Raw genomic sequence first — 112,354 nt, 5'->3', positions numbered from 1 at the left:
ACCAGCTCGGTCCGGCGGACGGCGAGCACGTGGAACGGGCAGTTGTGCAGCACGATGGTCCCGTCCGGGTCCGGCTCCGGCTCGAAGCCGAGCTCGGCCAGCGCACCGGCCAGGTCATGGCCGCTCTCGGGCAGTCGGGCGCCGACCTCCCGCCCGCGCTGGTGCGCCAGCCGCGACGCGGCCCGGGCGGCGTCGGCGGGCTCGGTGGCGACGGCATCGGCGAGGATCTCCGCGATCAGCTCGTAGTGGCGCTCGGGGATGGCCACCGCCACGCCGGCACCGGCCGGCTCGTAGACCTTGGGCGCCCGGCCCCGGCCCCGCGGACGGCTGGCCGGCGACTCGTGCCGGGCTCGCAGCAGCCCGGCCTCGACGAGCTTGTCGAGGTGGAAGGCGGCCAGCCCGCGCGAGATGCCGGTCGCGTTGCCGGCCTCGTCGCGGCCGACCGGGTGGCCGGCGCGCCGGACGTACTCGTACAGCGCCCGCCGCGACGAGTCGGCCAGCGCCGCCACCGCGGTCCAGCGGTCCGGCGCAACCATCAAATATCACCAACATCCACTGTTTAAATCAGATTTGCGCGGGGTAGCCGGGGCTTCATGTCAAGTTTCACTACTTAAAAGGTACGAGTGAGGTGCGTATGCTCCGATCATCCCTCCGCCGGGCCGCCACCGTGGCAGCCACCGTGCTGCTGTCGCTTCCGCTGGCCGCCGGCACCGCCTCGGCCGCGGCGGACACCACCCCGCCGACCACGCCGCTCATCGGGTACGCCCAGGGCTTCCAGTGCCTGATGGTCATCATCGGCTCGAACCGGTCCACCGACAACGTGACACCCCAACCGAACCTCCAGTACCAGGCGTTCGCCGACGGTGTGTCCATCGGCTTCCTCGCCGACCAGGGCCACATCTCCGGCGCGTGGGGCGTGCTGCACGTCTTGAAGCCCGGCCCCAACACCATCACCGTCCGGGCCATCGACGCGGCCGGCAACCGCTCAGCGGCCAGCGTCGGGGTCGTCGTGAACGGCTTCTACACGCCCGGCTGCACGCCGGGACATCTCTGATCCGATCACGGCTCGGGAGGGTCACCCGATCCTCCCGGGCCCTCCGGCCACGGCGGCACGGCGGCACGGCGTCTGACTGCTGTCGCCGGTTGGCGACGACCATCACGAACGGCACCAACTGGGATTAGTGACCGAACGGACGAACGCCCGGACCGCAGAAGCGGACCGGGCGTCTCGTTGACTATGGGTTGGTCAGCAGGCGCCGTTGCAGGCCAGGACCTTGAGGCGGTCGAGCGAGCCGTTCCACTGGTTGGAGTCGCCGGCGAAGGGGCCCGTCGACGAGTACTGCCAGAACGACCAGGTCGGCGCGCCGGCGGGCAGTGTTCCCGGGGCGCTCGCGTAGCGGGCCAGCCAGAGCGGCGAGTTGGCCCAGAACCCGCTGTAGTTGCCGGTGCAGGTCGTCCACCAGTCGGTGGTCGTGTAGATCGTCGCCCAGCGGCCGGTGCGGTCGTGGTAGCGGTTCAGGAACGCTGAGATCCAGGAGCGCATGCTCGCCTGGGACAGGCCGTAACAGGTCGCTCCGTACGGGTTGTACTCGATGTCGAGCGCGCCCGGCAGCGTCTTGCCGTCCGCCGACCACCCGCCGCCGTGTGCGATGAAGTAGTCCGCCTGTGCCGACCCGCCGGCTCCGTTGGGGAGGGCGAAATGGTAAGCGCCGCGGATCATGCCGACGTTGTAGGAGCCGTTGTACTGCTGAGCGAAGTACGGGTTCGTGTACGAGCTGCCCTCGGTCGCCTTGACGTAGGCGAACCGGGAGCCGGCGCTCCACTGTGCCGACCAGTTGACGTTGCCCTGGTGGCTCGAGACGTCCTGGCCGTACGTGACCGTCGCGGCCTGTGCGGGCGAGGAGATCACCAGGCTCGCGAGCAGAGCGGCCGCCACGGCCACGGAGGCCGTCCGAAGAGAGTGGAATGTCACGACCGAACCTCCGTTAAGGTGGGAGCTCGGTCGATTCATTCATTGAGATCTGTGGATGTCAAGTGGTGTGGCGGAAACCGCCATCGGTGGGCTTCCAATCGGCGCTGTCGCGTGAGTCCGACACGCGGCCGGCGATCGAGAAGGCGGTGATGACCAGGAAGAAGATTGCAAGCGCGATAGCCATGACACAGAGTCTTCTCGGGTTCGCTCATGGTCGACAGTGGCAGAGATGCCATACACCTTCAAAATCCTGCCAACTGGCCGTATGCTGCGTCACATGCTCCGCAATGTCGCCGTGATCGCGCTGCCCGAGGTGGCCATCTTCGAGCTCGGGGTGCTCTGCGAGCTGTTCGGGTACGACCGCACGGCCGAGGGCCTGCCCAGCTACGACTTCGCGCTCTGCTCGACCGACGGCCGCCCGGTGATCGGCCACGCCGGCTTCGAGATCGGGGTCCAGCACGACATCAGCCGGGTCGACGACGCCGATCTGGTGGCCGTCACGCCGTACGCATATCGCCGGCACGAAGTTCCGGCGGCGGTGACCGATGCGCTGCGCCGGGCCCACGAGCGCGGCGCCTGGGTGATGAGCGTCTGCACCGGCGCGTTCGCGCTGGGCGCGGCCGGACTGCTCGACGAGCGGCGCTGCACCACGCATTGGCTGCACACCGACGAGCTCGCCCGGCGGCATCCGGCGGCCAAGGTCGATCCGGACGTGCTCTACGTGCAGGACGGCAAGATCTTGACCAGCGCGGGGACGGCCGCGAGCGTCGATGCGGGCCTTCATCTCGTACGCCAGGAGCACAGCTCCGCGATCGCCACGATGATCGCCCGCCGGATGGTCGTGCCGCCGCACCGCGACGGCGGCCAGGCGCAGTACATCGAGACGCCGGTGCAGCCGATCGAGTGCGAGACCCTCCAGCCCGTGCTCGCGTTGGTCCTCGAGACCCTCGACCGGCCGCACAGCGTCGAGACCATGGCCGGGCTGGCCCACATGGCGCCGCGCACGTTCGCCCGTAAGTTCCGCAGCGAGACCGGCGCGACCCCGCACGACTGGCTCACCAGCCAGCGCCTGCTGCTTGCCCGCCGCCTCCTGGAAGACTCCGACTTCGGGGTCGACGCGATCGCCGAGCGCACCGGCTTCGGCAGCGCCGCCACCCTGCGCCACCACTTCGCCCAGCGGCTGAGCACCACCCCGCAGGCGTACCGGGGGACGTTCCGGTCACACTCGGTGTGAGGCTCGTGCGGGGCGGGCAAACACCCCGGTCATGACCGTGTTCGTGCTCTTCGGCGCCACCGGCGACCTGGCCGCCAGGATGGTGCTGCCGGCGTTCTGGACCCTCGCCAACGAGGGCCTGCTCCCCAAGGACTGGATCCTGGTCGGCAACGGCCGTGGCGACGTGTCGCACGAGAACTTTCGGGCTCGCGTACGCGAAAGCTTGTCTGAATTTTCGGAAACTCCGCCGGCCAAGGGTCCGTGGCAGAAGTTCGCCAAGCGGCTGCGCTTCGCCGGCGGCGGCTTCAATTCCGACTCGCCGGGGAGCCTGCTCGACGTGATCGAGGAGGCGCGCGGCGAGGCCGGCCGGAACGCGCAGCTCGTCCATTACCTCGCCGTGCCGCCGGTGGCGTTTCCCGAGCTCACCAAGGCGCTGGGTGTGCACGGGCTCGCCAAGGGGTCGCGGGTCGTCTACGAAAAGCCGTTCGGCACGTCGCCGGCCGAGTTCCGCACGCTGAACCGGCAGGTGCACGCGGTGCTGGACGAGTCGCAGGTCTACCGGATCGACCACTTTCTCGGCAAGGAGGCGACCCAGCAGCTGCACGCCATGCGCTTCGCGAACCAGGCGTTCGCCGCGATCTGGAGCCGCGAGCACGTGGAAAGCGTGCAGATCGACGTGCCCGAGACGCTGGGCGTCGCGAACCGGGCGGTGTTCTACGACGCCACCGGCGCGGTGCTCGACATGCTGGTCACCCACCTCTTCCAGGTGGCGGCCGAGGTGGCGATGGAGCCGCCGGCGTCGCTCGGCGCGGCCGATCTGCAGGCGGCACGCGAAACGGTGATTCGCAAGTTTCGCCCGATCGACCCGGCCGAGGCCGTGATCGGGCAGTTCGCCGGCTACCGGGCGATCAAGGGGGTCGGCGCGCGGTCGCGCACCGACACCTACGTGGCGGCCAAGCTGTGGATCGACTCGCCGCGCTGGCGCGGCGTCCCCTTCCTGCTGCGTACGGGCAAGCGGATGGCCGCGAGCGAGCAGCGGGTCAGCCTGGTTCTGCGCACGCCCGCGAAACCTTTCCGGAAACTGCCGCCGCAGGCGAACGTGCTGTCGTTCTCGCTGGCCGGCGACGGCGAGGTCGATCTCGCGCTGCTGGCGAAGAAGCCCGGCATCGCCGAGAACCTCGAGCCGGCCTCGGTCTCGCTGCCGCTGGCGCAACTTCCCGAGGCGGATCCGCTCCCGCCGTACGCGCGATTGATCCACGACGTGCTGGAGGGTGACCGCGCGCTCTTCACCCGCCCGGACGGCTTGTCGGCCGCCTGGAAGGCGGTCAAGCCGCTGCTGGACACGCCGCCGCGGCCGATCTCCTACGAGCCGGGCTCGTGGGGACCGGCGAAGGCCCGCAAGCTGGCCGCGCCGCACCGGTGGCTGCTGGGCCAGTGATTGGTCAGGTCAGTGATTGGTCAGGTCAGTGATTGGTCAGGTCAGTGATCAGTCAGGTCAGTGATCAGTCAGTCAAAACTTGGCAGTCTGAACTGAATAGTTTTACCGTTGAACCATGACAGAGACCCCGGCCTCGGCGATCAGGGTGGCCGGCGAGCTGCGGGCGGTGGTCAGCCGCCTGCGCCGCCGGTTCCGCGAGGTCGCCGACGTGGGCGACCTGACCCCCTCACAGACGTCGGTGCTCAGCCGGCTGTCCAAGGGCGGCCCGGCCACGGCGAGCGAGTTGGCGGCGGCCGAGCGGGTCCGGCCGCAGTCGATGGCCGCCACCCTCGGCGCCATCGAGCAGCACGGCTATCTCCGGCGCACCCCCGACCCGCACGACGGCCGCCGGCAGCTGATCTCGCTGAGCGAGGCCGGCGTCGAGTTCGTCGAGGGCACCCGGCGCGAGCGCGAGGAGTGGATGGCCCACGCGCTCGCCACCGACTTCACCGAACCGGAGCGGCAGACGATCCTGGCCGCGCTCGCCCTGCTCGACCGGCTGGCGGAGAAGTGACCACAGCCGTCGCGGTCTCGCCGGCCCGCACCTTCGACCGCCGCTTGATCCTCCCGATGGTCCTCGGGGCCATCCTCAATCCGATCAACTCGTCGACGCTGGCCGTGGCGCTCGTCCCGATCGGGCTCGCGTTCCACGCGCTGCCCGCCGAGACCGCCTGGCTCGTCTCCGGCCTCTACCTGGCCACGGCCACCGGCCAGCCGGTCGTCGGCCGGCTCGTCGACCGGTACGGCGCCCGCAAGCTCTACCTGGCCGGCGCCACGCTGGTCGGCATCGCGGGCATCATCGGCTCGCTCGCCCCCACGCTCGGCGTGCTGGTGCTGGCCCGGGTCCTGCTCGGCCTCGGCACCTGCGCGGGCTACCCCGCGGCGATGTATCTGATCCGCCGCTCCGGGGTCGAGAAGCCCGGCGGCGTGCTCACCGCGCTGTCGGTCTCGGCGCAGACCATCGTGGTGATCGGCCCGACCTTCGGCGGCCTGCTGATCGGCGCGGCCGGCTGGCGGGCGCTGTTCGCGGTGAACATCCCGCTGGCGGTGCTGTGCCTCGTGCTCGGCGCGATCCTGCTGCCCCGCGCCGACGGCGGCACATCGTTCCCGCACCGGCTCGACTTCCTGGGCATCGGGCTGTTCGCGGGCACGCTGACCGCGATGATGATCTTCCTGATGGACCCCGCGGTGAGGCTGATCTGGCTGTTGCCGCTCGCCGCAGGCCTCGCGGCCGGGTTCGGGTGGCGCGAGCGGCGGTACGCCGATCCCTTCCTCGACGTGCGGGTGTTCGGGGGCAACGCGCCGCTCATCGCGACGTACTTCCGGGCGCTGCTCGCACAGACGATCGCGTACGCGTACCTGTACGGCTTCACCCAGTGGCTCGAGGCGGGCCGCGGCCTCAGCGCCTCGCATGCCGGCCTGATCCTGCTCCCGATGTCGCTGGTCGCGATCGGCGTCTCCGCAGTCACCGGCCGGCGCGCCGAGTTCCGCGGCAAGCTCCTGGTCGGCGCCGTCAGCCAGGTCGTCGCGTGCGCCCTGATGCTCGTGCTCAACTCGGCCAGCGCGCTCTGGATCCCGGTGGTCATCTCGCTCATCTTCGGCCTGCCGCAGGGCCTCAACAGCCTGGCCAACCAGAACGCCGTGTACTTCCAGGCCGACGCCGACCGGATGGGCGCCTCGGCTGGGCTGCTGCGCACGTTCTCGTACCTCGGCGCGATGGTCTCGTCGGCCGCCACCGGCATGTTCTTCAAGCACGGCGCCGACACCGCCGGCCTGCACGACCTGGCCATCTTCCTGATCGTCGTCGCTTCTCTGCTCCTGGTCCTGGTCCTCGCCGACCCCTCGCTGCGCCGCCTCGGCGCGGCCGCCGACAAGAAAGGCGCCCCCGCATGACCGTCACCACTCTCGACCCCAAGACCGCGCTGGTCGTGATCGACCTCCAGGCCGGAATCGTGGCCGCGCCCACCGTGCCGCACCCCGCGCCGGAGGTCCTGGCCCGCTCGGTCGCGCTCGCCGACGCCTTCCCCTCCTACGGCCTGCCGGTCGTGCTGGTGCGGGTGACCGGCCTCCCCGACGGCACGGACGCGGTCGCCGGCCGCATACGGCTGACCGACCGGCGGACCCGTCCGGCCGGTCGCCGATCGGACGGGTCCTGACGAGGGCTACGCCTGGCAGGTCACGGTGACCTGGGCGCGGAAGAGGTGACCGAAATAGGGGTCGTCGAACACTTCGAAGATCTGCGGTTCCCCGGACAGGGCGCACGGCCCGTAGAACCCCTCGGACTGTGCGGAGCTCTGCGCGTCGTCGACCGCGCCCTGCACCGCGACCTGCGCGGTCAGGCCGCGTCCCGCGCCACAGAACAACGGGCTGGCCGTCGCGGGTGAGGCGACCAGCATGACTAGCGCCGTGGCGCCGCCCGCCGCGGCGAGCCCCGCGCCGGCGCGGCGGCTCCAGCGTGGATTCATCGATGTGCTCCTCTCTGTGCGTTCGGCAGTGGCGTTGGTGAATACCCCGCGTCAGTCCGGACGGTTCAGGCGGTGGCGGTCGCCGCGGCCGCCTCCAGGCCGAGCTCACGGATCGACTGTTCCCGCATCTCGGTCTTCCGGACCTTTCCGGTCACGGTGAGCGGGAACGCGTCCACCGCCTTCACGTAGCGGGGGATCTTGTAGGAGGCGAGGCGCCCGGCGCAGAAGTCGCGCAGCGCCGTGGCCGTCGGGGGCTCGGCGCCGTCCCGGGGGATCACCCAGGCCATCACCTCCTCGCCGTACCGGTCGTCGGGGACGCCGATCACCTGGACGTCGAGGATGCCGGGATGGGTGTGCAGGAACTCCTCGACCTCGGTGGGGTAGACGTTCTCGCCACCGCGGATCACCACGTCCTTGATGCGGCCGACGATGTTGAGGTACCCGTCCGCGCTCATCACGGCCAGGTCGCCGGTGTGCATCCAGCGGGCCGCGTCGATCACCTCGGCGGTGCGCTCGGGCATGTCCCAGTAGCCGAGCATCACCGAGTAGCCGCGCGTGCAGAACTCGCCGGGCTCCCCGCGCGGGACGGTCAGCCCGGTCACCGGATCGACGATCTTCACCTCGACGTGCGGGAGCGGGGTGCCGACCGTGGTCACCCGCCGCTTCAGGTCGTCGTCCGGGCGGCTCTGCGTGGCCACCGGTGACGTCTCGGTCATGCCGTAGCAGATCGTCACCTCGGTCATGCCCATGTCGGCGACGACCCGCTTCATCACCTCCACCGGGCAGGGCGACCCGGCCATCACGCCGGTGCGCAGGCTGGACAGGTCGAAACCGGTGAGCTCGAGCTCGGCGATGAACATCGTCGGCACTCCATAGAGGACGGTGCAATGCTCGCGCTCGACCGCGGCGAGCGTGGCCCGCGCGTCGAACGACGGCGCGGGAATCACCATGCAAGCGCCGTGCGTCATCGCCGCGAGGGTGCCGACCACGTTGCCGAAGCAGTGGTAGAACGGCACCGGCACGCAGACCCGGTCGGCCGCCGACCAGCCTTGCCGCCGCCCCACGAAGTACGCGTTGTTGAGGATGCTGTGGTGCGAGAGGGTCGCGCCCTTGGGGAAGCCGGTCGTCCCCGACGTGTACTGGATGTTGATCGGGTCGTCCGGGGAGAGCTCCGGATCGGGGCCGGAAGCTCCGCCGGCCCGGTCGAGGCCGGCCCCGTCGAGGCCGGCCCCGTCGAGGCCGGCCCCGTCGAGGCCGGCCCGGTCGAGGCCGGCCCGGTCGAGAAGGGCGTTCCAGTCGGCGCCGAGGAAGACCACGGTGGACAGGCTCGGGCAGTCCGGCCGGACTTCGCGGATCATCGCCCGGTAGTCGGAGGTCCGGAACGTCTCGGCGGCGACGAGCAGACCGACTCCGGATTGCCGCAGGACATAACGCAATTCATGCGTACGGTAAGCGGGGTTGATGTTGACCAGAATGGCCCCGATCCGGGCCGTGGCGTACTGCACCAGCACCCACTCGGGGCAGTTGGGCGCCCAGATCCCGACCCGGTCCCCCTTGGTGACGCCCAGTCCGAGCAGCGCGCGGGCCAGCCGGTCGACCCGATCGTCGAGCTCGCGATAGGTCCACCGGGCGCCGCTCGGCACGTCCACCAGCGCCTCCCGGTCGCCGAGCCGGTCGGCGGTGAGCCGGAGCTGAGCCCCGATGGTGTCCGCGAGCAACGGTTCGGCGGACGTCCCGTGGGCGTACGAAAGCTCGGTCATGTGATCCTCCGTCGCGTGGCAGGTTTCCCGGCCGCAGCGTGCGACGGCAACCTTGAGGATTTCTGGCACGGCTCTCAGGACAGCGCGGCGAGGTCGGCCGCCACCTCCGTCGCCTCGGCCGCGTCGATGCGGCGGAGGATCCCCAGCGCGGTGCGTAGCTGGGCCGCCCCTTCGCGGCGCCGTCCCCGGGCCACCGCGCACCGGCCGAAGCCGGCCAGGGAGAGGGCGCGATCGAACGGGCTGGAGACCTGGTCGGCCAGGGCCAGGGCCTCGCGATGGGCGGTCAGCGCACGCTCGACGTCGCCGGTGAGCCGATGCAGGGCGCCCAGCTCGTTGAGGACCATGGCCTCGCCGCTCCGGTTGTGGATCTCGCGATCGAGCGCGAGCGCCTCCTGGAGGGCGGTCGAGGCGCCGGCCAGGTCGCCGGAGCGGCGCAGGGCCGCGCCCAGGTAGTGCAGCGCGGTCGACTGGCCCACCGGGTGGTCCAGGCGGCGGTGGCTGCGCAGGGCGGCGCGCAGCGAGCTGACGGCCGACGGATAGTCACCGAACCCGGCGGCCGCCCGGCCCAGATCGTTGAGGGTGAGCGCCTCGCCGAGGCGCCCGCCCAGACGGCGATAGAGATCCAGCGCGTCGGTCAGCAGCTCCCGCGCGCCGGCGAAGTCGCCGAACCGGCCGCGCGTGATACCGAGCAGGCGCAACGCGTACGCCTCGCCGGGCCGGTCGCCCAATGAGCGGTAGTGGCCGAGGGCCTGGCTGAGAAGGTCCTGCGCGCCGCGGAAGTCGGAGGTCATGCCGCGGGCGATCGCCAGCTCGACGAGGGCGCCGGCCTCACCGGGCCGGTCGCCGAGCGATCGGTAGACGTCGAGAGCCTGCGCGATGACCGGCATCGACTCGGTGTAGCCGGCGGCCCGGGACAGCGCCTTGGCCAGGACGGTCAGCGCATTGGCCGCACCGAGCCGATTGCCCAGCGAGCGGTAGCCGGCCAGCGCCTCGCGCGCGTCGCGTGCGGCGCCCGGGTAGTCGCCGGTGAGCCGTCGCACGGTGGCCAGATCGACGAGCGCGTTGGCCCGCTCGACGCCGGTCGCGTGCCCGGCCGCGTCGGCGTGCCGGGTCAGCGCCACGCTCCACGGCCCGTCCCGGCGCAGCAGCTCCGCCATCCCGGCGGTGAGAGCCACGATCCTCGCGGGCTCGCCGGTCGCGGCGAGGCAGGCCAGGAGGTTGGCTCGTTCGGTGCGCAGCCAGGCCAGCGGCTCGATCCCGGCGGGCTCGATCTCCGCGTGCTCGATCTCCTGGGGGAGGGGTCGCGGCCCGGGGCGGGTCAGGCGGGCGAGGCGGGCGTTCGCGGTGGCCGCGGTCGCCGCGTAGAAGTCGAGCAGGCGGGCGGTGGCCGCACCGTCCGGATCGGACGGCGCCCGAGTGGGCGCTTGCCCACTTGAAGTGGGCAAGCGCCCACTACCGTAGGACCGGATCAGATCGTGCATCGTGTACCGGCGCCGGCCCACTTCGGTGAGCAGGTTGTCGGCGTGCAGCGCGTCCAGCTCGGTGACCGCCGAAGCGACCGGCACGCCGGCCAGCGCGGCGGCGGCGTGCGGCTCGAGCTCGGTGCCCGGGTGCCGGGCCAGGAGGCGGAAGAAGCGCTGCCGGGTCGCGGGCAGGTGCCGGTACGACAGATCGAAGGCGGCCGCGATGCTGGCATGCTCGGCCGTCACGTCGAGGAGCCGTTCGCGGGTCTCGCGCAGCAGGTCGGCCACGGTCCAGCCGGGGTGCCGGCGCAGCAGCCGGGCCAGCAGGGCGACCGCCAGCGGAAGATGGCCGCAGGCCGCCACCAGCTCGGTGGGGTCGTCCGCCGGCGCGGGCGCGAGCCGGCGGAACATCGCGCCGGCCTCGTCGGCGGCGAGCACGTCGAGCGACACCGGCACGGCGTCAGCGGGCAGGTCGCCCAGGAAGCGCCGGCTCGTGACCAGCACCAGGCAGCCCGCGGCCGCCGGCAGCAGCGGGGCCACCTGGGCGCTGTCGACCGCGTTGTCCAGCACGATCAGCGCCCGCCGGCCCGCCAGTCGTGACCGCCACAGCGCCGACCGGGCCTCCACACCGGACGGCAGCCGCCGTGGGTCGAGCCCGTCCGCGGTGAGCAAGGTGGCGAGCACGTCGGCGGGGTCGGCGGCGTCGCGGCCGGCGGTGTGGCCGTGCAGGTTGACGAAGACCTGCCCGTCGGGGAAGGCGTCCCGGAGCCGGTGCGCCACGTGCACCGCCAGGGCGGTCTTGCCCACCCCCGGCATGCCCGCGATGGCTTGCACGCCCGGCCCGGCCCGCAGGAGACGGGCGATCTCGCGATGCCGGCCGGTGAAGGCGGGGGTGTCGGCCGGCAGGGAGTTCGGCGCGGACGTGGCCGGGCGCAGCAGGGCCTGGTGCAGCGCCCGCAGCTGCGGCCCGGGCTCCGCGCCAAGCTCGGCGACGAGGTGCCGCCGCACGGCCGCCCATCGATCGAGGGCTTCGGCGCTGCGGCCCTGCCGGTGCAGCGCCTCGATGAACAACGCGGCCAGCGGCTCGACCAGCGGGTGCTCCTCGACCAGCGGCCGCAGCACGTCGATCACCACCTCGGCCGGCCCCGCCGCGAGCTGCGCCCGCGCCCAGTCGGCCGTCGTGTCCAGCCGCCGCTGCGCGAGCACGTCGCGGGTGCGCGACACCCACTCGCCGGAGAGGTCGGCCAGCGCCGGGCCGCGCCACAGAGCGAGCGCCGCGTCGAGCTCTTCGAGGGAACCGCCCCGGGCCAACCGGTCGAAGAGGAGGAGGTCGACGCACGAGGGGTCGATCTCGAGGGCGTACCCGCCCGATCGCCGGGCCAGCGCCACCCGGCCGCGGGCCGCCCGCAGAGCCCGCCGCAGCCGGTTGACGTAGCTGTAGACCACGCCGCGCACGTGGTCGGGCGGCGTGAAGCCCCACACCCGATCGACGAGCGTGTCGATCTGTACGGGGCGTCCGGCGTCGACCGCGAGGGCGGCCAGGACCGTACGCTGGCGTGCCGGGCCCAGCGGCACGTCCCGGCCGTCGACGTGCAGCTCGACCGGTCCCAGCAACCGCAACCGGACGTCGGTCACGCCCTGGACTGTACGACCTGCCAGAAAGTCTCCAGACAGGCCGCCTACGGTCCGCCGCATGACCGAAGACAAGGCCTGGCGCCGTATCGCCGTGCTGGGCGACAGCATCGCCGTCCACCGGGGCGACCCGGTCGACGGCTGTCCGACACGAACCTGGCCCGAGCGCCTGGTGCTGGCCCTGGCCCCGGGCGAGTACCGCAACCTCGGCGTCTCCGGGGCCCGGGCGGCGGAGGTCCGGGCGGCGGAGATCCGGGCGGCGGAGGTCCGGGCTGCTCAATCGGTGCAGACCTGGTCCGGCCCCGGCAGCGCTCGATCGATCAGGTAGCGGTCGATGACCGCCCGGGCGCACGGCGAGACGAGGTACGAGGTGTGGCCGTCGCCGACCCGGGTGAAGACCACGCTGCCGCGGATCTGCCCGGCGACGACGTGCGCCCACTTGTAGGTGGTGTTCGCGTCGTGGGTCGCGTTGACGATCAGCACCGGGGGCACACCGTGCACGTTCAGAGCGCGGGACGGGTTCGACGGCGGCAGTGGCCAGCCGATGCAACGATTGATCAGCCAGCTCTGGCTCCCGCCCTGCAGGTGCGGCGCCAGGTACCGGCCGAGCTGGATGCGACGCTGCATGTCCGCGAAGGTGCGCACCTCGAGCGCGTAGTCCTGGCAGACGACCGCGAGCGAGCCGAAGATGTCCTCGGTCGGGCTCTGCAGCGGCGGCATGGCGAACGCCGACGCGTCGCCGGCCAGCGTGTCGCGGATCGCGGCGCCCAGAGCGACCCAGCCGGAGACCGGGCCGAACACGGTCGGCTCCTTGAACTCCAGGTAGGACGGGGTGCGCATCCGGATGTCCTCGCCGGTGACCGGATGGTCCGCGCCCGCTACCGGGATCGGCGAGGCGTCGGCGCGCGCGACGATCTCGTCATAGGCGCGGGCCACGTCCTGTCCCGCCATCGCACAGGTCGATGTGGTGCGGCACCACTCGGCGAACCGGTTGAACGCGTCCTCGACGGTGGCGATCTCGTCGGCCAGCAGGCCCACGCTCGACGCGCTGTGGTCGAGGGCGCCGTCGAACACCATGGCCCGGACCCGACCCGGGAAGAGCTCCGCGTAGTTGGCGCCGATCTGGGTGCCGTAGGACAGGCCCAGCCAGTTGAACGTCCGCTCGCCCAGTCCGATCCGCACCGCCTCGTGGTCGCGGGCGACGCTGACGGTGTCGACGTGGCCGAGCAGCGGGCCGGTCTGCTCCAGACAGCCCCGGCCGAGAGCCCGGTTGTACCGGACCATCTGCGCGAACTGCGCCTCCGTACGCGGGAACAGGGTGTAGCCGGGCTGCGGGTCCGGGATGCGGCAGGAGATGGGGACGCTGCCCGCGATGCCCCGCGGGTCGATGCCGACGACGTCGAAGCGCGCCACGAGCTCGGGGGAGAAGATCAGGTCGGCGTTGGCGGCGACCCCCGCGCCTTCGCCGCCGGGCCCGCCGGGGTTGACGAACAGCGCGCCGACGCGGCGGGCGGGATCGGTGGCGAGATGGCGGGCGAGCGACAACGTGATCTTTTCGCCCTGCGGGCGGGCCCAGTCCAGCGGCACCCGCACGGTGCCGCATTGGGAGTCCGGCCGGTCCGGGCACGGCTTCCAACTGATCGGGTACGGGTTCTGCCGGGTCTCCGCGGATGCCACGGCCGACGCGCCGGGCGCGGCCACGACGAAGCCGAGCATCAGGACAAGAGCGAACAGACGTGTCTTCACAGCAGTTCTCCCGCCGATCATGATCAGACCTCCCATGTCGCGCCTTATCGGATCCGGCCAGCCTCGTCCGTTCCGGCGGCGGCGGCATCACCCGCCCTGGGTGGTCGGCGGCCCGGCTAGGGCCGGCTCTCGAGCCAGGTCACGGCCTCCTGCACCGTGCCGGCGGTCGCGGTGGCGGGCGGCGGGGCGGGGCGGTCGACCAGCACCACCGGAATCCCCAGCTCGCGGGCGGCCACCAGCTTGGCGTCGGCGCCGCCGCTGTCCTTGCTGACCAGCACGTCGATCCGGTGGTCGCGGATGAGTCGCAGCTCGCCGCCGACGGTGAACGGGCCACGGTAGAGCAGCACGTCGAGCCGTTTCGGCATGGGCGGCGCCGGCGGCTCGACCGAGCGGGCCAGGAACCAGCACTCGTCCACCTCGGCGAATTCCGCGATCCCCTGCCGCCCCGTGGTCAGGAAGACGCGTTCGCCGAGGCGGGGGAGGAGCGCGGCGGCCCGCGCCAGATCGGGGACGCGGCGCCAGTCGTCGCCCGCCTGCTCGACCCATCCGGGCCGCCGGAACTGCAGCAGCGGCACCCGCGCGATGGCGGCGGCCGCGGCGGCGTTGGCGCTGATCCGTTCCGCGAAGGGGTGGGTGGCGTCGACGACGATGTCGACACCTCGTTCCGCCACAAACCAGGCGAGGCCCTCGACGCCGCCGAAGCCGCCGATGCGCACCTCGCCGCGGGGGAGCAGGGGCGATGTCGTCCGACCGGCCAGCGAGCTGATCACCGTGCAGCCGGTGAGCGCGGCCGCCAGCGCGCGGCCCTCGGTGGTGCCGCCGAGGATGAGAACCGTCAGGGGCGGCATCGGGTCGTCGAGTAGAGGTGGCTGTCGGGGAACTGGGCGGCGGTCAGGGCCGGGCCGACGACGATGACCGCGGTGCGGCGGATGCCGGCCTCCTGCACCGTGGCGGCGATGTCGGCGAGGGTGCCGCGCACGATCTCCTCGTCGGCGCGGGACGCGCGGGCCACCACCGCCACCGGGCAGTCGGGGCCGTACGAGGGCAGCAGCTCGGCCACGACCGCCTCGATGCGCTGGACCGCCAGGTGCAGGACCATCGTCGAGCGGCTGGCGGAGAGCGTCGCCAGATCTTCGCCGTCGGGCATGGCGGTGGCCCGCTCGGCGGTGCGGGTCAGGATCACGGTCTGGGCCACGCCGGGGACCGTCAGCTCGCGGGCGAGTGAGGCCGCCGCGGCGGCGAAGGCGGGCACGCCGGGGGTCACGTCGTAGGGGATGCCGGCGGCGTCGAGGCGGCGCATCTGCTCGGCGATCGCGCTGAAGACCGACGGGTCGCCCGAGTGCAGGCGGGCCACGTCCAGGCCGGCGGCGTGCGCGGCGGTCAGCTCGGCGAGGATCTGGTCGAGGTCGAGGCCGGCGGTGTCCACCAGGCGCGCGCCGGGAGGGCAGGCCTCCAGCAGCTCGGCGGGGACCAGGCTGCCGGCGTACAGGCAGACCGGGGAGGACTCGATCAGCCGCCGGCCGCGGACGGTGATGAGGTCGGCGGCGCCGGGGCCGGCGCCGATGAAGTGCACTGTCACGTCGTCACCGACCAGATCGTCACCGGCATCATCGTTCTCCACCCCGTGAAGCCGCCCACCGGCGAGCCCCTGCTCACCGTCAGGCGCGTCAACGAACCGCCCAGCCGGGCGTAGGCGGCGGCGATCAAGGCCTCGGATTCGACGGTCACGGCGTTCGCCACCAGGCGACCGCCTGGGCGCAAAGATGACAAACACGCATCGAGTACGCCCTCAGCGGTCAAACCGCCGCCGATGAACACCGCGTCGGGCGTGGGGAGGCCGGCCAGAACCGAGGGCGCGCGCCCCTCGATCACCTCGAGGCCCGGAACGCCGAGCATGGCGGCATTTGTTCGGATCGTTGCGCAGCGGGCGGGCGAGGACTCCAGCGTGACGGCGCGGCAGGAAGGGTGACTGCGCATCCACTCGATCCCGATGCTGCCCGAGCCCCCGCCCACGTCCCAGAGGAACTCCCCGGGCACCGGCGCGAGCGCCGCCATCGTCACCGCCCGCACCTCACGCTTGGTGAGCTGCCCATCGGTCTCGTACGCCGAATCCGGCAACCCGGGCACGAGGGACAAGCGCGGCCCGTCCCCGCACTCGACGGCGATCACGTTCAGCGGATCGCACACGAGCGACCAATCGGCGGCCGTCGCCGACACCAGCGCCTCGTCGGCACCGCCCAGCTGCGACAACACGGTGATCCGGGCCGACCCGTACCCGGCCGAGGTCAGCACCGACGCCACGGCCGCGGGCGTGGACGCGTCGCGCGAGAGCACCAGCACCCGCCGCCCCGGGTTGAGGTAGCGGCGGACGGCGTCGACCGGGCCCGTGACCAGGCTGACCACGTCGACGGCGGCGAGCGGCCACCCCATCCGGGCGGCGGCCAGGGACGCCGATGAAGGGTGCGGAATCACCCGTATGCGATCAATGCCCGTCAACCGCACCAGGGTGGCGCCGATCCCGTGGAACATCGGATCGCCGCTGGCCAGCACGCAGATCCTCTTGCCCTCATGGGCGGCGAGCAGGCCGGGCAGCGCCGGGAGCAGGGGCGATGGCCAGGGAACCAGCGACGCGGTCACCGACTCGGGCAGCAGTTCCAGCTGTCGCGCGCTGCCGAGCACGACCTGTGCGCCGGCGAGCGTGCTCTGACCCGTACGACCAAGGTCTGACCACCCGCCGGCGCCGATGCCGACCACCGTGACCAGGTCGGGGTTGTCGGCGCGCATGGCGCGACGCTATCGCGAGGCGTGCCGCAGATATTTTCCGGATCCCGTTGAGCGATGTTCACGACCGCTGCGTATCTCCATCAGACGGCTCCCCGAGACCGGGTCGTCACGCCGGCCGCAGGGGGTGGCAGGCGCCGCGGGACGATTGCTGGACGGGTGAAGGACGATGGCGCAAGGACCGCCGATGTTCCAGACCTCTCGTGAACAGCGCTATGCGCAGGGCGAGGAGGACGCGGAGTTCTTCGCCTCGCTTCGCCCGGATAAATCTGACAAGTACCCGAGCGGCGAATTCTCCCAGTACCCGAGCGGGGAGTACTCCCAGTACGAGGAGAAATCGCCGGTCGAGCAGCATGCCCGGTACGAGGAGTCGCGCCACTCCGCCCGGATGCCGGAGCCGATCGACCCGTGGCGGGACGATCACGATGACCGGGCCTCCGACGTGCGCGAGATCCCCGAGATCGACGACCGCCGGTCGCCGACGTGGGACAGCTACATCGACGACGGCCTCGACGGCGAGGACGCCTACCGCCGCAGTGATCTCGACGACGAGGACGCCTTCCGCCGCAGCGACATCCTGATCGAGTCGCAGACCGACCCGACCGGCTGGAAGGCGACCGGCCCGGCGCAGCCGCCCATCCCCGACGACCGCCCGCCCGCCGAGGCGGTCAGCGGAAACCGCCTGCTCACGATCCTGTTGTTCTTCTCGGGCCTGGCCACCAGCGTCTCGCTCTGGCTCTTCGACACGCAGGCCGGGGCGGTCAACGACACCGCCACCGCGATGCTCGCGGCCGGCCGGATCACCGGGCTGATCGGCGGCTACATCCTCTTCATCCAGCTGCTCATGATGAGCCGGGTCTCGTGGCTCGAGGAGTGGGTCGGCGCGCGTGACCTGCTGCGCTGGCACCGCTGGCTGGGCACCACCCTGGTCGTCTCGGTGCTCGCCCACATCGTCTTCATCGCGTACGGCTACGCGCTCACCGCCGACACGGGGGTCGTCGACCAGACCTGGACGATCGTCACCACGTTCCCCGACATGCTCAAGGCGGTCGCGGCGACGGTGATCCTCGTCGTGATCAGCCTGATCTCGATCCGGGCGGCGCGGAACAAGCTTCCGTACGAGCTCTGGTACCTGATCCACCTCACCGGCTATCTGGTGCTCCTGCTCGGGTACGGCCACCAGGTCGCCTCCGGCGCCGACCTGAGCGGCCGGTTCGCTTCGGTCTTCTGGCCGGCGCTGACCGCGCTGGTGATCTCGGCGCTGGTCTGGGGGCGGCTGGTCGAGCCGCTCTGGCTGAACATCCGGCACCGCTTCGAGGTCGCCGAGGTGGTGGCCGAGGGCGCCACCAACACGTTCTCGATCTACATCGACGGGAAGAACCTGGAGAAGCTGCCGGCCCAGGCGGGGCAGTTCATGCGGTGGCGGTTCCTGACCCGCAACGGGTGGTGGCAGTCGCACCCGTTCTCGCTGTCGGCCGCGCCCAACTCGGAGTGGTTGCGGCTGACGGTGACCGCGGTGGGCGGGCACACCCAGCGGCTGGGCCTGATGAAGCCGGGGACGCCGGTGTGGGCGGAGGGGCCGTTCGGCGTGTTCACGGCCCAGCGGCGTACGCGTCGCCGGGCCTTGCTGATCGCGGGTGGCAGCGGCATCGCGCCCATCCGGGCCCTGCTCGAGGACATGCCGCCGGACACGATCGTGATCTACCGGGCTTCGCGGCCCGATGAGCTGGTGTTCCGGGGAGAGCTCGAGGAGCTGGCCGAGCGTCGTGACGCGTGGGTCCGGTACATCGTGGGGTCGCGTAACGATCCCGGGCCGCGGCGTCTCTTCACGCCCAACGGCCTGCTGGGTCTCGTGCCGGATGTCTCGCGTCGTGACGTCTATCTGTGTGGCCCCCCGGGTCTTGTCGAAGCGGCCGTCAGCACTCTGCGGGAGCTCGACGTTCCGGACAGCCAGCTGCACCTGGATCCATTCGAGTTCTAATTTTCGGACATGTCGGGTATTTCGGAGGAGAGATGCGACGCAGTACCGCAGCCGCCGTCGGGACGCTGACCGGCGCCGCCCTCATCGTGGGGGTGCGCCTCAGCGTCCAGCCGCCGGCGCCGCCCGCCGCCGCGCCGCCCCAGGTCAATCTGGTCGACAACCCGTCGCCGAAGCCGACGGGCTCCGCCTCCAAGAAGCCGTCCGGCAAGAAATCCGCCGAGCCGACCAAGGAGGCCAACAAGAGCGGCCTCAAGGACGGCGTCTTCAAGGGCAAGAACACGGCCTACCCGTACGGCGCCATCCAGGTCTCCATCAAGATCGAGGACGGGAAGATCACCGCGGCCGACGCGACCTACCCGGTCACCGGCAACAGCGCGACGATCAACCCGCCCGCGATCGCGGCCCTCAAGCAGTCGACGCTCAAGGTGCAGAGCGCCAAGGTCGACGCGGTCTCCGGCGCGACCTACACCACCCAGGCCTACCAGCAATCGCTGCAATCGGCTTTGGACTCCGCCAAGGCGTAGGGTCACCGTTCGTGCGCCACGTCGAGCAGGTCATGGGTACGGCCGTCAGCATCGAGCTCGCCGATGACCGTCCCGCGGCCCCGCTCGCCGCCCTCATCGGCGAGGTGTGCGACTGGCTCCACGCGGTCGACGCACGGTTCTCCACCTACAAGGCCGACAGCGAGGTCAGCCGGATGCGCCGCGGCGAGGTGACCGCCGCCGACTGCTCCGACGACCTGCGCCACGTCCTGGCCGTCTGCGCCGATCTCTGGCGAGACACCGACGGCTACTTCGACGCGTACGCCGGGGGCCCGCTCGATCCGTCCGGGTATGTGAAGGGCTGGTCGGTCGAGGTGGCGTCGTCGCTGCTGCTCGCGGCCGGTTCCACCAGCCACTACATCAACGCGGGCGGCGACATCCGGATGCGTGGCAACCACCCGGACGGCGGCCCCTGGCGGGTCGGCATCCGGCACCCCTGGGAGGCCGACAAGGTCAGCTGGGTGCTGGCGATGACCGACGGGGCGATCGCCACCTCGGGAACGTACGAGCGCGGCGATCACGTGATCAATCCGCGTACGGGCCAACCGGCCCACGGATTACGGTCGGTGACCGTGGTGGGGCCCGACCTGGCGCTGGCCGACGCGTACGCGACGGCGGCGCTCGCCATGGGCGAGCCCGGCCTGACCTGGCTGGCGAAGCTCGCCACCGACGGGTACGAGTCGGCGGTCGTCACCGACGACGGGCGGGCGTTCAGCTCGGCCGGCCTGCCCGCGGCTGTCTGAGCCCTCCAGGCCGCCAGCCGCTCTTCATGCCCTCCAGGCCGCCAGCCGCTCTTCATGCCCTCCAGGCCGCCAGCCGCTCGGCCGCTTTTCTTCCCAGCGCCACGGTGTCGCCGCGGTCGGCCGAGGAGGACTCCCAGCCCACCACGGCCAGGAACGCGATCGCGTCGCCGACCCGTACCACCGCGCAGAACCTGCTCTGCACCGAGCCGTCGCCGGCCGGATTGCCCTCGTCGTCGGTGGTCGGCCGGGCATGCTCGAGCAGCGCGGACTCGTCGCCGGCGCCGATGTCGCCCCGCAGGAAGTTGGCCACCGGCACGCCGGCGTCGTCGTTCTGCGACGCGCAGCCGGTCACCGCGGCCCGCAGCGCGGTCATGAACGCGCCGGCGCCCGCGTCGCGGTAGACGAGGATGTCCTGGTAGACCTCGGCCTTGGGGGTGGACTCGGGCGGGGCGCCCGCGCTGGTGTAGCGCAGCCGGAACGTGGCGCGCGAGGTGATCCGGTCGGTCTGCTCGTAGGCGGCGCCGCAGAACCGCGGCAGCGGCCGTTCCCCGTCCGGGAGCCGCTCGGGGGTTCCCTTGATCTGACCCGGCATGTCGTCGGCGTTCAGGAAGGCGGTGTCCGGCACGGACGCCACGGAACTGGTCATCGTCGGCCTCCTTCGGTCCTCATGCGACATAGTGCCGTCCGGGCGCACTCCTCGGGGAGAGTTCTGTCGATTTGCCGCTGGTTGGCCTTAGGCTCCTTCTGTCGTGTGGCGACGATCACGTGGAGGGTCGATGAGCGTCCTGTCGGATCTGGTGTCCGGAATCAGCGCCGGAACGATCGAGGTCATCGACCTCACGGCGCCGCTGTCCAGCGAGACCCCGATCCTCAAGCTGCCGCCCCCGTTCGCCGACACGATCACGTTCAGCCTCGAGGAGATCAGCCGCTACGACGACCGCGGGCCGGCCTGGTACTGGAACAACATCCACACCGGCGAGCACACCGGCACCCACCTCGACGCACCCATCCACTGGGTGACCGCGCAGGACGGCGACGACGTCTCCCAGATCCGCCCCCAGCGCCTCGTCGCGCCGGCCGTTGTGATCGATGTGTCCGACCGCGTCGCCGCCGACCCCGATTACCTGCTCACGGTCGATGACGTGCGGAAATGGGAGACCGATCACGGCCCGCTCCCGGCGGGCGGCTGGCTCCTGCTGCGTACGGGCTGGGACGCGCGCTCCAACGACCAGCAGCTGTTCCTGAACGCCGACGAGACCGGCCCGCACACCCCGGGCATCTCGGTCGAGGCCGCCAAGTGGCTGGCCGCCGAGTCCCCCGTGATCGGCGTGGGGGTCGAGACGGTCGGCACCGACGCCGGCGCCGCCCACTCCTTCGACCCGCCGTTCCCCTGCCACTCCTTCGTCCTGGGCGCCGGCAAGTACGGCCTGACCCAGCTGCAGAACCTCCGCCTGCTCCCGCCCACGGGCGCGGTGGTGATCGCCGCCCCGCTCCCGATCATCGGTGGCTCCGGCAGCCCCACCCGCGTCCTCGCGCTAGTCGAGAGATGAACGTAGCCGAGGCCGTCGGCACCACCCTCGCCGAGCTGGGCGCCGACCACGTCTTCGGCGTCGTGGGCAGCGGCAACTTTCACGTGACCAACGCCTTGCTCGCCGCGGGCGCCCGCTTCGTGGCCACCCGCCACGAGTCCGGCGCCGCCACGGCCGCCGATGCCTACGCCCGGGTGAGCGGCCGCCCCGCGATCGTGACCGTCCACCAGGGTTGCGGCCTGACCAACGCGATGACCGGCATCGCCGAGGCCGCGAAGAGCCGCACCCCCATGCTGGTTCTGGCCGCCGAGGCCACCGCCCCCCGCTCCAACTTCCGGGTCGACCAGTCCGCGCTGGCCGAGGCCGTGGGCGCCACGCCGCTGCGGGTCCGTTCGCCCGAAACGGCGGTGGAAGATGCCGCCCGCGCGTGGCACGTGGCCGTGACCGAGCGCCGCACGGTCGTCCTGAACCTGCCTCTGGACGTCCAGGCGGCCCCCGCCGTGCTGGCCGCGCCTCCGGGCGCGCCCGCCGTTGACCGCCCGCCGCCCCCCGATTCCTCCGTGGCGGCCGTGGCCGAGTTGCTGGCGTCGTCCGCCCGCCCGGTCTTCATAGCCGGTCGCGGCGCCGTTGATGCCGGCGCCGAACTGTCGGCCCTCGCGTCGTGCTGTGGCGCCCTGCCGGCCACCTCGGCGGCGGCCAAGGGACTGTTCGCCGGCGACCCGTGGGCCCTCGACGTCTCGGGCGGTTTCGCCACCCCGCTCGCGGCCGCCCTGATCGCCGAGGCCGACGTCGTGGTCGCGTGGGGCTCATCCCTGAACATGTGGACGACTCGCCACGGCGCCCTGGTCTCCCCGTCGGCGCGGGTCGTGCAAGTGGATCTCGACGAGTCCGCCCTGGGCGCCCACCACCGCATCGACGTCGGCGTGGTCGGGGATGTGGCCGCCACCGCCCGAGCCGTCCTGGCCTCTCTCTCCGGCACGACCGTGGGTTATCGACGGCCCGCGGTGCGCTCACGGCTGGCCGCGGAGTCTCGCTGGCGCGACGTCCCCTATGCCGACGACGGCGACGACACCCACATCGACCCGCGGACGCTGACCATCGCCCTCGACGACATCCTTCCCGCCGAGCGGATGGTCGCGGTCGATTCCGGCAACTTCATGGGCTACCCGTCGATGTTCCTCTCCGTACCCGACCAGCGCGGTTTCTGCTTCACCCAGGCCTTCCAGTCGATCGGCCTCGGCCTCGCCAGCGCCCTGGGCGCCGCCCTGGCCTCACCCGACCGTCTCCCCGTCGCGGCCTGCGGCGACGGAGGTTTCCTGATGGCGATAGCCGAGCTGGAAACCATCCGCCGCCTGTCCCTGGGCATGCTGATCGTCGTCTACAACGACAACGCTTACGGCGCCGAGGTCCACCATTTCGGCCCCCACGGCCACCCCCTCGACACCGTCGTCTTCCCCGAGACCGACCTGGCGGCTATTGCCCGCGGCTACGGCTGCGAGGCCGTGACGGTCCGCGACGCGTCAGACCTCGCCCCGGTGACGGCGTGGGCGGCCGGCCCGCGAACCGCCCCCATGGTCATCGACGCGAAGGTGACCGCCATCCGCCCGTCGTGGTGGCTGGAGGAAGCCTTCCGTGGCCACTGACCCGCCGGCCGATCAGGACTTCGGCAGCTTGCCGGTCAATGAGCCCAGCGCGCGAACTGAGCGGCGGCCTGGCGCTCGCCGCGAGCGAGGAGCAGCGACCGGCCACCCGGCAGCCGCCCGATCCCTTGGCTGACAACGAGATTGGCGGCCACCCGGGCGAGCCCGTACCACGGCAGCCGCGGCGGCAGTCCCAGGTCGCGCATCGCGGCGCGGCCGAGCAGCCAGGTGCTCACCGACAGCGCCCGCTCGCGCTCGTAGACGCGCCGCCACCCGTCCGCCACGTCGTCGTTCATGTCGATCAGCGCGCGGGCCAGCGCCACGCTGTTGCCGTCGGGCGGCGGGTCGTAGGCGAGGAAGTGGTACAGCAGGCGGCGCCCCCGGCGCTCGTCGAGCGGGAGCCACTGCTCGTCGACGCCCATCAGCCAGCCCACATAGGACCAGAGGTGCATCACCGCCCGCGCGTCGCCGCGCGTCACGCGTACGCCTAATAGGCGCAAGTGGAGCAGAAAGCTCGTGCTGAACACGCCCAGGGTGCTGGCCTGGTCATATTGATTGATCGGCATGCCGCGGGTGTCCCAGTCCCAGCCGGGATCGGCGGCCAGCCGCTCGTTGACCAGCGCGTGCATGACGCGGACGTGCAGCGAGAGCCGGAACCCTTCACCGTCCGTGTCAAGCCCGCCGGGCGCGGTCACCGCGCGCCACCAGATCGACGTCTCCTTGATGCGGCGCAGCGTCTCGCCGCCGGTGAGCCGCCCGGTGCGCACGAGCGGCTCCAGCGCCGCCGCGGTGCGATAACCCCCGAGAAGGGAACCGTAGGCGAGGACCAGGCCGGCATCCATCCCGTACGCCCGGCAGGCCTGCGCCCCGCGCGCCAGCAGCCGATCGTCCACCCAGGACGGACGCTCCCGGACGGCGTCGAAGAACACCTTCACCGGCTCGGGCACGTCGGCGTCGATCCCTGCGGCGAGCGCCCGGTGCAGGTCTCTGATGGTGAGCGCGGGATCGTCACGCACCGCACGCACGAGCGCGGCCGCGGTCTCGTCGCGTCGCATCAGCCCGTCACGCAGCGCGACCAGTTCGCGCTCGGTCGGCTGGGCGCCCCGCCCGGCGAGCCGCCGCAACGGCGCTGCGGCCCGCTCACCCCAGGCCCGGTCGGCACCGAATCGGGTAGGCATGCCACCCACGATAACCGGCCGGCGGTTCGGGCGATCGATACATACCATTCCGCACTGCGCATTCTCGGCAACCAATAGGTAATTGTCGGGAAACGTTGACCCCCTCAAATTCCAGGCCATAGGCTGATGATCATTTCGAAGTCATTTCCCCAGAAGGGAACGACGACACGATGCGCCTGCCTCACCTGGCCTTTTTCCTGACCGCCGCGCTGATCCCACCGCTGGCCGCGACCCCGGCGATCGCCGGGCCACCCACCACGACGAAATGCAGCAACGACCCCGCCGCCCACCTGAGCTCGGTGCCCAGCCCCGAGACGTTCCTCGGCTTCCCGCTCGGCCTCGGCCAGCAGCGGGTGGTCACCAACGGCGAGATCCGCGATTACCTGGGCGCGGTCGACAAGTCGTCCGATCGCGTGGTCACCGGCACGATGGGCGCCAGCGTGCTCGGTCAGCCATTGAACTACGCCGTGGTGTCCGACAAGCACGTGGACGTCGATGAGATCGCCGACGAGATTCGCGGCCTGCGGGACCCGCGCGAGATGCGTGCCGATCAGGCCCGCCGGATAGCCGCCGGCAAGCCGGCCATCGTCTGGATCGCCGGCAATGTCCACGGCGGCGAGACGAGCGGCGCCGACGCCTCCCTCAAGACGCTGTACGAGCTGGCCGCCGGCCTTTCCTGCGCGGTGAAGCAGCGCAACGACAACCTGATCACGGTGATCCTGCCGACCCAGAACCCGGACGGCCGCGACGCCAACCGGCGGCAGAACGAGTTCGGCTTCGACCTGAACCGGGACTGGTTCGCGCGCACCCAGCCCGAGACCGACAGCAAGCTCGAGCTGCTGCGGCGGTACCCGCCGCAGGTCTTCATCGACGCGCATGAGATGGGCGGCCAGCGGTACTTCTTCCCGCCGAACGCCGACCCGATCCACCACGAGATCGCCGACGCCCCGGTCGACTGGATCAACCGGATCGGCGAGGCCAACAAGGCCGCCTTCGGCTACAACGGCGCATGCACCGCCACCGTCACCACCGAGTGCTACTTCAACTACGACGTCTACGACCTGTTCTACATGGGCTACGGCGACACGGTGCCGGCCACCGGGTTCGGCGCGGCCGGCATGACGTACGAGAAGGGCAGCGCCTCCGCGGTCCAGGACCGCGTCCAGCAGCAGTTCAACACCCAGTGGGCCACCCTCGGATGGGCGGCCGCCAACAAGCGCGAGGTGCTGAACAGCTACTACAAGATGTGGACGGACGCGCTCGCCGAGGGCCGGGCCGGCGCGCTCGAGCCCAACGAGGTCGTCCAGCCGACCAACACCGTCCAGTTCCCGGTGCCCGACATCAAGATCAGGTCGTACTTCCTGATGCCCGGCCGCCAGCTCGGCGACGTTCGCCGGCTCGTCGAACGGTTGCGGCGGATGGACGTCGAGGTTTACGAGATCAAAAAGCCTCTCACCGTACGGAACGCGCGCGTCTTCGGCGGCCGTAGCGGCACTGACGTCAGCGTGCCGGCCGGCGCGTACTGGATCCCGATGGACCAGCCGCAGAAACACTGGATCCAGGCCACCCTCGGCGAGGACCCGTACGTCCCGTTCCCGTACTTCTATGACGTGTCCTCGTGGAGCAACCCGCTGCTGATGGGCATCGACACCCTCTACACCGGCGACGTCGTGAAGCCCAAGGCCGAGCTGGTCAAGCGGATCGAGGGCGGCCGGACGGGAACCGCGCCGCGGCACGGCTCTTACACGTACGCGCTGGATTCTGCTTCTGCCGCCCAGCTGACCTTCCAGTTGCTCGGCCAGGGCGTCGCGGCCGTCCGCGACGCCAACCAGGTCGTGCTCCCGGCCGCCGGTGTCACCTCGGCCGTCGATCGGCTCGCCCGATCACTGGGCGTCAGCCTGACCCCGCGCCATCGGCCCGCGGCCGGCGACGCGATCGCTCTGCCCGACGTCGGCCTGTTCCGGGGCACCGGCATCTCCACCACCTCCGGCTCCTACGGCGAGGCCCGGTACGTGCTGGGCCGGCGCTGGGGCCTGAACCTCCAGCCGGTCACCACCGCCGACATCAACGACAACACGGCGGCGTTCACGGGCCGTACCGTGCTGCTGGTGCCGGACGGCAGCAACGCGACCGGCGGCCTCACCGCGGCCGGCCAGGCCAACCTGCGGAACTGGATCGCGCAGGGACACACCTACATCGGCCTGCGCAACGAGGGCACGCGGCTGGCCCGGGCGGCCGGGCTGACCTCCACCACCGAGAAGCCCAAACCGGCCGATTACCTGGTGATCGGCTCGCATCTGCGGGTGGACGTGGACACCAGCAGCCCCGTCGCGTCGGGCCGCCCGGCCGAGGACTTCGAGTTCAACAACGGCGACCCGATCCTCAACCCGGGCACCACCGGCACGAACGTCATCACCTACCCGAGCGACGACACGTTCTGGCACAACGGCTACACCGTCCACGAGGACGCCCTGAAGGGGACGTCGGTCGTGGTGGACGAGCCGACCGGGGCCGGGCGGGCGGTGCTGTTCGCGTACAACCCGCTGTTCCGGGCGTACAACGAGAGCGGCCTGCAGCTGGTGGCCAACGCGCTGCTCTACCCGGCGGCGGCCGCGCCGCCGACGCTGCGGACGTCGGGGGTCGACCCGGCGCGGGCGGCCGCGGCGGCCGAGCCGGCGCCGGTCAACCTCGGCGGCGAGTGGCGACCGAGCCGCCTCCAGGTGGCGGTCGGTGACCTGGCTCGGACGCAGAGCCTGGTCAGCCGGTACACCGACACCGCGACGGTCGCGGTCGTGGGCGATTCGGCGTACCTGACCATCCCGAACCCGGATGGCTTGATGTTCGACGAGCACCCGTTCCTTCGCGACCTGGTGGGCGACCTGCGAGCGGCCTCGATTCCGCTGCGGTCCGTCGTCGGCTGAGTTTCGGTGGTGCCGGCCGGACTGGCCGGCACCGCCTCAGCCTTGCCGCTGGACTCGACGTTGACGACCTCCCAGCCGCGGCTCTCGAGCCACTCGACCGCGGTGAAGACCGCGTCGACCCGGCGCGCGACGAGATCCTCGAGGTTCGTCAGGAATCCTCGGGCGTCCCGTTCCTGCAGCTCATTGACCGTCATCCCCGCTGCGTTCCTGTCCGCATCTAACCCGGATGCTCTGCCGGGAGAGCAATCGCCGTGGTCCCGGACCGGGCGGGCCGGGCGGGCCGGGCTCAGTCGACGAGCGCGCCGCCCGACAGGTTGACGATCGTTGCGGTCATGGCCCCCGCCCGGTCCGAAGCCAGGAACGCGGCCGTCTCCGCTATCTCCGCGAGCGTGGGCAGTCTCTTCAGGAGCGTTCCCTGCGCCAGCCCGCCGCCGTCGAGCAGTTCCTCGACCGATTGCCCGGCCGTCGCCGCGATCTGCCGGAAGAGGTCCTTCGTGTAGGAACCCGCGGCCGGCGCGTCGACGGCGGCGTGGGGGCGGATGCCGATCACCCGGATGTTGCGGGGCGCCAGTTCCGCGGCCAGAACCCGCGTGAAGGCCTCCTTGCCGGCCGCGCTCACGCTGTGCCCGAGGATGCCGCCCACCGCCAGCTTGGCGCCCGGCTCGGACAGGGTCAGGATGACGCCGGGACGCTCGCCGCCCATGTGCCGCGCCACCGCCTTGCTGGTGATGAACAGCGTCCGCAGAAAGCCGTCGATCGGCCGCATGAACTCCGCCAGCGAGAGGTCCGCCAGCCAAGTTCCCTGGTCGTGCATGACGCTCACGGCGTTGAGGGCGATGTCGATGCGGCCGGCCGTCGCCGCGATCGCGTCGGCGTGCTTCTCGACCGCCAGTTGATCGAGAACGTCGACCTCCGCGGTCTCGACTTTTCCACCCGCGGCGGCGATGTCGCGCGCCACCGCGTCGAGCTTCGCCCGCGTCCGCCCGGCGATGAAGACCCGCGCCCCTTCCCGGGCGAAAACCCGTGCGACAGCGCCACCGATGGCGCCCCCGCCGCCGTAGATCACAGCGTTCTTGTCCTCCAGCAGCAATGCACTCATCTGGTGTCCCCTCCGCGCGCCGTGTGACCAGGTGTCACGACAACGCAACCACATCTAGTTGTTGAAAACAATCAGTAGTCGTGGTGGTTTAGGATCGGATGGGACGAGGGGAGTGGCCATGCCGACCAGCCGCAGCTATCGGGACTCGTGCGGGATTGCCCGGGCCCTCGACGTCGTCGGGGAGCGATGGGCCCTGCTGGTCGTCCGTGAGCTTCTCCTGACGCCGCAGCGCTTCTCCGAGCTGCGGCATGCGCTGCCCCACGTCAGCTCGAACCTGCTCGCCGACCGGCTCCGGGAGCTCGAGCACAACGGGGTGATCCGCCGTGGACAGGCGCCGGCCGAGGGCACGCGGGTCTACGAACTGACCGAGCGGGGCCGGAAGCTGGAACCGATCCTGCGGGCGCTGGGCGACTGGGGAATCGACGCACCGCAACCCCCGCCGCCGGCCGCGCTCAGCGCCACCTCCGTGCTGATCTTCCTGCAGGGCGCCGCTCGCCCCGACCCCGCGGCGCCCGCCACAAGCTGCCGTCTCGAGCTCGACGGCCGGGTCTGGACGGTCCGCATGGCGTCCGGACGGGTTCAGGTGCAGCCCGGCGAACCGGCGACGGCGGACGTCTCGCTCCGTGCGGAGCCCACGACGTTCAGCGCCCTGCTGTCCGATCCCGCCACGCTCCCCGCCGCATTGGCCGATGGCAACGTCTCCGTCGTGGGAGATCGGTCGGTCATCGACCGGCTGCTGCACGCGGTCACCGACCCGTGGCCCGATCTGAACTGAACCGGGCCCGCGACCGCCGCATCGTCCTCCGCGACGCGATCAGGCGAACCAGCTCATGGCCTGGCCGTGCGGACGGCACCAGGCCAGCGGGCGGCCGTCCAGGGCGAGCACGTTGTGCAGTGTCTCGTCCGGCGGGTCGGGCAGGCTTTCGTACTCGAGGACGGCCGGATTCTCCACCGAGATCCAGTGACCCGGCAGGTCCCGTACGAGACGAATGAATGCCTCGCGACGCTCGACCGGCACCTGATAGAGCACCGAAGTATGGAAAACGACGAGCGTGGCGCCCGTGGGCGCCCGCTCGGCCAGGGCCGGCAGATCGTCGACCAGATCACCCTTGATCAGCAGCGGGGGATTCTGCTTCGCCGTTTCCGCGGCCGCGCGCAGGCGCTCGCGGCGGTGGGCGTGCTCGGGCCAGATCAGCGACTCCAGCCAGCGGACGTCGGCCGGGTTCGTGATGTCGCGCGGATTGAGGTCGAGGCCGGCGCGCCACACGACCTCGGGCAACGTGGTCGGCGGCTGGTGGCCGGTCAGCGCGCAGTCGAGGACGGGCTCGCCGGCGCCCAGGCGGTGGTCGCCGTAGCGGTAGGAGTAGCGGTCGGGGAAGAGGTTGAGGCCGGCCGAGGCGCCGATCTCCAGGAGCGCGACGGGCTGTTTCAGCGCGGCCAGGATCGGCAGCAGCAGGGCGCAGCGGCCGACCTCGTTGGTCTGGGTGGCGCGGGTGAGCATCTCGGCCTCGACCGCGGGCCAGTGCGCGGTCGTGAAATCGCGGAAGGCGCCGGGGTCGGTGACCGGGCCGTCCAGGAAACGCACGGCGGCGAACAGGAGATTCGGCTGTCGCTTGGCGGGTGGCAGGGTGTCGAGGCGGGCGATCAGGTCACGGTCGCGAGAGACGGCAACGGCGAGTTTTTCGTACGCGTCGGAGACGGCGTGGGCCTCCCGGGCGGCGAACTCGGCGTAGATCATCGCGGTCGACATGCGGTCAGGATATTGAGCGGGAACCATCCGCCCGGGGTGACAACCCGCACGTTCTGAGGTGCGACCGTGTCCGGATGACGAAACTTTCCGAGCCGTTGCCACGCATGAAGAACAAGGAGTACCTGCACGAGCTGCGCCGGCTGCACGGGGAGCTCGTCGCCATGCAGGAGTGGGTCAAGAAGACCGGCGCCAAGGTATGCATCGTCTTCGAGGGCCGGGACACGGCCGGCAAGGGCGGGACGATCAAGGCGATCACCGAGCGGGTGAGCCCGCGGACATTCCGGGTGATCGCGCTCTCGGCGCCGACCGAGCGCGAGAAGTCGCAGATGTACCTGCAGCGGTACGTGCCGCACCTGCCCGGCGCCGGGGACGTCGTGATCTTCGACCGGAGCTGGTACAACCGGGCCGGGGTCGAGCGGGTGCTGGGGTTCTGCACCCCCGAGATGTCCGACCAGTTCCTCGCGTTGGTGCCCGAGGTCGAGCGGGCGATCGTCGACAGCGGGGTGATCCTGCTCAAGTACTGGCTGGAGGTCAGCGCCGACGAGCAGACGCGGCGGCTGGAGGGCCGGATCAACGACCCGCGCAAGGTGTGGAAGCTGTCGAACCTGGATCTCGAGTCGTACAGCCGCTGGTACGACTACTCCCGGGCGCGGGACGAGATGTTCCGGGCCACGGACACGGCGTGGGCCCCGTGGTACGTGACGAACACCGACGACAAGAAGCGCGGGCGGCTGAATGTGATCACGCATCTGCTCTCGCAGGTGCCGTACAAGCCGCTGAAGCACCACGACGTGACCCTCCCGAAGCGCCAGAAAGCGGACGGGTACCGGGAACCGGCCTTGCAGGTTCGGCAGATACCTATCCCGTACGGAACCGGGGTGTGACGTTTTTGATCCTTGGCGCCCTTTTGATCCTTGGCGCGCTGTGATTTGCGAGGCCCCGTTTGCTTTCGGACATCGGGGCCTTCCGGGTCGGAAATGGGACGGGACGGCCTCGCAACTATTCAGCGTGGGATTAAACGTCTTGAGCTCGGCCCCGAGCTGCGGCGATGGTCTTTGGGTCGAGCCGGCCACCGGGCGAGCCGTCCGCCGTGGCGGTGGGAAACACGGGGGATCGTCCCAGCGGGGGCGCGCGCGGCGGCGGCTCGACGGGCGCGGCCGCTGTGCCGACTGCTCGGCTTCGCCGGCGGCCGCGCCCGCCTGGACAATGTTTGTGCAGCTATAGCCTGCTTTGCGTGAGTGGGTGGTCGCGTCCGGCCCGGATAAACTTGCTTGCCACAGTGCAAGGGAGCCGGAGGCCGACGTGTTGCGCGTCCACTTCACGCCGGAGGACATCGGCCGTGTCCGCATGGCCGGCGAACCCGACCCCATGTGGGAAACCGTGTTCACGATGTTCCGGCTGACGCGCCCCGGCCAGACCCCGATCTTCGGCCCGTGGCGCGAGCAGGTGATCCGCGCGACCCGCCGTGCCGACCTGGACATCCTGTTGCCGCTGGTCCGCGGCCCGTACTACCCCGACTTCCTCACGCCTGCCGAGGGGCAACTGGGTCTGCCGTACGCGATTGAGGCGCTGCTTTCCACGCCCACCGCTCGCCTGCGTCAGGACATGCTGGAGCTCGCGCGCCTGGGCGAGCCGACCCCCGCCTGGATGCGGCGCCTGGCCGAGGGCGACCGGCCCGTCCTGGAACGGGTGGCGGGCGCGATGCGCTCCCACCACGAGGTGGCGGTGGCGCCGTACTGGTCGGAGGCGCAGGCCCACGTGGAGGCGGACCGGTCCCGCCGCGCCCGTGCGCTGCTCGACCACGGCGTGGACGGCTTGCTGAACAGCTTCCGGCCGATGATGCGCTGGAGCTCTCCGGTGCTGGAGGTGGACACCCCCTTCGAGCAGTCCATCGAGCTGGACGGCCGGGGCCTGATCCTGGTCCCGTCGTACTTCTCGTGGGGCGCCCCCGACGTGCTGCGCGATCCGACGCTGCCGCCGGTGCTGGTGTATCCGGTGGAGCGCGATCCGGCGGCCTTCTGGGCGGCCGGGCCCGCCGCGAACGGCGGATCGGTGGCCGCGTTGATCGGCCAAACCCGTACGTCGGTGCTGGAGTCGATCGGCGACGGAAGCACCACATCAGAGCTGGCCCGTCGTGTCGGGGTGAGCGCCGCGTCGGTCAGCCAGCACACCGCGGTCCTACGGGAGGCCGGGCTGATCCACACCAGCCGGGTCGGCAAGGCGGTGCTCCACACGATCACTCCGCTGGGCGCGGCCCTGCTGGGCGACCGTCCCGTCAGCCCGCCCGGGCTCAGCGCACCCGGGCTCAGCGCACCCGGGCTCAGCGCACCCGGGCTCAGCGCGCCCGGGCTCAGCGCACCCGGGCTCAGCGCACCCGGGCTCAGCCCGCCGGGGCCTCGGCGCCCCTCCGGCTGAGCGCGCTCTCCGATTGCTGGCGCGGGCTGGCTAGGCTCGCGGGATCATGAGGCTCGTCCGGCACCGCCGCCGCTTACTCCTGCTGTTCGCCGCCATCGTCGTCGCCGCCTTGTTCGTGGTCAGCACCCCCTGGGCTTGGACGGTCATCTCCGCGCACGGCCATGTGCACGACGAGGCCGACGCCCCCACCGCCGACGTGGCGATCGTCCTCGGCACCGAGGTGACCCTCGACGGGACGCCCTCCCCGCGCCTGGCCGGCCGCCTGGAGACCGCCGCCGAGCTGGTGAAGTCAGGCCGGGCCCGCGTGGTCCTGGTCTCCGGCGACAGCCACGGCGGATCCGGCGACGAACCCGCGGCCATGGCCGCCTACCTGACCAAGCTCGGCGTCGACGCCCAGCGCATCGTCACCGATCCGTACGGCCTCGACACGTACGACACCTGCATCCGCGCCCGTGACGTCTACGGCGTCACCCGCGCCCTGGTGGTCACGCAGTCGTACCACGTCGACCGCGCCGTGACCCTGTGCCGCCACCTCGGCATCGACGCCGACGGCGTGATCGCCCGCTGTCACTGCCCCACCAGACTGCTGGTCGAGAAGTCCGTCCGCGACTACTTCGCCAGCGGTAAAGCCGCATGGGACGCCGCCCGCAACCGGCCACCCGCGATCTCGTCCCCCAAAGACACCTCCCTTCAGCAGGCCCTCCAGGGCGCCTGAATCTTCAGAAGCCCCGCCTCCTTTCAGAAATCCGCCACCAGGTAGGGCATCTCGCGCGGGAACATCGCCGCCAGCGTCGGGACCGCCTCGGGCGGGATCTCGCCCAGGCCCCGCGTGACCACCTCGACCGGGTCGAGCACCCCGTACAGCAGCGCGCTGAAGCCACCCACGCTGAGCGTCGCCGCCGGCGTCGTGCCCTTCATGAGCGTCGTGCCGTCCGTGGGCGTCGTGCCGTCCGTGGGCGTCGTGCCCTCCGTGAGTGTCGTGCCGTTCGTGGGCGTCGTGCCGTTCGTGGGCGTCGTGCCGTTCGTGGGCGTCGTGCCGTTCGTGGGCGTCGTGCCGTTCGTGGGCGTCGTGCCGTTCGTGGGCGTCGTGCCCTTCGTGACGGCGAGGGCGCCGTCGACGGATTCCAGCCGCCAGACCCCGCCGATCAGCTCGTCGTCGGGGATCTCGACGGTGATCGCGCCCGGCCCGACCGCGGCGCCGTTGAGCGCCTCCATGTCGAGAACCCGGACCATCGGCCCTCCGTGACTCGGCCGGTCGACCTTGCCCTCGGTGACCACCTGGATGTCGGTGCCCCAGAGCTCGGGCACCTCGTCGGTGCTGATCTTCACGACGACGCGGGACACCTGGTCGACGTGGCGAGCGAAGAACTGCAACAGCAGCGCCCGCCCGATCGAGTTCGCGCAGAGCAGGTGGTCGGCGATCAGATCGCCTCCGTAGCTCTTGATCCGGTAGCGCACCGCCCCCACCACCTCGCCGCCGGATCGCGCCACCGCCACCCAGTACTTGTCGTCGCGGAACTCGGCGGCCCGCAGCTCGTCGAAGACCGCGAACCCATGCCGGCGCGTGAGCAGATGCCGCTGAAGCCCATCCCACTCGTCGAAGGCCTCGCTCATCGGCAGCCACGTCACCTCGCCCGGCAGCTCCGCGCGCAACAGATGATCGAGCCCTTCGGGCGCGAACGCCGCCGTGCGATACCGCGGAATTCCCACGAAACCGAACCTCGCGTAGAAGCCCGCCCGGAACGGATAGAGGACGCTCACCGCGCAGCCCTCGTCACGCATCTGCCGCAGCAGCCGCCGCATGAGCTCGCGCACCAGCCCACGCCGCCGTGCCGAGGGATGCGAGGACACCGAGGCCACCCCCGCCATGTCGTGAAGCCGCCCTCGCACGTTCTGCCGCATGCGGAAGGCCGCCACTGCCGCGAGCGCCTGCCCGTCCTCCTCGGCAACGAGGCTCACCGCGGACTCGAAGAACTTCATGCGCTGGGCGTTGATCTCCTCGTCTTCGGCCGGCCACGGTGAGGGCATGAACGCGTACGCCTGGAGGGGGAACATCGTCGCCGTGCGCTCCGCCGCGCTGATCTGCCGGAAGTTCATGGCCTCATCCAACACCGGCGGCGTCTTCGCCCGCTCGGGAGTTTTGCCGCCTGTGGATAACCGCGAAGTCCCAGCTCCCGTCCTTCCCGCGACGCGCCGGGCCACCCCGGTTTGGCAAGGCCAGGCGGAACAGGCTAAGGTTTCATCCGTCGCCAGGGAGTGCAAGCCCCCTGGGAAGACAAGCGGACGTAGCGCAGCTGGTAGCGCATCACCTTGCCAAGGTGAGGGTCGCGGGTTCGAATCCCGTCGTCCGCTCGGAGAGGCCTTCACAGGTTAGTGCGGGGCCGACTCGGTGGAGTGGCCGAGAGGCGAGGCAACGGCCTGCAAAGCCGTGTACACGGGTTCAAATCCCGTCTCCACCTCGGCGAAAGCCAAGGGCGATTGGCGCAGCGGGAGCGCGCTTCCTTGACACGGAAGAGGTCACTGGTTCGATCCCAGTATCGCCCACCATAGTTGGCAGTGCGCGTACCAGCGGGCTTGCGTCACGGTCGGTAAGGGTCAGCCCGTCGAGGGCTGGCCCTTCGTCGTTTCGGCCGAGCGGGAGTTTGAAGACGGGCCGGACGAGTCATCCCCGCGGATCGCGGACTCTAGCCGCTGCAACGAGGGACGACCGAGTGCCGGACTATGACCTTAATCGCCTCGGTTCGCGTGCTTTCGAGCAGATGGTCGTCGCGTTGGGCCGTCCTGAGCTTGGGCCGGGCGTTCAGGTTTTCGGTGATGGGCCAGACGGTGGCCGCGAGGCTACCTACGACGGGACGATCAACTGGTCGGCCGCCGCGGTCGGCGTTCCCGGTGGATCCGAGGTGTGGGTGGGGCACACCGTGCTCCAGTCCAAGTTCCAGATCAAGCCCAAGCCGCAGCCCCAGGACAACGCGGTCTGGCTCCAGGGCGAGATCAGCAAGGAGATCGGCCACTGGATCAAGGCTGCGAAGGCCGGCCGACCGCGAGGTACGGAAGCGTGACCGGCCGGGTGTCGAACTGCACCCAGCACACGCCGCCCGGAGCGAGGCAGGCACCGATCCGGGAGAAATACTCGACGATGGCCGTCCAGTCGGCGATGTGCTGGAACACGATGAGGCTGTACACCAGGTCGACGGCCCCTGAGCGTCCCACGGCTGGTGGGACAGGAAGCCGCGGACATTATCCCGTCCGGCCCGCTGCGTGTTCTCGGCCAGTTTGCGCAGCATCGTCGGCGCGATGTCCACAGCCAGCGGATCGAACACCTGCCCCTGAGCGACGAGTCGCCGGTCCTCGGCGACCCGGTCAGCGAATGGGTATGTCATCGCTACCACCTCCGTTGGCATAGGACCAGGGTGGCGGCGACCGGCGCCGGGTGTCGTTCGGTCAGAGCGCAGAGGTGTTAGCAATGCGTGCGAATCTGCGGTATTCCGCCGGTGGCAGTCCGTGCGCGGTGCGGAAGGCCCGGCTGAAGTCGGCGGCGCTGGCGAAGCCCCACCGGGTCGCGATGGCCACGACCGGGTGGGCGGCCAGGCTCGGATCGGTCAGGTCGCGGCGGCACCGCTCCAGCCGTCGCGACCGGATCCAGCCGGCCACGGTCAGCCCCTCGTCGTGGAAGAGCTGGTGCAGCGACCGCAGGGAGACGTGGTGGTACGCGGCGACGCCGGCCGGGGACAGTTGCGGGTCGCTGAGGTGTTGCTGGATGAAGCCTTGGATGGTGACCAGCAGGGCGTGCCGGCGGGCTTCGGGCGTGCCCCAGTCGCTGACGTCCAGTTCCCGGGCCAGCCGGGTGGCGAGGATCTCGAGTGCGGCGGTGGACAGCCGGGCGGCCTCCGTCGGGGTGTAGTCCTCGACGTTGCCGGCCAGTTGGAGCAGGAACTGGGCGGTCAGGTCGCCCATCCCCGCGGTGGCCGGGATGCGCACCGCGGTGAGGTGTTTGCGACCGCTCGGCGACAGGGGCAACAGGGAGGGCGGGAACATGAATGTCATGACCCGGGTCGGCCGCTCGTCGACACCGCAGGAGACTTCGTACGGCCGGCGGGTGTCGTAGAACGCGAACTCCCCGACGGACAGCCGAGCCTGCCGGCCACCCTGATCGACCACCGAGGTGCCGCCGGCGCGCCCAGCCCGGCCTGTGTTTTTTGATCTCGCGGAGGACGGCAAGATCGCCCAGATCACCGACTTCTGGCCGGACTCGTACGAGCTCCCGGCCAGTCGCGCTCATCTGGTGGAACGCTACTGACGGGCCGGCGCCTCTTTCGCCGCGAGCCGAACCCGGATCCGGAGTTCAAGCTGGCTCGGGCGAGCGATTCAGCGTCACCGTACAACCGGCCCCGGGTCCGGTCCAGACAGGCGGCCGCCCAGTCATTCTCGGCCGCAACGGCAGCGGCCGCCCGGATGCACGCGTCGGCGTCCGGGTGGCCGGCGACAACCGCCAACTCCGCGGCGGCCGCGTGGGCGTAGCCGGCGTGTCGCCCGCCACTGAGCGGCGCCGTCAGGGCGGCCTCGACAATCGCGGCCGGTTCGGTGTGGTCGCCGGTGTGGATCGCCACGCGGGCCGCGGCGAACGCGTCCGGCCTGGCCGGATCAGGCTGCACGAGCTGCTCAGCTAACCGCAATGGATCGGTTTCGCCACCACGCTGGCCGGCCTGGCGGTGATCAGCCTGGAATAGGCACTCACTTCGGTAAATTGCCTAACGGGCGCGCCCTTGGGGGTTTCTGGTCTGCCACAACCAATTGTCAGGGTGCGTTGTCAGGTACTTCACTGTATTCGAAAGCCGGCCCCCGTCGGCGGGCGGATCCGCCGGAGATCGCAGATGGCCGCACTCCTCAAGCGCCGGCTGTCCGCATCGCCAGGCGGCGCAGCGGATGACCATGTGCATTCTCGAAAAGGGAGCCCGCGCATGCCTACTCGACGGCAACTCCTCAAGACGGGCGCCATTGCCGGCGCAGCCACGCTCGTTCCGGCGGGCGTCCTTTTGCGCGGTGGAACCGCGCTGGCGCAACCGGTCCCCGGCGGCACGCTCGACCCCACAACCATTCCCAAGTACGTGACGCCGCTGTTCGTCATTCCGGCGATGCCGGCCGCGGGCTCGACGTCCGGGGTCGACGGCTATTCGATCGCGGCGAGCCGGTTCCGGCAGCAGATGCTGCCGGCCGGGTTCGGCTCGACGACGGTGCTCGGGTTCGGTTCGGTGACCGACGTCCGGACGTTCCACACACCCGGTTACACGATCGAGGCGAGCGTCGGTCGTCAGGTCCGCGCCACGTGGTGGAACCGTCTGGTGGACGGCCAGAACAACTTCGTGCCGCACCCGCTGACGATCGATCCGACCCTGCACTGGACCAACCCGCCGGGTGGGGTGGACGGCCGCGACGACACCCCGCACGTCACCTCGACGCCCCCGCCGTACACCGGCCCGATCCCGCTCGTCGTTCACCTGCACGGTGGGCACAGCTACGAGGAGAGCGACGGGTACCCGGAGGCGTGGACGCTGCCCGCGGCGCGCAACATCCCGAGAGGGTACGCCACGGTCGGGTCGTTCTGGGACCGGTTCAGCCAGGAGGCCGCGGCCCGGTTCGGTGGCCAGTGGCAGCCGGGAAAGGCGGTGCTGCAGTACCCGAACGACCAGCGTGCCACGATGCTGTGGTACCACAGCCATGACCTGGGCATGACCCGGGTGAACGTCCAGGCCGGGCTGGCCGGCCTGTACGCCTTGCGCGGTGGCCCGAGCGACCTTCCGGACCGAGTGCTGCCCGGACCGGCGCCGCGGCTCGGCGACCCGCGTGGCACGCGCTACCACGAGATCCCGCTGATCATTCAGGACAAGTCCTTCAACTCCGACGGTTCGCTGTTCTTCCCCACCAGCCGCGGGTTCTTCGGCGACACGCCACCGAACGGACCGTGGATCCCGTACACCGACACACCGCCGTACTGGAACCCGGAGTTCTTCGGCAATACCAATCTGGTCAACGGCAGCACCTGGCCGACCCTGACCGTGGAGCCGCGCAGGTACCGGTTCCGCGTGCTCAACGCGTCCAACGCCCGTACCTACCTGCTGAAGATCGTGACCAATCCGCTGACTCCCCGGCCGGCGACCGCGGCGCTGCCTATGTGGATCATCGGCGCGGACGGCGGGTTCCTCCCCGCTCCGGCGGCCGTGAACACGGCCTGGCTGGCCTCGGCCGAACGGCTCGATGCGATCGTCGATTTCACCGGTCTGCCGGTGGGCACGAAGCTGTACCTGATCAACGAAGGCCCGGACGCGCCGTTCGGCGGAGGTGAGCCGCCGGAGGTCGAACCGTCGGACCCCGGCACCACCGGCCAGATCATGCAGTTCGTCGTCGGCCCGCTGGCCGCACCCGACACGAGCGTTCCGCCGAGCCAGTTGCGCCTGCCGCCGGTCACGCCGCCGCGAGCCGCCTCGGTCACCCGGAGGCTGTCCCTGAACGAGATCACGTCCTCGTTCTTCCCGGACGCGCCGATCTTCGCCCTGCTCGGCACCATGAACGCGGACAACACCCCGAACCCGCTGCACTGGGATGCGCCGGTCACGGAGCACCCGGCCGCCGGCGCCACGGAGATCTGGGAGCTGAACAACTTCACCGATGACGGGCACCCGATCCACGTCCACCTCGTACAGTTCCAGGTGCTCGACCGCCGGCCGTTCGGCGGCAGCGCGTCCGCCCCGAACAGCTGGGAGACGGGGACCAAGGACACGGTGATGGCGCTTCCCGGCCAGACGACCCGGATCAAGGCGACGTTCGACCGGCCCGGCCGGTTCGTCTGGCACTGCCACATCCTTGACCACGAAGACAACGACATGATGCGCCCGTACCAGATCGGCTAGAGCGTCCGCCTCGTTGGCTGGGTAGTGCCATTCCCGCGTACGCGAGCTTGCTCCTCCAGTGAATCGATCAGGCCAAGGGCGTGCGCGACGCCCAGGGAGCCGGCCCGATTGTGGGTACCGAGCTTGCGGAACATGCGCGCCTGCGTGTTCTCCACGGTCTTGATGGCGATGCCGAGTGCGCGGGCGGTCTGCTTGACGGTGTGGCCGCGGGCTATCGATCGTAGGATCTCGGCCTCTCGGGGAGTGAGGTCGGGCAGTCCGGAGCCGCTGGTCGGGCCGGGCTGCTGGTTGAGCAGGGCGCGGGCCTCGCTCGTATCGAGGGTCACGTATCCGCGCGAGACGACGGTCAGCACGGGTAGCAGGTCATCGGGTATCCGGTCGGCCGCGAGGATCGCGCAGACACCGTGCAGGAGGAGGTCGGCGAGCTCTGCGCGGCACAGTGGCGCGGAGTGGACCAGGACGGTCGGCGTGGCGCTGTCGTCGGCGCGCAGCCGGTCGGTCGAGCCCGGATCCAGGAGGACCAGCACCACCGGGCCGCGCTGCGCTTCGTCCCATGGCTTGCCGACGATGCGCGGCGCGATGTCCTGCTGGACCGCGACTTGGGCATGCAGCAGGACGATCAGCGTGATGAGGCGCGTGGCCGGGTCCGACCCGCGCAGCACGACGAGCAACTTCCCACCGGCGATCCGGTCCGGCGGCCGGTCGTGCGAATGGTCGAGCAGGCCGAGGCCGACCACCCGGGCGACCGCCTCGCCCTGGTAGCCGACGCGCAGTTTCCGGTAGACGCGGCGCTTGGCGTTCTCGACCGCGGCCGGGGTCAGGTGCAGCAGCTCCGCGATCCGGGTCGCGGTGCAACCGGCGGTGACGAGTGCGATGATCTTGCGTTCCTGCTCGTTGAGCGAGCCCTCGGACACGTCGTCGCTGCGGTCGACGAACCGGCGCAGCACCAGCAGAAGCGCGTCGAGGGCCTGGGTGGCCGGAACCAGGGCGTTCGCGCCGGCCTGCCGGGCGCATTTCATCTCATCGGGGGAGAGCCGGTCGTAGACCACGATCGTCCGAACATCGGCACAGCGTTGATGGAACCGTTCGAGGGAGCCGAGGCTGGCGCCGACGTCGAGGCCGACGTCGAACACCAGGATGTCGGGCCGTGCCACCTCGCACAGGGCAGGCAGGGCCGCCTCGGCGTTGTGTCCCACCACCTCGAGCCCGGGAGCACGGTCGAGGCTCGCGGCGAGGCTGTCCCGGAACAGCCGTCGATCGGAGCTGATCGCAACCCGGACGCGGCGGTCACTCATGGTCGCGTACATAGCCACTTCCACCTGACGCTCAGCGGTGGCGTCACCTGGACACATGGAAGTTTATCTAAGTCTCTGGGGGTCGGGCGAAAGCGGATCGGTGGAGAAAACCCTTGGGGGTCACGCGATGCCGAGGTAGCTCTCCTGGATCCGTTTGTCGGCGAGCAGTTCCCCGGCCCGGCCGGAGAGAGTGATCTGGCCCGTCTCGAGCACATACGCGCGCTCGGCCATCGACAGCGCCGCGTCCACATCCTGCTCCACCAGCAGAACCGAGGTGCCGGCCGCCGCGATGTCCGGCAGCCGTTCCAGGATCTCGTCGACGATCAGCGGCGCCAGCCCCAGCGACAGCTCGTCGATCATCATCAGTCCGGCTGGCTCATCAGGCCGCGGGCGATGACGCACATCTGCTGCTCGCCGTGCTCACTGCCAGGGCGCCGCGCATTATCGGCGGCAAATCCGGATGCGCAGTGGGATCTTCGCGATTCAGCGTTGGGCTCCGGCAAAACGATATGGGAGACGTGCATTGTCGTTTCTGGTGTCAGCCGGACCGCCAACGGATGTGGCCGTTGGCGGCCTCGGCGTACCAGCCATTGATGTCTGTGTCGTTGGTCAGGGCATCGGCCACGTCGGCCAGCATGTCGGCGACGCTCCACCACGCAGGTTCTCCGGTGAAGGCGTCGTCGTTGTATTGCACGCCGACGCAGCCGTGTGCCGGTCCTTCACGAAGGTCGAGAAACAAGTAGTTGCCGCCGAGGTCGTGCGCGATGGGCAGCCAGCTGGGCAGCCACGGTATGTCGGTGCTGGTACCGGCTGGCTCGCTGTCCTGCTCCATCAGGTCGGGCCAGTAGCGAGCGAGGTCATTGGTCAGCGATCGGTGACTGTCCAAGGCCAGGGCGGTCGAGGCCGGCGCCCAGGCCACGGGAACGTGCAACGGGACCGGGCCGTACCTCTCGGTGCCGTCGCACAGTCGCCACCAAGCCAGCTGGTCGGTGGGCAGGGACCTGCCCGTCGCCTGCTCCACGGCTTCGATGTCCTTCTCGTCGGCCGGCCCTCGGAACTCCCCACATACATCGGGGTGATGCTGGGCGAACCAGCCGAAGATCATCCGCCACGAGCTCTGCACTGGTGCTCCACAGGTTCAGCATGCCCGACGAACTCAGCTCGAATGACCAAATCCGCCGCGGTCAGATAGGCAGCACAGCCCCATCCATATCGGCGGAGCCGGACAACCCGAGCTTCGCTGATGGCGGAAGCACGGACGGCGGCAGATCCGTGCACGTGACTAAGTTGGCGACGCCTCGTCTGGCTACGGATGGTTACCCCGTGTTGTGGTCGGGCGTGAGTTGGCGGCTTCGGCCGAGATTGGTGGTCCTCGTCCATCCAGGTGCGGTGTGTGTGTCGCAGGTCGTGAAACCGGAAGCCGGGAGGAGCGGTTCCCAGCCGTGGGCGGCGTGGCCGTCGCAGGCGGGTCGCCAGGTTCGTTCGATGAAGGTGGTGCGCCACAGCCACCGACCGGCCTGGCTACAGCTTGAGGGGAAGCCGATCTCAGCTGGTCGAGTCTCAGGCGGTCGTGGTTGCGGCGAGTATGACGGCGTCGAGCCGGCGGTTGGCATCGGTTGTGTCGAAGTGCGCCGGGTCGAAGTCGCTGCCCTTCTCGATGCCTAGCCATTCGAGCAGGTGCTGATGTTCGGGGTGGGTGGGGTCGGCCAGTGTGTCGATGAGATCGGCGTAGCCGTGGACACCGCCGCAGTCCTCCGGTGGGCAGGCGCGGGCGCCGGCGACACAGGTGGGGTATCGGCCGCCGGGCTCGGCGGTCAGCAACTGTTCCAGCACGATCGCGTGGTCCCAGCTGTCGCCGAGGTCGTACTCGTACCTGAAGGTTTCGCCTTCTTGAGCGGCGAGATCGCGCAGGGTGGTGCGGCGTTCGTCCTGCAGTGGGAAGTCGAGGTCGGGGACGCCGTAGCGGCCGCTCGGGTGGATGAACATGTGCAGGTGTGAGTTGGTCCAGCCCATGGCGGCTTGAATGACCCGGTCCAGCCGGTCGAGGCGGATCGTCGCGGGTACGAGCACGCGCCGCCACACCGGCGGGTCGATGTCCAGCAGTGTGATCTTGAGCTGGGCGATCTGGTCGCCGGGCGCGACAGCGCCGTACCGGGAGCGCAGCGCCCCCTCGGCCAGCGTCGTCAGCCGCAGCACTCCGGCCGCGGCCTCCTCCTCGGCGAGCGCTCCCAGGCTCACCAAACCGGCCACGACGCGGCGTACGTCGTGGCCGGTCGACTCGCGCAGGCGAGCCAGTTGCTCGCCGGTGGCTTCGTCCAGGTAATAGCGAGCGCTGAGCGCGGACCAGACCTCCTCCTGCACCACCTCGGTCGGCGCGGCGCCACCACCATCCGCGATGCCACCGAAAAGGAAAGCGATACCGTCAGCGAAGTTCTCGCCAAGCAGCGATTGAAACCACCCGGATGGGCAGGCTGCTGGCCCGAGCTCGTTGAACGCGGCGAACATGACTGTCCACAGCTGGGCCGGCCGATCGATCAGCCGCTGGTTCTTCTTCACCGGGACCAGCCGGCCACGGACTTGGCGGACGAGTCCGGCGGCTTTGGCCCAGGCCACCACGATTGCGAGGACAGGCAGTTCCGCGCTGCTACGCGTACGAAATACCCGCTCACCGATGACAGGATCGATTTCGTCGCCGGTATCGAGAAGGCTGACCAGATGCCGGGCATCGGCCATGGTCAGCTGTCCGGTCTGGGTCAGCTTGCGACCCTCGCCTACCCAGCGTGCGAAGGCAGTGACCTGCCGTAGCGCAGGTGCGGACGCTGCCGCGGCGCCAAGATCGTCTTCGGACATCGGCATTCACCCTTTCGAGCGTCAGCGGTATCACGGGCTGCTGGGACAACAACCGTACGCAGGTCTTCGAGGTCGTCCACCGGCGGCTCGGCGCGGTGGCGCTGTAGTCGGGAGAGGCGACCGCGGTAGGGTCGCGCGGTGCCTCGCTTGCAGCAGACGGTGATCGACGAGTTCGTGCAGTGGGCTTCGGCGGCGGGGCTTGTCCTGAGCGCCGGGGCCGGCACTGAATGGCGGGAACGGATCACGATCCTGCTTCAGGGCCGCGCGCAGTACCTTGACCGGCCGGATCCGACCCGGTGGCGCAGCGGCGACGTCCACGACCTGTTCATGACCTATGTCGTGCCCCGGCAGGTCGACAACTGGGATCTCGCCGCGCAGGGACTGGACACGATCCGGGCCTTTCTGCGTTTCCTCGACGCCGCCGACCGGCTGCACCCCGCCAGCGTCCGCGTGCCGACCCTGCTCAAGGAGGTGGACCGGCTCGGGGCTCGGTATCCCGTCGCGATGTCCGACATGAGCCGGTGGCGGCTTGCGAAGCGCGTGTTCCACGCGATCCTCGCCGACGGGATCCCGCTGGACGCCGAGCCGACGGCTCTCGACGCTTGGGCGCAGCGTTTCAACGCCCGGGATGCCGAGGGCCGCCGCGCGGTCTTGGGTGAGTTGATGGACGAGCGCCCCGGCTACGCCACCGGGCATCTGCTCATTCACGATGGACAGGTCGCGATGCTCGGGCGCGGCGCGCCGGCCGCGAAGCATCTGGCGTGGCCGGACCTGGGCTGCGACTGTGGCTGTGAGCAGCAGGCGCAGTTCCCGCCCGTCGTGCTGCCGGAGGCAGCCGACCTCGCCAAAATGGTGGCCACTGACGGGGCCGGCTGGCTGAGCCGGCTCCAGGCCGTGGCAGCGTGGGTCGGCGAGGGCAAGACCGTCGACGATCGCGGCGAGCCGCGCAAGGCGGATGTTCCGGCGCTGCTGGCGGCGCTCGACCTACCGGCCGGCGGCCGTGGAACAAGCGGCACACCGGCTCTGACCCGTATATGGCGGCTGGCGATCGAATTCGACGTCCTTCAGCTCCGCCGCACCCGAGTCGTCGCCGGCTCCGGCGCGAATCTCATCGCGAGCGCACTGGCCGGCTCCGGAGAACCGGGACAGGTCCTCGACTTCTGGTGCGATCTGGCCGACGAGTTGCTGGATCCCCCGGCGCCGGCGGCCGTGCCGAAGAACGGCGAGCACCTACGTGACTGGCTGCGGCCCTGGATGCCCCGGTTCCTCGGAATCTTGTACACCGCCACGGCAACCGGCGAGCCCGCTGTCCTGGACACGATGATCGACCAATTGCTCGACGAGTACGAGCGCCGCCTCCCGCCAGGCGATCCCGCACTGTTCGCCGGGCTGGCCGCCGCCGTAGTCCGCAACACCCTTTCCGACCTGGCCGACCACGGCGCCGTCGCCGTTGCCGGCATCGACGACGAAGTCAACGACCAGCAAGCCGCTGCCGCCGCCATCGGTGTCGCGCCATGGGCGCTACACCCGCAGCCCGGCCTGACCGCGAATCTCACCGATCTTGGCCGCTACCTGGTTCGCCAACGACTCCTCGCTGAAGGCGCACACGCGCCCCTGGCCGGTCACGCGGACGACGCCAGACCGACCGGCCCGTTGGACGCGGTGCTGCCCTGAGCTGCGAACTGCGGGCACAGCGCTTCCGTTGTCACTCGGTGACTCGGGCCATGGGGTTGGGCTCTTCGCGTTCGTCGAGCAGGCCTGGGAACTGGAGTTCGCCGGAGGCGTAGGTGAGACAGCGCTCGGTCAGTTCGGCGGTCATGCCGGTGTGTTCGGCGAGGAAGCGGATCCACTCAGGCAACACCGCGACCAGTTCGGCGGCGAAGTCGTCCTTGTAGAAGTCACGCAGGTGCGACACCGCCGCGGCGACCTTGTGCGGTGAGCAGTACGGGTACAGGCTCGGGCATTCTTGCGGGCCCCAGGACCCGGCCATCTCCGCGGCGAGTTCGCCGGCCCCGGCCGGGCCCTCGTCGGATTCGTCACCAGCCGGCCTGTCGTGAAGGCCGATCTGCCGTAGCCGCCGGGCGAACCGTTCGGCAGCGGTGTCCGCGCTCAGCCGAACGAGGGTGCGCCCGCGGGCTCGGCCGGCCGCTTGCCGTACGGTGCTGCCGAGCCTGCGGGTGCGCAGGAACTCGGCGTACTGTGCCTGGCTTCCTCCACCGAGCCGGGTGTCTTCCAGTTCGCCGGCCAGAAGCGCGTCGATTGTCTCGGTGTCGTCCGCCGGGGTCAGGGCGGCCTCCGCGGCCGAGGGGCCGACGGCCTGCTGCCATGCGGCCAGCGCGGCCTCGGCGGACAGGTGAAAGCCGCTGTGTACGGTGACGACCTCGTATCCGCAGGTGTCCACGTCCCACAGGTACCACCGGTCGGCGCCGTCCGCCGAGGTGAAGGGTGCGACCACGGCCCAGCGGGTGCCGTAACTGTTCCGCGCCCACCGGGCCGGGCCGGTCACCATACGCCCGCGAGCGACCCGCCGCGCCACGTCGGCGTCCAGATGCTCGGCGACCAGGTCTTGCGCTGACTCGCTCAGCGGCGCCGGCAGCACACCGGCGACGACGGCCAGCAATCGCTGCACCATGGTGAGCCCGCTGCCTGAGCCCTCGGACTCGCGCAGCCGCCCGTCCAGCACCGACAGCACGGCGCGAACGAGATCGTCCGGGTTGACGTGGTCCTCCAGCTCGCGGCTCTCGTACTGGGTCATCGTCACGCCGAAGCGAACGCAGAAATCGTCTTCGAGTTGGTCGTCGGACCAGCCGGGAGCGGCGGTAATCAACGCGTCGACCATCGGCCCGGCGGTCTCCATGGCCAGCGCGGTCCGATGGGCGTCGAGCTGGCGCCGGTACTCGAACAAGTCCCGCAACGGGTTAGCTTGCGCGGCCCTGCTCGGGGTCGGCGCCCCGGTGCGAGCCGGGGATCGACGGCCGGACGGCGACTTCTTCTTCCGCTTGCGAGATACGGGCACGGCGCCGAAGCGTACTCGGGCAGGTAGCTGACGCCCGATCGGAGTACCACTTTGGAGGCGCCAGAGCGGCCCGATGATGGCTTCGCGGCCTACCTGGCGAGCCGGTGGGTAAGGGCGGTGTGGCGGCGGCCGGCGCCGACGGTGCGGATGGCGGCGGCGAGGGCGCGGCGGGAGTCGACGAGGACGACGAGTTTCTTGGCCCGGGTGACGGCGGTGTAGAGCAGGTTGCGTCGCAACATCATCCAGGCGCTGGTCGTGACCGGGATGACCACGGCTGGGTACTCTGAGCCCTGGGAGCGGTGGATGATCATCGCGTACGCGTGGGCCAGCTCGTCGAGTTCGTCGAAGTCGTACTCGTCCGCGTCTTCCTCGACCGCAGCGTCCGTGGCCTTCTGGACCACCGCCCCGCCGTAAGCGGCTGCGGCGGCCGACACGTATGGCATGACCGACGTCGATAGCCCACCAAATCCACCCTGGTCACCGCCCGGCTACAATCCGCTACCACGGCAGGTATAGCACCCTCCGACAACGGGCTCACTGGTAAAGCTGGACTCGTCCATGGGCTCGGGATGATCGCCCTCGGCCTGATCACCACGCGGCGCGCCGTCAACCGGGCATAACGGACCGGGGTCCTGCTTCGGGTGGCAGGACCCACCACCACGACGGGCCCGCTCAACCGATGCACGGGAGGCGCCGTGTACCCCACGTAGGGCACCGGCGCCTCACCGCGCCGACGGCGAATCTGGCTACGCATGTTTCTCGCCGAGTTTGCGAACGGTACACGCTCAGGCCACACGGTCGATCATCATGGTCGCGCCGAGGAGCACACCGCCCTCGTCGCGCACCGGGATCGTGGTCGTGCTGAGCACCCGGCGCTCCCCGGTCGACGCGATGATCGTGATGTCGCGGCGGATCGGGGCGGTGCCGTGGCCCAGTGCGGCGAGGCCCGACTCGGCCCGGAACGGCGTGCTGTCGGCGTCCACCGGCGCGAGCACGTCGAGCAGGTCCAGCAGGGGTGCGCCCGGCCGTACCGGCAGGCCCGTCACGTCTTCGGCCGAGGGGGAGGCGCGTCGCACGGTCAGTTCGGGGCCGAGCAGGATCAGGGCCGCCGGAAGCTCGTTGAACGTCGCGTCGAGGAAGCGGTCCGCCTCCATGAGGCGGGCCTGGGTGGTCGCGTTCTGCAGGGCGATCGCCGCCTGGGTGCAGAGCACGTCGAGCAGTTCGATGGCTCGGTGCTCGAACGCCGCGGGTTGCCGGCGATCCAGGTAGACGACCGCCACGATGTCACCGTCGCGGACGATCGGCACGCACAGCAGCGCGTGAGGCCGGTGACCGAGCAGGTACGGGTCGTCGGCCAGCTCGGCCGGCAGGCTGTCGATGGTCTCGCGAACCGGGCGGCCGCTGCGCCGGGCCGACCGGATCACGGTGAGCGGAAGGTACTCGGCCATCGGCTCGCCCGGCGCCGATACGACCGACACCTGTGTGTGATCGGTGTCGGCGACGGCCGCGAGCCATAGGCCCGACTGACCCGGCAACAGCAACGCGCCGTGGTCCGCGCGGCCGTGCTCGACGAGCAGTCGCAGCACTGTGGCCACGAGCGGCTCGAGGCGTGACTCGGCGCAGATGCTGCGGCACGCGTTGACGACGGCGAGGAGGTCGAGCTGGTCCAACAGGCGCGGCGCTTGCGTGGTCGCCTGGTCGAGAGCCTCGTCCAGATGCGCCACCTTCGCACCGGCCCGCCAGTCGTCGTACCGGCTGCGGGCAAGGCGGAGGTACGCCACCGCGCCGTCGAGATCCTGGCGGCTCAGCGCCTGGAGGCCGGCACGCTCGGCGGCCAGCGCCTCGAGCCCGGTCTCGCCCCGTTCGCGGGCCGCCTCAACGGCCTGCTGGTAGGCGGAGACGGCCTGGGCCGGATCGTCGCTGAGGCGGGCCTGCTCCGCGGAGAGCAGCAGTACCATGGCGGCGAGGCCCGCCCCGCCGGCCGGGGCGAGCATCGCCTGCGCGGCGGCCAACGCCGCGACGGCCTCGGTTCGGTCGCCCGGCACGGCCACGTCGCACCGGGTGGCGTGCGCCAGGGCGCGGTAGAAGCCGGCCACCGCGACCAGCAGGCTGTTGCGTGCGCCGGGGTTGCGGGCCAGTGCGCCGCCGGCGTCGATCGCCCGCTCGTGATCACCCTCGATGGCGGCGGTGGCGATCTCCACGGCGAGGGTCGCGGTCGAGACGTGCACGGCACCGCCCGTTCGCGCTTCCGTCGCGCGCCCGCTGGCCGGTGTGACCGCTGCGGCCGGGTCTGGCTGCCCGCGCAACCGGTCCACCGCCCCGGTAAGGATCCCGTGCAGCCGGCCGACGGCACCGGTCGCGTACCGCTCGACGGCGAGCCGTGAGCCCTCCAGTTCGGCGGCGAGCAGGTCGAGGGGGACGCCGGCGGTGACCAAGCGGTACGCGACGTGGAGCACCCGGTTGTGGAGACTCTCCGGCACGTCGCCGTCCTCCGCCGCAGTCAGGAAGGCGCGCCTCAAGGCCTCGGACGCCGCTGTCGCGCTCGCCATCCACAATGGCCGGACGTACGCGACGACGGGCTCGACCCGGGCGGCCACCTTCGGTGACATCTGGAGCGCCACGCGAGCGGCCCGCGCGGCCGTCCGCTCGTCGAGTGCCTCCTGCTCCGCCTGCCCGGCCGATCCACCGCCGGCCCGGTCGGCAAGGGCGGCGGCGTAACAGGCGAACACGACGGCCGCGGCGGGGCTCACCGCGATCGGGCGCGCGGAGCGAGGGGCATCGGTCGTACCGAGGACGAGCCGCACCCCCGTCGCGGCCAGTAGGGCCGCCGGGTTCTCGCCCATCGCGTCCAGGGTCAGCGCGTCGGCGATGATGTCTAGCGCCAGTTGCTCGCTCCACGACGGCGGCGCCTCGGCGTCCACCATGGTGTCGACCGCGCCGTCCCCCAGCCGGGGGCGCAGCGATGCGACGGCGCCGGCCAGCGCGGCGTCGATGCCGGGCTGGTCGCGCGGCACCGTGATGCCGAGCATGCCCAGCGCCTCCGCGGCCGCGGCGAAGGCCGCCGCCCGGTCGCCGTCGATCCGCCGCCATCGCGTGCGCAGGGCCCAGAGCCGCACCCGGTCCAGATCATCGGCGGCGTACCGGGCCGCGAGTTCCGTCATGGACTCGGCCGCCTCGCCCGCACCGGCGTCGCGCATCGCCTCGGCCGCCGCGAAATGCACCGCATAGGCCAGTTCCGGCCGGTGCGCCCAGGCGTCCGGCGCCAGGGAGTCGACCGCCGCGCCGAGATGGTCGCGGGCGGCGGTGATCGCGCCGACCCGGTAGGCCCGCCGGCCCGCCGCAAGCCGGAGCTCCGCCACCCGGGCGCGCCGGTCGCCGGCGATGTACGGGTCCGCGCCGGCGAGCTGGGTGATCGCCAGCTCGGGGACGACCGCGGGATCGTCGAGTACCGCCCGGACGATCGCCGCCCGTACCAGCGCGGTCTCCTCGTCGGTGAGGGTGGCGTGGAACTGCTGCCGGATCGTCTCGTGGGCCCACCGGTACCCGCCCGAGCCGTCCGGAACGAGCAGCCCGTCACGCAGCGGGTCACGAAGCCGGCCGTGCACGTCCGCGGCGGATCGGTCGGTCACGGCCGGCAGGAGGCCGGCCGGCACCGCCACGCTCATCGATGCGGCTCGCAGCAGCCGGTGCACCTCGGCGCCATACCGCGCCAGCCCGGGCTGCGGGGCCGCCGCCGGGGCGTGCTCGCTCGCCGCCTCAACCTGCGCGGCGCTCCACTGCCACGCCCCGCCTTTGGTGTCGAACACCAGCCGCCGCCGATCGTGGAGCTGGCGCAGGACCTCGACCACCACCATCGGATTGGACCCGACCTTCGCGGCGACGACGCGAGCCAGCTGTGTGGCCTGGCGCAGTTCGGCGTTCAGGAGGTCGGCCAGCAGCTCGGCCAGCGCCGCGTCGGGCAGCGGGCGCAGCGGCACCGTCACCGCCTGCACATCGCCGACCAGCCCGCGCAGCAGTGCCGCGACCGGGTGCGATTCGTTGACCTCACGGGGCGTGTACGCCAGCAGCAGCAGGAGCGGCTCGTCGTGCAACTCGTGGAACACCTCGGCCAGCAGATGCAGGCTCGCCGGGTCGGCGCGGTGCGCGTCATCCAGGGCCAGGACCAGCGCCCCTTCCTGATCGGCGACCGCCGCGAGGAGCCGCCCGACGGCCAGCCGCAGCCGATGCCGCGCGTTTGCACCCTGCTCCGCGTGCTCGGCCGCGGTTGGTCCCTGCTCCGCGGGCGCGGCCTCGTGCAGCAGCGACCCGAACGCGGGTACCAGCGTCAGCAGCGTGCCGGCTGCCGGGCCGAGCGCGTCGCGCAGCGGTACGCGCCACCGCTCCGGCCGTCCGTCCGCCTGCATGAGCAGCTGGTCGGCCAGATCGTCGAGCAGCCGGGTCAGCGTCGGGAACGGCGCGTCCCCCGGGCCGGCCGCCGTCCGGGCCGCACATCCGCCGTCGCGGATGAACCCGTCGGTGACGTGTCCGAGCAGCGCCGTCTTGCCCAGCCCTTCATCGCCGGTGATGCTGACCGCGGCCGCCCCGTTGCCGGCGGCGACCCGTTTGTACACACCGGTGACCCGGGCCAGCCGGTCGCGGCGGCCGTATATGCGGCCGCTGGTCACCAGGCGGTCCGGCGTGTCCCATCGGCCGAGCGTGAACTGCCGCGGCGACCGGCCGGCGGAGCCCGGGGCGACGGTCAGCTCGTCCCGGCACCGGCGCAGATCCATGGCGGCGCCGCGCGCAGTCTGGTAACGATCCTCCGGCGCGACGGCGAGCAGTTGACCGATGATGTCCTCCAGCACCGGCGGCAGCCCCGGCGACAGCGTGGCCGGCCGCACCACCTCGGCGGTCAGCTGGCGATGCGTGCGCTGTGCCGGGCTCTCCGCGGGGATCGGCGGCGCTGCGGTGGCCAGCTCGAACAGCAGCACACCTAGCGCGTACAGATCGGTCCGCCCGTCCACGTCGCGCCAGAACCGCGCGGTCTGCTCCGGAGCCGCGTAGTGGACGTATCCGACCGGCGCCGCGTCCACCCCGATCAGGTAGGCGCGGTGCACCTGGTTGCCGGGGCCGCGTTCGACGATGATCGTGTCCGGGCATACCGCCGCGTGGAGGCCCTTCTGTTTGTGCCACCGTTCGAGCGCGCGGCCCAGTTCGGTGCCGAGCCGGACGACCTCCTCCCACGGCATCGGCAGGCCGGCCGGCGCCAGCCGTCGCAGGCGCTCCGCCGGGCTCGCCCAAGCAGCCGGGCCCGGATCGGCGGCGGCGTTGCCACGCATGGGCCTCCCTCGGGCTCGACCGGCGTTCCGGGACGGCGGGCGCTAGCCCTCGAGCGACAGACTCGGTTTGCGGGCGACCGCGGCGATTTGCGCGACGCGCCTGGACGGGTCGGCCTCCTCGGTGTCCTGCGGATCCGGCCGCCACTGGTTGACGTAGACCACGCCCGGATCGAGCAGTTCCATGCCGGCGCACAGCGCGGCGACCTGATCCCGGGTCCGCAGTGTCGCCTCGGCGACGCGCTTCGAGTACGCGGCCGTGGCGGCGTCGGCACCGGCGGGTGCGCTCCCGTCCTCCGAGTCCGCGGCGTGTGAGATGACCATGTAGCTGCCCGGCACGACGGCGTCGCGGTAGCTGGCGACGATCGCGGCCGGATCGTCGCTGTCCGGGATGAAATGGAGGACGGCGACCAGCAATATCGCGACCGGCACGGTGAAGTCGATCAGATCGTTCACCTCGGGCATCGCCAGGATCTCCGAGACGTCGCGCAGGTCGGCCGAGAAGCCCTGGGCGTTGTCGTTGCCGGCCAGCAACGCTCGGCAGTGCGCGACGGCAACGGGGTCGGTGTCGATGTAGACGACCTTGGACTCGGGTGCGGCGGCCTGGACGATCTCGTGCACGTTGCCGACCGTGGGAATGCCCGAGCCCAGGTCCAGGAACTGCCGGATCCCGGCGCCGACGAGAAAGCGCACGGCGCGGCGCATGAACGCCCGATTGGCCCGCATGATGACCGGCAGCTCCGGCATAATCCGCGTGATCTGCTCGGCCACCTTCCGGTCGACCTCGAAGTTGTGCCGGCCGCCGAGGTGGTAGTCGTAGATGCGCGCCGAGTTCGCGCGGCTGACGTCAATGGCTTCCGGTGCCCAGAAGGGTGGCTCCACGGACAGAAACCCTATCTAACCAGCTACCCACGGTAAATCGTCCGTAACGGTAACTGCGTGTCGGCACCGGCCCCTACGAACACACGCGCGAGCGCGCCGGCGTCTGTCCCGGTGGATTCGCGTGGACCACTGCTGCCAACGTCTCGGCGAACTGCCGGCTGAGGAGGTTCCACCACGTCCGGGTTTGTCAACGGCGTTCACTCGACCGCGGACCTCACCGACCTACACGTCGATCTTCAGCTCGCCCCCGCCCTGAGCCGGATGCATGTCATCCTTGAACTCCGCGCCGCGTCCGGGACGTCGGGAGGGATGGCCGGCGTGCTCCCGGATCGGCCTCGTTTGTCCTGGTAGTGGCTGCGTGGCAGGCGGATGTGGGGAGCGGGAGACGATGATTGCTGCCGAACGGCGCAGTGGGGGTCGCGGCTGCTCCCCGAACCGGCTGCCACCCGGGCCCACCTGGTGGGTGCATCGAACGGGCGTGAACGGTGCTGAACGGCTGGCAACGGGTGCGCATACCAAAACGCTGACCTGCCGGAACGACGTTTCGGCAGGTCAGCGTGGGTGACCGGGCAGTTTTGACACGGAAGAGGTCACTGGTTCGATCCCAGTATCGCCCACGAGTCAGTAGCATCCGAACCGCCTGTCAGGTCTGACAGGCGGCTCTTCTGTTGCCGGTCCGGCGTTGAGAGCATGAGCTCTGAGCTGGGCGATGCCATGGGCGGCTGATCACGGCTCAGCCGTCCAGGATTTGGACGGGCTGCCCCGTGATCGTGGCGATGAGGTCGAAGTCCTTGTCGACGGCGAGGACGGTCAACGCTGCCTTCTCTGCCGTCGCCGCGATCAGTAGGTCGGGAATTGACGGGGCGCGGTGCTGGCCGCGGTCTGCCAGGAGCATCTGTACCTGGAATGCCCTGTCCTCGATAGCGGGTGTCAAGTACTCGATCGGCATGAAGGACAGCGGCGGGCGAGCGAACTGCCGGCGACCTGTGTCTCCGGAGCGCGCAGAGTAGCCGAGCTCGAGCCGGGTGATCGTGGAGAGCCGGACCAGCCCGCGACTGATGCGCGCGCTCCACTCGTCGCGGTTCGCCGCTTGGTCGAGTTGGAGGCGCACATACGCGGACTTGTCGATCAGCCAGGCCGTCACCGCCATGCGGCGTCCATCACCGTGGGGTCGGCCAGGTCGGCGAAAACCTCCGCGGATCGTTGCCAATCCTCTTCGGTGACGACCCGCTCACCGGTGGGGCTGGTGCCCTCCTCGAACTTGCGACGCAAGTACTCGTTGCGCGACAGGCCGAGGTTCGCGGCCGCGGCATCGATGCGGTCGACGGCTTCCTGGCTCAGATCGCGTATGAGGATATTGGGCACGAGGGCACCTCCGAACGCGTACCTGATATCACGATATCACTTGGGCTTCGGCAGGTCCGGCGGCTGTGACCCGCCTCAACCCGGCATGCCGGGCCATAATCGACGGGTCGTAGTGCGGCCACTACTTTCTGACGGTGATCGTGGTGGTCGGTGAATTGCCGCCGCCGGCCGCGTTGGCCGCTCCGAACGACTGCACGTAGAAGGCGAACCGGTGACCGTTGGTGTCGGCCTCGGGTGACGTGGTGAGGTCGATCGGGTCGAGGTAGCCGGCAGGAGCGATGGTCCACAGGCCCTCTTCCCCGGCCGGCCACGGCGTGAACCACGGGGAGCCGGTTCCTTGGGGCGAGCACGGATGCAGCGTCGCGTCGCACATCCAGACGTAGTACCACACGTCCGTACCCCCGTTGTCCCAGGTGGCCGCGACTATGCCGTGCGAGTCGACCGTCGCGGCCGGCGCCCTGAGCAGACCGCCGAACACCGGGCAATCGTCGCCGAGCGTCAGGTAGTACCAGTCGCTGGAGCCGTCGATCCCGGTCGCGGCCGCCGTTGCACGTGATGGCTTGGCCTGCGGTGGGTTGTCCGTGGGGAAGGGCGGTCCGCTGCGGTGAATGCCGTAGCCGGCAAGCGAGTTGCTCGACATGGTTGTCGAGGCCCACCCGGCGGGTGCCGCCGCGGCGGCCGCGGCCGCCGGATTGAACGCCGCCGATGGGACGTCGATGAACCGGGGCCGGTAGATCCGTGCGTCGTGGGCGTTCGCGCTGACGCAGCCGGTGTCGACCGAGAAGGTGTTCACGTTGTACGAGATCACGATCTTGCCGGCGCCACCGAGACCGGGCTGCACGCGCGCCTCGTACTGCTGGTAGTAGTACGGGTAAGCGACGAATCCGGTCGGCGGCTCGTACAGGGCGACGCTGCGGTTGCCGAATCCCCACGGCGTCGTCGCGGGATGGGCGCCGATCGTGCCCTCCGCATTGAGCTGCCCCCTCGTGTAGTCGAACTGAACGAGCCACAGGCTGTCGTTCACCGACACGACGCTGAAACCGGTGGTGCCGTTGGTGATCGGCAGCGCGGCCGGAGTGCTTCCGCAACCACCCCAGGTCGGATTGCCGCCGCTCATCCCGGTGTACAGCTGCCACGAACCGGGACTGGTCAGACCGCCGGCCGACGTCTTGGCCAGGTAGACACGGTCACTGCCCGTCCCCGAGGGCTTCCAGCCGTAGACGTACTGGGCGCCGTTCCAGGTCAGCAATGCGGTGCCCCATGTGATCCCGGCCGAGCCGCAGGAGAACCGCGCCGGGTTGACGGTGACGACGGAGTCGTTCTGCAACGAACTGACCGGGATCGTGGCCACCGCCGAATAGTCGATGACGAAACTGCTCCCATTCGAAAGCCCGTGGTAGTAGAACTTCACCACGTTGGACCCGACCACTTTCTGGTCGCCGGTCCAGAAGAACCCACCGTCGCTCGCCGCTGCCGGTGTTTTCGCGTACCGATCCCAGAAGCTCACGAACTGGTTGTGCTCCTGACAGGTGTTCCCCCCGGTGATGGTCTTTTTGAGCCCATTTCCATCCTGTACGACGATCGAGTTGTGCAACGCGCTCGCGTGCCACAGTCCCTTGCGTTCCCCCGGCGAGTTCAGGTACGTGTCGGAGAAGAACCATGCCCGTTCCCCGTCCGGTAGGACCACCGAGTTCGTCGCGTCTCCGCCACTCCACTCGGCACAGCTCGCGGAATCACCGTACGAGTTGAACATGCTGTTCAGGGCATTGTTCGGAGTGGCGGGCGTGCCGCCGCCGCCCTCGTCGTCGTTACACCCGGGATTGTCTCCCGCGTAGTGGGCGCTCACGAAGAAATCGTCAGCTTCGAGGATGCGATTGCGGAACCGGAACGTGCTGAACTGGCCGCCTTGCGAGCTGTTCGCTTCCGGCGGCACCCAGCAGATGCTGTAGGGATCGCCGGAGGCCGCTCCTTGCGTCGTGGCCGCGAGTGGGTACTCATCGCAGCTCGTATTGCCGAGACGGGCCTCATCCGGCGGCGCTGTCTTGCCGCCGCATGCCACCCTGCGGTTTTCGGCTTCGTTCGCGGTATATGTCAACGGCGTGTTGTAGCCCGGTAGCCCCGGCAGACCCGGTTGACCGGCCAGGTTTCCGGTGGCCTTCGCCATGTGCTTGGCCACGAGGCCGACCTTCGGATAAAGGGCGTCGCTGACCGCCCAGGTGGGCCGGTAGGGAGAGTAGACGCAGCCCTTTTCGTAGCCCTGCTGAAGATTCACGCTGTCGCATCGGATGGGATGTCCCGGACCGAGGTTGACGCGCGCCGGCACGCAGGGCGCGATGTTGCAGGGCAGGTCCATGTACCGGAAGTCGATAAAGAGCGGAGTGTTCAGGTAGGTGGTCGCCGCGGTCGCGGTGTCGGAGACGAAAAAAGAGGCAGCCATCGGCACATTCGGGCTGATCGTGCCGAGGACGCCGTCCGGCGGAATGATGGGCACCGTGGCACAGTCCGAGTCGGTGCAGGCGAGCGATGCGGTCGCCACCATGAATTCACCCGGGGAAAGACCCGTGATACTGGTCGGCGTGATGATCGCGTGCACGTTCCACGTGCGTGCTTGCGGGTCGAGGAACGCCCACACCTCCGCGTCGAAGCGGATCTGAATCAGGTGGACTTCCGGGCCCACCTGAACCCGCTCCACGAAGGTGAGTGGGATGTATACGCAGACCGCCAAACGGGTGTACGAGACGTCGTTCGTGAGCCTCGCCGGACAGATCGACGGGATTTCGGCGGCGGCCGATGCGGTGCCGGCCGCGTCCGCCCGGCGGGTGGGCGCCTGACCGATCCGCGAGGTATCGACCTGTGCACAGCCGCGTTCGATCGTGGTCGTCCGGCCGCTCGGCAACGTGACCTGCTGGGACCGCGAGGCGCATCCGGCCGGCACGTCCATCGGCTGCTGTCGAGGACCATCGGATCGCCGTACACCCGCGGGGTCGGCCACGGTCGGGGCGGACGGCGCTGCGGTCGCCGGCACGGCCAGGCCCGGCGCGATCAGCGATGCCAGGACGATCGACATCAACAACAGCCGGACGCCCCGCGAACGCCCGCCGGCGCGATCTGCGCTGATCATGACGAGCCCTCGGGCGGATGCCACTGCTTGATCCGGCGGTCGGGAGCGTCCTCGGCGTACGGCCACAGCTGGATCCGCCACTGGTCGCCCGGAGTGGTCGAGCCCGGCCACCCCAGGCTGACGAAGCCCCGACCGGAGACACGAACGGCGTACTTGCCGTCGGCCACTTCGCATGTCGTGCCGTGCAGCGCGGGGCTGTCATAGCGCACGACGCCACCCCGTACCAGGAGGCTGCTTTCGAAGACTTCCTCCCACTCGGCGTCGTCCTCCGGCGGCCGATGGCCCCATTCCTCGATGCGCAGTGGCATCGCGAAGTTGTTCTGGTGGGGCGACAGCACCACGATGCTGTAGGTATCGCTGGCGATGTGCGCACCCGCCATCGCGTCCTCCAGCAGCCGCATGTAGTCGGTCTCCGGGGAAGAGGCGCCGCGAAGGCTGAACTGTCCGTAGTCGAGGGCCACAACCATCTCGTGGACGCGGCGAGGTCCTGACGAGCTCACACAAATCAGACTGCTACTCGGCTGCACGGCTCCGACGCTACGGACGACTTGGTAGCCTCAACAGGTCCAAACTTTGCTATGGCGAGCAGACCAAACTCCCCCGGACAACCGGACCGCCCATGGAACTGTTTCTCGACAACGACGATCAGCGCAGCCTGAGCACGCAGCTGTACGACCAGATCAGAGAGGCGATCACCGACGGGCGACTGCCGCCCGGCGGCCGCCTGCAACCCTCCCGCGGCGTCGCCCAAGGGCTCGCCATCGCGCGCTCCACCGTCACGGACGCCTATGCCCGGCTGACCGCCGAGGGATACGTCGAGGGCCGCCGCGGCGGTGGCAGCATCGTCGTTGGCCACGCCTCATCCCCACCCGATCTGTCCGAGGCCCCGACCGCGCTGGCACCCACCGCCCAGGCCGCCGCGGTCCGGCGGTACGGCGTCGGCCTGGAATCGCACCCGCGCTACGACCTCACCGCGGGACGAGTCGAGACCCGGCTGTTCCCCCTCGCCGACTGGCGACGCTGCACGAACCGGGCCCTGACCAGGCTCGCCCGGGACTTCGGGTACTACGGCGACCCCGCCGGCAGCATCGAGCTGCGCCGCACGCTCACCCACTGGCTCGCCCGGTCCCGCGGGATCGCCACCACGGCGGATCAGATCGTGGTCACCCACGGCGCCTCACACGCGACCGACGTCATGGCCCGCGTCCTGCTACGCCCCGGCGACGTGGCCGCCGTCGAGGAACCCGGCTATCCCCCGATCACCAGCCTGTTGCGCTTCCTCGGCATCGAGGTGGTGGGCGTCCCGGTGGACGAGCACGGCTTGGTCGTGGACGCGCTGCCCGCCGCGGCGCGGCTGGTCCACGTGACGCCCTCGCACCAATATCCGCTCGGCGTCGTCCTCAGCCGGCAACGCCGGATCGCACTGCTGCGCTGGGCCGCCCGCCGCGGCGCCGCCGTCATCGAGGACGACTACGACAGCGAGTTCCGCTACCAGAACCGTCCACTGGAGCCACTGCACCGGCTCGACCGCGACGGAGTGGTGATCTACGTCGGCACCTTCAGCAAAATGCTCAGCCCGGCGCTGCGCGTAGGGTTCGCGGTCGTCCCGCCCGGCCTCGTCCCGGCGATCACCGCGATCCGGCAGGCCGTCGACGCCGGCCCGCCCCCGGTGACCACGCACACGCTCCGCGCCTTCATCGAGGAAGGGCACCTCGACCGCCACCTGCGTCGCGCCCGCAAGGTCTACGCCGACCGTTACCGCACCGTCCGCGCGGCAGTGGCATCGCTGTCCGATTCCGGCTTCACACCTCTGCCCAGCCAGGCCGGGCTCCACATGACGCTGCAAACCCCGGACACACCGGACGACAAAGAGCTGAACGTACGGTCGACGCGGCACGGACTCCAGCTCTCCTCCCTGCGGCGGACCTACCAGCACAGCCCACCCCAGGCCGGCATCGTCCTCGGATTCGGCGCGATCCCCACACCTGACATCCCGGACGCGATAGAGCTCCTGGCATCGCTCTATCGCTGAGGCAGCGCGCCGTGCAGCTGCACGACGGCCGGCTTCGTGCTCTGACGCCGGCTAATCGGTGGGCCGTGTCGCTCGTAGCGAATATAAGAGCGGGACACGCGGGTTACCCTCCGGGAATCGGTGCTCGCCGTCGGACTTCTCCAGCACGGGAAACCGTTGGAAGAGCGTGAAGTCGTGCTCGTGCAGGAAGTCCAACCGTGGGGTCGGCATCGGTCATGGCGGTGACCATATCGACACAAGCGCGCGTGCCGCCGCCGCTCCGGCCGGTAGGTGTCCGGTAGACGTCCGGTCAGAGCGACACATCGGCGTATCGTCATAGCCCTCTCCCTGGGTGGAGGAGCCATGAGCACGCTTGTCACCACCGCTGACATACCTCCGGCAGACCGCTTCGATTTCATCCGGGACATGTCGGCCACGATGTGGGTGCCGATGGAGTGCCGCGGCCGGTGCCCGACCGACTATCGCGGAGAATTCCGGGCCAGCGGCCTCGGTCCGATGCAGGTCGTGGTGCTGGACATCATGCCGATCACGGTCCGCCGCACCACCGCGATGATTTCGCACGCCGATCCCAACATGCTGAAGCTCTTCCTCGTCTGTGCCGGCGGCGCCTCAGTGGTCGATCAGGGTGGCCGGCAGGCGCGGTTGTCCGTCGGGGAGTTCGCGTTCTACGACACTCGCCGGCCGTACGAGGTCTCCTGCGGTGTCGACGAACGACCGACCCGGGTCATGACATTCATGTTCCCGCCGTCCTTGTTGCCGCTGTCGCCGAGCGGTCGCAAACATCTCAGCGCGGTGCGTATCCCGGCCACCGCGGGGATGGGCGACCTGACCGCCCAGTTCCTGCTCCAACTGGCCGGCAACGTCGAGGACTACAGCCCGACGGAGGCTGCCCGGTTGTCCGCCGCCGCTCTCGAGATCCTCGCCACCCGGCTGGCCCGGGAACTGGAGGTCGACGACTGGGGCACGCCCGAGGACCGCCGGCACGCCCTGCTGGTCACCGTTCAGGGCTTCATCCAGCAACACCTCAGCGACCCGCAACTGTCCCCGGCCGGAGTGGCCGCGTACCACCACATGTCGCTGCGGTCGCTGCACCAGCTCTTCCACGACGAGGGGCTGACCGTGGCCGGCTGGATCCGGTCGCGACGGCTGGAGCGGTGCCGCCGCGACCTGACCGATCCGAGCCTCGCCGCCCACCCGGTGGCCGCGATCGCGGCCCGCTGTGGCTTCGCCAGCGCCGCCGACTTCAGCCGGGCCTTCCGCGCCGCGCATGGCCTGCCGCCGGGGGAGTACCGCAGGTTCGCACGCGTTGTGAACGCGTCTGCGCGCTGACCCAACGACACACCACGACGGCCGCCGCCACCCTGTTCCTACAAGAACAGAACCGGGTTCCTACAAGAACAGAACCGGGAGAAGAAGGTGGTGGCGATGACTTACCCGTTCGCGGACCGGGTTGCCGAGGACCAGCGACTCGTCGCTCAGGGACAGGTGTTCGATCCGCTCACGCGACGACTGCTCGAGCGGGCCGGGCTGGCGGCGGGCATGCGTGTGCTCGATCTGGGAAGCGGGGCGGGCAACGTGGCGCGGCTGGCCGCCGAGCTGGTCGGTCCGCACGGCGCGGTGGTCGGCGTGGAACGCGACCCGGCGGCCGTCGAGCTGGCCCGGCGGCGGACCGGCGCGCCGAACGTCGAGTACCGGGTCGGCGACGTGCAGACGCTGGACGGGATCGAACAGGGCTTCGACGCGGTGATCGGCCGGCTGGTTCTGATGTATCTGTCCGACCCGGTCGCCGCGCTGCGCCGGGCCGCGTCGCGGCTGCGACCCGGCGGGCTGATCTGCGTCCACGAGGCCGATCTGGCCTACCTGCCGGCCGGCCCGCTGACCCCGCGCTGGGCGGAGGTGCACGGTTACTTCCTGGCCGCGCTGGAGAAGGCCGGCATCGAATGCCGGCTGGGGCTGACGTTGTTCACCCTGTTCCGGTTCGCCGGCCTGCCGGAGCCGGAGCTGCTGGTCGAGCTGTTCGCCGCGGGCGGGGCGGACGCGCCGGCGTGGGCCTGGGCCAACGTGATCTCGGCGACGGTGCCGCTGATGGAGCTGCACGGCGTCGCCAGCCGCGCCGACGTCGATCCGCCGACACTGGCCGACCGGCTGCTGGCCGAGACGCTCGCCGCCGACGGCTGTGTGCTGGGCCCGCCGATGTTCGGGGCCTGGGCGAGCGTGCCGTCGCGATGACCATCGGGCTGCGATCGAGGGCCGCCCGTCGCTGAGCCGGCCCTGGGGCCGGCTCAGCGCGTTCTCAGATCTTGCGGCCGCGCTGGGCGATGCCTTGCGGGCCGTACGGGTATTCGCCGGTCACCGGGGTGCTGGCCTCGGTGAGCAGCTCGGTCTCCTTCTCCGACAGGTGCAGGCCTGCGGCGCCGAGGTTGTCCTCGAGCTGCTCGACGGTGCGTGCGCCGAGGATCACCGAGGTGACGGCCGGCCGGTCGGCGAGCCAAGCGAGCGACACCTGCGACATCGACACGCCGCGCTCCTCGGCGACGCCGCGGACGGCATCGAGGATGTGCCAGGTGCGGGTGTCGGAGTTGCGCGGGCCGTAGGCCTCCATGCCGCGGCCCGGGTCCTCGCCGAGGCGGGTGGCGCCGGTGGGCTCGCTGTCGCGTACGTATTTGCCGGTGAGCCAGCCGCCGCCCAGCGGCGACCAGGGCAGGATGCCGATGTTCTCGTTGCGGCACACGTCGACGAGCTCGAACTCGATCTCGCGTACGAGCAGGTTGTACTGCGGCTGCAGGGTGACGATCGGGGCGAGCCCGCGGAACTGGGTGATCATCGCCGCCTTCTGCAGTTGCCAGCCGAGGAAGTTGCTGACGCCGACGTACCGGATCTTGCCGGCGCGAACGGCGTCGTCGAAGAACGCGAGCGTCTCCTCGATCGGGGTCAGCGGGTCCCAGGCGTGCGCCTGATAGAGGTCGATCGTCTCGAGGCCGAGGCGGCTCAGGCTCGCGTCGAGCGCGCGGGCCAGATTCACGCGGGTCAGTCCGGCCGAGTTCGGGTCGTCGCCCATGGGGAAGCGGCCCTTGGTGGCGATGACGAGCTGGTCCCGTACGCCGGACCTGGCCGCGAGCCAGCGGCCGATGACTTCCTCGGAGACGCCACGCGAGTAGACGTTGGCGGTGTCGATGAAGTTGCCGCCGGCCTCGACGAAGCGATCGAGCTGGGCGTGTGACACCTCCTCGCTGCTTTCGTTGCCGAACGTCATCGTGCCCAGACATAGCGTCGACACGATCGTGCCCGTGCCGCCCAGGGTGCGGTATTGCATCAGTCAGCTCCTTACGCCGAGATGACCCCATCATTGCCCGGCCGACGCCTGCTGAACCAATGGGAGGCGACCCCGTAATATCTGGCCGGTGGGGTGGGAGGCGCTCGGGCAGTGGGGTGACGACGTCGCTCGCATCGAGCCGCTCGCCGGCGGAGTCGCCAACGACGTGTGGAGCGTGCGCGTCGACGGGCAGCTCGCGGTCGGCCGTCTCGGTGCCAGGAGCGACGCCGATCTCGCGTGGGAGACCGGGCTCATCCGACACCTCGACCGTGCGGGTCTGACCGTGCCGGTGCCGATCCCGACCACGGACGGCCGGCTGTTCGCCGACGGCCTGGTCGTGATGACCTACCTGGACGGCGGACCACCCGAGACGAAGGCCGACTGGCGCCGCGTGGCCGGCACGCTGCGCGAGCTGCATCGGTTGACGCGGGGCTGGCCGCAGCGCCCAGGCTGGCGATCGTCGACCGACCTCCTGCACGCCGAGACCGGGACGAAGGTCGACCTCGGCGCCATGCCCCCGGAGGGCGTTGCCCGATGCCGGGCAGCATGGGCGCGGCTCACCGGACGTCAGACGTGCGTCGTGCACGGCGACCCCAACCCTCGCAACGTCCGCATGACCGCGAATCAGGTCGCGCTGATCGACTGGGACGAGGCGCACGTCGACGTCCCCGATCTCGATCTCGTGCTGCCCGGCAACGCCGCCGGACTCGACGACGGCGCGTACGACATCGCCGCGCAAGCGTCGGCCGCGTGGGAAGCCGCCGTCTGCTGGGACGACGAGTACGCAGTCAAGCGGCTCGCCGAAGTCCGAGCGGTCTGACAACGCGACGCAGGAGCGGTCAAGGCCGCCCGAGAGTGCTCTCCCGGGCGAGCAGCGTGTGCCCGGCCCGTACCTCGGCCGGCGCCGCCTGTGTGCCGGTGCTGATCAGGGCGACCAGCCGGTCGACCGCGAGGCCGGCGATCTGCCGTTTGTCCGGCGCCACGGTGCTCAGGCTGGGCGTGGTGTACTCGCCCTCCTCGATGCCGTCGATGCCGATCACCGCGACGTCGTCGGGCACCCGCACCCCGGCGCGCAGCAGCGCCCGGATGGCCCCGATGGCCAGCAGGTCGTTGTAGCAGAACAGCGCGTCCGGCGGGTTCGGCTGGGCCATCAGGTGCTCGGCGGCCGCGGCGCCGAGGCGTCGGTGGAAGCGCTCGGTGGGCAGGACCAGCGCCGGATCGTACGCGAGGCCGGCGCGCTCCAGCCCCTGCTGGTAACCGGCCGTGCGCAGCTGCGCGGTCTCGCCGGTGCGGTAGGGCTGGTCGCCGATCGCGGCGATCCGGGTGCGGCCGAGCCCGGCCAGGTGCAGGGTGGCCTCGCGCGCGGCCGCCACGTTGTCGATCGCCACGTGCGAGAAGCTGCCGTCGAAGACGTGCTCGCCGAGCAGCACGAGCGGGACCCGGTTACCGCGTTTGCGCAGCTCCTCGGCGCTCAGCGTGAGCGGGCTGAGGATCAGGCCGTCGAAGAGGGTGAGCCGGGAGTTGCGGGTGAGCAGCTCGCGTTCGAGGTCGGGGTCGGCGTCGGTCTGGTCGAGCACGACCGTGTAGCCGTGTGCGCGGCCGGCCGTGATCACCGCGCGGGCGAGCTCGGCGAAGTAGGGCACGTCGAGCTCGGGCACGACCAGGCCGATCAGGCCACTGCGACCCTGCTTGAGGTTGCGGGCGATGATGTTGGGCTTGTAGTCGAGCTCCTCGAGGGCCGTCTCGACCCGGGCGCGCAGTTCGGGGGAGACGGGCGCGTAGCCGTTCACCACGTTCGAGACGGTGCGGATCGACACGCCGGCCCGGCCGGCCACGTCCCGCAGCGTGGCGTCGCGCATGCCTGCTACCTCCCCATCGGTTGCCGTCAGCCTATGCGAACTCGCTCCAGTCTAGATCTTGCATCGTTGCAGAACCAGGTGCAGTCTGTTTGCAACGATGCAGAGCTGCCACCAGCTCCGTTCTCACCGGGAGTCCAGATGAGCGCCCTTTCTCGCCGAACCCTTCTCCGCGGCGCCGCCGGCCTCGGCGCCATGACCGCCCTCGCCGCGTGCGGCGCCGGGGGCGACGACACCGCGCCCAAGGCCCTCACCGCGCCCTCCAGCGGCGCCCCGCTCGCCGGCTCGATCACCGTGTGGAGCCGCTCGGGCGACCTGTTCAAGGTCTTCGACGCCGCCATCGCGAAGTTCCGCGCCGCGTACCCCCAGGTGACGGTCGACCACCAGGCCGTGGACATCGATGCCAAGCTGGCCAACACGCTGATCTCCGGCGCCGGTGTGCCGGACGGCAGCTTCTGGGACGACGCGAAGATCGCCGGTCAGGCCGAGCATCTGTACGACCTGACCTCGCTGATCGCGCCCTACCGGGACAAGACCGCGCCGTACAAGCTCTCGGTCAACACGGTGGACGGCAAGGTGTACGGCGTCCCGTGGGACCTGGACCCGGGTCTCCTCTGGTATCGCGAGGACCTGCTGCAGGATGCCGGCGTCGATCCCGCCGGGCTTGGCACCTACGACGACCTGCTCACCGCCGCGCGTACGCTGCGCGAGCGCAACCCCAAGGCCAAACCGATCCACCTCGACGGCGACCCGTTCCTCGGCCAGCTCTGGCTCGAGATGCTCGCCAACCAGCAGGGCACCAGCCTCAGCGACGACCAGGGCAAGCTGCGCCTGGAATCGGCCGAGTACCAGAAGATCCTCGGGTGGATCAAGTCGGCGGTCGACGACAAGCTGGTCACGCACCAGCCGTACCTCAAGCCCGCCGACCTCGCCGCCCTCGAGGACGGCACCCAGGCCTTCGTGCCCTGGGCCATCTGGTGGGATTTCGCGCCGCAGACGCTGCTCACCAAGACCAAGGGCAAGTGGCGGGCCGCGCCGCTGCCGGCCTGGACCGCGGGCGGCGCGCGCAGCGGCGCGATGGGCGGCAGCAGCTTCGTCATCCCGGCCAAGGCCAAGAACCCGGAGCTCGCCTGGCGGCTGTACGAGTTCCTCACCTTCACCGAGCCGGGCTACACCGCGGTCTACGGCAAGAACGACACCTACCCCGGCGGGCTGAACACCTCGGTGCCCAGCTACCTGCCCGCGCTCGACCCGGCCAAGCCGCTGTTCGAGCCGGTCGACGCGCTCGGCGGTCAGGACCTGTGGAAGGTGGCCGTGGACGTGGCCAAGACCATCCCCGCGGCCGCGCCGATCCCGGCCTGGTGGGCCAAGTCGGTCGACTACCTCGGCAACAACCTCCAGAAGCTGATGGAGGGCAAGATGTCGCCGGACGACGTGCTCAGCGAGTCGACCAAGCAGATCCAGCGCAACCTCGTGGACCGGGCGTGACGCGCGCCCGACCCGCCCCGTACCTCTTCATATTGCCGTTCTTCCTGGTTTTCGCGGCCTTCGGCGCCTACCCCCTCGCGTATGCGCTGCGGCTCAGCTTCACCCACTGGACCGGGGCGGGTCAGGCCCGCTGGATCGGCCTGGACAACTACACCTACCTGCTGACCAGCCCCGAGTTCTGGTCGTCGCTGGGCAACAGCGCGGTGATGTGGCTGCTGGTCGTGCCGTTGCAGCTGGCGGCCGGCCTCGCCGCGGCGGTGTTGCTGGCGAACGCGAAGCTGCGGCTGCGCGGCGCGTTCCGGGTGGCCTTCATCGCGCCGTTCGTGACGCCGCTGGTCGCCATGGCCCAGGTCTGGATCGTCGTGTTCGACCGGGACTACGGGCTGGTCAACCATCTGCTCAACCTGGTCGGCCTGCCCGATGTGGGCTGGCTGACCAGCACCGCCTGGTCGAAGCCCACGCTCGCGCTGCTGTTCCTCTGGAAGACCACCGGCTTCGCGATCATCATCCTGCTGGCGGGCCTCCAGGCGGTGCCGGGCCAGGTGTACGAGGCGGCCGACCTCGACGGCGCGTCCCGCTGGCGGCAGTTCTGGTCGATGACCGTTCCGCTGATGCGGCGCAGCCTCTCCTTCCTGCTGGTGATCCAGACGCTCGCGGTGTTCCAGATGTTCGCCGAGCCGTTCGTGGTCAGCCAGGGCGGACCGTACGGCTCGACCACCACGGCCGGCCTCTACCTGTACGACCACATCACCGCCTCCGACCTCGGCACCGGCGCGGCCAACTCGTTCCTGCTGGTGATCCTGGTCTTCGCGCTCTCGCTGGTGTCGGTCCGACTGCTGCGAGCCCGCGATGAATAAAAAACCAGGGCCCATCGTGTACGTGGTGCTCACCGTCCTCGCGGTGCTGTTCCTCTATCCGATCTGGTGGGCGCTCAGCTCCTCGATCAAGCCGGCCGCCGAGATCATCAGCGACCCGCTCGGCTTCGACCCGGCCCGCGCCACCCTGGCCGGATACCGCGCGATGTTCGCCGACGTGCCGATCGGCACCGGCTTCGTGAACACCGGCATCGTGCTGGTCGTCAAGGGCGCGATGACGCTGTTCTTCTGCCCGCTGGCCGGGTACGCGTTCGCCAAGTACCGCTTCCGCGGCCGGGAGGCACTCTTCGGCCTGGTGCTGCTGACCCTGATGCTGCCCACGCTCGTACTGATCATTCCGTTGTTGCTCGAGATGAGCACGCTGAACTGGACGAACACGTACCAGGCGCTGATCCTGCCGGGCAGCATCGACGCATTCAGCATCTTCTGGATGCGGCAGACCATCGCCGCGATCCCGGACGAGCTGCTCGACGCGGGCCGGGTCGACGGCGCGACCGAGTTCGGCGTCTTCCGCCGCATCGTGGTGCCGGTGATCCGGACCGGCATCGCCGCGCTGGCCGTGCTCACCATGATGAACATCTACAACGACTTCGTCTGGCCGGTGGTCGCCGTCAACGACGAGCGACATCAGACGCTGCAGGTGGTGCTCTCCACCCTCGCGCAGAACATCACCGGCAACCGCGTCGGCGCCGACTTCGCCACCGTCTGGAGCGAGCTCCTCGCGGCCAGCAGCATCGCCATGATCCCGCTGCTGCTGATCTTCATCGCCCTGCAACGCCACTTCATCAACGGCATCCTCGCCGGCAGCGTCAAAGGCTGACCGGCCCGAATGCACACAGGAGACACCGCATGACGCCCCGTACCGAGTACCCGCGCCCGCACTTCGACCGGTCGCACAGCTGGCTGTGCCTCAACGGCCGGTGGGAGTTCGCCGCCGATCCCGCCGGGCGGGCCTCCTCCGAGGAGCTGGTCTGGGATCAAGAGATCAATGTTCCGTACGCCTGGCAGACCCGCGCCTCCGGGATCGCGCAGCAGTGGCTGTCCACCGGATGGTACCGGCGTTCCGTCGTGGTGCCGCCCGCGTGGTCGGGGCAGCGCGTCGTGCTGCATTTCGGGGCGGCCCACCACGAGACGACCGTGTGGGTCGAGGGCGCTCAGGTTCTCCGGCACATCGGCGGCTACATCCCGTTCGAAGTGGACATCACCGATTTTCTCGGCGCCGCTCGCGCCGAGATCGTCGTTCGGGTGCACGCGCTACACGACAAGCGCGAGATCGCCCACGGCAAGCAGCGCAGCCTGCCGCGCACCGACTATGACGGGGTCTGCTTCACGCCGTCGTCGGGCATCTGGCAGAGCGTGTGGCTGGAGAGCCGGCCGGCCACCCACCTGACCTCGCTGCGGCTGCGGTCGGACGACGGGCTCGACGGCATCGAGGTTCGGGTGGCCGCCTCCGGCGACCATGCGGCCGGGGCGTCTGTGCGGGTCGGGCTGCGCGGCGCGGCTCCGGCCGACGTGATCCTCGATTCCACCGGTACGGCCTCCGTCCGGCTCGCCGTCGCCGACCCGATCCGATGGACGCCCGATCGGCCGCACCTGTACCACGTCGACGCGGAGCTCTCGTCTCCCGACGGCGTCGACCGCGTCGGCGGGTACACCGGGCTGCGGCGGGTCGAGGTCGTCGGCGAGGACATCCTGCTCAACGGTTCGCGGCTCTACGTAAAGGGCGTGCTCGACCAGGGATACTGGCCGTCCAGCGGTATCACCGCGCCGACCGACGAGGCGCTCGCCGAAGACCTGCGTCTCGCCCGGTCGCTCGGCTACAACCTGGTGCGCAAGCATCTCAAGCTGGAAGATCCGCGGTTCGTCCACCACGCCGACGTCACCGGCATGCTGCTCTGGTGCGAACCGGCGTCGACCGGCACCTTCTCGGCGGCGTCGACCGAGGCGTTCGAGGCGCAGATCGCGCCGATGGTCGAGCGCGACGGCAACTCGCCGGCCATCGTGATCTGGGGTCTCTACAACGAGGAGTGGGGCCTCGACTGGGACGTGCTGGGCGACGCCGCGAAACAGGGCGCCGTGCTCTCGGCGTACGAGAAACTCGCGGAGCTCGACCACACGCGGCCGATCGTAGACAACTCGGGCTGGACCCATGTCCGCACCGACCTGCTCGACTGGCACTACTACGACGAAAGCGCGATCTCGTGGGCCCGCACCCTCGACGGCCTGGTCGCCGGCGCCCGCGTCGACTTCCCGGTGAAGCTCGGGCCCGACTTCGTGGTCAGCAAGGCGCTCGCGGTCCCCGGGCAGCCGCTGCGCGGCCTGCCCAACCTCAACAGCGAGTACGGCACGGGCTTCACCAGCGTCGAACGTGGCTGGCACCTGCGCTGGCAGACCCAGGAGCTGCGCCGCCACGACCGGTTCCGCGGCTATGTGTACACCGAGCTGTACGACATCGAGCACGAGATGGCCGGTCTGCTCACCTTCGACCGGCAGCCCAAGGACCTGGGCGGCGCCGATCCCCAGGCGGTCAACGCCGAGACCACGCTGGTCCTCGACGTGGAGCCGGTCGCTCCGGGCCGTGACCTGCTCGGGCGGGTCGCCGCGTTCGCGGTCCGGGTCTCGCACCACGGCAGCGGGCCGTTCACCGGCCGGATCACGTACGCCTGGGGCCCGGTCTACTCGGCGGCGCCCGTGCTGCCCGCTTCGTTCGGGCCCTCGGTGGAGGCCAAGCCCCACCAGCTGAGCGCGGCGGTCGCGGTTCGCGCCGATGTCCCGGAGGGCTGGGCCGGCGGCCGTCTGCACTTGCGGGCCGTCGACCCGGACGGCCGGACCGTGGCCCGCGCGGTCCTGGACGTCGACAGCTCCACCTCCGCACACATCGGCGACGATCCGCTGGCGGCGTAGCGGCCGGGGTGGCTTCGTCAGAGCGGGATGAAGACCAGGCGGTCCCGGATGACGGCGACACGTTCGCCGGTGAACTCGGCGCAATAGACGACGATCTCGTCCGCGCTGGCGAAGCCGCCCTTGAGCTCGCGGACCCGGACGATTTCGGAAGCCGCCGAAGGCGTACACGAAAAGGATCACGTGGTAGGCGACGCTGCTCTCGGACAAACCGGGCGTCGCACGAATGTGCAGCGCGGTCAGCAGCAGGTAGGCCGCCGCACCGGGCAATACTAAGTGTGCCGGGCTGCTCACGGTGCGGCACGCGCGGGCGCTCGGCCGTCCGGCGTGCACAACGGTCCGATCAGCGGCGAGGCGGTCAAACGCTCGGCTCGGTGGACGATCATTCCCGGCCCTCCCTAGCATGACGGGATGATCGTTCGAGCGACCACGGCCGCCGACCTTGACCGGGTGCTCGCGTGGACCGTGGAGGCCCCGGTGAGCTGGGTCGCCGCGGACACCTATCACGCTGAAGCTGCCGAGCGGCGGTACCGACCGGAGTGGACCTGGATCGCCGAGGACGAGGCCGGCCGGCTGCTGGCCCGCGCGGTCTGGTGGGGTCGTACCGACAGCGAGCGCCCGGCCGTGCTCGACTGCCTGTCGGTTGCCGAGTCGGTGGTGGATCCCGTTCCGGTCGCCGCCGATCTGCTGGACACCGCGCACTCGGCGTTCGGCATATTGCCCTTGTATCAGGTCAAGCTGGCCATGGGGTGGGCCGACGACCCGCGCGCGGCCGCTGCGGTGGCCTGGCGCCGGGAGGCGGCGCACGCCGCGGGTCTCACCCACGAGGTGCAGCGGCTGCAGTACGAGTGGAGCCCGGCCGACGGCGTACCCGCGCCCAGCGGGCGACTGGTCTTCAAACCCGAGCCCGACGATGCGGTGATGCTCGAGATGTTCCGGCGTATCGCGGCGGGCAGCCTCGACGCCGAGACCCGCAGGAACCTCGCGGCTGTCGGCGCCACGGCGACCGCCCGCAAGGAGCTGGCGTTCTATCTCGCAGCGCCGGGCGACCGGGCCTGGTGGCGACTCGCGTACACGCCGGAGGGCGAGCTTGCCGGTCTCGCCATTCCGTCGGCCACCCCGTACGGACCGAACGTCGGCTACCTGGGAGTGCTGCCCGAACTGCGGGGCAACGGCTACGTCGACGACATCCTCGCGGAGGTGACCCGGGTGCACGCCGAGCGTGGCGCCACCCGAATCACCGCCACCACCGACGTCGGGAACGCCCCGATGGCCGCTGCTTTCGGCCGGGCTGGTTACCGCGACGTGCAGGCCCGAATAGTGCTGTCGGCACCCGCCCAGCCGTAGCCGTCGACGGGCGTCGGAAGCCGCCGAAGACTGCCCTTCCTGGCCTAGGGGGATGCCGCTGACGGGCTATGTGACTAGAATTCTGGTCATGGATACGATTCCGTTGGCGGATGCGAAGGCCCGCTTGTCGGCGGTGATGGACGCGGTGCGTGACACTCACGAGCGAGTGGTGATCACCCGAAACGGTCGGCCGGAGGCGGTGCTGATGGCCGTGGACGATCTGCAGGCCCTGGAGGAGACGCTGGACCTGCTGTCGACCCCGGGCGCGATCGAGCAAATCCGGCAGGCCGAGTCCGACCTCGCTGCAGGCGGCGGTGTCGACGCCGACGAGCTGCGCCGGCAGCTGACAGCCCGGGTGGAGCGGGAGTCGCGTGGCTGACCAGGCCTATCGGCTGTCGCTGGCACCGGCGGCCCGGTGGGCGCTGACCGAGGCGGCCCCGACTGGTCTGCGCCTGGCGGTGGCCGCAGCGGTCGGCGAGTTCATTACCGGGCCGCTGCTCGACAAGCCGCGCACCGTGGGCAAGCCTCTCGCCCGCGAGCTGGCCGGCTACCACAGCGCCCGCCGCGGCGTATACCGGGTGGTTTACCGCATCGACGATCGGACCCGAACGGTGCACGTTGTCCGCATCGACCACCGCGCCGACGTCTACCGCACGTAGTCACCGCTCGTCACCGCCGCACAACGGCGCGGCGGGCCGTGTGCAGATCCGGGCGGGGCACAGCGGCAGCGAGCAACCGGTGGTTCATGGTGTCGCGGCGTGGCCCAGTGCCGCCTCGATGATGCGGATCGCCTCGGTGGGGTCGATGCCGACGCTGGTGATGACCGCGGCGTAGTCGCGGGCGGCGCGGTGGGCCTGTGACGTCTCGTCCTCGGCCACGGCCGGGCTTGCCAGCACCTGGCGCAGTTGCATGACGGTGCCGGCGGCCGCGGCCAGCACCAGCAGCGGCAGCCAGGAGAACGTGTTGTCGCCGGCCAGCCCCAGCGCGTGCGTGAGCGACACGCCGATCAGGAACGCGGCCAGCAGCAGGGCGTCGGCAAACGCGATAACCCGTGGCGAGGCCGGTGGACATCCCGCGATGATGACCGGCGTGGAGGAGATCCAGGTCGTCGTCGCCCATAGCGAGCGCGCGACCCTGCGCGTCGGAGACGTGTTCCTGAAGATCGACGCCGATCAGGCGCGTGCCGACGTCGAGGTCGAGGCGATGGGCATGGCGCCGATCCCGACGCCGGCGGTCTTGTGGCGCAAGCCGTCCGTGCTCGCCCTCGCCGCCGTCCCGGGGACAGCACTCGGCCGCCTCGGCAAGCCGTCGACCGCATCGCCGGCGGCGTGGGCCGCGGCGGGCGCCGCCGTACGGATGCTGCACGACGCGCCGCTGCCGCCATGGCCCGGCCGGAGCCTCGACCAGATCGCCACGGACCTCGACGCCGAATGCGCATGGCTCCTCGCGAACGCCGTTCTTCCCCCCGAATTGGTCACGCGCAACCGCCAGGTGGCCGAGGCTGCGCTCCGGCCGTGGACACCGGTGTTCACGCACGGCGACCTGCAGCTCAGCCACGTGTTCGTGGACGGTGACGAGATCACCGGCGTGATCGACTGGTCCGAGGCGAGCCGGGGCGATGCCCTGTTCGACCTCGCCACCTTGACGCTCGGGCACGAGGAGCACCTCGGCGACGTCATCGCCGGCTACGGCGCCGACGTCGACCTCGACGTGGTCCGCGCGTGGTGGTCGCTGCGCAGCCTGCTGGGAATCCGCTGGCTGGCCGAGCACGGCTTCGACCCGTCCGCGCCGGGCTGCGAGGTCGACGTGCTCAGAGCCCGCATATGAGGTCGACGCGCTGAGAGCCCGGATGTAAGACGGCCGCTACCGGGCCAGGAAATGCCAGCCCAGCCAGAGCCAGAACCCGAGGATGACAATGCGCCCGCCCCGCGAGCACAGCGCCGCCGCCAGCGTGGCCGACAGCGGCCGCACGCCCGATCCCGCCCGCCGCGAGAACAGGTCGGTCGCGATCACCAGACCCAGGATCGCGGCGAAGCCCACGACGATGGCGGCGCGCGGCGTCATCGGCTCACCAGCCACAGCCCAGCGCCGACCCACAGCAAATACCCGAGCACGCGGCCCGGGTACGTGCTCAGCAGGGGATCGGCGAGCGTGCTCAGCGTCGGATGGGCAGCATCGTCCGGCCCCAGCCAGACGCCGAGCTCGAACGCCGCGGCCAGCCCGCCCGCGCCCAGCCACACGACTGCCGACCGGCGACCGACCGGTTCCGCGCGGCGCGGCCGACGGCGCACGCCGACCCAGAACAGCGGCGCCCCGACGACGAGAACGGCGCCAAGGGCGGCTGTGGTCAGGGGCCGGCACATGGCCGCAACCAGCGCGTACGCGACGGCAGCGGCGATGACCGCCGCGCGGCGACGCACTACCGGGTCCACCCAGGCATTGTGGCCCCAACCACCAGCCGGTACACCTGCGTCTGTGAGTAGGGTCGGGCCATGCGCGATCTCCTGCGCCCGCTCATCGTGGCCCCGATGGCCGGCGGGCCGACGACCTCGTCGCTGGTCCTCGCGGCCGCCGAGGCCGGCGCGCTCGGGTTCCTCGCCGCCGGCTATCGCACGCCGGAGGCGGTGGAGGACGATCTGCGGTCGCTGCGCGGCGTGCCGCACGGGCTCAACATCTTCGTGCCGATGGCGGCGCCCGCCGACGCTTCGCCTCTGGAACGCTACCGGCGCCTGCTTCAGGCCGAGGCCGATCGCTACGGGGTCGACCTGCCGCCGCTGCGACTCGACGACGACGATCATTTCGCGGCGAAGGTGGAGCTGGCGATCGCGTACGCGACACCGCTGGTCAGCTTCACGTTCGGCGTACCCGGCCTGGCCGTCACCCGGGCCCTGCGCGACGCCGGCTGCTCGGTCCTGGTCACCGTCACCTCGGCCGACGAGGCGCGCCGGGCGCTCGCCGCCGAGCCGAACGCGCTGATCGCCCAGGCCGGGGCGGCCGGCGGGCACGCCTCGACGACCAGCCCGTTCGGCTACCGGGGCACGTCGGCCGCCGCCGAGGTCCTCGCCGCCGTGCGCGCGGTCACCGACATCCCGGTCATCGCGGCCGGCGGCGTCGCCTCGGCGGCGGATGTGCGCGCCCTGCTCGACGTCGGCGCCGCCGCCGTCCAGTGCGGCACGTGCTTCCTGCTGGCCGACGAAGCCGGCACCCGACCGGCCCAGCGCGCCGCGATGCTCTCCGGCGACTTCCGCGAGACGGTCGTGACCCGGGCGTTCACCGGCCAGCCGGCCCGCGGCCTGCGTAACCGCTTCACCGACGCCTACTCGGCGGCCGCCCCGATCGGCTACCCGGCGGTGCATCACCTGACCGCCCCGATCCGGGCGGCGGCCGCGCAGCGGGGCGACCCGGGCGCGCTGAACCTCTGGGCGGGCACTGGTTTCGCCGCCGCCCGCCCGGCCCCGGTCGCCGACCTGATCGGCGCCCTCCGGGATTGACGTGCAACCAGGCGATCGGCCGCCCCCGTCTCAGGGGTGATGACCCAACGGAGGGACGGGCGATGCGGGACGGTTCGGACGAGGATTACGTCGACTACGTCACGGCGCGGATACCCGTGCTGCGGCGGCTCGCGTATCTCCTCACCAGCGATTCACATCGCGCCGACGATCTGGTGCAGCAGACCATCACCACGCTGTACGTGAAGTGGCGGCGGGCGCAGGCCGCCGACAACATCGACGCGTACGTGCGCACGATGTTGGTCCGGACGTTCCTGGACGAGAGACGGCTGGCCTGGGCCCGGGTCCGCCTGTTCCGGGAACTACCCGAGCCGCCGCCGTTCGAGGACGGCGGCAGCGAGGACCGTCAGGTGGTGCACGCGGCCCTGCGGCGCGTGCCCCGCCGGCAGCAGGCGGTGCTGGTGCTGCGGTTCTTGTACGACCTGCCGGTCGAGGAGGTGGCCGTGATGCTCGGCTGCTCGGCCGGCACGGTCAAGAGCCAGACCTCCCGAGGGCTCGCCACCCTGCGACGCCTGCTCGGTGAGCGGGACTTCGCAGGCTTTTCCGCAGCGTAATGAAGGAGCCGATAATGCCATCCGAGACCGATCTGCTGCGGTCCCTCGATCCCGAGCCGCCGCAGCCCTCGACCGTCGACATCGCCCGGGCCATGGCCGACGGGCAGCGGCGCAAGACCCGCCGCGGGGTCGGATACGCCGGGATCGTGGCCGTGACCACGCTGGCCATCGCGGGCGCCGTCGTCGCCGTCGGCGTCAACCGCGGCAAGACCGGCACGACCACCCCGGTCGCGGCGCCGAAAGCCTCCGCCTCGAAGAAAGCCGAACCCAAGGGCGACTACACGATCCCCGGCGTCACGGGGTGGCGGGCCCCGGCCGCGACCCCGCCCACCAGCTGCACGATCGAGAAGCTGCCCGTCCCCGACGGCGTGCGGATGGCGTTGGTCTCCGGCGCCGACCCGACCGGCAGCTACCAGGTCGGCCGCTCCTACCCGAAGGGTGGTTACCAGGCGGTCATCTGGCACAACGGCAAGGCCAAGAAGGTCGACCTGCCCGGTGACATGGAGGAGTCGCTGCGGGACGTGAACTCGTCCGGCGCCGCGGTCGGCTGGAGTTACCAGGGCAAGACCGAAGCGGACACCGGGCCGGTGCCGTACGCGTACGTGAACGGAAAGGTCGTGAAACTCGCCGGCGTGAGCCGCGGTGAGGCGACCGCGATCAACGAAGCCGGCGCGATCACGGGCGACGCAGCCGATCACGCGGTGGTCTGGCCGAGCCCGGCGCAGCCGCCGATTCGCCTCCCTGTGCCGAAAGGCACCAAGAGCTCCGCGGCGAGCGACATCGACGAGGACGGCACCGTTGTCGGGAATCTCGACCTGCGGGTGCCGTATGTCTGGTTCCCCGACGGCACGTATCGCGCGCTGCCGCTGCCCACCGTCGATGGGAAGAGGGCGGTCGGCGCCCGAGTCTTCTCGGTCCGCAACGGCTGGGCGATCGGCGTGGCCGACCAGAGCGACGAGGCGCGGGCGGGCAAACCGGCGGACAAGATGTGGGCGATCCGCTGGAACGTCCGCACCGGCGAGACGCAGATCGCCGACGACTGGGACATGCAGCCGGAAGCGCTGAACGCCCAGGGCTGGGAGGTCGGGATCACCAAGCAGGGCCGGGCGGCGCTGATCGCCGGCGGCAAGCAGGTCAAGCTGCCGGAACTGGCCCCGCACGACCCTGGTCTGCTCACCAACATCCCCAACGCGATCAGCGACGACGGGAAGATCATCTCCGGGCAGTCGGACGACGCCTCGGACACCATCCGGGCGGTCATCTGGCGGTGCGCCTAGGGCCACAGAGATCGCTCAGCATCCGCACAGGAATCCGACGCACAGTAGTAGCAGCTACCCCGTTCGGTAACTGGAGGAAAGATGCTCGCCCTCGTCAGCCTGGTACTGCTGCTGGTGCAACTGCTGCTGGTCGCTCGCGCGGTGCTCGACTGGTCCGTCGCGCTCGCCGGCCCGTCCATGGCCGGGTCGTTCCGGTTCCGGCTGACCCGCGGCGTCACCGCGGTCACCGAGCCCATCCTCGCGCCGGTGCGGCGGGTCATCCCGCCGCTGCGAGTCGGTGGCTTCTCGATCGACCTGGCCTTCATCATCGTGTTCTTCGCGATCGTCCTGATCCGCTCGCTGATCGCCTGAGCACCTGACACAACAGCCGCGCCTCATCGCCCCAGGGGGATGAGGCGCGGCTTTCTCAAACCCCGATACTGGGCGCATGACCGTACAGTTCACCGCCGACGACTACGCGGCCCGGATGCGACGGGCGGTCGAGGCCGCCACGGCCGCCGGGCTGTCCGGGGTGCTCGTCGGGATCGGGCCCGACCTGACCTGGCTCACCGCGTACAAGCCGACCGCGGTCACTGAGCGGCTCACCCTGCTGGTGCTCACCGCCGACCGGCCGCCGACCCTGGTGGTCCCCGCCCTCGAGCGCCCCGACGCCGCCGCCGCGGTGGGCGCGCCCGCGCTGACCCTGGTCGACTGGACCGACGGCAGCGACCCGTACCAGTCGGTCGCGCCGCTGCTGCGCCCCGACGGCCGCTACGGCATCTCCGACTCGACCTGGGCGATGCACCTGCTCGGCCTCCAGAAGGCGCTGCCGGCGTCGTCGTACGAGTCGCTCTCGGTCTGCCTGCCGATGCTCCGCGCGGTCAAGGACGAGCACGAGCTGGCCCGGCTCGCTGCCGCCGGCGCGGCCGCCGACGCCGCCTACGGCGAGATCCTGGGCGTACGCTTCGCCGGCCGTCGCGAGACCGAGGTGGCCGCCGACCTGGCCGCGTTGCTGCGAAAGTTCGGCCACGAGCAGGTCGACTTCACGGTCGTCGGCTCCGGCCCCAACGGAGCGAACCCGCACCACGAGGCCGGCGGCCGGGTCATCCAGACCGGCGACGCGGTGGTCCTCGACTTCGGCGGCCTCCTGGAGGGCTACGGCTCCGACACCACCCGCACGGTCACCGTCGGCCCGCCCACCGACGAGATCCGCGAGGTCCACGCGATCGTCCGCCAGGCCCAGCAGGCGGCCTTCGAGGCGGTCCGTCCCGGCGTGGCCTGCGAGGAGATCGACTGGGTGGCCCGCCAGGTCATCCGCGACGCCGGCTACGGCGAGTACTTCATCCACCGCACCGGCCACGGCATCGGCGTGACCACCCACGAGCCGCCGTACATGGTCGCGGGGGAGAAGCAGCCGCTGGTGCCGGGGATGTGCTTCTCGATCGAGCCCGGCATCTACCTGCCCGGCAAGTTCGGCGTCCGTATCGAGGACATCGTCACGGTCACCGAGACCGGCGGCCGTCGCTTCAACAACACCGACCACGGCCTGGGCCAGGTCGCCTGACGCTCCCGGTTGCAGCATCGGAGGTTCGCGACCGGCCGCGCTTGCCCGGAAGGCGTGCCGATCGCGCTGTGGTTGACTAGCACGCATGACCACCGCCGGGCCGGCTGCGGCCACCCGACCGCACAACCGCAAGCAGCTCATCGTCGAGGCGGCCGGCCAGGTGTTCAGCGAGCGCGGCTACCACGCGGCGTCCATGGAGGAGATCGCCGCCGGCGTGGGGATCAGCGCGGCGGCGCTGTACCGGCACTTCCCGAACAAGTACGCGCTGTTCGCCGAGGCCGCCAACGTCATGGCGGACCGGCTGGTCTCGGTACTCGACGACGCGCCGCCCGAGGCGGCCTTGAAAACCGTGCTCGCGGCGATCATCCGGGTCACGGTCGCCCACCGTGCGTCCGGCGGCCTGTACCGGTGGGAGGCCCGCTACCTCGAGCGCGCGGATCGGCGGCGGCTGCGGTCCAAGTTCGGGCAGCTCGTGGACCGGGTGACCGAGGTGGTCGGCCGCGAGTTCCCGCTGCCCGACGAGCGCCTGCGGGCGGTGGCGGCGCTCGGCGCGATCGGGTCCGTCACGATGCACCACACCTCGATGGCCCAGCGCCGGATCGAGAACCTGTTGCTGGAATCCGCCATGCGCGTGTCCGCTACCGATCCGGCGGCGGCCGCGGGTCGGGCGAGCCTGGTCGAGCTGCCCGCCCAGCCGGTGCCGCGCACGCGGCGCGGCGAGATCCTGGCGGCGGCCATCCCGTTGTTCGCGCGGGACGGGTTCGCCAACGTCACCAACGCGCAGATCGCCGAGGCGGTGGGGCTCGCGCCGTCCGCGATCTACCGCCACTACCCCGGCAAGGTCGACATCCTGGTCGCCGCGTGCCTGCAGGCGGCGGGACTGCTGGCCCAGGCCGTGGAACGCAGCCTGCAGCGGGCGGCCGGCCCGCGCGAGGCCGTGGTCGCGCTGGCGGCGGCGTACGTGGCTTACAGCTTCGAGCACAACGCTCTCACCAGCGTCGCCGAGGCCGAGGTCGCCGGCCTGCCGGCCGACCTGCAGCGGCCCGTGATCCTCGCCCAGCGCGAGCACATCGCCGTCTGGGAGCAGCAGCTGCGGCTGGCCCGTCCCGAGCTCGACCCCCGCCAGGCCCGGATGCTGGTGCACGCGGGGTTCGGCGTCGTGGTGGAGGCCGGGCGCGCCCTGCGCTGGCAGGACACCCCCGGCCACCGGGACGCCGTGACCGCCCTGGTCATCGGTGCTCTGGGTTAGGAAGGCCGGTTCCCGGTCGGGATGGTGATCGGGGTGTACGACGCCGACGTGCCGTTGTTGAGGAACAGCATCGCCAGGGCGCGCACGAACTGGTCGAACATCGAGAACCCGCTCGGCATGATCGGCGACAGCCCCTCGCGGAACGCCACGTACGCCGGCCACCCGACCTCGATGAGGCCGCGCGCGATCAGGTCGCGCGGCAGCCGCAGCCAGTCGCCGATCTTGTCGCTGAGCACGTAGCGCACGAACTCGTTCAGGAATCCGCGCGTGACACCGAGGTCGATCTGGGCGGTCAGTCCGAGCAGGACGCCGGCCAGGTCGATGCCCTCGGGCGTCGGGGCCATGATCGGCGTCAGGGCGTACGCCGACTGCTGTTTCGCGGCGGCCCAGCTCGCCGGGATGAAGTCGTCCCGCACTCCCAGAAGGTGCAGCGCCACCTGCCATTGGTGCAGATACGCCTCCTGTTCCGCGGACGTCATCCGGATGCCCCAGGAGGACAGCTTGCCGTACACGTACGTGCCGAGGCTGTGGAAGGTGACCAAAATGTCGCCGTTGCTGATCGGGATGAAGTCCTGGTCGTTCGTGACCGCCCGCCACGCCGGCGACTGCGGCAGCAGGTGCCGCACCGCCGCGTGGGTCAGGCGCGTCTTGTTGGACGTGACCACGAAATGGCCGGTGGGCTGGAAGGCGTCGGCCGCGCTCAGGTCGTAGCCGTACGTGAACGTCTTGGCCGCGCGTGACTGCATGTCGGCGCCGCCCGCGGAGTAGTAGACGTTGCGGGCCTCCCGCGGGATCACGGTGCTCATGATTCCGCTGCCCAGGCCGTAGAGCAGGAACAGGTACATGCTCATGCGCTTGTTGAACTGGGCGGCGCGCGCCAGCTTGGTCCGGTCGGCCCACGGCGGCAGGGTGTTGACCTGCTGGAGGTAGGCGACGAGGTTGGCGGGCAGCCCGGCGGGCAGCGCGTCGCCGTTGTCGACCCACGCGTCGAACGCGGTGTTGACGGCCGGGATCTGACCGTTCTCCAGGAGCGAGGCGACGAGCGGGTCGGTGGCGTCGTCCCAGACGCCCCACGGGTCGGTGACGGTGTCGGTCGCGGCGATCGAGTTCGCGGACGACCACGCCCACGCTTGTCCGGGGGCCGCGACACCCGCGAGACCCAGCGCTGCACCGAGGGTCAGGACGTGCCTTCTGTTGAGATTTTGCATTCGCTTACCTCCTCCTGGAGCTGCCAGAAGTCACCGAAACGAGCGTGTTGCAAAGTTCTCTACTATGTGATTTTCCATTAACATAGCGGCCGGGCAGGTCATCGGCAAGAGTGGATGTCCGGGGCGCGAAAAGAAGCCCGCCGTGACTTTCGGTCACGGCGGGCTGGTGGTTCCGCTTGCTTTTCCGTACGGCCGGAGCTAACCGGCCGCGTTCGGTTGGGTGAGGTCGTAGACGGTGCTGCCGCCCACCGTGGTCGCGGTGAAGTTCTGCTCCACCCACGAGCCGATCGACGAGTCGCCGCCGCGGCCGCCGCCCATGCCGCCCCCGCCGATGTAGTAACGGATCTCGCCGGCCTTCACGTAGGCCTGGAACTCCGCGAGCGTGGGGGACGGGTCGCTGCCGGTGAAGCCGCCGATCGCCATGACCGCGCGGCCGCTCGACAGCTGCAGCGGGGCGGCCTGCATCGAGCCGTTCGTGGCCGCGGCCCACCGGGTGTTCGTGGCCTCGAGCAGCGCCACCAACTCGGAGTCGGCCTGCTGCCCGCCGCCGGCCGGGAAGCCACCGCTCTGACCCGCGCCGCTGGGGAAGTCGCTGCTCTGACCCGCGCCGCTGGGGAAGCCGCCGCCGTTCTGATTGCCGCCGCCGTTCTGGTTGCCGGCGCCGGGAAGCCGTCCGGCACGCCCCCGCCGCCGGGGAAGCCGCCACCACCGAACCCGCCGCGACCGTCGAACCCGCCGCCGGTGGAGACCCCGGCCGGCCCGGACGTCGGCGTCGACCCGGTGTGCGCCGTGCCGGCGGTCCCGGCGCCCCACGCCGCGCTCGCCGCGCCGCCGGCCGCCAGCGCCACCGCGATCACCCCGGCACGCCGCAGCACCGAACCCGGCACCAGCAACGCCGCCGCCGCGACCAGCCCCGCGACCAGCACGAACCACCGCAGCCCCGGCGCCCACGACACCCGGCCGAGCAGCTCGAAATCCCACACCGCGGTGACCGCGACCATCGCCGCGAGCCCCACCCGGGCGAAGATGCTGTCCCGCCATCCCCACAGCGCCCGGGCCCCGATCGCCACCAGCGCCGCGATTCCCGGCGCCAGCGCGACCGCGTAGTACGGGTGCACGATCCCGCCCATGTAGCTGAACGTCAGCGCGGTGACCAGCGTCCACCCGCCCCAGAGGATGGCCGCGGCCCGCGTGCGGTCGGTTCGCGGCGCTCTGGCCGTACCGATCAAAAGCGCGACCAGCGCGACCAGCGCACCCGGAAGAAGCCACGAGATCTCGAGGCCGAACGAGTCACCGAACATACGCGTGAGGCCCGCCGACCCGCCGAACATGCCCCCGCCGCCTCCACCGGGACCGCCCCCGCCGGGACCGCCGCCGCCGTTGCTGCCGCCGGGATTGCCGTCGCCGCCGAAGATCCGGCCGAGTCCGTTGTAGCCGATCGCGAGCTGCCACAGCGTGTTGTTGGCCGAGCCGGCGATGTACGGCCGCGACGACGCCGGCCACAGCGACACGAGCAGCACGAACCAGCCGCCCGACACGACCAGTGCGGCGCCCGCGATCAGCAGGTCACGCACCCGCCGCCACAGCCCGATCGGCGCCGCGACCAGGTAGACCAGCGCGAACCCGGGCAGCACCAGGAACGCCTGGAGCATCTTGGTGAGAAAGCCGAAGCCGAGAAGCACGCCGGTGAGGGCGAGCCACTTCCACGAACCCTTCTCGACCGCCCGCACGGTGGTGTAGGCGCCCGCGGTCAGCAGCAGCGCCAGCAGCGCGTCGGGGTTGTCGAAGCGGAACATCAGCACCGCGACCGGCGTGAGCGCCAGCGCCGCCCCGGCGAGCAGCCCGGCCACCGGACCGAACCAGCGGCGCACCGCCGAATAGAGCAGCGCGACACTGGCTACGCCCATCAGCGCCTCGGGCACGAGCAGCGCCCAGCTGTTCACCCCGAAGATCCGCATCGAGAGGCCCATCACCCACATCGCCGCGGGCGGCTTGTCGACCGTGATGGCGTTGCCGGCGTCGAGCGACGCGAACAGCCACGCCTTCCACGACTGCGAGCCGGCCTGGGCCGAGGCGGCGTAGAACTCGTTCGCCCAGCCGGAGGCGCTCAGGTCCCAGAGGTAGAGGACGGCGGTGGCGGCGAGCAGGGCCCACAGCGCGGGCCGGGCCCACACCGGGTCGCCGAGCCAACGGCGCCGGGTCGGCGGTGCGGCCGGTGTCCGGAGCGCCGGGGCAGGGTCGAGCGTCAACGTCATGCGGCAACTGTCGCCGTGGGTGCTACGCGGACTCTAGGCACAGCCTGTGAGCGAGCTGTAGATCTTTGCTGAGATTACGCGGGGATTACACCTGATTTGAGAACACGTAACGCGGCTTCGACGGTCGACGCCATCGCTGTGCGTGCCGACGCGAGATAGCGCCGCGGATCGACCAGATCGGGCTCGTCGCCGAGCGCCGAACGGACCGTCCCGGTGAAGGCGGTGTTCAGCGCCGTACCAATGTTGATCTTCGCCATGCCGCCGCGGACCGCCTCGCACAGCTCCTCGTCGGGCACGCCCGACGATCCGTGCAGCACCAAGGGCACCGGCACCGCCGCGGCGAGCCGGGCGATCAGGTCGTGGTCGAGCTTCGCGCTGCGGGTGGTCATCGCGTGCGACGAGCCCACCGCGACCGCGAGCGCGTCGACGCCGGTCGCGGCGACGTATTCGCGTGCCTCGTCCGGGTCGGTGCGCGCACCCTTGGCGTGCGCGCCGCCCTTGCCGCCGACCTCGCCGAGCTCGCTCTCCACCCAGAGACCGGCCGCGCGGCATCGGGCGACGGCGGCCGTGGTGGCGGCCACGTTCTCCGTGTACGGCCGGCGGGACGCGTCGTACATGACCGAGCCGAACCCGTTCGGCGCCGCCTGGTCGAGCAGCTCGTCGGACTCGACGTGATCGAGGTGCAGGCCGACCGGAACATTCGCGGCGTCGGCGATGCTGCGCGCGGCGGCGGCGATCGGCGCGAGCCGCCCGTGGTGGAAGCGCACCGCGTTCTCACTGACCTGAAGGATCACCGGCAGCCCGGCGGCCTCGGCGCCGGCCACGATGGCCTCGGCGTGCTCGATGGTGATGACGTTGAAGGCGCCGACCGCGCCGCGCGCGGCGTGAGCGGCGGCGACCAGGTCACCGGTGGGTGCGAACACGGGTTCCTCCTGCGGGCGGCGTGGTGTCGGGCGAGGCTGCGACGGGCGTCGCGGTGTCGGCTGACGCGACGACGGGTGGCGTGGTGTCGGGTGTCGCGGCGACGGGCGTCGCGGTGGCTTGCGTCTGCCGGTAGACATCCGGGTCGAAGGCGCCGGCCACCGGCGCGGCGACGGCCGCCGCGGAGAGCGCGACGGCGTCGGAGAGCAGATCGGGCCAGGGGGTGCGATCGCGCAGGCCGCGGGCGAGCGCAGCGACACAGGCGTCGCCGGCCCCCGTGGGATTTCCCTCCACGGGTACGGGCGGAACGCACTCCCACACGTCGTCCCCGGCGACCGCGACGAGCCCGGCCGCACCCCGCGACACGACGACCGGCCCGGCGCTGAGGGCACGGACCGTCTCGGCGAGCCCCCACGGCCCCGGCCGGCGAACGTTTGCGGTGTGGAGGATGGCGGCCAGCTCCTCCGCGTTGGGCTTGGCGACGGTCGGGCCGGCGAGCAGGCCGGCGCGCAGGGCGGCCCCGCTGGTGTCCAGCACCGTGGGCACGGCCACCGCTTCGGCGAGGGCGATCAATTGGGCGTACGCGTCGATCGGAACCCCCGGCGGGAGGGAACCGCTCAGCGTGACCACCGTGGCCGGCCCCAGCAGTTCGCGGAACTCGGCCAGAAACAGCGACCACTCGCCCGCGGTGATCGCGGGCCCGGGTTCCCAGAAGCCCGTGGCGTCGGTGTCGTCGACGACGGCGACCGTGCGTCGGGTCTCGCCGGCGATGCGCACGAAGCTCGACCTGACCCCCTCCGCGGTGAGCAGGCCCGCGACCCGGTTGCCGGTGGCGCCGCCGAGCAGGCCGGTCGCGAGCACCGGTTCGCCGAGCGTGTGCAAGACGCGGGCCACGTTGAGGCCCTTGCCGCCGGGGCGCTCGGCGACTGTCGAGACCCGGTGGGTGCCGTGCGGCACGAGGGCGTCGACCGCGTACGTGAGATCGAGGGCCGGGTTCAGGGTGACGGTGACGATCATGCCGTGACACCTCCTGGGGCTTCGCTGAGCGAACGCGCAGATGTCACTAGCGGATCATGCGCGTATGGTGCTCTCGGATTGTTCATATGGACAGTGGAGGCGGCCGTGGCCGAGTTCGACGTTCTGGTGGTCGGGGACGCCAATCCCGACCTGCTGCTGCGCGGCGACGTGCGGCCCCGTTTCGGGCAGGCCGAGCAGTTGCTGACGGCGGCCGACCTGGTGCTGGGCGGCTCGGCGGCGATCACGGCGGCGGGGTGTGCGCGGCTCGGGCTGCGGACGGCGCTGCTCGCGGCCGTGGGCGAGGACGTCTTCGGCGAGCTGACGAAGGCCGAGCTGGCGAAGCGCGACGTGACCCTGCTGGCCGCCGACGGGCGCGGCGCGCCGACCGGCATCACGGTCGTGCTGTCCGAGAAGGACGATCGGGGCATGCTGACGCTGCCGGGCACGATCCCCGCGCTGCGGCCGGCGGATGTCACCGATGAGCTCCTGGCGAAGGCGCGGCACGTCCACGTCGCGTCGCTGTATCTCCAGCCGGCGCTGGCGAGCGGGCTTGCCGGAATCTTCCGGAACGCGCGGCAGCGAGGGCTGACCACGTCGCTCGACACCAACTGGGACCCGGCCGGGAAATGGGAGTCGATCATGGAGATCCTGGCGTTCACCGACGTCTTCCTCCCCAATGCGAATGAGCTGATGGCGATAACCGGTCTGGACGGAACGGATGCGGCGGCGGCGAGCCTGGTGGACGGGGGCACGACGGTGGTGATGAAGGACGGCGCGCGGGGCGCCCGTGCCTGGTGGCCGGCCGGCGCCTGCGCGGCGCCGGGCCGAGCCGTCGACGTGGTGGACACCACCGGCGCCGGCGACAGCTTCAACGCCGGCTTCCTCGCGGCCCGCCTGAGCGGCCGGCCCGTCGCCGAGGCGATCGCCTGGGCCGCGGTCGCCGGATCGCTCAGCACCCGGGCCGCGGGCGGAACCGCGGCTCAGGCTTTCCGGGCCGACCTACCCGGCTGAGCGTTGAGCCCGCCCGGGGGCGGGCTCACCCCTTGATGCCGGTGAAGGTCATCGTCGCGATGAACTTCTTCTGGGCGAACAGGAACGCCAGGATCAGCGGCATGGTGGCCACCACGTTGCCGGCCATCAGCTGCGACCATTCGGTCCGCCGCATGCCCTGGAAGTTCGCGAGCCCGATCTGCAGCGTGAACCGGCTGTCGTCGGAGATCGCCACCAGCGGCCAGAGCAGGTCGTTCCAGCTCCACAGCAGCGTGATGATGGCGAGCGTGGTCAGCGCCGGTTTGGCCAGCGGCAGCACGATGCTGCGGAACGTGCGCCACCGGCCGCACCCGTCGATCAGCGCCGCCTCTTCGAGCTCGACCGGCAGCCCGAGGAAGAACTGCCGCATGAGGAAGATGCCGAACGCCGACGCCAGCCACGGCACGTACGCGGCGGCGAGCGTGTCGACGATGCCGATCCGGGCGAACATCAGGTAGGTCGGGATCATCAGCAGCTGGATCGGGATCATCACGGTCGCCAGGATCAGCACGAACGCGAGTCCCCGGCCGGCGAACTTGAGGCGGGCGAACCCGTACCCGGCCATCGAGCAGAGCGCCAGGTGCGACACGACGGCGATCCCCGAGACGATCACCGAGTTGACCAGCCAGCGCAGCGCCTTGGTCTCGGAGAACAGGTGCCGGTAGCCCTCGAGGTGCAGGCTGGTCGGGATCAGCTTGGGCGGGAACTGGTTGATCTCGGCGCTGCTCATGAACGAGGTGAGCACCATCTGTACGAGCGGCAGGACGAAGATCAGCGCGAGCGGCATGAGCAGCAGGTGCCAGGGGCTGAACGGAAGCTTCCATCGGCCGAAGAGCATCAGAACACCTCCGAGCCGCGCCGCCGGCTGTACAGGATCACGATCAGGCTGAGCACCAGGGTCACGATGAACAACAGGTAGGCGGCGGCCGCGCCGTACCCGAGCCGCTGGGTTTGAAAGGCCAGCTCGTAGATGTAGTAGACGATCGTCTGGGTGCTGTTGAGCGGCCCGCCCTTAGTGGTGGTGTAGATCAGGTCGAACAGCTGCATCGCGGTGATCGTCTGCCAGACCGCCGCGAAGACCGTGACCGGCCGCAGCTCGGGCAGCGTGACGTGGACGAACACCCGCCACTTCGAGGCGCCGTCGACCACCGCCGCCTCGACGAGCTCGCGCGGGATGTCCTGCAGCGCGGCCAGATAGATCACCGTGGTGAAGCCGACCTCGCCCCAGAGCGCGATCAGGCAGATGAAGTAGATCGCCGAGTGCTGGCTCTCCAGGAATTGCCCCTGTGGCAGGCCGAGGTGCCGAAGGACGTCGTTGACCACGCCGAACTGCGGGTTGAAGACGAAGCCGGCCAGGATGCCGGTGGCGGCGGCCGACGCCACGTACGGAACGAAGATGCAGGTGCGGTAGAAGCCGATCAGCCGGATCTTCTGGTTGAGCGCGACCGCGATGAGGATGCCCAGGATGATCGAGCCGGGCACGAAGATCGCGGTGAGGATCAGCGTGTGCCGGGTCGCCGCGATCATGTCGGGGTCCTGGAGCAGCTTCTGGTAGTTGCCCCAGCCCACCATCGTCGCCGGGGCGATGCCGTTCCATTTGGCCCGGGAGATGAAGAACGCCCAGACCGCCGGGAAGATCGAGAGCCCGATGACGATCACGGTGGCCGGGCCGGCGAAGGCCCATCCGGTGAGGTGCCGCCGCAGAGCGCGGCCACGAGGGCCGCGCTTCGCGGGGGCAGCGGAATGGGTACGCGGGGTGGCCGCGAACGTGACAGCCATCAGCCGACCGCGTCCGCCGACTTCTTGGCCGCCTCGTCGAGGGCCTCCTTGGGCTGGGCCTGACCCTGCAGCACCTTGGCGATCGCGTCGCCGACGTTACGGGACAGCACCTCGTAGCCGGGCAGCGTGGGCCTGGCCTGCTTGGCGTTGGCCAGGTTGGCGAAGAACTTCTCGCCGCCCGGGTACTCCTTGACGTAGTTCGCGTACTCGGGGGTGTCCTTCTCACTGCTGCGAAGCGGTAGGTTGCCGACCGCGAGGTTCCACTTCGGGTCGATCTCCTTGCTGGTCAGCCAGGCCACGAAGGCACGCGAAGCGCCGGCCCGGTTCACGTCGTCGTGGTTGAACAGCACCCACAAGTCGGGGCCGGAGACGGTCTGGTGGTCGCCGTTGTAGCCGGGCAGGTTGACCACGCCGTAGTCGAGCTTGGCCGTCTTGATGTCCAGCAGCGACCATGGGCCGGACAGCATCATCGCGACGTGCCCGCTGTTGAACAGCGGCCCGTACTTCTCGTCGGTCTGGTCCAGGTACATCGACTTGTCGTCGACGGCCATCTGCCGCAGCGTCTCGAGCGCGGCCACCCCGGAGTCGGAGTTGAAGGCCGGTTTCGTGCCGTCGAGGATCTTGCCGCCGTGCTGCCAGAGCATCGGCCACAGGTGCCAGGTGGTGTCCTCGCTGCCCGAGACCGAGTACGCCGTCCCGTACGTCTTGGTCGCGGTGTTGGTCAGCTTCTTGGCCGCCGCCCGGAAGTCGTCCCACGACCAGTCGTCGGTCGGATACGACGTCCCCGCCTGGTCGAAGAGCTTCTTGTTGTAGATCAGCGCGAGGTTGTCGACCAGCGCCGGGATCCCGATGACCTTGCCGTTGGCGGTCGCCACCTCACGAGCGGCGGGCGGGATCTCGTCCCATTTGAAATTCGGGTCATTCACGTACGAGGTGAGGTCCTGCGTCTTGCCGCTGGCGCCGAGATCACCGGCCCAGTTGCCGTACGCGTACGAGATGTCGGGGTAGCTGCCGCCGGTGAAGCCCGCGGACAGCTTGGTGAGCAGGTCGTCGGTGGTCGGCGCCCCGGACGACACCTTGATCGTGACGTTCGGGTGCGCGGTGTGGTACTCGGCCGCCAGTTGCTCGGCGACCTTCTCCTGCTCGTCCGGCTGCCCGGTCCACCAGGTGATCTCGACGTTCGCCTTCGGGTCGTAGCCCGCGGCGGCGTCCTTGCCGTCATCGGTCGTGCCGCCCATGCAGGCGGAGAGCAACAGAGCGGCGCCCGCGCCGCTCGCCAGCAGCCGGAACGACCGGCCGCGCCGAAGGGATGTCATATCAAGCACCTCGATGTTCGTCTGAGTGGGCCTTCTGGGTGGGCTCAGGGGGTGAGGACGACGGATCGGGTGAGCAGTCGGGGATGGTCGGGGTCGAGGCCGCGGTGGGCGGCCAGAGCCAGCGCGAAGCGCTGGGCCAGCACGAGCTGGGCGAGGGGGTCCTTCTTGTCCCGGTACGCGGTGGCGCCGGCGGTCTTGGAGAGCTCGTCCAACTCGGGGTCGGTGTCGCCGAACGACCAGACCAGCGATCGCGGCCCGCAGACCGCGACCGGGCCGTGCCGGAAGTCTTTGGCGGGATAGGACTCCGAGTACGCCTGGGCCGCCTCGCGCACCTTGAGCGCGGCTTCGTTGGCCAGCCCGTAGGTCCAGCCGGTGCCGAGGAAGACCAGGTGGTCGATGTCGGCCGGGTCGGCCGGCATCTCGTCCCGAAGTGCCTGCCGGGCGTCCGCCACGGCCTGCGTCAGGTCCTCGCCGAACGCGTGCCGTGCGAGGGCAAGAACGGTGGTGGGGAATCGGGTCTGCACCACGCTGCGCTCGTCGGCGAAGTCGAGCACCAGCTGGGCGTCGGTCAGGTCGTCGACCGGCTCGCCGCGGACCGCGGTGATCGCGACCGTGCGGGCCGACGCCGGGAGCATCCGCAACGCCTCGAGCACCTCGGTCGAGGTGCCCGAGCGCGTGACCGCGACGACCCGGTCGTAATGGCGGCGGGGCCGGAACTCCGACGCGCAGACCGCGTCGGTCTCGCCGAAACCGGCGCTCTCCCGGAGCTCCGCCAGGGCCTGCGCGACGAACCAGGAGGTGCCGCAGCCGAGCACGAGCATCCGTTCGCCGGGGGCGATCAGCTCCTGCTGGGCCTGGTCGCTGAGGGCCAGGCTCCGCAGCCACACCTCCGGCTGACTAGTGATCTCGGCCTCAGTGTCATTCATGTTCGAGGATTATGCTCGTTTGTGATCGCTCCACAAGATGTGAGCACCAAACGAACATTCCCGAGTGCGCGTTCAGATCTTCGATGCAGGCCCTAGCGCAACACCTCGGGCATGAGGTCGCCATGGGCGGCGGTGAGCTCGTCGCACAGCTCCCAGATCTGGTCGACGGTGAGCGTGGCGGCCGTGTTCGGGTCGGCCATCGCGGCCTGGCGGACCATCCGCTTGTCGCCGGTGAGCGCGGCCTGCACGGTCAGCTGGCCCACGCTGACGAAGCTCCGGTTGAGCGCCGCGCACTGCACGGGCAGGTCGCCGACGCGCTCGGGGCGCACGCCGAGGCGGTCGACCACGGCCGGCACCTCGACCGCGTAGCCCTCGGGGAGGTTGCTGATCAGGCCGTAGTTGGGGACGTTCGCGTGGATCCGGCGCATGGTGCCGGTGACCATGCTGTGGATGACCTGCGGGGCGTACTCGGTGGCGTCGCGGGTGAGGTCGAGCGGCTCGCCCGCTTTCATCGCCTTTCGGACCGCGTGATACTCGGCCACGTTGTCGGCGCTGATCTGCAGGTAGTCGCCGACCGGGATGCGCAAGCGGGCGATCTCCTCGTCGTGGTGCAGGTACCAGGGGACGTACTCGGAGGAGTGCTCGCTGGTCTCGGTGGGGAAGTAGCCGAGCCGTTGGTACATGTCCATCCGGACGCGCCGGCGCAGCTCAGGGTCCTTTTCCAGGAGAGCGTCCAGCTTGGGGTAGAGGGACTCGCCGCGATGCTCGAAGCGGAGCAGCCAGGCCTGGTGGTTGACCCCGGCCCCGAGATAGTCGATCTCGTCGAGCGGGACGTCGAGCAGTTCGGCCAGGTCGTGGACGGTCCAGAAGACCGAGTGGCAGAGGCCCACCGCCTTGACCTTGGGTGCTTGTCTCGCGAGGTAGGCGATGTTCATGGCCATCGGATTGGTGTAGTTCAGCAGCCAGGCGTCGGGGCAGACTTCCTCGATATCCCGCGCTATCCCCGCCAATACCGGGAATGTCCGGAGTGCCCGGAAGATGCCGCCGATGCCGAGCGTGTCGGCGATCGTCTGGCGCAGGCCGTACTTGGCGGGGATCTCGAAGTCGCGCACGGTCGCCGGGTACATGCCGACCTGGATCGAGTTGATCACGAAGTCGGCGCCCTCGAGCGCTGCTCTCCGGTTGAGGCTCGTGGTGATGACCGGGCGGCAGCCGAGCTGGTCGGCGGTGCGCCGGGCGATCGCCTCGGCCGTCTCGAGGCGCTCGGGATCGATGTCGTGCAGGGACAGGGTGACGTCACGCAGCTCGGCGAACGAGAGGATGTCGGCCAGCAGCTCGCGGGTGAAGACCACGCTGCCGGCGCCCAGGAAGGCGATCACTGTCATGGCCGGATTCTTGGCGTGCTGACCAAGAACGCGCAATACCAACTGGTGTATCGCTTGAAAACGAACTACATTGACTGCGCGTTTGATCAATGCTCTCGGTTGATCAATCCCTCGTTCGATCAACTCTCGGAGAAGGCTCGAGCCATTTGAGGACCGTATGAGTTCGCTGCGCCGGGCCGACCGGGTGTCGGCCATCCTGGAACGCGTCGCCAGCCACGGCTCGGTCGACGCCGGGCACCTCGCCGACGAGTTCCGGGTCTCGCCCGCCACGATCCGCCGCGATCTGCAGGTGCTCGAGGACCAGCGGCTGCTCTCGCGCACCCACGGCGGCGCGGTCGCCGTCGACGTCGCCTACGAGCTGCCCGTCCGCTACCGGGTCGGCCAGCACCGCGAAGAGAAGGCCCTGGTCGCCAAGACCGTCGCGGAGCTGCTGCCCCGGGGACCGCTCACGCTCGGACTGACCGGCGGCACCACCACCCACCTGCTGGCCCGGCTGCTCGCCGAGCGGGTCGACCTCACGGTCGTCACCAACGCCCTCAACATCGCGGCCGAGCTCGCCCTGCGCCCCCGCCTGAAACTGATCATGACGGGCGGCGTGTCCCGCACCCAGTCGTACGAGCTGGTCGGCCCGATCGCCGACCAGGCCCTCAAGGGGCTGAACATGGCGGTCGCGGTCGTCGGGGTCGACGGGATCAGCGCGCGGGGCGGCCTCACCACGCACGACGAGATCGAGGCGAACACCAACGCCACGATGATCCGCCGCGCCGACCGGGTGATCGTGGTGGCCGACGGGTCGAAGGTGGGCAAGGTCTGCCTGGCCGGCATCTGCGCGGTCACCGACGTGTCCACACTGGTCACCGACTCCAGCGCCGACCCGGCCGGCATCGAGGCGATCCGCCGCCAGGGCACCGAAGTAATCGTGGCCGGCGCATGACCACGTCGCTGGTTCTGGTCGGCGCCGGGCAGCGTGGCGTCGGCTACGCGCGCCGGGCCGTGGCCACCGGGGCCGGGCGGATCGTCGCCGTGGCCGAGCCCTCACCCGAGCGCCGCGAGCGCTTCGCCGCCGAGTTCGGGACCGTCGCCTATGCGGACTGGCGAGACATCGACAGCCGAGTGGCCGACGCGGCGATCGTCGCGACCCAGGACCGCGATCACGAGGGGCCGGCCGTGCGACTGGCCGGGCTGGGCTACCACCTGCTGCTCGAGAAGCCGATGGCGCCGGTCGAGGACTCGGCCACCCGGATCGCCGAGGCAGTCGCACGGTCGGGAGTCATGCTGGCCGTCTGCCATGTGCTTCGCTACACGCCGTACACGAAGGTCTTGAAGTCTCTGATCGATGACGGCCGCATCGGCGAGGTCGTCAGCATTCAGCACCTCGAACCGGTCGGCTGGTGGCACCAGGCGCATTCGTTCGTCCGCGGCGCGTGGCGCGACACCGCGAGCTCGTCGCCGATGCTGCTCGCCAAGTCGTGCCACGACATCGATTGGTTGCTCTACGTGGCCGGATCGCCAGCACGCAGGGTGAGCTCGTTCGGCGGCCTCGCACACTTCAAACCCTCGTCGAAGCCGGCGGGCGCGGCGGACCGCTGCCTGGACTGCGCGGTGGAGGCGGACTGCCCCTACTCGGCGCCCCGGATCTATCGCAACGCCGGGCCGGGCTGGCCGCTCTCGGTGGTCACGTCGTCTTTTGCAGATCTTGACGAGGCCCTGCGCACCGGCCCCTACGGCGAGTGCGTCTACAACGGGCAGAACGACGTCGTCGATCACCAGGTCGTGACGATGGAGTTGGCAAGCGGTGCGACGGTCGCTTTCACGATGACCGCGTTCACGCCGTTCGAGCAGCGCAAGACGCGGATCTTCGGCACGCACGGCTACCTCGACGGCGACGGCGCCGCGATCCGGCTGGTCGACTTCCGCACCGGTTCGGACACCACCCTCGCCGTCACCGACGACGTCTCGGCCGACCACGGCGACGGGGACGACGCGCTGGTGGATGCCTTTCTGGCCGCCGTGGCCTCGGGCGACGCGTCGCTGATCCGGTCGGACGCGGCCACCTCGCTGGCCGGGCACCGGGTGGTCTGGGCCGCCGAGCGGGCGCGGCACACCGGCACGGTCGTGAGCCTCTCCTAGCTCGCGACGTGACGGGGCGATCATGATGAGCAAACGTCAATAGGATCGACGGTATGGCGGACGGCTACGCGGCGCGACTGCCGCAACGATGGCGCACGGTCTTCACCGTCGCGTCGGTGGCAGTCTCGCTGCCCGCGCTCTACTTGGCCTCGTCGCTCTGGGCCCGAGCGCTCGTCATCGTGTTGATCGCCGTGCAGGCGGCGGCGCTGTGGTGGCTCGACGAACGGCCGCGGCTCGGCACGGCGGTCGTCCTCGCGGTCTGCGCGGCGCTGCAACTTCTGGTTCCGGATTTCGGGCCGGGCATCGCGTTCGTGGTGCTGTGCACGTACGCGTGGCTGTGGCCGGCCGGGGAGACGCTGTGGATCCTCGGGCTCGCGGTGGTCGCGGTGTGCGGGCCCGCCCTGGCGCACCAGCGGTGGGTGGCGGCGGCGCTGTGGCTGGGCGCGGTGCTCCTGGCCTGGAGCTGGGGCGCTCTCGCGCGGGCACGCGGCGAGCGCCGGGTGGCCGAGCGGCGGCAGGCGGTGCTCGAGGAGCGGGCCCGGATCGCGCGCGACCTGCACGACATTCTTTCGCACACCGTCTCGGTGATGGTGGTGCAGGCGGCCGCGGCCGACGACGTCTTCGAGTCGAATCCCGCGCGGGCGCGGGAGGCGCTCCGCCGCACCGAGGAGGCGGGCCGGCAAGCTCTTGCGGAGTTGCGCGGTTTCTTGCGGACGGTGCGCGCGGACGATCCCGGACTCGAAGGGCCGCAGCCGACGCTGGACGATGTGGAAAGGCTCGCCGCGACGATGAGCGAGTCGGGGCTGCGGGTTTCCGTCCGGCGCGACGGGGAAGGTGAAGTGCCGCTGGGGGTGCAGGTCAGCACGTACCGGATCGTGCAGGAGGCGTTGACGAATACGCTGCGCCATGCGCGGGCCTCGTCCGCGGAAGTGCTGGTGCGGGTCGGCGAGTCGGAGGTGCTGGTGCGCGTGCGTGACGACGGTTCCTCCGCAGTCGCGAAACCCGGCGGGCATGGGCTGATCGGCATGCGCGAGCGGGCCGAGATCCTCGGCGGCTCGTTCGCGGCCGGCCCGTGGGAGGGCGGCTTCGAGGTCGAAGCGCACCTGCCGCTGCGGGAGAAGCCGTGACCATCAAAGTGCTGATCGCCGACGACCAGGCGCTGGTCCGGTCCGGATTCCGCATGATCCTGGAGTCCCGCGACGACCTCGAGGTGGTGGGCGAGGCGAGCGACGGCGAGCAGGCGATCCGGCTGGTCGCGCAGACCCATCCGGACGTGGTGCTGATGGACGTGCGCATGCCCGGGCTCGACGGGGTGGCGGCCACCGCCCGGCTCACCGCCTCCGCCGACCCGCCCAAGGTGATCATTCTGACCACCTACGACCTGGAGGAGCCGCTGTACGCGGCGCTGCGGGCCGGGGCGAGCGGCTTCCTGCTCAAGGACGTGCGACCGGCCGACCTCGTCGACGCGATCCGGGTGGTGGCGGGCGGGGACGCGCTGCTCGCGCCGACGGCGACCCGCAAGCTTCTCGACCGGTTCCTGGTCACCGACGTGACGCCGTCGGCGCCGGCCGGCTCGCTCGACCGGCTCACCGAACGGGAGCGGGAGGTGCTGACGCTGCTGGCCCGGGGCTCGTCGAACGCCGAGATCGCCGCGCGGCTCGTCGTCACCGAGGCGACCGTGAAGACCCACGTGTCGGCGATCCTGCGCAAGCTCGAGGTACGCGATCGGGTGCAGGCCGTCGTGCTCGCCTACGACCTCGGCCTGGTGCGGCCCCGACCCTCCTCCTGAAGTCGTAGACGCAAGACCCGCCTCGGGCCGGACGTGGTCGATCACCAGAATTCCTACCGTCGGACCATGACCACTCCACAGCAGCTCAGCGCGATCCGGCTCGTCGTGGGCTTGCTCGTCGCGAGCATCGGTTTCAGCGTCCTGACCACCGTCCTCGCCCTGGCCGTGCACGCGGTCGCGCTCGGGCCCAACCAGATCCTGATCTTCCTGGTGGCGATCCTCTACGTGTGGGTGATCCGCCAGTTGCGGGCCGGCTCGCGTGCCGCCTACCGCCGGGTCCGATTCGTCTCGGCGGCCGGGTTCATCGCCGTGGCGTGGCAGCTCGTCGCCGCCGGGTTCCCCTGGTGGCTCCGGACGGTCGAGGCGGCTCAACTCGTGGTGCTGGCCGCGTTGATCGTGGCCGCGAATCGGCCGATCGTGCGGGCCGCGTTCCCCGCCGTACCCGACATGCGGCCCCGGAATCGACGGGCCGCGATGCTGCTCGCCCTGCTCGCGCCGCTCTGCGCCGAGGTGAGCCTCGGGACCGTGCCGCTGCGGATGGCGTGGGCGTGGCTGGTCTTCGCCCCGATCTACGCGGGCGGCGCCCTGTTCCTGCGCGAGATCCTGCGGCGCAGCCGCGGCGGATACGGCAACCTGCTGCTGCTCGGGGTCGCCTACGGGCTGGTCGAGGAAGGGCTGGCCCTGCAGAGCCTCACCAGCCCGCATCTGTACGGCGCGGCCGGGTGGGCGCCGCGGCTGTTCGGGATCAACACGGCCTACACCGAGCTGAACCTCGTCTATCACGCCCTGTTCAGCGTGACGATCCCGGTGATCATCGTCGAGTTCCTCTTCGCCCGGCACGGCGCCGCGCCCTACCTGCGGCGCGGTGGGGTGATCGCGAGCGGGGTGATCGCGCTGCTCGGCGCGGTGCTGCTGCGGGTGGCCGTGCCGCCGTCCGAGGACCCGGGCTACACCATGCCGCTGCTCGCTGTGGTGATCGTCGCCGTGCTGGCAGCCGGGTTGATCGTGCTGGGCCTGCGCTTCCCCGCTTACCGATCGGTCGGTAAGCAGGGAGCGCCGCGGACGCCGCCCGGCGCCGTGCGGGTCGCCGTGCCGGCTGCCGTCGCGACGTTCGGGTTCCTCGCGATGATCTGGCCCTTCGGCGGTGCGAAGCAGCCGCTGTTCACGCACGGCGACTGGTCGCTGCTGCCGATGGCCGGCGCGGCACTGATCGTTGCCGCTGCTCTGCACGCCGCCCGGGCGTTCGCCTGGACGCCGCGCCACCTGGTCGCGGCATGCTTCGGGGCGCTGGCCGGACACACGGTCTTCGGCCTAGTCGGCAACGCGCACGGCCCGCTCGACCGGCTGTTTCTCGTGGCCGTCACGGCAGTCACGGCGATCGCCGGCTTCCTGCTTCTCCGGCCTGGCCCCGAGCGGCCGGGGCTCATGGGTAGCGGTCAGCCGCCGGCCGAGTCGCTGGCCGGGGAGCTCGACGTAGCGGTGGGCGAGCCACGACAAGGCGAAGAGCAGACCGAGGAAGCCGGCCACCGCGAGAAGCTCGACCGGACCGCGGAGCCGCTCGCCGAGGGCGGTCAGGGGAATCGCGAGCAGCCCGATCAGCGGCACGTGAATCAGGTAGGTCGAGTAGCTCACCCGGCCTAGCCAGGCCAGCGAGCGCGGCGCCCGCCGGTAGGCCATGCCGATCGCGAAGGAGCCCCCGATGACCAGCAGCGTGATCACCGACCGGGTCAGGTACTTCGGGGTGAGCGCGTGCAGGGAGACCAGCTCGGCGAACCAGTTGGCCAGCAGCGCCGCGGCGACCACGGCGACCGTCGCGGCCGCCTGCCATCGGGGGATCTGACCGTGCTCGGCGCGGTAGATCGTGGTCCCGGTGAACATCACGGCCGGGATGAGCAGGCCGTCCCAGACGTGCGACACGTCCTGGCCGGCCACCAGCAACATCACCGACAGGGCGAGCAGCAGGAGCGCGCCCGCGACCACGGCCGAACGCCGGCGGCTGGTCAGCGCGGCCACGCCGGCGGCGAGCAGCGCGGCGACGACGAAGGGAAGGGCAGGCGAGGCGAGGCGGCCGGGGGTGAGCGGCGCGGTGGCCACGGCGGCGATCGCGAAGGCTACGGCCGCCGCGGCGCTTGCCCGGTGCAGCCGCAAGGCGAACAGCGCGGCGACGATCAGGTAGAACGCCATCTCGAAGGTCAGCGTCCAGACCACCGGCGTGAGCAGGGGAGCACCCAGCAGCTGGGGCAGCATCGTGAGGTGGGCGACCGTGCCGCCCAGAGTGAGCGGCACGGCCGGGGCGAACGCCAGGGTCAGCGCCATCAGGCCGCAGACCACCAGGTAGAGCGGGTAGAGCCGGGCAATCCGGCCGATCCAGAATCGGCGCAGGTCGCCGTGGCGTTCCAGCGACGCCGGGATGATGTAGCCGCTCACCAGGAAGAACAGCATCACCCCGGCGGGGCCGGCGTGCAGCCACTCGGCCGATACCTCACGGGCGCCGCGGAGCAGGTAGTGGCTCAGATGCGCGTACACGACCAGTAGTGCTGCGACCGCGCGCAGCGCATCGAGCCACGCCATTCTCCGCTGCGGCATCCGCGAAGGGTACTCGCGAAATCAGTACCCCACCCGGGCCGTCGGTGCTGACCGCGAGGTGCAGCCCGTGGTTGGCGGCCGACATGTCGGGGGACTCGGTGAAGTAGGCCATGGCGTAGCCGGATCAATGAAAAGAAGCGACCGTCTCCATCCCGGCGTCGTACCGCTTCCACGTTCCCTTGCCGGCGGACTTCGCCGCGTACATCGCGACGTCCGCCCGCCGTACCAGCGCGCCGGCGCCCTCACCGGGCTCGGCGCTCGCGGCGCCGATGCTCGCGTTGGCGCACACCGTCGTCCCGGAGATCTCCACCGGCATGGCCAGAGCATCGAGGATCCGGCGCGCGGTCTCCTCCGACTCCGGCCCGGCGCAATCGCGCAGCAGCACCGCGAACTCGTCGCCGCCCAGCCTCGCCGCCACGTCCCCGGCGCGCAGCGCGCCGCGCATCCGCTCGGCCACCGAGATGAGAAGCTCGTCGCCGGCCGCGTGGCCGAGCGTGTCGTTCACCGCCTTGAACCCGTCCAGGTCGACCAGCAGCACCGACACGGCCGGCTCGCCGAGCGCCACGCCCAGCTCCTCGTGGAACCGGGTGCGGTTGGCCAGCCCGGTGAGCCCGTCCGTCTCGGCCTGGCGCCGCAGCTCGGCCATCGTGGCGTCGAGCCGGTCGATCAGCGACGTGTTGTCGTGGAAGGCGACCAGTTGCCGGCCGGCCACCAGCACGCAGATCAGCCCGAGCCCCACCACGACGCCCCACATCTGGGCGTTCACGCCGTGCGGCATCACCGCGATCAACGCGACGAAGGCGACAACCATTGATCCGTACGGGAGCAGGCTGTACGGCTTGCGGCGACGCTCGCCGAACGGTTCGGGGTCGAAGCGGGCGATCAGCTCCTGCATGCGCGGCCCGAGCGCGATCAGCAGCGACGGCATGAGCCGCACCAGGTAGACCCAGGCATCCAGGTGGCCGACCGCGGGCGGCGCCACGAACAGGCCGATCATGGTGAAGCCGGCCGAGAAGGTCATCGGGATCGCCGCGGACCGGCGCATCGGCGCGTTCCCGCTCAGAATCATCTTCACGGCCGCGAAGCTGGAGGTCATCGCGACCGCGCCGAGCCCCAGCGTGGCCAGCATGTCGGTGCGGCTGTACTCGCCCGGCTTCACCGCGAAGCCCCAGGCGATCACGCCGCCGCCGACCAGCACGGTCGCCGAGTCGAGCCAGAACGCCAGCCGCTCGCGCCCGGACCGGCCCGGATGCGGATGAAACAGCATCGCCAGCACGATCGCGATCAGGCCTACGGTGAAGAAGACGGACTGCACGATGCCGCCGGTCGTCGACCAGGTGCCGGGCGGGCTCAGGAAGGTCAGCACGGTCTGCAGCGAGTCGCCGCACAGGAAGCCGGTGACCGCCGAGGCCAGCACCAGCCAGAATCGCCGGGTCGCGCCGGTCGCGACCCGGAAGACCCGCCATGACGAGTACGCGAGCAGGCCGTCCAGCGGAAGCTGGAAGAACCAGAAGGTGCGCACCTGCCACAGCGTGTTCGTCGCGGTGTCGGGGGAGAGCGCGATGAAGATGACCGCCGCGAACACGGTCCAGGCGACCGCGCCGATCAGCAGCGGGTCGCGACGCCAGGCGTGGCTCTGCCATTGCCACTTGCGCCCGGATGCGTCCACGAGCGTCCCATCGGTCGGTGATCACCCGGCTTGAGCACGCGGCGACGTGAAACGCGTAAGAAAATCGCGGCCCCGGGCCGGCCGACAGCTCGCGGACGACATCGCCGGCGACACGTTCCTCGCGCGGCGGTGCGGGCGGCGGTCTACCGGATGCTCGCCGACGTGCCCGGTGTGCGCCTGATCGGTGACGTCAGAGACCAGACCGGCCGGCCGGGTGTCGCCCTCGGCTACCGGCGCAACGGCAGCGAGGCGCGCCTGATCGTCGGTGCGAGCCAGGGGTGCGCGCTGGCCGACGAGTCCTGGCACGGCGGCACACTGCTGAGCTACCGGGTCATCGTCGAGACGGCCTACACCGACGAGAATCCGCCTTCGTAAAGGATCTTTGCAAAACCCTTCCAGGTGCCTAGAGCTGGGGACTACCAGCGCCGCGATCCCGCTCTCCGCCACGGCGTACCCCGCCTGGAGCCGCCTGGTGATCGTTCCGCAGAGCACCGGCTTCCAGTACAAGTACATAAAGAAGGACTCCGCCGGCGCCGTCACGTGGGAGTCCGGGAGCAACCGGACATACACCACCGGCACGGCGTCCTCGTACACCGTCAGCGACACCTGGAAGTAGGTCTTGTTCCCGCCGGTCGTGGTGTCTTCCGCTTTTCTCTCACCACGACCGGCGTGGCCTGCGGCTCAGCCGAGCGCATCGCCGGGTCTATTGGGGGATGCGCTGCCGTGAAGCGTTATTGTGACCGCATGCGTGCACGTCTCTCGGATATCGCCCGGCAGGCGGGCGTCAGCGAGGCGACCGTGTCGCGCGTCCTCAACGACCGCCCCGGCGTCTCGGCCGACACCCGCCAGGCAGTCCTCACCGCCCTCGACGTCCTCGGCTACGAGCGTCCCGAACGCCTGCACAAGCGCAGCGCGGGCCTGGTCGGCCTGATCGTCCCCGAGCTGGAGAACCCGATCTTCCCGGCGTTCGCCCAGATCATCGAGTCGGCCCTCGCCCAGACCGGCTACACCCCGGTCCTGTGCACCCAGACCCCCGGCGGCGTCACGGAAGACGAGTACCTCGAGATGCTCCTCGACCGTCAGGTGAGCGGCATCGTCTTCGTGGCCGGCCTGCACGCCGACACCACCGCCGACCATGAGCGCTACCAGCGCCTGATCGACCGCCCGATGCCGATCGTCTTTGTCAACGGGTACGCCGAGGGGATCTCCGCGCCGTTCATCTCGTGCGACGACAAGCAGGCCGCGGAATCGGCCGTTGCCCACCTGGCAGCGCTGGGTCACGAGCGCATCGGGTTCGTCTCGGGGCCCGAGCGGTTCCGGGCCGTCCAGCGCAAACTCGAGGGCTACCACAACGCCATGCGGCGTCACGTGCCCGGGTACGGCCGGCACGCGCCCGACGAGCTGGTGGCGTTGACCCTCTTCGGCGTCGAGGGCGGCGAGGTCGCGGCCGGCCAGCTCCTCGATCGCGAGGTGACGGCCCTGGTCTGCGGCTCCGACCTGATGGCCTTGGGCGCCATCCGCGCGGCCCACCGGCGGGGGCTCGCGGTTCCCCGCGACCTTTCCGTGGTCGGCTTCGACGACTCGCCGCTGATCGCCTTCACCGACCCGCCGCTGACGACCCTGCGCCAGCCGGTCGCGGCCATGGGCAACGCGGCCGTGCGGGCCCTGGTCGACGAGATCAACGGCCACGCCGCCCCGCGATCCGAGTACGTCTTCCCCGCCGAGTTGGTGGTCCGGGGTTCCACGGCGGCCACGCCGGCCCGCCGGCTGGCCAAGCCTTCGCATATTCCCGCCGCCTGATCCGGCGCGGTTTGGGCGGCGGGGCGACGTCCGGTGGGGGCCGGACGTCGCCCGATCGCGCGCAGCATGGAACGGGTGGAGCTGGGTGAGAGGGTGCTCGGCCGCGAAGGCGCCTGAGCGGTCGCGCCGGAGGACGGACGGCACGAGGGGTGGCGGGGCGGCGCCACCGGGGATCAGGTGAAGCGGGCGGCCAGCCAGGTCGCAACATCGGTGGCCGAGAGGGTTACCGCTGAATCGTGGGTTCCGCTGGGCACCTCGATGTAGGTGACCGGCGGAGAGTAGGCCTCGAGCCGGGGAAGCAACCCGTAGATGGTCAGCTCCTTGGGAATCGTCTCGTCGGCGTCGCCCTGGACCACCAGCACGGGTGCCGTGGTCGTGGATTGGGCGGGCTCGTCGAAGTGCGACAGCTTGGTGACCACTGCCGCGGGAAGCGCGCCGCCCACCAGCAGTTGGCTCGCGGTCAGGGACTGGTAGGAAGTCAGGATCTCCATGAGGCAGCCGCTGGTGAGGACCGCCTGCTTGGTCTTGGCCTGGGTGGCCAGCACGCTGTTGGGGTTGAAGGTGGCGTCGACCGCCTGCAGGCCGTACAGCCCCATGACCAGGTAGCCCTGGATGGGCGTCCCGGGAATCATCGTGGCCAGCGAGTCGATGCCGGAGACGGGGGCGATGCTCGCGGAGCCCTTGAGGACCAGGTTGCCGTCGTAGCCGGCGGCGATCTGGTTGGCGAACAGGGCAGCGGCGCCGCCCTGGGAGTGACCGTCCAGCACGTACTGGGTGGAAAGGGCCGAGTCGAGGTTGCGGGCCGCCTTGACGGCGTCGATGGTCGCGCGCGCCTCGCTGGCGCCGACCAGGTACGGGTGGGACTGCGCGGTGCCGAGCCCGGGGTAGTCGGGGGCGGCGACGGTGAAGCCCTTGCTGAGCAGGGCGGCGGTGGCGTCGCGGGCCTCGGGCCAGAAGACGCTCTGGCTGGTCGAGGGGGCACACTTGTCGGCGAGGCCGGTGGTGCCGTGTGCCCAGGCCGCGACCCGGTTCTGCTTGCCGGTCTTGGGCGTCATGATCAGGGCGGTGGCGGTGATGAGGGTGCCGTTGACGTCGGTGGAGACGTACTGGATGCGCTTGCCGGTCGCCAGCCCGGCCAGCGGCGACGGCAAGGTCGCGGTGGCCGAGGTCAGGACCATGCCCGGCAGGGACGCGGCGTTGGCCGAGCCGGTCGGTGCGACCAGGAAGCCGCAGGCTGCCAGCAGGGCGATGAGTAGTAAGCGAGGGCCTGTTTTCATGCGTACTCCATTCGGTGGTGCGAGCCGGCCAAAGCGTATGGCGATAACCACGGCCGGTTGAAGTACGCAGATGCGTAGTCCTTCTGGGACTGCACTCGGAGTCCAGTTCACGAAGGGGGACCGAAAAGGGGCGGCGTTAATGCCCTGATAAACGGGGCGCTTTCAAGATCCGGTCCACCGTGGAGTCCGATTCGGACAGGGGTCCGCACCCACCACTAGCAGGACCGGGCCGTCCCCGGTAGATTCCTCGGGGTGACTCGATGCGCGTCGCCGCCGACCACCATTGGCGGCCGGCGGCGGTGTGATGATCATGTCTTTGCCGAGGAACTGATCATGAATTTTCCGGGCGAAGAGGCAATGGCGGCGGCCGGAAAAATTCGCCGCGGGCCCGCAACTTGCACAGATAACGGGCACGAGTAGCCGTCTCGCCGACATTGGCACATTCAATTGGCGAACACGCATTGTGTTTGAGCCGTCACTGTTCGTACTCTGTTGGTCACCAGATCATTGATCAGTGTGAGTGCGAGCAAGCGGGATTGCCGTCCCGTGGGGGAGCAGAGCATGCTTATCAAAGTTGTCGACCAGATCATCGATGAAGATCTGCACAGCGCTGCATGGCAGCTCTACCAAGACTGCTTCGAGGAGTTGAACACCCTCGCGGTGCAACGGCACATGATGTACAAGTCCGAGTTCGACGAGGTCATGAGTGACACCCGCGTCGACAAGTATCTCGCCCTCACCGACGAAGGCACCCTCTGCGGGATCACCACGTACACCAACAACCTCGAGGCCGTTCCGTTGATCTCGCCTCAGTACTTCCAGCGCCACTGGCCCGAGCACTACGCGGCCAAGAAGATCTGGTACATCGGGTTCATTGCCGTGAGCCCCGAGTTCCAGGGTCGCGAGGCGTTCGCCCAGATGGTCGAGCAGATGTACCTCGTGGCATCGATCCAGAACGGCCTGGTCGGTCTCGACATCTGCTCCTACAACGACGATGTCCGCCACATGGCCCGGGTCTTCCGGCTCATGATCAGCCGGAACTCGGACAGCATGCAGTTCAACCGTATCGACCAGCAGTCGTACTGGTTGTACGAGTTCCCCTCGGCAGCCTAGAGAAGCCTCACTCCATAGGCGGCCTCCACATGCACCAGAGTGAACCTTTTTCAACGTGGCCAGGGCCCGCTGCGCCGGCGCCGGTCAACGACCCGGCGGCTTCAGACCCGTCGCCAGGTTGAAAAAGGTTCAGTGGTGGCCCGTCGGGTAGGTCGATCACGGACCGGACCCGGTATCCGTGCCGAAGGTAGAGGTCGCGGTTGCGGGGGTCGTTCGCCTCCAGGTACGCCGGGAGGCCCGCCGCGTCGAGGCGGCGGTGATGCCGGCGCAGGAGGGTGCTTCCCAGCCCGCGTCCCTGCTGGTCGGGGCGTACGGCGAGGTAGGCGAGGTAATGGTGGTCGCCGGTCGGGTGCTCAGCGTCGAGTGCCGCGTCCAGCTCGCACACGCGGTCGTACGCGTCGCCGGCGATTTCCTTGATCCGGCGCTCGTAGTCGAGCGGCGCCGGAACCATGGTCGTCATTGGTAACCAGAGGGCGGCACCGGTCAGGCGGCCGGTGCCGCCCTCCGCCGTGGTGTAGACGTCACCGAAGCGGAGAGCGTGCCCGACGAAGATCGCGAAATAGTCGGCGCTGCCGCGATGCCGCGCCGCGGTGTCGGGCTGGAGCCACTGGGCGACCAGCCCGTCCCGCATGGCCAGATCGACGACCTCGGTGATCTCCTCGACCGAGACCGGTGCGAGATCCCGGATGACCAGATCTTTGACCTTGTACATCGGGGCCTCTAGTAGGGATAGCCGCTTCGGGCGGCGCCGACCGGGTCGGCGGCGTGCAGCGGCCGGGGGAAGCCGGCGTCGGCGAGGATGCTCGTCTTGTGCTCGGTGCCGCGCCCGATCTGCGCGTAGACCTCGGGCCGCGCGGCCCGCATGATCCACGCCCAGCAGAAGCCCACGAAGGCCGTGCCGAGATAGAGGACCGGGATCAGCCATTGGAAGATCGAGTCCCCGTCGACCTGGAGCAGCTCGCCGAAGCCGATCACCGTGGCGGTGAGCACCACGGAGAGAAGAAGGAAGGAGAGGAAGGGAGCGAGGTACGCCCGCCACACGTTTTCCCTCCGGCGTCCGCGGGCGAAGAAGCCGATCACCGCGGCCGAGGTGGCCCACATGAGGATCAGCACGCCGAGGCCGCCGATCGTGCTCATCCAGGCGAACAGGTAGACCAGGGGGTCGGCGCCGGCCACCGCGTACAGGCTCAGCACGACGATTGCGATGATGCTCTGGGTGATCGAGCCGGCCAGCGGCGCGCCGGTACGTGGGTGGGTACGACCGAACAGCGCCGGCAGCACGCCCTCACGGCCGAGCGCGAACTGGTAGCGGGAGACGGCGGCCTGGAACGCGAGCAGCGCGGCGAAGACGCTGGTCAGGAACAGCAGGTAGCCGAGGTTCACGAACGCGGCGGGCAGGTGCTTGCCGACCAGGAAGAAGACCAGGTCGGTCTGGTGCTCGCCGGCGGTCGCGGCGATGTTCTCCGGACCGGTGCTCACCGCCATGGCCCAGGCGGAGAGGCTGCAGAGCAGGGCGGCCAGCAGCACGGCCCAGTGGGTGGCCCGGGCGATCGTGCGCTTGGGGTCCTTCGCCTCCTCGGAGAGGACGACGGTCGCCTCGAAGCCGACGAAGCCCGCGATCGCGATCACCAGGAGCGAGCCGACAACCGGGGTGAGCAGCGGCGACGGGTCGAAGGAGGTGAACGTGACGTGGTTGTTGGCCGGGTGGCTGATCATCGTCAGGTCGTAGATGAGCACGATGGTGATCTCGGCGATCAGCAGGACCGCCAGCACCTTGCCGCTCAGGTCGACCCAGAGCAGGCCGAGCACGGTGACCACGAGCCAGGCGGCGATCGCGCACACCCACCAGGGGGTGATCACGCCGAACGCGGCGAGGATGCCGGACGCGGCCGAGCCGAACAAGCCGAACAAACCGATCTGCATGGCCGAGTACGCCGGGAGGGCGACGAACGCCGCCCCCACGCCGACGACCCGGCCGAGGCCATGGCTGATGTAGGAGTAGAAAGCCCCCGAGTTGACGATGTGCCGACTCATGGCTACGAAACCGACGGTGAACAGCGAGAGGATCCCGGCCACTGCCACGTACGCGATCGGGACCGCGGTGCTCCCGATGATCGCGTACGTGGCCGAGATCGCTCCGATGATCACGGTCAGGGGTGCGGCTCCTGCCACACCGAAGAACACCACGGACGGGACGCCGAGCCTGTTCTTGGCCAGCGCCCTCGCCACGATGTCCGGCTCGACGGGGTCTTTCTGCGTCATCAACATCCTCCCGGCCCATTGGTCGAAGTTGTTACGCCGGAGGTGGTGACGCCCGATGGCACTCACCGCCGACCGACGGTCAGGACCGAGCCCACGGAGGCCTCGGTGAACTCGATAAGGTCCCGCATGTCGCCGGGCAGTGCGCCGACGGCGCTCGGCAGGGACTGGAATGCTTGCCTGTGCATCTCGAAGTCATAGAGCACGTGCCTGGTCAGACCGGTGGCGGCGACGAGGCCGACCAACACCCGGTCGGTGAGGCTGAGCTCGATGCCCCGGACGAGTAGATTGGCCAACCGGGCCGGTGCCCAGGCGGCGGCGTTGCGCTGCTCCGGACTGTTCGGCATGTACACGACCTCGGTGGAGAGCATCCGCCGACGCGTGATCAGGTCGACCGCGCCGAGGCGTACCAATCGCTCGCCGACCCGGACCTCGGCGTCCTGGGAGAGGAAGGCGAGCCAGGTGCGGACCTCGCGGTGTCGTTGTTGGGCTATGAGAAGGTCGAGAATGTCGTGCGCCAACGCGTCAGCCGGGGGATGCCGGTCGAGGATGACGAGGTCGCCGTCGGCTATGCCGATGCGTCCTTCCAGAATCAATTCCCCCAGCAACGCGGCGGCCAGGCCCAGACCGGTCGCCCGTGGATGGAGTCGAGATCGGCCGGTGCGGTCCTGGTGTGCGATCAGGAAATACTGGTCAGCCAACACTCGTGCCACGCCCCTTAAAACCCAAGTAGACCCACGTCTTTGCTAGATCACTGTCCGTACATGACGTGATAACTCGATGTCCGGCGCATCATGTACCCAACCTCAAGGTCAATACAAGAAGTACTAGACTTCTTGTTGTGAGCTTCGGTCCACGTTGGATCATGGGCTCGCTGGTCGTAGGATCGTTTACCTGAGGAAACCTGAGGGCCAAGGGGAGTCCAGGTGTCCGTTGACGAAGGCCCGACGCTCCGGCGACGCCGGCTGGGTGCGGAGCTGAAACGCTGTCGCGAGTCCGCGGGAATGACGCAGGAGAATGTCTCCCGTCATTTCGAGTGGCATGCTGCCAAGGTCACGAGGATCGAGACGGCCCGCGTAGCGGTGACCGCCCGGGACGTCCGCGATCTCCTGGATCTCTATCACGTGCGCGACGACGCGTATCGCGAGGCGTTGATCGAGCTCGCGCGCATGTCGCGCGAGCGCACGTGGTGGAGCGACTACCGCGACGTGATCCGCCCGGGCAACTTCGTCGGCCTGGAGGCGGGCGCCGGCTCGATGCTGACCTGGGAGCCGGTGATCGTTCCCGGCCTGCTCCAGACCGAGGCGTACATCCGGGCGCTGATGCGCACCGGGCGCCAGTCCGATCCGCCACATGAGATCGACCGCCGGGTGCGGCTGCGGCTGACCCGTCAGGCCCGACTGACCGAGTCCCGCCCGCTCGAGTTCGCCGCGGTGATGGACGAATCGGTCGTGCGGCGCGTCGTGGGCGGCTCGGAAGTGATGTCGGAACAGCTTCGATATCTAATAGAAGTGGCCCAATTACCGAATGTGAACCTGCAGATCCTCCCGTTCGGGGCCGGCGAACACGGTTTCCTCGGTGGACCGGTGGCGCTATTGGAGTTCCGGGGCGTAGACGCGCAGATGAACCATGGGATTTCGAGGCCCGAAACCATCAATCTGGGTGTTGTCTATCTCGAAGGTCTTGCGGGAGACTCTTACGAAGAGCAACCATCCGAGGTTGCCCGTTACCGGAAAGAGTTCGAGCGATTGAGCGCGAAGGCGCTCGACCATCGCCAGACAATCAAGATGATCGAGAGCCTGCTGGTCGCTTAGGGCTCCGAGACAAACCCATACTGAAGGGAGGTGCTTGAGATTGCTCACGCACCATCTCAACGGTGCTGTCTGGAAGAAGGGCAGCCGGAGCAATGGCAGTGGCGGCAACAACTGCGTCGAGGTCGCGATCCTCGACGAAGCTGTCGCCGTCCGTGACAGCAAGGACCGGACTGGACCGGCTCTCTTGTTCACGCAGGCGGAGTGGACCGCCTTCGTGGACTCGGCCAAGGATGGCGAGTTCGACATCGTTTCTTGACCCGAGAGCCTACCGATAGGCACGCACCGATGGGAAGTGCTTACGCAAAGTCAACTTCTCCGGCGCAGGTCTACCGGGAGCTGCAACGCCCCTCACGGGGCGTTGCAGCCCAGACACAATAGGTATCTTAAAATCGATGGCCTCAGATGGCCGAAATTAACGTGAAAATACTTTCGCAAGTGACGTAGCGACTCTAGGTTCCATGCTGTGGAGCTGGAGCTGCGCCACTTACGAATGGTGCTCGCCATCGCCGAGGCCGGCAGTGTCACGAAGGCCGCCGCGGCGCTCGGCCTGGCCCAGCCTGCCCTCACGACCCAACTGCAGCGCATCGAGCGGATCCTCGGTGGCGCGCTGTTCATCCGCGACCGCCGCGGCGTCCTGCCGACGCCGCTCGGCGATCTCGTGCTGGCCCGCGCCCGGGTGCTGATCCCGGCCGTGACCGGGTTGCACGACGAGGCCAGCGAGCTGATCACGGCCGGCGGGACGGCCCGGTACCGTGTCGGCGCCACCAACGGGCCGATCGTGGCCGGGCTCGTGCGCCGGCTCAACGACGCGCACCCCGGCGGGCCCGTCTCGATCCACTCCACCTGGTCGGAGAACGAGGTCGCCCAGATGACGGTCGACGGGCGGCTCGACTACGCCCTGGTCGGCGCGTGCTCGACCCCGCCGGCCGGGCTGCCCTCCGGGCTCACCTGGCAGGTGGTCTCGGTCGACGCCGTCTGGGTGCTGCTCAACGAGCGACATCCGCTGGCCGGCCGGGACGAGGTCGGCCTGGGCGAGCTCGCCGGCGAGCAGTGGATCACCGCGCCCGGCGACGGGTGCTTCCTCGAGTGTTTCGCGGCCGCCTGCGCCCGCGAGGGCTTCTCGCCGCGCTCGCCCACCTCCATCGATGCCAGCAGCGCCTTCGACCTCGTCGTCGCGGGCGGGGCGATCGCGCTGTGCCAGGGCCTGGTGCGTTCGGTGCCGGGCGCCGTCGCGGTCCCGCTGCGCGGTGCGCCGCTGCGCTGGCGGCACCTGCTCGGCTGGGATCCGGAGGGCCTGGCGGCGGCGAGGGCGGGCGAGCTCTACGGGTACGCGGTGGAGGCGTACCTCGAGATCGTGGCGCAACGGCCGCGCTACGCCCGATGGCTCGCCCGGCGCCCCGAGCTCGGCACGCAGCAGGCAATCTCGCTCCTGCCGAGCCTCGGCCTGTCCCATCCCGGCCTGCCCAGACCCGGCCTGCCCAGACCCGGCCTGCCCAGCCCTGGCCCGCCGGGCCGCCCCGGCCTGGCCGGCCGGAGCGACCCGATGATTGCCTAGCAGGTGCCGAGCATGCTGGTCAGCGCCGACTTCTCGGCGCTCGTGATGGTCAGTGCCCAGACGTACTTCACCCGTACCCACATCTTGGCGTAGGTGCAGTAGTAGCCGCTCAGCGGCGGCTTCCAGGAGTCCGGCGACTGGTCGCTCTTGGACTGGTTGACGTTGTCGGTGACCGCGAGGAGCTGCGGGTCGGTGAGGTCGTTGGCGAACGACTCGCGCTTGCTCGTGGTCCAGGCCCAGGCGCCGGAGATCCAGGCGTTCTTGAGCGGCACCATGTGGTCGATGTCCACGTCGGACGCCGCGGTCCAGGTGGCGCCGTCGTACGGGCTGTACCACCGGCCCGACGTGGCGGCGCAGGCCGAGTTGACCACGACGCTGGTGCCGTCCCGCTTGAGCACGGTCTCCCGGGTGTTGCAGGTGCCCGAGATCGTGTCCCAGGTCGGGAAGAGGTCACGGTCGTAGGTGGTGGTGTGGGTCCAGGCGGCCACGGACAGCGCGGCGAGCTGGGTCTTGGCCGCCGACGTCGTCGGGACGCCGGGCGGCGTGGCGTACGCGGGTGCGCCGAACCCGAGCTGGGCCAGGGTGGCCAGCAGGACGACGACCAGCGCGGTCGAGAGCAGACGGTTCCGCAAGGGGGCCTCCGAGTCGCGAGTGCGGCTGTTGCCCCGAAGTCTCGGGCACTCGGGCGATCCCCGCCCAATGCCAAAACATCCATAGATATACGGCTATGGAAAGCGTCGGTGTACATAGACTGTGATGCATGCAGGCAGCTGGCATTCCGGCGCTGGCGATCAGCCTGGCCGCCCTGGCGGTCTCGCTGTACGGCATCGCCGAGCGGCGCGGCGCGTCCCGCCGGGCGGAGCGCCTGCGATTCGTCACGCTGATCGACGAGCTCAACACCCTGCGTCTCGAGCACCTCCTGCCGCACGGCGACGCGGCCGACGCGGTCAACGCGCGCGCCGAGCTGCTCGCGATCCAGGCCTTCACCCTGCAGCGACGGCTCACCGACATCACCAGTCCGGAATACCGCGCGCTCGCCTACGCGCTCAGCCGATCCGGCTACCCCGCCGAGGCCGACCAGGCCTGGCGCGCGGCCATCGACGCGGCCGAGGACGAGGGTCCGGTCCAGACGCTGTTCGCTCGTCGCGGGTACGCGTTCTTCCTGTTCACGGCGGGGCGGGTGGAGAAGGCGCGCGACGAGATGGGCCTGGCCATCGAGGCGATCGGGTCGGCCGACGACACGGCCCGCGTGCACCAGATCAAGACCTTCAAGTACTGGGCCAACGACGAGCGGGCCGCCAACCGGACCGGCGGGCGCGCGGAGGAACTGCTGAAACGGGCCGAGCAGGCGGTGACGCTGCTGGAGAGCGAGCACACCCGCCGCCGCATGCGGTCCTTCCTCGAGAATGCCGAAGGCTAGCGGCCGCTGGCGGCCTGGTGGGCGACCGTTCCGGTGAGGGTGCCGGCGGCGATCGTCGTCTTCTCGATCGCCGCGAATGCATTCTCTACTGTGGAGGCCCTCGTGGGGGCGGAGAGGGCGTAGACGGTGAAGCGGTAATGGTGGGTGCCGGACGGCGGGCACGGCGCGGTCCAGCCGGCTTCACCCGCCGAGTTCTTCAGCTGGCGCGCCTGGCCGGGAATGGCGGCGCCGACGCCGGCCGTGCCGGCCGGCAGATCGACCACGATCCAATGGTGATAATCGCCGCCGGGCGCGTCGGGGTCGTTCACCACTATTGCGTACGCCTGCGCGGAAGCGCCCGACCATTGCAACGGCGGGCGGTTTCCCGCGCCGGTGCAGGTGAAATCGGCGGGAATCGCGCCGCCCTCGGTGAACGCGGTGCTCGTCACGGTGAGCGTGACGGCGGTCGTGGGTGTGGGTGAGGCCGGCTCGGAACCGCCGCAGCCGGAGGCCAGGACGAGGGTCAGAAGGGCCGGCGAGAGCAATCCGTGGCGGAGCACAAACCGTATTCTAAGGGTCCTCCCAGACTAGGGGACGCCATGGACTTCCTCGCCCATCGGTACTTCCGGGAGCTGTTGTCACTGCGTATGCCGACCGGGGACTTCGTGATCTGCGGGAGCGGGCCGCTGTATGCGCGCGGGTGGATCGACGACCCCACTGACCCGGACATTGTCGCCCGCGGGGAGGCCTGGAAGATCGCTGAGGAGCGGGGTCGATCGAGGCGGCGCCCTATTCGGCGGCCCGGCGGGTGGCGTTGTTCGGCGGGGATCTGGACGTCTTCGACGATTGGTTTCCGGAAATCGGAACGGTTGCCGAGCTCATCGCGCGGGCCGACGTGATCGGCGGGCTGCGATTCGTGACGCTCGACGTGGTGGCGACGACGAAAATGATGATGGGGCGCGACCGGGATCGCGCCCATCTCGCGGTGCTGCGGGCGCACGGTCACCCGGCGCCGTGAATCCACCAACAGGGAGGCGGGCTTCGTCTCGAGGTCGGCGAGGAACAGCGCCGGATCCAAGGTGATCACCCGTACCAGGATCGGAGGACGCCCATCGGCGCGTATCGCCAGCGGGGGAGGAAGCGGGCCGCGTAGATCAGCTCGCGGCACTCCTGCTCGACCTCGAAGGGGCGCAGAAGTTTCTCGTCGAGCAGGTGGGGTGGCGCCGTGGAGTTCATCCACGAGGGCGACCTCAACCTGTACGTCTATCCGGGCGCTCTCGACTACACCGGCGCGCGGCGGCTCGGGCCGAACTGGCGGCGGCTGGAGTCGTCGGTGCGGGAGACGGACGACGCGTTCGAGCTGCCGTCCGGGTTCAAGGACGGAGGCAAGCTGATCTACTTCAGCCTCGGTTCGCTCGGGTCGGCCGACGTCGATCTCATGCGGCGGGTCATCGCGGCGCTGGCGGCCACCGAGCACCGGTACATCGTGTCGAAGGGCCCGTTGCACGAGGAGATCGAGCTGGCCGGCAACATGATCGGGGCGGAGTTCCTGCCGCAGACGACGATCCTGCCGCTGGTCGACCTGGTGATCACCCACGGCGGGAACAACACGATCACCGAGGCCATGCACTTCGGGAAGCCGATGATCGTGCTCCCGCTGTTCTGGGACCAGTACGACAACGCGCAGCGGGTGCACGAGCTGGGGTACGGGATCCGCCTCGCCACGTACGGGTTCACGGACGCGGAACTGCACGAGGCGATCGATCGGCTGCTCGGGGACGCGGAGCTGCGGGAACGCCTTGCGAAGGACGCGGCCGGGAATTCGGGCGGCCGACGGACTGCGGGTAGCGGCGGACGCCATCGAGAGGGCCGCACAGTGACGATGCTTGTCAACCCGCGTCGGGTGAGCCGCTGGAGGACATTCCGGATGGTGACGTCGGGAAGGCCGTCGCCCAGGCTCGCGCCGCCTTCGAGCAGTGGCGCGGCGCCCGCCGGAGCGGGCACCATCAACGCGAAGTGGGGGGGGGGGCCCCCGGGGGGGGGGCCCCCCCCCCCCCGGGGGGGGGGGGGGGGGGGGGGAGAAAGGGAGCCCCCCCCCCCCCCCCCCCCCCCCCCCCCCCCCCCCCC

106 protein-coding genes, 3 tRNA genes and 1 pseudogene (2 of these 110 only partly in view) are annotated in these 112,354 nt (G+C 70.4%); 57 read left to right on the top strand and 53 right to left on the bottom strand.

What is annotated here, in order from left to right; all coding sequences use genetic code 11:
* On the bottom strand, positions 1-536 hold the 5' portion of the coding sequence (locus ACIA5D_RS26970) for a helix-turn-helix transcriptional regulator (protein WP_396032989.1). The gene continues 115 nt to the left of window position 1, outside the view; only the first 536 of its 651 coding nucleotides appear in the window; the start codon lies at positions 534-536; its stop codon lies off the left edge, out of view.
* A 98-nt stretch (positions 537-634) separates the two neighbouring features.
* Between ACIA5D_RS26970 and ACIA5D_RS26965 the strand changes: the two genes are divergently transcribed.
* A complete protein-coding gene (locus ACIA5D_RS26965) occupies positions 635-1,054 on the top strand; it encodes a hypothetical protein (protein ID WP_396032988.1) in 420 nt (139 codons plus the stop codon).
* Positions 1,055-1,246: 192 nt separating this feature from the next.
* Here the strand turns inward: ACIA5D_RS26965 and ACIA5D_RS26960 are convergent, their stop codons facing one another.
* Together ACIA5D_RS26960 and ACIA5D_RS26955 are read right to left on the bottom strand one after the other, a co-directional pair.
* Positions 1,247-1,972: a GH25 family lysozyme gene (locus ACIA5D_RS26960; RefSeq protein ID WP_396032987.1), complete on the bottom strand. Its 726-nt coding sequence runs from the start codon at positions 1,970-1,972 to the stop codon at positions 1,247-1,249.
* A 58-nt stretch (positions 1,973-2,030) separates the two neighbouring features.
* The gene (locus ACIA5D_RS26955) at positions 2,031-2,156 is read right to left on the bottom strand and encodes a hypothetical protein (protein ID WP_396032986.1); all 126 of its coding nucleotides are present in this window, start codon (positions 2,154-2,156) and stop codon (positions 2,031-2,033) included.
* Between the two features lie 93 nt (positions 2,157-2,249).
* On the opposite strand from ACIA5D_RS26955, the gene ACIA5D_RS26950 reads away from it, so the two are divergent.
* From ACIA5D_RS26950 to ACIA5D_RS26930, 5 genes are all read left to right on the top strand, one after another.
* Positions 2,250-3,206 carry a GlxA family transcriptional regulator gene (locus ACIA5D_RS26950; protein WP_396032984.1) on the top strand — a complete coding sequence of 319 codons (957 nt, stop codon included), beginning with the start codon at positions 2,250-2,252 and terminating at the stop codon, positions 3,204-3,206.
* 31 nt (positions 3,207-3,237) lie between these two features.
* Positions 3,238-4,623 (top strand): glucose-6-phosphate dehydrogenase (NADP(+)), encoded by a 1,386-nt coding sequence (locus ACIA5D_RS26945; protein WP_396032983.1) that lies wholly within the window; start codon positions 3,238-3,240, stop codon positions 4,621-4,623.
* A 115-nt stretch (positions 4,624-4,738) separates the two neighbouring features.
* Positions 4,739-5,176: a MarR family winged helix-turn-helix transcriptional regulator gene (locus ACIA5D_RS26940; protein WP_396032982.1), complete on the top strand. Its 438-nt coding sequence runs from the start codon at positions 4,739-4,741 to the stop codon at positions 5,174-5,176.
* A complete protein-coding gene (locus ACIA5D_RS26935) occupies positions 5,173-6,555 on the top strand; it encodes an MFS transporter (protein ID WP_396032980.1) in 1,383 nt (460 codons plus the stop codon). Before ACIA5D_RS26940 ends, ACIA5D_RS26935 begins: the two co-directional genes overlap by 4 nt.
* Complete coding sequence (locus tag ACIA5D_RS26930; protein ID WP_396032979.1) at positions 6,552-6,818, top strand: isochorismatase family protein; 267 nt, start codon at positions 6,552-6,554, stop codon at positions 6,816-6,818. The genes ACIA5D_RS26935 and ACIA5D_RS26930 overlap by 4 nt, the downstream gene beginning before the upstream one ends.
* Before the next feature lie 6 nt (positions 6,819-6,824).
* Here the strand turns inward: ACIA5D_RS26930 and ACIA5D_RS26925 are convergent, their stop codons facing one another.
* The 3 genes from ACIA5D_RS26925 to ACIA5D_RS26915 form a co-directional block, all read right to left on the bottom strand.
* Complete coding sequence (locus tag ACIA5D_RS26925) at positions 6,825-7,127, bottom strand: hypothetical protein (protein WP_396032978.1); 303 nt, start codon at positions 7,125-7,127, stop codon at positions 6,825-6,827.
* Positions 7,128-7,192: 65 nt separating this feature from the next.
* Positions 7,193-8,887, bottom strand: coding sequence for an AMP-binding protein (locus ACIA5D_RS26920; protein ID WP_396032977.1), 1,695 nt, complete (start codon positions 8,885-8,887; stop codon positions 7,193-7,195).
* A gap of 74 nt (positions 8,888-8,961) precedes the next feature.
* Positions 8,962-11,985 carry a tetratricopeptide repeat protein gene (locus tag ACIA5D_RS26915; RefSeq protein WP_396032976.1) on the bottom strand — a complete coding sequence of 1,008 codons (3,024 nt, stop codon included), beginning with the start codon at positions 11,983-11,985 and terminating at the stop codon, positions 8,962-8,964.
* Positions 11,986-12,043: 58 nt separating this feature from the next.
* Between ACIA5D_RS26915 and ACIA5D_RS26910 the strand changes: the two genes are divergently transcribed.
* Positions 12,044-12,310: a hypothetical protein gene (locus tag ACIA5D_RS26910; protein WP_396032975.1), complete on the top strand. Its 267-nt coding sequence runs from the start codon at positions 12,044-12,046 to the stop codon at positions 12,308-12,310.
* Here ACIA5D_RS26910 and ACIA5D_RS26905 read toward each other — a convergent pair.
* From ACIA5D_RS26905 to cbiE, 4 genes are all read right to left on the bottom strand, one after another.
* Entirely contained in the window at positions 12,259-13,728 is a 1,470-nt protein-coding gene (locus ACIA5D_RS26905; RefSeq protein ID WP_396032974.1) for an alpha/beta hydrolase, read from the bottom strand. The genes ACIA5D_RS26910 and ACIA5D_RS26905 overlap by 52 nt on opposite strands.
* Positions 13,729-13,844: 116 nt before the next feature.
* Positions 13,845-14,576 (bottom strand): cobalt-precorrin-6A reductase, encoded by a 732-nt coding sequence (locus ACIA5D_RS26900; protein ID WP_396032973.1) that lies wholly within the window; start codon positions 14,574-14,576, stop codon positions 13,845-13,847.
* Positions 14,564-15,307 (bottom strand): precorrin-4 C(11)-methyltransferase, encoded by a 744-nt coding sequence (gene cobM / locus ACIA5D_RS26895; protein WP_396032972.1) that lies wholly within the window; start codon positions 15,305-15,307, stop codon positions 14,564-14,566. The genes ACIA5D_RS26900 and cobM overlap by 13 nt, the downstream gene beginning before the upstream one ends.
* On the bottom strand, positions 15,304-16,512 hold the full coding sequence (gene cbiE, locus ACIA5D_RS26890) for a precorrin-6y C5,15-methyltransferase (decarboxylating) subunit CbiE (protein ID WP_396032971.1): 1,209 nt from the start codon (positions 16,510-16,512) through the stop codon (positions 15,304-15,306). The genes cobM and cbiE overlap by 4 nt, the downstream gene beginning before the upstream one ends.
* Before the next feature lie 184 nt (positions 16,513-16,696).
* Between cbiE and ACIA5D_RS26885 the strand changes: the two genes are divergently transcribed.
* From ACIA5D_RS26885 to ACIA5D_RS26875, 3 genes are read left to right on the top strand one after another with little or no spacing between them, the layout of a single operon-like run.
* A complete protein-coding gene (locus tag ACIA5D_RS26885; protein ID WP_396032970.1) occupies positions 16,697-18,490 on the top strand; it encodes a ferric reductase-like transmembrane domain-containing protein in 1,794 nt (597 codons plus the stop codon).
* A 32-nt stretch (positions 18,491-18,522) separates the two neighbouring features.
* Entirely contained in the window at positions 18,523-19,014 is a 492-nt protein-coding gene (locus ACIA5D_RS26880) for an FMN-binding protein (RefSeq protein WP_396032969.1), read from the top strand.
* 32 nt (positions 19,015-19,046) lie between these two features.
* A complete protein-coding gene (locus ACIA5D_RS26875) occupies positions 19,047-19,775 on the top strand; it encodes an FAD:protein FMN transferase (RefSeq protein WP_396033086.1) in 729 nt (242 codons plus the stop codon).
* A gap of 52 nt (positions 19,776-19,827) precedes the next feature.
* Here ACIA5D_RS26875 and ACIA5D_RS26870 read toward each other — a convergent pair whose 3' ends face one another.
* Entirely contained in the window at positions 19,828-20,421 is a 594-nt protein-coding gene (locus ACIA5D_RS26870) for a hypothetical protein (RefSeq protein ID WP_396032967.1), read from the bottom strand.
* Positions 20,422-20,551: 130 nt separating this feature from the next.
* Here ACIA5D_RS26870 and ACIA5D_RS26865 point away from each other — a divergent pair, with 130 nt between their 5' ends.
* Both ACIA5D_RS26865 and ACIA5D_RS26860 read left to right on the top strand, forming a co-directional pair.
* Positions 20,552-21,325: a cyclase family protein gene (locus ACIA5D_RS26865; RefSeq protein WP_396032966.1), complete on the top strand. Its 774-nt coding sequence runs from the start codon at positions 20,552-20,554 to the stop codon at positions 21,323-21,325.
* Positions 21,322-22,947: a thiamine pyrophosphate-binding protein gene (locus ACIA5D_RS26860; RefSeq protein ID WP_396032965.1), complete on the top strand. Its 1,626-nt coding sequence runs from the start codon at positions 21,322-21,324 to the stop codon at positions 22,945-22,947. Before ACIA5D_RS26865 ends, ACIA5D_RS26860 begins: the two co-directional genes overlap by 4 nt.
* A gap of 35 nt (positions 22,948-22,982) precedes the next feature.
* Here the strand turns inward: ACIA5D_RS26860 and ACIA5D_RS26855 are convergent, their stop codons facing one another.
* Entirely contained in the window at positions 22,983-24,122 is a 1,140-nt protein-coding gene (locus ACIA5D_RS26855) for an oxygenase MpaB family protein (protein ID WP_396032964.1), read from the bottom strand.
* A 170-nt stretch (positions 24,123-24,292) separates the two neighbouring features.
* On the opposite strand from ACIA5D_RS26855, the gene ACIA5D_RS26850 reads away from it, so the two are divergent.
* Positions 24,293-27,043: a M14 family zinc carboxypeptidase gene (locus tag ACIA5D_RS26850; RefSeq protein ID WP_396032963.1), complete on the top strand. Its 2,751-nt coding sequence runs from the start codon at positions 24,293-24,295 to the stop codon at positions 27,041-27,043.
* Positions 27,044-27,329: 286 nt separating this feature from the next.
* Here ACIA5D_RS26850 and ACIA5D_RS26845 read toward each other — a convergent pair whose 3' ends face one another.
* Positions 27,330-28,142, bottom strand: coding sequence for an SDR family NAD(P)-dependent oxidoreductase (locus ACIA5D_RS26845; protein WP_396032962.1), 813 nt, complete (start codon positions 28,140-28,142; stop codon positions 27,330-27,332).
* Positions 28,143-28,260: 118 nt separating this feature from the next.
* On the opposite strand from ACIA5D_RS26845, the gene ACIA5D_RS26840 reads away from it, so the two are divergent.
* Positions 28,261-28,917: a winged helix-turn-helix transcriptional regulator gene (locus tag ACIA5D_RS26840; protein ID WP_396032961.1), complete on the top strand. Its 657-nt coding sequence runs from the start codon at positions 28,261-28,263 to the stop codon at positions 28,915-28,917.
* A gap of 39 nt (positions 28,918-28,956) precedes the next feature.
* On the opposite strand, the gene ACIA5D_RS26835 is transcribed toward ACIA5D_RS26840, so the two are convergent.
* Positions 28,957-29,892, bottom strand: coding sequence for a DUF2332 domain-containing protein (locus ACIA5D_RS26835; protein WP_396032960.1), 936 nt, complete (start codon positions 29,890-29,892; stop codon positions 28,957-28,959).
* 74 nt (positions 29,893-29,966) lie between these two features.
* Between ACIA5D_RS26835 and ppk2 the strand changes: the two genes are divergently transcribed.
* The 3 genes from ppk2 to ACIA5D_RS26820 all read left to right on the top strand — a co-directional run bounded on the left by ppk2 (position 29,967) and on the right by ACIA5D_RS26820 (position 33,022).
* Entirely contained in the window at positions 29,967-30,776 is an 810-nt protein-coding gene (ppk2, locus tag ACIA5D_RS26830) for a polyphosphate kinase 2 (protein WP_396032959.1), read from the top strand.
* Between the two features lie 418 nt (positions 30,777-31,194).
* The gene (locus ACIA5D_RS26825) at positions 31,195-32,307 is read left to right on the top strand and encodes a DUF5937 family protein (RefSeq protein ID WP_396032958.1); all 1,113 of its coding nucleotides are present in this window, start codon (positions 31,195-31,197) and stop codon (positions 32,305-32,307) included.
* A gap of 46 nt (positions 32,308-32,353) precedes the next feature.
* On the top strand, positions 32,354-33,022 hold the full coding sequence (locus ACIA5D_RS26820) for a vancomycin high temperature exclusion protein (protein ID WP_396032957.1): 669 nt from the start codon (positions 32,354-32,356) through the stop codon (positions 33,020-33,022).
* A gap of 23 nt (positions 33,023-33,045) precedes the next feature.
* Here ACIA5D_RS26820 and eis read toward each other — a convergent pair whose 3' ends face one another.
* Complete coding sequence (gene eis / locus ACIA5D_RS26815; protein ID WP_396032956.1) at positions 33,046-34,404, bottom strand: enhanced intracellular survival protein Eis; 1,359 nt, start codon at positions 34,402-34,404, stop codon at positions 33,046-33,048.
* A 182-nt stretch (positions 34,405-34,586) separates the two neighbouring features.
* Here eis and ACIA5D_RS26810 point away from each other — a divergent pair.
* The 4 genes from ACIA5D_RS26810 (at position 34,587) to ACIA5D_RS26795 (ending at position 35,366) form a co-directional block, all read left to right on the top strand.
* Positions 34,587-34,659 (top strand) — tRNA-Gly (locus ACIA5D_RS26810).
* Between the two features lie 36 nt (positions 34,660-34,695).
* Positions 34,696-34,766, top strand: a tRNA-Cys gene (locus tag ACIA5D_RS26805).
* 13 nt (positions 34,767-34,779) lie between these two features.
* Positions 34,780-34,854, top strand: a tRNA-Val gene (locus ACIA5D_RS26800).
* 164 nt (positions 34,855-35,018) lie between these two features.
* Positions 35,019-35,366: a hypothetical protein gene (locus ACIA5D_RS26795; RefSeq protein WP_396032955.1), complete on the top strand. Its 348-nt coding sequence runs from the start codon at positions 35,019-35,021 to the stop codon at positions 35,364-35,366.
* Here ACIA5D_RS26795 and ACIA5D_RS26790 read toward each other — a convergent pair.
* Complete coding sequence (locus ACIA5D_RS26790) at positions 35,323-35,517, bottom strand: hypothetical protein (RefSeq protein WP_396032954.1); 195 nt, start codon at positions 35,515-35,517, stop codon at positions 35,323-35,325. The two genes, ACIA5D_RS26795 and ACIA5D_RS26790, sit on opposite strands and share 44 nt — an antisense overlap.
* Before the next feature lie 231 nt (positions 35,518-35,748).
* On the bottom strand, positions 35,749-36,465 hold the full coding sequence (locus ACIA5D_RS26785) for a helix-turn-helix domain-containing protein (RefSeq protein ID WP_396032953.1): 717 nt from the start codon (positions 36,463-36,465) through the stop codon (positions 35,749-35,751).
* Positions 36,466-37,265: 800 nt separating this feature from the next.
* On the opposite strand from ACIA5D_RS26785, the gene ACIA5D_RS26780 reads away from it, so the two are divergent.
* Positions 37,266-39,212 carry a multicopper oxidase family protein gene (locus ACIA5D_RS26780; RefSeq protein WP_396032952.1) on the top strand — a complete coding sequence of 649 codons (1,947 nt, stop codon included), beginning with the start codon at positions 37,266-37,268 and terminating at the stop codon, positions 39,210-39,212.
* Here the strand turns inward: ACIA5D_RS26780 and ACIA5D_RS26775 are convergent.
* From ACIA5D_RS26775 to ACIA5D_RS26760, 4 genes are all read right to left on the bottom strand, one after another.
* A complete protein-coding gene (locus ACIA5D_RS26775; RefSeq protein WP_396032951.1) occupies positions 39,209-40,507 on the bottom strand; it encodes a LuxR C-terminal-related transcriptional regulator in 1,299 nt (432 codons plus the stop codon). The two genes, ACIA5D_RS26780 and ACIA5D_RS26775, sit on opposite strands and share 4 nt — an antisense overlap.
* A gap of 120 nt (positions 40,508-40,627) precedes the next feature.
* Positions 40,628-40,870 carry a hypothetical protein gene (locus ACIA5D_RS26770; RefSeq protein WP_396032950.1) on the bottom strand — a complete coding sequence of 81 codons (243 nt, stop codon included), beginning with the start codon at positions 40,868-40,870 and terminating at the stop codon, positions 40,628-40,630.
* 175 nt (positions 40,871-41,045) lie between these two features.
* Positions 41,046-41,630 (bottom strand): SMI1/KNR4 family protein, encoded by a 585-nt coding sequence (locus ACIA5D_RS26765; RefSeq protein WP_396032949.1) that lies wholly within the window; start codon positions 41,628-41,630, stop codon positions 41,046-41,048.
* A 437-nt stretch (positions 41,631-42,067) separates the two neighbouring features.
* A complete protein-coding gene (locus tag ACIA5D_RS26760) occupies positions 42,068-43,357 on the bottom strand; it encodes a plasmid pRiA4b ORF-3 family protein (RefSeq protein ID WP_396032948.1) in 1,290 nt (429 codons plus the stop codon).
* Positions 43,358-43,495: 138 nt separating this feature from the next.
* Here ACIA5D_RS26760 and ACIA5D_RS26755 point away from each other — a divergent pair, with 138 nt between their 5' ends.
* Complete coding sequence (locus ACIA5D_RS26755; protein WP_396032947.1) at positions 43,496-45,031, top strand: hypothetical protein; 1,536 nt, start codon at positions 43,496-43,498, stop codon at positions 45,029-45,031.
* A gap of 31 nt (positions 45,032-45,062) precedes the next feature.
* Here the strand turns inward: ACIA5D_RS26755 and ACIA5D_RS26750 are convergent, their stop codons facing one another.
* The 7 genes and pseudogenes from ACIA5D_RS26750 to ACIA5D_RS26720 form a co-directional block, all read right to left on the bottom strand.
* Positions 45,063-46,271, bottom strand: a complete 1,209-nt coding sequence (locus tag ACIA5D_RS26750) for a hypothetical protein (RefSeq protein ID WP_396032946.1) — start codon at positions 46,269-46,271, stop codon at positions 45,063-45,065.
* Positions 46,272-46,462: 191 nt separating this feature from the next.
* A pseudogene (locus tag ACIA5D_RS26745) lies at positions 46,463-46,729 on the bottom strand (ATP-binding domain-containing protein); the annotation flags it as partial.
* 429 nt (positions 46,730-47,158) lie between these two features.
* On the bottom strand, positions 47,159-51,691 hold the full coding sequence (locus tag ACIA5D_RS26740; RefSeq protein WP_396032945.1) for an AAA family ATPase: 4,533 nt from the start codon (positions 51,689-51,691) through the stop codon (positions 47,159-47,161).
* A 42-nt stretch (positions 51,692-51,733) separates the two neighbouring features.
* The gene (locus tag ACIA5D_RS26735) at positions 51,734-52,570 is read right to left on the bottom strand and encodes an SAM-dependent methyltransferase (RefSeq protein ID WP_396032944.1); all 837 of its coding nucleotides are present in this window, start codon (positions 52,568-52,570) and stop codon (positions 51,734-51,736) included.
* Between the two features lie 733 nt (positions 52,571-53,303).
* Positions 53,304-53,720, bottom strand: coding sequence for a PIN domain nuclease (locus tag ACIA5D_RS26730; RefSeq protein ID WP_396032943.1), 417 nt, complete (start codon positions 53,718-53,720; stop codon positions 53,304-53,306).
* Positions 53,711-53,935 (bottom strand): hypothetical protein, encoded by a 225-nt coding sequence (locus tag ACIA5D_RS26725; protein ID WP_396032942.1) that lies wholly within the window; start codon positions 53,933-53,935, stop codon positions 53,711-53,713. The genes ACIA5D_RS26730 and ACIA5D_RS26725 overlap by 10 nt, the downstream gene beginning before the upstream one ends.
* A 121-nt stretch (positions 53,936-54,056) precedes the next feature.
* On the bottom strand, positions 54,057-56,627 hold the full coding sequence (locus ACIA5D_RS26720) for a NucA/NucB deoxyribonuclease domain-containing protein (RefSeq protein ID WP_396032941.1): 2,571 nt from the start codon (positions 56,625-56,627) through the stop codon (positions 54,057-54,059).
* 13 nt (positions 56,628-56,640) lie between these two features.
* On the opposite strand from ACIA5D_RS26720, the gene ACIA5D_RS26715 reads away from it, so the two are divergent.
* Positions 56,641-56,766, top strand: a complete 126-nt coding sequence (locus ACIA5D_RS26715; protein ID WP_396032940.1) for a hypothetical protein — start codon at positions 56,641-56,643, stop codon at positions 56,764-56,766.
* Between the two features lie 286 nt (positions 56,767-57,052).
* Here the strand turns inward: ACIA5D_RS26715 and ACIA5D_RS26710 are convergent, their stop codons facing one another.
* Positions 57,053-57,517, bottom strand: coding sequence for a hypothetical protein (locus ACIA5D_RS26710; protein WP_396032939.1), 465 nt, complete (start codon positions 57,515-57,517; stop codon positions 57,053-57,055).
* Positions 57,518-57,675: 158 nt separating this feature from the next.
* Between ACIA5D_RS26710 and ACIA5D_RS26705 the strand changes: the two genes are divergently transcribed.
* From ACIA5D_RS26705 to ACIA5D_RS26695, 3 genes are all read left to right on the top strand, one after another.
* A complete protein-coding gene (locus ACIA5D_RS26705; RefSeq protein ID WP_396032938.1) occupies positions 57,676-59,088 on the top strand; it encodes a PLP-dependent aminotransferase family protein in 1,413 nt (470 codons plus the stop codon).
* 342 nt (positions 59,089-59,430) lie between these two features.
* Positions 59,431-60,417, top strand: a complete 987-nt coding sequence (locus ACIA5D_RS26700; RefSeq protein WP_396032937.1) for a helix-turn-helix domain-containing protein — start codon at positions 59,431-59,433, stop codon at positions 60,415-60,417.
* Between the two features lie 96 nt (positions 60,418-60,513).
* Positions 60,514-61,317, top strand: a complete 804-nt coding sequence (locus ACIA5D_RS26695) for a class I SAM-dependent methyltransferase (protein WP_396032936.1) — start codon at positions 60,514-60,516, stop codon at positions 61,315-61,317.
* Positions 61,318-61,381: 64 nt separating this feature from the next.
* Here the strand turns inward: ACIA5D_RS26695 and ACIA5D_RS26690 are convergent, their stop codons facing one another.
* Positions 61,382-62,401: an aldo/keto reductase gene (locus tag ACIA5D_RS26690; RefSeq protein WP_396032934.1), complete on the bottom strand. Its 1,020-nt coding sequence runs from the start codon at positions 62,399-62,401 to the stop codon at positions 61,382-61,384.
* Between the two features lie 88 nt (positions 62,402-62,489).
* On the opposite strand from ACIA5D_RS26690, the gene ACIA5D_RS26685 reads away from it, so the two are divergent.
* Positions 62,490-63,221 carry a phosphotransferase gene (locus ACIA5D_RS26685; protein ID WP_396032933.1) on the top strand — a complete coding sequence of 244 codons (732 nt, stop codon included), beginning with the start codon at positions 62,490-62,492 and terminating at the stop codon, positions 63,219-63,221.
* Between the two features lie 19 nt (positions 63,222-63,240).
* Here the strand turns inward: ACIA5D_RS26685 and ACIA5D_RS26680 are convergent, their stop codons facing one another.
* Positions 63,241-64,260 carry a LacI family DNA-binding transcriptional regulator gene (locus ACIA5D_RS26680; RefSeq protein ID WP_396032932.1) on the bottom strand — a complete coding sequence of 340 codons (1,020 nt, stop codon included), beginning with the start codon at positions 64,258-64,260 and terminating at the stop codon, positions 63,241-63,243.
* Between the two features lie 138 nt (positions 64,261-64,398).
* Between ACIA5D_RS26680 and ACIA5D_RS26675 the strand changes: the two genes are divergently transcribed.
* The 7 genes from ACIA5D_RS26675 to ACIA5D_RS26645 all read left to right on the top strand — a co-directional run bounded on the left by ACIA5D_RS26675 (position 64,399) and on the right by ACIA5D_RS26645 (position 71,527).
* Positions 64,399-65,745 (top strand): ABC transporter substrate-binding protein, encoded by a 1,347-nt coding sequence (locus ACIA5D_RS26675; RefSeq protein WP_396032930.1) that lies wholly within the window; start codon positions 64,399-64,401, stop codon positions 65,743-65,745.
* Complete coding sequence (locus tag ACIA5D_RS26670) at positions 65,742-66,602, top strand: carbohydrate ABC transporter permease (RefSeq protein ID WP_396032929.1); 861 nt, start codon at positions 65,742-65,744, stop codon at positions 66,600-66,602. The genes ACIA5D_RS26675 and ACIA5D_RS26670 overlap by 4 nt, the downstream gene beginning before the upstream one ends.
* The gene (locus ACIA5D_RS26665; RefSeq protein WP_396032928.1) at positions 66,595-67,440 is read left to right on the top strand and encodes a carbohydrate ABC transporter permease; all 846 of its coding nucleotides are present in this window, start codon (positions 66,595-66,597) and stop codon (positions 67,438-67,440) included. Before ACIA5D_RS26670 ends, ACIA5D_RS26665 begins: the two co-directional genes overlap by 8 nt.
* Positions 67,441-67,469: 29 nt before the next feature.
* The gene (locus tag ACIA5D_RS26660) at positions 67,470-69,524 is read left to right on the top strand and encodes a glycoside hydrolase family 2 protein (RefSeq protein WP_396032926.1); all 2,055 of its coding nucleotides are present in this window, start codon (positions 67,470-67,472) and stop codon (positions 69,522-69,524) included.
* 408 nt (positions 69,525-69,932) lie between these two features.
* Positions 69,933-70,868, top strand: a complete 936-nt coding sequence (locus ACIA5D_RS26655) for a GNAT family N-acetyltransferase (protein ID WP_396032925.1) — start codon at positions 69,933-69,935, stop codon at positions 70,866-70,868.
* A gap of 88 nt (positions 70,869-70,956) precedes the next feature.
* On the top strand, positions 70,957-71,247 hold the full coding sequence (locus tag ACIA5D_RS26650) for a type II toxin-antitoxin system Phd/YefM family antitoxin (RefSeq protein ID WP_396032924.1): 291 nt from the start codon (positions 70,957-70,959) through the stop codon (positions 71,245-71,247).
* Positions 71,240-71,527 (top strand): type II toxin-antitoxin system RelE/ParE family toxin, encoded by a 288-nt coding sequence (locus ACIA5D_RS26645; RefSeq protein WP_396032923.1) that lies wholly within the window; start codon positions 71,240-71,242, stop codon positions 71,525-71,527. Before ACIA5D_RS26650 ends, ACIA5D_RS26645 begins: the two co-directional genes overlap by 8 nt.
* 84 nt (positions 71,528-71,611) lie before the next feature.
* On the opposite strand, the gene ACIA5D_RS26640 is transcribed toward ACIA5D_RS26645, so the two are convergent.
* Positions 71,612-71,869 carry a hypothetical protein gene (locus ACIA5D_RS26640; protein WP_396032922.1) on the bottom strand — a complete coding sequence of 86 codons (258 nt, stop codon included), beginning with the start codon at positions 71,867-71,869 and terminating at the stop codon, positions 71,612-71,614.
* Positions 71,870-71,948: 79 nt separating this feature from the next.
* Between ACIA5D_RS26640 and ACIA5D_RS26635 the strand changes: the two genes are divergently transcribed.
* Complete coding sequence (locus ACIA5D_RS26635) at positions 71,949-72,695, top strand: aminoglycoside phosphotransferase family protein (protein ID WP_396033085.1); 747 nt, start codon at positions 71,949-71,951, stop codon at positions 72,693-72,695.
* A gap of 36 nt (positions 72,696-72,731) precedes the next feature.
* Here the strand turns inward: ACIA5D_RS26635 and ACIA5D_RS26630 are convergent, their stop codons facing one another.
* Both ACIA5D_RS26630 and ACIA5D_RS26625 read right to left on the bottom strand, forming a co-directional pair.
* Positions 72,732-72,932 (bottom strand): DUF6186 family protein, encoded by a 201-nt coding sequence (locus ACIA5D_RS26630; protein ID WP_396032920.1) that lies wholly within the window; start codon positions 72,930-72,932, stop codon positions 72,732-72,734.
* A complete protein-coding gene (locus tag ACIA5D_RS26625) occupies positions 72,929-73,300 on the bottom strand; it encodes a hypothetical protein (protein WP_396032918.1) in 372 nt (123 codons plus the stop codon). The genes ACIA5D_RS26630 and ACIA5D_RS26625 overlap by 4 nt, the downstream gene beginning before the upstream one ends.
* 60 nt (positions 73,301-73,360) lie before the next feature.
* Here ACIA5D_RS26625 and ACIA5D_RS26620 point away from each other — a divergent pair, with 60 nt between their 5' ends.
* The 6 genes from ACIA5D_RS26620 to ACIA5D_RS26595 all read left to right on the top strand — a co-directional run bounded on the left by ACIA5D_RS26620 (position 73,361) and on the right by ACIA5D_RS26595 (position 79,000).
* Positions 73,361-74,359: a nitronate monooxygenase gene (locus ACIA5D_RS26620; RefSeq protein WP_396032916.1), complete on the top strand. Its 999-nt coding sequence runs from the start codon at positions 73,361-73,363 to the stop codon at positions 74,357-74,359.
* Positions 74,360-74,421: 62 nt separating this feature from the next.
* A complete protein-coding gene (locus ACIA5D_RS26615; RefSeq protein ID WP_396032915.1) occupies positions 74,422-74,931 on the top strand; it encodes a SigE family RNA polymerase sigma factor in 510 nt (169 codons plus the stop codon).
* A 14-nt stretch (positions 74,932-74,945) separates the two neighbouring features.
* Complete coding sequence (locus tag ACIA5D_RS26610) at positions 74,946-76,208, top strand: hypothetical protein (RefSeq protein WP_396032914.1); 1,263 nt, start codon at positions 74,946-74,948, stop codon at positions 76,206-76,208.
* An 81-nt stretch (positions 76,209-76,289) separates the two neighbouring features.
* Positions 76,290-76,559, top strand: coding sequence for a YggT family protein (locus ACIA5D_RS26605; protein WP_396032913.1), 270 nt, complete (start codon positions 76,290-76,292; stop codon positions 76,557-76,559).
* Positions 76,560-76,635: 76 nt separating this feature from the next.
* Complete coding sequence (locus ACIA5D_RS26600; RefSeq protein WP_396032912.1) at positions 76,636-77,751, top strand: aminopeptidase P family protein; 1,116 nt, start codon at positions 76,636-76,638, stop codon at positions 77,749-77,751.
* Positions 77,752-77,836: 85 nt separating this feature from the next.
* Entirely contained in the window at positions 77,837-79,000 is a 1,164-nt protein-coding gene (locus ACIA5D_RS26595; RefSeq protein WP_396032911.1) for a TetR/AcrR family transcriptional regulator, read from the top strand.
* On the opposite strand, the gene ACIA5D_RS26590 is transcribed toward ACIA5D_RS26595, so the two are convergent.
* The 5 genes from ACIA5D_RS26590 to ACIA5D_RS26570 all read right to left on the bottom strand — a co-directional run bounded on the left by ACIA5D_RS26590 (position 78,997) and on the right by ACIA5D_RS26570 (position 84,401).
* Positions 78,997-80,208 carry an oxygenase MpaB family protein gene (locus ACIA5D_RS26590; RefSeq protein WP_396032910.1) on the bottom strand — a complete coding sequence of 404 codons (1,212 nt, stop codon included), beginning with the start codon at positions 80,206-80,208 and terminating at the stop codon, positions 78,997-78,999. The two genes, ACIA5D_RS26595 and ACIA5D_RS26590, sit on opposite strands and share 4 nt — an antisense overlap.
* Before the next feature lie 198 nt (positions 80,209-80,406).
* Entirely contained in the window at positions 80,407-80,631 is a 225-nt protein-coding gene (locus tag ACIA5D_RS26585) for a hypothetical protein (RefSeq protein WP_396032909.1), read from the bottom strand.
* The gene (locus tag ACIA5D_RS26580) at positions 80,565-82,463 is read right to left on the bottom strand and encodes a glycosyltransferase family 39 protein (protein ID WP_396032908.1); all 1,899 of its coding nucleotides are present in this window, start codon (positions 82,461-82,463) and stop codon (positions 80,565-80,567) included. The genes ACIA5D_RS26585 and ACIA5D_RS26580 overlap by 67 nt, the downstream gene beginning before the upstream one ends.
* 74 nt (positions 82,464-82,537) lie before the next feature.
* Entirely contained in the window at positions 82,538-83,386 is an 849-nt protein-coding gene (locus tag ACIA5D_RS26575) for a ketose-bisphosphate aldolase (RefSeq protein ID WP_396032907.1), read from the bottom strand.
* Positions 83,367-84,401, bottom strand: coding sequence for a 1-phosphofructokinase family hexose kinase (locus tag ACIA5D_RS26570; RefSeq protein ID WP_396032906.1), 1,035 nt, complete (start codon positions 84,399-84,401; stop codon positions 83,367-83,369). The genes ACIA5D_RS26575 and ACIA5D_RS26570 overlap by 20 nt, the downstream gene beginning before the upstream one ends.
* 105 nt (positions 84,402-84,506) lie before the next feature.
* On the opposite strand from ACIA5D_RS26570, the gene ACIA5D_RS26565 reads away from it, so the two are divergent.
* Positions 84,507-85,412 carry a carbohydrate kinase family protein gene (locus tag ACIA5D_RS26565; RefSeq protein WP_396032905.1) on the top strand — a complete coding sequence of 302 codons (906 nt, stop codon included), beginning with the start codon at positions 84,507-84,509 and terminating at the stop codon, positions 85,410-85,412.
* 25 nt (positions 85,413-85,437) lie between these two features.
* On the opposite strand, the gene ACIA5D_RS26560 is transcribed toward ACIA5D_RS26565, so the two are convergent.
* The 5 genes from ACIA5D_RS26560 to ACIA5D_RS26540 form a co-directional block, all read right to left on the bottom strand.
* Positions 85,438-86,268 carry a carbohydrate ABC transporter permease gene (locus ACIA5D_RS26560; RefSeq protein ID WP_396032904.1) on the bottom strand — a complete coding sequence of 277 codons (831 nt, stop codon included), beginning with the start codon at positions 86,266-86,268 and terminating at the stop codon, positions 85,438-85,440.
* Complete coding sequence (locus ACIA5D_RS26555) at positions 86,268-87,209, bottom strand: carbohydrate ABC transporter permease (protein WP_396032903.1); 942 nt, start codon at positions 87,207-87,209, stop codon at positions 86,268-86,270. Before ACIA5D_RS26555 ends, ACIA5D_RS26560 begins: the two co-directional genes overlap by 1 nt.
* Positions 87,209-88,525, bottom strand: a complete 1,317-nt coding sequence (locus tag ACIA5D_RS26550; protein ID WP_396032902.1) for an ABC transporter substrate-binding protein — start codon at positions 88,523-88,525, stop codon at positions 87,209-87,211. Before ACIA5D_RS26550 ends, ACIA5D_RS26555 begins: the two co-directional genes overlap by 1 nt.
* 44 nt (positions 88,526-88,569) lie before the next feature.
* Complete coding sequence (locus tag ACIA5D_RS26545; protein ID WP_396032901.1) at positions 88,570-89,451, bottom strand: SIS domain-containing protein; 882 nt, start codon at positions 89,449-89,451, stop codon at positions 88,570-88,572.
* A gap of 92 nt (positions 89,452-89,543) precedes the next feature.
* Positions 89,544-90,836 carry an alpha-glucosidase/alpha-galactosidase gene (locus ACIA5D_RS26540; RefSeq protein WP_396032900.1) on the bottom strand — a complete coding sequence of 431 codons (1,293 nt, stop codon included), beginning with the start codon at positions 90,834-90,836 and terminating at the stop codon, positions 89,544-89,546.
* Positions 90,837-90,993: 157 nt separating this feature from the next.
* Here ACIA5D_RS26540 and ACIA5D_RS26535 point away from each other — a divergent pair, with 157 nt between their 5' ends.
* Genes ACIA5D_RS26535 through ACIA5D_RS26520 form a run of 4 tightly spaced genes read left to right on the top strand, consistent with a single transcriptional unit; the run spans position 90,994 to position 94,755 of the window.
* On the top strand, positions 90,994-91,770 hold the full coding sequence (locus ACIA5D_RS26535) for a DeoR/GlpR family DNA-binding transcription regulator (RefSeq protein WP_396032898.1): 777 nt from the start codon (positions 90,994-90,996) through the stop codon (positions 91,768-91,770).
* Positions 91,767-92,966 (top strand): Gfo/Idh/MocA family protein, encoded by a 1,200-nt coding sequence (locus tag ACIA5D_RS26530; RefSeq protein ID WP_396032897.1) that lies wholly within the window; start codon positions 91,767-91,769, stop codon positions 92,964-92,966. Before ACIA5D_RS26535 ends, ACIA5D_RS26530 begins: the two co-directional genes overlap by 4 nt.
* A gap of 53 nt (positions 92,967-93,019) precedes the next feature.
* Positions 93,020-94,093, top strand: coding sequence for a sensor histidine kinase (locus tag ACIA5D_RS26525; protein ID WP_396032896.1), 1,074 nt, complete (start codon positions 93,020-93,022; stop codon positions 94,091-94,093).
* Positions 94,090-94,755, top strand: coding sequence for a response regulator (locus tag ACIA5D_RS26520; RefSeq protein ID WP_396032895.1), 666 nt, complete (start codon positions 94,090-94,092; stop codon positions 94,753-94,755). Before ACIA5D_RS26525 ends, ACIA5D_RS26520 begins: the two co-directional genes overlap by 4 nt.
* 1,311 nt (positions 94,756-96,066) lie before the next feature.
* Here ACIA5D_RS26520 and ACIA5D_RS26515 read toward each other — a convergent pair.
* Both ACIA5D_RS26515 and ACIA5D_RS26510 read right to left on the bottom strand, forming a co-directional pair.
* Positions 96,067-97,341 carry an acyltransferase family protein gene (locus ACIA5D_RS26515; RefSeq protein ID WP_396032894.1) on the bottom strand — a complete coding sequence of 425 codons (1,275 nt, stop codon included), beginning with the start codon at positions 97,339-97,341 and terminating at the stop codon, positions 96,067-96,069.
* A gap of 124 nt (positions 97,342-97,465) precedes the next feature.
* Positions 97,466-99,010, bottom strand: coding sequence for a diguanylate cyclase domain-containing protein (locus ACIA5D_RS26510; protein ID WP_396032893.1), 1,545 nt, complete (start codon positions 99,008-99,010; stop codon positions 97,466-97,468).
* A gap of 129 nt (positions 99,011-99,139) precedes the next feature.
* On the opposite strand from ACIA5D_RS26510, the gene ACIA5D_RS26505 reads away from it, so the two are divergent.
* The 3 genes from ACIA5D_RS26505 (at position 99,140) to ACIA5D_RS26495 (ending at position 100,810) form a co-directional block, all read left to right on the top strand.
* Positions 99,140-99,385 (top strand): hypothetical protein, encoded by a 246-nt coding sequence (locus ACIA5D_RS26505; RefSeq protein ID WP_396032891.1) that lies wholly within the window; start codon positions 99,140-99,142, stop codon positions 99,383-99,385.
* Positions 99,386-99,392: 7 nt separating this feature from the next.
* Positions 99,393-99,626, top strand: a complete 234-nt coding sequence (locus tag ACIA5D_RS26500) for a carbohydrate-binding module family 20 domain-containing protein (RefSeq protein ID WP_396032890.1) — start codon at positions 99,393-99,395, stop codon at positions 99,624-99,626.
* A 128-nt stretch (positions 99,627-99,754) separates the two neighbouring features.
* Positions 99,755-100,810 (top strand): LacI family DNA-binding transcriptional regulator, encoded by a 1,056-nt coding sequence (locus ACIA5D_RS26495; protein ID WP_396032889.1) that lies wholly within the window; start codon positions 99,755-99,757, stop codon positions 100,808-100,810.
* 173 nt (positions 100,811-100,983) lie between these two features.
* Here ACIA5D_RS26495 and ACIA5D_RS26490 read toward each other — a convergent pair whose 3' ends face one another.
* Positions 100,984-102,087 carry an alpha/beta fold hydrolase gene (locus ACIA5D_RS26490; RefSeq protein WP_396032888.1) on the bottom strand — a complete coding sequence of 368 codons (1,104 nt, stop codon included), beginning with the start codon at positions 102,085-102,087 and terminating at the stop codon, positions 100,984-100,986.
* A 561-nt stretch (positions 102,088-102,648) separates the two neighbouring features.
* Between ACIA5D_RS26490 and ACIA5D_RS26485 the strand changes: the two genes are divergently transcribed.
* Positions 102,649-103,200: a hypothetical protein gene (locus ACIA5D_RS26485; protein ID WP_396032887.1), complete on the top strand. Its 552-nt coding sequence runs from the start codon at positions 102,649-102,651 to the stop codon at positions 103,198-103,200.
* Positions 103,201-103,207: 7 nt separating this feature from the next.
* Here ACIA5D_RS26485 and ACIA5D_RS26480 read toward each other — a convergent pair whose 3' ends face one another.
* Genes ACIA5D_RS26480 through ACIA5D_RS26470 form a run of 3 tightly spaced genes read right to left on the bottom strand, consistent with a single transcriptional unit; the run spans position 103,208 to position 106,163 of the window.
* Entirely contained in the window at positions 103,208-103,912 is a 705-nt protein-coding gene (locus tag ACIA5D_RS26480; protein ID WP_396032885.1) for a GNAT family N-acetyltransferase, read from the bottom strand.
* A gap of 8 nt (positions 103,913-103,920) precedes the next feature.
* A complete protein-coding gene (locus ACIA5D_RS26475; protein ID WP_396032884.1) occupies positions 103,921-105,468 on the bottom strand; it encodes an APC family permease in 1,548 nt (515 codons plus the stop codon).
* Positions 105,469-105,524: 56 nt separating this feature from the next.
* Positions 105,525-106,163 (bottom strand): GPP34 family phosphoprotein, encoded by a 639-nt coding sequence (locus tag ACIA5D_RS26470; protein WP_396033084.1) that lies wholly within the window; start codon positions 106,161-106,163, stop codon positions 105,525-105,527.
* 222 nt (positions 106,164-106,385) lie between these two features.
* Here ACIA5D_RS26470 and ACIA5D_RS26465 point away from each other — a divergent pair, with 222 nt between their 5' ends.
* The 3 genes from ACIA5D_RS26465 (at position 106,386) to ACIA5D_RS26455 (ending at position 108,828) form a co-directional block, all read left to right on the top strand.
* Entirely contained in the window at positions 106,386-107,273 is an 888-nt protein-coding gene (locus tag ACIA5D_RS26465) for a helix-turn-helix domain-containing protein (RefSeq protein ID WP_396032882.1), read from the top strand.
* 40 nt (positions 107,274-107,313) lie between these two features.
* On the top strand, positions 107,314-107,529 hold the full coding sequence (locus tag ACIA5D_RS26460; RefSeq protein ID WP_396032881.1) for a DUF397 domain-containing protein: 216 nt from the start codon (positions 107,314-107,316) through the stop codon (positions 107,527-107,529).
* A 207-nt stretch (positions 107,530-107,736) separates the two neighbouring features.
* Positions 107,737-108,828, top strand: coding sequence for a LysR family transcriptional regulator (locus tag ACIA5D_RS26455; protein WP_396032880.1), 1,092 nt, complete (start codon positions 107,737-107,739; stop codon positions 108,826-108,828).
* Here the strand turns inward: ACIA5D_RS26455 and ACIA5D_RS26450 are convergent.
* Positions 108,825-109,460 carry an HNH endonuclease family protein gene (locus tag ACIA5D_RS26450; RefSeq protein ID WP_396032879.1) on the bottom strand — a complete coding sequence of 212 codons (636 nt, stop codon included), beginning with the start codon at positions 109,458-109,460 and terminating at the stop codon, positions 108,825-108,827. The genes ACIA5D_RS26455 and ACIA5D_RS26450 overlap by 4 nt on opposite strands.
* Before the next feature lie 128 nt (positions 109,461-109,588).
* On the opposite strand from ACIA5D_RS26450, the gene ACIA5D_RS26445 reads away from it, so the two are divergent.
* On the top strand, positions 109,589-110,248 hold the full coding sequence (locus ACIA5D_RS26445; protein WP_396032877.1) for a hypothetical protein: 660 nt from the start codon (positions 109,589-109,591) through the stop codon (positions 110,246-110,248).
* Here ACIA5D_RS26445 and ACIA5D_RS26440 read toward each other — a convergent pair.
* Positions 110,245-110,787 carry a YbhB/YbcL family Raf kinase inhibitor-like protein gene (locus ACIA5D_RS26440; protein WP_396032876.1) on the bottom strand — a complete coding sequence of 181 codons (543 nt, stop codon included), beginning with the start codon at positions 110,785-110,787 and terminating at the stop codon, positions 110,245-110,247. The genes ACIA5D_RS26445 and ACIA5D_RS26440 overlap by 4 nt on opposite strands.
* Before the next feature lie 248 nt (positions 110,788-111,035).
* Between ACIA5D_RS26440 and ACIA5D_RS26435 the strand changes: the two genes are divergently transcribed.
* Entirely contained in the window at positions 111,036-111,245 is a 210-nt protein-coding gene (locus ACIA5D_RS26435) for a hypothetical protein (RefSeq protein WP_396032875.1), read from the top strand.
* Between the two features lie 65 nt (positions 111,246-111,310).
* Here the strand turns inward: ACIA5D_RS26435 and ACIA5D_RS26430 are convergent, their stop codons facing one another.
* Positions 111,311-111,463 carry a hypothetical protein gene (locus ACIA5D_RS26430; RefSeq protein ID WP_396032874.1) on the bottom strand — a complete coding sequence of 51 codons (153 nt, stop codon included), beginning with the start codon at positions 111,461-111,463 and terminating at the stop codon, positions 111,311-111,313.
* A gap of 202 nt (positions 111,464-111,665) precedes the next feature.
* On the opposite strand from ACIA5D_RS26430, the gene ACIA5D_RS26425 reads away from it, so the two are divergent.
* Positions 111,666-112,354, top strand: partial view of a glycosyltransferase gene (locus tag ACIA5D_RS26425; RefSeq protein ID WP_396033083.1) — the 5' portion only. Its footprint extends 220 nt past the window's final position; the window shows 689 of its 909 coding nt (coding positions 1-689); its start codon is at positions 111,666-111,668; the stop codon falls past the right edge of the window.

It is taken from the genome of Actinoplanes sp. NPDC051513, assembly GCF_044454685.1.
Taxonomy (GTDB): Bacteria; Actinomycetota; Actinomycetes; order Mycobacteriales; family Micromonosporaceae; genus Actinoplanes.
The sequence above is the reverse complement of the archived record's forward strand: the minus strand, read 5'-3'. Positions and strand labels throughout refer to the sequence as shown.

Coding starts and splice junctions, on each gene's coding strand:
- ACIA5D_RS26635 (WP_396033085.1), top strand. CDS start 71,949: ATGACCGGCGTGGAGGAGATCCAGGTCGTCGTCGCCCATAGCGAGCGC.
- ACIA5D_RS26900 (WP_396032973.1), bottom strand. CDS start 14,576: ATGCCGCCCCTGACGGTTCTCATCCTCGGCGGCACCACCGAGGGCCGC.
- ACIA5D_RS26615 (WP_396032915.1), top strand. CDS start 74,422: ATGCGGGACGGTTCGGACGAGGATTACGTCGACTACGTCACGGCGCGG.
- ACIA5D_RS26585 (WP_396032909.1), bottom strand. CDS start 80,631: ATGGCGATCGGCGGCTTCACCGGCAGCGACCCGTCCCCCACGCTCGCG.
- ACIA5D_RS26835 (WP_396032960.1), bottom strand. CDS start 29,892: ATGTCGACCGCGATGATCTACGCCGAGTTCGCCGCCCGGGAGGCCCAC.
- ACIA5D_RS26550 (WP_396032902.1), bottom strand. CDS start 88,525: ATGACATCCCTTCGGCGCGGCCGGTCGTTCCGGCTGCTGGCGAGCGGC.
- ACIA5D_RS26870 (WP_396032967.1), bottom strand. CDS start 20,421: ATGACCAGTTCCGTGGCGTCCGTGCCGGACACCGCCTTCCTGAACGCC.
- ACIA5D_RS26445 (WP_396032877.1), top strand. CDS start 109,589: ATGCAGGCAGCTGGCATTCCGGCGCTGGCGATCAGCCTGGCCGCCCTG.
- ACIA5D_RS26680 (WP_396032932.1), bottom strand. CDS start 64,260: ATGCGCGACGCCACGCTGCGGGACGTGGCCGGCCGGGCCGGCGTGTCG.
- ACIA5D_RS26705 (WP_396032938.1), top strand. CDS start 57,676: ATGGAACTGTTTCTCGACAACGACGATCAGCGCAGCCTGAGCACGCAG.
- ACIA5D_RS26675 (WP_396032930.1), top strand. CDS start 64,399: ATGAGCGCCCTTTCTCGCCGAACCCTTCTCCGCGGCGCCGCCGGCCTC.
- ACIA5D_RS26965 (WP_396032988.1), top strand. CDS start 635: ATGCTCCGATCATCCCTCCGCCGGGCCGCCACCGTGGCAGCCACCGTG.
- ACIA5D_RS26600 (WP_396032912.1), top strand. CDS start 76,636: ATGACCGTACAGTTCACCGCCGACGACTACGCGGCCCGGATGCGACGG.
- ACIA5D_RS26955 (WP_396032986.1), bottom strand. CDS start 2,156: ATGGCTATCGCGCTTGCAATCTTCTTCCTGGTCATCACCGCCTTCTCG.
- ACIA5D_RS26690 (WP_396032934.1), bottom strand. CDS start 62,401: ATGCAATACCGCACCCTGGGCGGCACGGGCACGATCGTGTCGACGCTA.
- ACIA5D_RS26885 (WP_396032970.1), top strand. CDS start 16,697: ATGTTCCAGACCTCTCGTGAACAGCGCTATGCGCAGGGCGAGGAGGAC.
- ACIA5D_RS26590 (WP_396032910.1), bottom strand. CDS start 80,208: ATGCAAAATCTCAACAGAAGGCACGTCCTGACCCTCGGTGCAGCGCTG.
- ACIA5D_RS26595 (WP_396032911.1), top strand. CDS start 77,837: ATGACCACCGCCGGGCCGGCTGCGGCCACCCGACCGCACAACCGCAAG.
- ACIA5D_RS26535 (WP_396032898.1), top strand. CDS start 90,994: ATGAGTTCGCTGCGCCGGGCCGACCGGGTGTCGGCCATCCTGGAACGC.
- ACIA5D_RS26845 (WP_396032962.1), bottom strand. CDS start 28,142: ATGAGTGCATTGCTGCTGGAGGACAAGAACGCTGTGATCTACGGCGGC.
- ACIA5D_RS26925 (WP_396032978.1), bottom strand. CDS start 7,127: ATGAATCCACGCTGGAGCCGCCGCGCCGGCGCGGGGCTCGCCGCGGCG.
- ACIA5D_RS26610 (WP_396032914.1), top strand. CDS start 74,946: ATGCCATCCGAGACCGATCTGCTGCGGTCCCTCGATCCCGAGCCGCCG.
- eis (WP_396032956.1), bottom strand. CDS start 34,404: ATGAACTTCCGGCAGATCAGCGCGGCGGAGCGCACGGCGACGATGTTC.
- ACIA5D_RS26570 (WP_396032906.1), bottom strand. CDS start 84,401: ATGATCGTCACCGTCACCCTGAACCCGGCCCTCGATCTCACGTACGCG.
- ACIA5D_RS26695 (WP_396032936.1), top strand. CDS start 60,514: ATGACTTACCCGTTCGCGGACCGGGTTGCCGAGGACCAGCGACTCGTC.
- ACIA5D_RS26770 (WP_396032950.1), bottom strand. CDS start 40,870: ATGATGATCGACGAGCTGTCGCTGGGGCTGGCGCCGCTGATCGTCGAC.
- ACIA5D_RS26860 (WP_396032965.1), top strand. CDS start 21,322: ATGAACGTAGCCGAGGCCGTCGGCACCACCCTCGCCGAGCTGGGCGCC.
- ACIA5D_RS26910 (WP_396032975.1), top strand. CDS start 12,044: ATGACCGAAGACAAGGCCTGGCGCCGTATCGCCGTGCTGGGCGACAGC.
- ACIA5D_RS26850 (WP_396032963.1), top strand. CDS start 24,293: ATGCGCCTGCCTCACCTGGCCTTTTTCCTGACCGCCGCGCTGATCCCA.
- ACIA5D_RS26485 (WP_396032887.1), top strand. CDS start 102,649: ATGCTTATCAAAGTTGTCGACCAGATCATCGATGAAGATCTGCACAGC.
- ACIA5D_RS26760 (WP_396032948.1), bottom strand. CDS start 43,357: ATGTCCGAAGACGATCTTGGCGCCGCGGCAGCGTCCGCACCTGCGCTA.
- ACIA5D_RS26715 (WP_396032940.1), top strand. CDS start 56,641: ATGTATACGCAGACCGCCAAACGGGTGTACGAGACGTCGTTCGTGAGC.
- ACIA5D_RS26530 (WP_396032897.1), top strand. CDS start 91,767: ATGACCACGTCGCTGGTTCTGGTCGGCGCCGGGCAGCGTGGCGTCGGC.
- ACIA5D_RS26655 (WP_396032925.1), top strand. CDS start 69,933: ATGATCGTTCGAGCGACCACGGCCGCCGACCTTGACCGGGTGCTCGCG.
- ACIA5D_RS26480 (WP_396032885.1), bottom strand. CDS start 103,912: ATGTACAAGGTCAAAGATCTGGTCATCCGGGATCTCGCACCGGTCTCG.
- cbiE (WP_396032971.1), bottom strand. CDS start 16,512: ATGCGCGCCGACAACCCCGACCTGGTCACGGTGGTCGGCATCGGCGCC.
- ACIA5D_RS26880 (WP_396032969.1), top strand. CDS start 18,523: ATGCGACGCAGTACCGCAGCCGCCGTCGGGACGCTGACCGGCGCCGCC.
- ACIA5D_RS26855 (WP_396032964.1), bottom strand. CDS start 24,122: ATGCCTACCCGATTCGGTGCCGACCGGGCCTGGGGTGAGCGGGCCGCA.
- ACIA5D_RS26495 (WP_396032889.1), top strand. CDS start 99,755: ATGCGTGCACGTCTCTCGGATATCGCCCGGCAGGCGGGCGTCAGCGAG.
- ACIA5D_RS26650 (WP_396032924.1), top strand. CDS start 70,957: ATGGATACGATTCCGTTGGCGGATGCGAAGGCCCGCTTGTCGGCGGTG.
- ACIA5D_RS26580 (WP_396032908.1), bottom strand. CDS start 82,463: ATGACGTTGACGCTCGACCCTGCCCCGGCGCTCCGGACACCGGCCGCA.
- ACIA5D_RS26780 (WP_396032952.1), top strand. CDS start 37,266: ATGCCTACTCGACGGCAACTCCTCAAGACGGGCGCCATTGCCGGCGCA.
- ACIA5D_RS26560 (WP_396032904.1), bottom strand. CDS start 86,268: ATGCTCTTCGGCCGATGGAAGCTTCCGTTCAGCCCCTGGCACCTGCTG.
- ppk2 (WP_396032959.1), top strand. CDS start 29,967: ATGACGAAACTTTCCGAGCCGTTGCCACGCATGAAGAACAAGGAGTAC.
- ACIA5D_RS26865 (WP_396032966.1), top strand. CDS start 20,552: ATGAGCGTCCTGTCGGATCTGGTGTCCGGAATCAGCGCCGGAACGATC.
- ACIA5D_RS26620 (WP_396032916.1), top strand. CDS start 73,361: ATGCGCGATCTCCTGCGCCCGCTCATCGTGGCCCCGATGGCCGGCGGG.
- ACIA5D_RS26475 (WP_396032884.1), bottom strand. CDS start 105,468: ATGTTGATGACGCAGAAAGACCCCGTCGAGCCGGACATCGTGGCGAGG.
- ACIA5D_RS26945 (WP_396032983.1), top strand. CDS start 3,238: ATGACCGTGTTCGTGCTCTTCGGCGCCACCGGCGACCTGGCCGCCAGG.
- ACIA5D_RS26555 (WP_396032903.1), bottom strand. CDS start 87,209: ATGGCTGTCACGTTCGCGGCCACCCCGCGTACCCATTCCGCTGCCCCC.
- ACIA5D_RS26930 (WP_396032979.1), top strand. CDS start 6,552: ATGACCGTCACCACTCTCGACCCCAAGACCGCGCTGGTCGTGATCGAC.
- ACIA5D_RS26665 (WP_396032928.1), top strand. CDS start 66,595: ATGAATAAAAAACCAGGGCCCATCGTGTACGTGGTGCTCACCGTCCTC.
- ACIA5D_RS26660 (WP_396032926.1), top strand. CDS start 67,470: ATGACGCCCCGTACCGAGTACCCGCGCCCGCACTTCGACCGGTCGCAC.
- ACIA5D_RS26630 (WP_396032920.1), bottom strand. CDS start 72,932: ATGACGCCGCGCGCCGCCATCGTCGTGGGCTTCGCCGCGATCCTGGGT.
- ACIA5D_RS26605 (WP_396032913.1), top strand. CDS start 76,290: ATGCTCGCCCTCGTCAGCCTGGTACTGCTGCTGGTGCAACTGCTGCTG.
- ACIA5D_RS26875 (WP_396033086.1), top strand. CDS start 19,047: ATGGGTACGGCCGTCAGCATCGAGCTCGCCGATGACCGTCCCGCGGCC.
- ACIA5D_RS26490 (WP_396032888.1), bottom strand. CDS start 102,087: ATGAAAACAGGCCCTCGCTTACTACTCATCGCCCTGCTGGCAGCCTGC.
- ACIA5D_RS26840 (WP_396032961.1), top strand. CDS start 28,261: ATGCCGACCAGCCGCAGCTATCGGGACTCGTGCGGGATTGCCCGGGCC.
- ACIA5D_RS26950 (WP_396032984.1), top strand. CDS start 2,250: ATGCTCCGCAATGTCGCCGTGATCGCGCTGCCCGAGGTGGCCATCTTC.
- ACIA5D_RS26940 (WP_396032982.1), top strand. CDS start 4,739: ATGACAGAGACCCCGGCCTCGGCGATCAGGGTGGCCGGCGAGCTGCGG.
- ACIA5D_RS26820 (WP_396032957.1), top strand. CDS start 32,354: ATGAGGCTCGTCCGGCACCGCCGCCGCTTACTCCTGCTGTTCGCCGCC.
- ACIA5D_RS26430 (WP_396032874.1), bottom strand. CDS start 111,463: ATGAACTCCACGGCGCCACCCCACCTGCTCGACGAGAAACTTCTGCGC.
- ACIA5D_RS26515 (WP_396032894.1), bottom strand. CDS start 97,341: ATGCCGCAGCGGAGAATGGCGTGGCTCGATGCGCTGCGCGCGGTCGCA.
- ACIA5D_RS26775 (WP_396032951.1), bottom strand. CDS start 40,507: ATGAGTGACCGCCGCGTCCGGGTTGCGATCAGCTCCGATCGACGGCTG.
- ACIA5D_RS26545 (WP_396032901.1), bottom strand. CDS start 89,451: ATGAATGACACTGAGGCCGAGATCACTAGTCAGCCGGAGGTGTGGCTG.
- ACIA5D_RS26920 (WP_396032977.1), bottom strand. CDS start 8,887: ATGACCGAGCTTTCGTACGCCCACGGGACGTCCGCCGAACCGTTGCTC.
- ACIA5D_RS26700 (WP_396032937.1), top strand. CDS start 59,431: ATGAGCACGCTTGTCACCACCGCTGACATACCTCCGGCAGACCGCTTC.
- ACIA5D_RS26730 (WP_396032943.1), bottom strand. CDS start 53,720: ATGGCGGTGACGGCCTGGCTGATCGACAAGTCCGCGTATGTGCGCCTC.
- ACIA5D_RS26740 (WP_396032945.1), bottom strand. CDS start 51,691: ATGCGTGGCAACGCCGCCGCCGATCCGGGCCCGGCTGCTTGGGCGAGC.
- ACIA5D_RS26540 (WP_396032900.1), bottom strand. CDS start 90,836: ATGACAGTGATCGCCTTCCTGGGCGCCGGCAGCGTGGTCTTCACCCGC.
- ACIA5D_RS26525 (WP_396032896.1), top strand. CDS start 93,020: ATGGCGGACGGCTACGCGGCGCGACTGCCGCAACGATGGCGCACGGTC.